We start from the raw sequence: 114,346 nt of genomic DNA, 5'->3' as shown, positions 1-114,346 counted from the left end.
CGTCGCCGGCCGGGTGGGCGCGTCCACCCGGCCGATGGACGGTCAGCACGGCCCGGGGGTCTACGCCACCGCTCCGGTCGCGTCGGCGCTGGGCGTCTCCACCGATCTGCGGTCGCGCTGACCGGTGCGGGGGCGCACGGTCAGGGGCGGAGGTTGACGATCCAGCCGTAGAGGCCGCAGACCCAGAAGGCGAGCGGCACCAGCGAGATGATGAGCAGGATCTCGGCGATGTCGAGCAGGCGGCCCCAGACCGGCGAGATGCGCTTGCCGGCGACGGTCAGACCGTAGATCAGGCTGATCACCGCGGCGAGCACCAGACCGCCCAGGATCAGGCCGAGCCGGACCGGCAGCGACCCACCGGCGAAGGTGGTCGCGGCGGCCAGGCCCAGACCCACGGTGCCGGCCAGCAGCACCGGGGTGCGCTGCGCCCGGCCCAGGAGAGGACGGGCCCGCAGCAGTGCCAGCAGGGCCAGCACCAGGCAGAGCAGCACCGCGGGCAGGCGCCCGTCCAGGGCCAGCACGAGTTGCGCGCCCAGCACCAGCAGCGACACCGTCCACAGCAGACCGGTCAGGAACGCGTCGGCGCGCTCACTCTGCTGGAGCACCTGCCGGCCGTCCACCGACTCGCTGTCGGTCTTCAGGTCCTCCGGACCGGTCGGAATCGACGGCACCGGCAGCCGGGCCAGCCGGTAGGCCATCATCGGCAGCGCCGGCACCACGCCGAACGCGACCGCCGCGACCACCGCGGCGGAGGCCGCCGCGTCGAGGCCGAGGGCCAGGCAGAGCACGGCGCCCAGGCCGGTCGCGGCCGCGACCCCGATCGCGGCGAAGAAGAGGGGGTACCGGTCGCCGACCGCCAGCACCGCCACCGCGCCGGCTACCACCGCGGCGGTCGCCGCGAGCAGGACATGCGGACTGGCCAGGTCGTTCAGCGCCCGATCACCGGCCAGCAGCAGCAGGCCACCGGTGGCCGCGTGCACCAGGCCGACCAGGGCCAGCACCGCGCCGATGCCGCTGTCACCGGCGGCCCTGGACAGCACCGCCGCGCCCACCAACAGCGCCACCGCGACCAGCAGCGCGGCCAGCGCGCCGGGCAGGTGCGGCGGACCGGCGAAGAGGGCGGCGAGCGCGCCGGCGCCGAGCGCCGCCGCCGCGAAGACCACAGCGAAGGATCGGGTCGCGCCGACCTGCCAGGCGCCTGGGCGCTGGTTGGTCGCGGTGGCGACCGCGTCCACCACGTCGTCGAAGACGATCTCCGGCGCGGCGTCGGACCGGGGGTTGAAGTAGAGCACCTCACCGTCCCGGACGCTGAGCTGCGCCGCGGTACGACCACCGTCGAGGGGCGCACCGCCCAACCGGGACAGTGCCCAGCCGCCGTGCCGCGCACCCTCGTCGGCCATGTCCTCACCGGCGTAGCGCAGCAGCGTGGGAAGCAAGTCGGCCAACGGCACGTCCGACGGCAGCGCCAGGTCCATCCGGGTACGCGGGGCCACGATGGTGATCCGGCTGAGACCGCCGGTCGCCGTCTTCGTCGCCACAGTGGCCTCCAGGTGTGCGTCTGTGATCGGCTGGCTGGGATGCCGCGGTCCGGGTCCACCGCGCACACGGCAGATTACCTACGATGACGGCACGTACGATGCCCACCCGCGGGCGGTGTTCCGCGGGCCGCACGTCATCAGGGCCGCTTCTGGGGAGGAGACAGCCGTGAGCACTGTGGTGTTCCGCCGGCTCCCGCGTCAGCCGGGGCCGGCCCTGCCGCGCGGCGAGGTGCTGCTGGAGTCGCCTCCTGAGCTGCCCGAGCCGACACCCCGCGGGATGGGGCAGCTGCTCATGATCCTGCCGATGTTCTGCGGGGTCGGCGCCATGGCGTTCCTCTACGCCGGCAAGGGCGGCGGCATGATGACCTACGTTGCCGGTGGTCTGTTCGGTGTCTCGATGCTCGGCATGGCGATCGGCTCGTTGGCCAACAGCGGCGGCAAGGACAAGGCGGAGCTGAACGCCGATCGCCGTGACTACATGCGCTACCTGGCGCAGATGCGCAAGCGCACCCGGCGTGCCGCCGAGCAGCAGCGGGCCGCGATGGCGTGGCGGCACCCGGAGCCCGACGCGCTCTGGTCGATCGCCGCGTCCCGGCGACTCTGGGAGCGGCGGATCACCGAGGACGACTTCGGTGAGACCCGGATCGCCCTCGGCCCGCAGCGGCTCGCCGTGGAGATCGTCCCACCGGAGACGAAGCCGGTGGAGGACCTGGAGCCGATGAGCGCCATCGCGCTCCGCCGGTTCGTCCGGGCACACTCCACGGTGCCCGAACTGCCGACGGCGCTGTCGGTGCGCGCGTTCAGTCGGGTGGTGCTGCGCGGCGACCGCGAGCCGGTGCTCGACCTGACCCGGGCGGCGCTGGGGCAGCTGACCACCTTCCACGCACCGGACGACCTGGTGATCGCTGTGGTCGCCGCACCCGACCGGCAGTCGTCCTGGGACTGGGTGAAGTGGCTGCCACACGCCCACCACAGCGGTCGGACGGACGCTGCGGGCGCACGCCGGCTGGTCTTCGCCAGCCTGGCCGAGGCCGAGGCCTCGCTCGCCGCCGAGCTGGCCGGGCGGCCCCGGTTCGCGCCGGAGGCCAAGCCGCTGACCACCGCCCCGCACCTGGTCGTGGTGATCGACGGCGGGGAGATCTCGCCGACCTGCCAGCTGGTCGGCCCGGGTCTGCTCGGGGCCACCGTGATCGACCTTTCCGGGACGGTGCCGCGCGACGCCGGCCGCTGGCTGCTCTGCCTCGACGTGAACGACGGAGGCTCACTCGACCTGGTCCGGGGCACCTCGTCGTCGACGCTGGGTCGTCCCGACCGACTCAGCGCGGAGGCCGCCGAGGGGTTGGCCCGACAGATCGCCCCCTTCCGGCTCTCCCAGCAGCAGACCGGCGGCGACGAGCCGCTGGCCCGCAGCACCGAGCTGCCGGACCTGCTCGGCGTCGGCGATGCCGCGGCGGTGGACGTGCAGAACACCTGGCGCCCGCGTGGGCACCGCGACCGGCTGCGCATCCCGCTCGGTGTCGGCCCGGACGGCAACGTGGTCGAGCTCGACTTCAAGGAGTCGGCGCACGAGGGCATGGGCCCGCACGGTCTGGTGATCGGTGCGACCGGCTCCGGCAAGAGCGAGCTGCTGCGTACGGTGGTGGCCGCGTTGGCGGTGACCCACTCGTCGGAGGAACTGAACTTCGTCCTGGTGGACTTCAAGGGCGGCGCTACCTTCGCCTCGCTGGAGGCGCTGCCGCACACCAGCGCGGTGATCACCAACCTGGCCGACGAGCTGCCGCTCGTCGACCGGATGCGCGACGCGCTCGCCGGTGAGATGGTGCGCCGCCAGGAGTTGCTGCGGGCGGCCGGCAACTACGTCTCCCGTTTCGAGTACGAGAAGGCGCGCTCGGCCGGTGAGCCGCTGGCGCCGATGCCCAGCTTGTTGATCATCTGTGACGAGTTCAGCGAACTGCTCGCCGCCAAGCCGGACTTCATCGACCTGTTCGTGATGATCGGCCGGTTGGGTCGGTCCCTCGGCGTGCACCTGCTGCTGGCCAGCCAGCGCCTCGAGGAGGGCAAGCTGCGGGGCCTCGACACGCACCTGTCGTACCGGATCGGTCTGCGGACCTTCTCCGCTGTGGAGAGCCGGATCGTGCTCGGCGTCCCGGACGCGTACGAGCTGCCGAACGCGCCGGGCCACGGCTATCTGAAGACGGACACCAGCACCATGCTGCGGTTCCGGGCCGCGTACGTGTCCGGGGCGTACCGGGCGCCGGGGCAGCAGGCCTCCGCCTCGCAGGCGCTGGTGCAGCGCCGGATCGTGCCCTACGGTCTCGACTTCGTGCCGGTGCAGGTCCCGCAGGTGCCGGTGACCACCGCTCCGGAGGCGGAGCAGCCTGCCGACGGCAAGGCAGTGGCGATGCTCGACGTGCTGATCGACCAGCTCAAGGGTCGGGGCCGCCCGGCGCACCAGGTCTGGTTGCCGCCGTTGGCCGACCCGCCGGGTCTGGGCGAGCTGCTCGGTCCGCTGGCGGTGGACCCGACCTACGGGTTGTGCACCGCCTCCTGGCCGGGGCGCGGGCGACTGACAGTGCCTGTCGGCGTTGTGGACCGCCCTTACGAGCAGCGTCGGGATCCGATGATGGTCGAGCTGGCCGGGGCCGGCGGCAACGTGGTCATCGTCGGTCGGTCGCTGAGTGGCAAGAGCACGATGCTGCGTACGCTGCTGGCCTCGTTGGCGCTCACGCACACGCCGCGGGAGGTGCAGTTCTTCTGCCTGGACTTCGGTGGGGGCGCGCTGCGCAGCATGGAGCGGTTGCCGCACGTGGCCGGGGTGGCGGGGCGGCGCGACGTCGAGGCGGTCCGCCGGACGGTGGCCGAGGTGGTCGCCGTCCTGGACGATCGGGAGGGTCGTTTCGCCCAGCACGGCATCGACTCGGTGGCGAGTTACCGTCGTCGCCGTGCCGCCGGTGAGTTCGCCGACGACCCGTTCGGCGACGTGTTCCTGGTGGTGGACGGGTGGAACACCCTGCGTCAGGAGTACGAGGAGCTGGAGCAGACCATCACCACGTTGGCCAACCGGGGCCTCGGCTTCGGTGTGCACGTGGTGCTCACCGCCGTGCGGTGGGCGGAGATCCGGATCAACATGCGGGATCTGCTCGGCACCAAGTTGGAGTTGCGTCTCGGTGACGCGTCGGAGTCCGAGATCGACCGTCGGGCGGCGAACAACGTGCCGGAGAAGTCGCCCGGTCGCGGCCTGACCCGGGACAAGCTGCATTTCCTCACCGCGATCTCGCGGATCGACGGCCGTCGCGACATCGATGATCTGGGCGAGGCCTCGCTGTCCCTGGCCGGGCACGTGGCGGCGAACTGGCCGGGGCGTCCGGCGCCGAAGGTTCGGTTGCTGCCGCGCCGGCTGCCGGTGACGGAGCTGGCCCGGATCATCGACCGCTCGGCGCCCGGTCTCCCGATCGGTGTCAACGAGTCGGCACTCGCGCCGGTCTACCTGGACCTGGCCAACGAGCCGCACCTGACGGTCTTCGGCGACGCGGAGTGCGGCAAGACCAACCTGCTGCGCCTGATCGCCCGGGGGATCACCGAGCGGTACACGCCGGCGCAGGCCCGGCTGGTGATCGCCGACTACCGGCGTGGCCTGCTGGGGGCGGTGGAGGGTGATCACCTGCTCGACTACGCCCCGTCGAACCAGGCGTTCGCCCAGGGGCTGGGGTCGATCCGCAGCGCGCTGTCCAACCGGCTGCCCGGCCCGGACGTGACCACCGCCCAGCTGCGTGATCGGAGCTGGTGGAAGGGTCCGGATCTCTACATCCTGGTGGACGACTACGACCTGGTGGCATCGGGCGGCAGCAACCCACTGAGCGCCCTCCAGGAGTTGTTGCCGCAGGCCCGCGACATCGGTCTGCACCTGATCGTCACGCGCCGCGTCGGTGGTGTGTCCAGGGCGCTGTACGAGCCGGTGCTGCAACGGCTGCGCGAGTTGGACTCGCCGGGCCTGCTGATGTCCGGCAACCGGGAGGAGGGCGCGGTCTTCGGCACGTTGCGGCCGAGCCCGCAACCGGCCGGTCGGGGCACCCTGGTTCGCCGTCGCGATGGCCAGCAGCTGATTCAGACGGCCTGGTCTGAGCCGGCCTGAGCGCTGTCGTTCGTTCGGTAGGGGCCGGCGGCCCGTTCCGGTCCGATTCACCACCATCCATCGAACGTCGCCGGTCAGGGCTGCGAGGGCTGGACAGGTTCCGCTACGGTCTTCACTGGAGTGTCCGTCGGTGGGGTGTTGCTGCCTTGCCGCGGGGGAGGGGTGCGGCGAAGCCGCCACCACAACAGACGGAAGGGTGTGAAGCATGGCGTTCGAGGTCGAAGCTGCGACTCTGCATACCGCCGCGAGTGACGTGCGGTCCACGCGCAGCGAGGTCGACGGCGAGCTGAAGAAGCTCTGGAACGTGGTCGACGACTTGGCCATGGCGTGGAAGGGTCAGGCGTCCACGGGCTTCCAGTCGCTGATGACGCGCTGGAACGAGGACACCGTCAAACTGCTGACGGCGATGGACAGCATCGCTGACCTGCTCGACAAGTCGGGTACGACGCACCAGGTCAACGACGAAGAGCAGCAGCAGATGCTGGACAAGTTCCACTCTGCTCTCAACCCGTGATCCGTAGCCGGCAGAGGAGGAAATCGTGACGATCAAAGTTGACTATGCGGTCCTCGAGAGCAGCAACCAGCAGATGCAGGCCATCTCGAAGACCCTCGAGGAAAAGCTCGACACGCTGCGGTCGATGCTGACCAAGCTGCACTGGGACGGCGAGGACCGGGTTGCCTACGAGCAGCACCAGGCGAAGTGGGACGCGGCGGTCCGGGACATCAACCGGATCCTGAACGAGATCGGCGGTGCCGTGGGCATCGCCCGCGAAAACTACCTCACCACGGAGATGAGCAACTCCAAGGTGTGGAGCTGAGGCATTCGCACAAGCGGCTCCGGTCCGGTTCGCCCGGCCCGGAGCCGCTTCGTGTCTGGCGTTGGCGGGCGTAGGCGTCGGCGTCGGGCTGCGGTGCTCAGCTCAGCCGGCGGTTGGTGCGTCGTTTCGTCGGCCGGGGCGCCAGTCGCGTCGGCGGCCCAGGGCCATGATCGGTCGCGCGAGCAGCAGCAGCCCGGCGAGTAGCCCGCCGATGACCGCCACCCAGATCGCTGTGGGGCGCTGCCAGCTCAGCGGGTCGTCCCGCACGGCGGGCGCCGGGAGCGCGCCGGCCGGCGGGTTCGCCCTGGTGCCGAGCAGGCTCGACACCGCCCGGTACGGGTTGACCATCCCGTGCCCGATGTCGGCGTTCTGGCCCTCGGGTGGGTTGTCCGCGGTGCGCTTCAGCCGATCCGCTACCTGCTGCGGGTCGAGACCGGGGTAGGCGGCCCGGACCAGCGCGGCCGCTCCCGACACGTACGCGGCGGCGTAGCTGGTGCCGCCCTCCGGCACGGTGCGGTAGCCGCTGTTTCCGGGTGCCGGCCCGACGATGTTCATCCCGGGTGCGGCGATGTCGACGTAGTCGCCGCTGATCGAGGTGCCGACGTGGCCGCCCTGCTCGTCCACCCCGCCGACCGCTATCACCCCGGGGTAGGCGGCCGGGTAACCCGGCAGGTTCTGCGAATCTTCCGACCGGTTGCCCGCGGCGGCGACCAGCACCACCCCTTTGGCCAGCGCGCGCTCGACGGCCGCCGTCAGTTCGGGGCGGGGAACCGTGGTCAGGGACAGGTTGATCACGTCGGCGCCCTGCTCGACCGCCCAGTCGATGGCCGCGGCGATCTGCGCGGGAAGTTGCGGGTTGTTGACCGCGCCGAGTTGCGGCAGCACCCGGATCGGCAGGATGCGGGCGGCCGGGGCGATGCCGCTGAAGGGGACGACGGTGCCCTCCCGGCCCGCGATGATGCCCGCGATCAGCGTGCCGTGCCCGGCCTCGTCGCACTGGCCCTGGCGGGCCGGCAGGCCGTTGAAGTCGCGACCCTCGAGCACCTGCCCCTTGAGGAGCGGGTGGGCGGCGGAGACTCCGGAGTCGATCACGGCCACCGTGATCCCGGCGCCCCGGGACAGCGGCCACGCCGAGGACGGCTCCAGCCGGCGGAGCGCCCACGGCATCTGGGTCAGGCTGTCGGTGCCGGTGGGACCGCAGAGAGGCGGCGCGGCGCTCGCGGGGGAGGGTGCCACCACGCCGGCGCCGAGCAGGACCGCCAGCGTTCCACTGAGGACGCCGCGAAGGGCACGGCGGGACGGGGTCGCGCTCAACGACGGGCATTCGCGCACCCGCAAAGGTTACCGCCGTGACCGTTGGTCAGCGGCCCCGGTGACCGGGGTCAGGCCCGGGGCTCCGCCTTCGCTGTGGACGCGTCGGCGAACAGCGCGAGCAGGTCGCCGACCTGCCGGTCGGCCTCGGCTGGGTGCCGGAACCGGCCGGCCGGGTTGAGGGTGTATTCGTTGCGTCGTCCGACCCGGGTGCGGTGCAGGTAACCGTCCGCCTCCAGGTCGGCGACGATCGCCTGCGCGGCCCGTTCGGTCACCCCGACCTCGGCTGCGACGTCACGCAGCCGGGCGGTCGGATCGCGGGCGATGGCCAGCAGGACGTGCCCGTGATTGGTGAGGAACGTCCAGTTCCGCCCACTGCCGGTGTCGCCTGTCACCGTGCTCGCCATCGTGTGACCGCCCTTCCGGATGTCCGTCTGCCCTCGCGAGAGTCTGGTCCGCCCCGCCCCGGGAAGGTTGCCCAGGGTATGGCCGGAGTCAACGTATGAAATCTAAATCACGCATACCTTGACGCATCTTACGGTGCGTGTGACGGTGGAGCACGAGCCAGCGCCCGCCGCCCGGCCGGCGGAGAGCCGGTTTGACCAGGTCAGATGCGTCGAGACGAGGTGCGGGATGAGTCATACCGGGAGCTCCGGCGGTCAGCCGGGTCCGCAGCGGATTACCGACGGGGCCACCGCGCTCAGTGAGCCGACCCGGGCGTACGCGGAACTGGTCGCCGGCAACCGGCGCTTCGTCGATGGCGCCCCACGCCACCCCAACCAGGATGCCGGGCACCGGGCCGCGGTGGCCGACGGGCAACACCCGTTCGCGGTGATCGTCGGCTGCTCCGACTCGCGACTGGCTGCCGAGATCATCTTCGACCGGGGGCTGGGCGACCTGTTCGTGGTTCGCACCGCCGGGCACACCGCCGGCCCCGAGGTGCTCGGCAGCGTCGAGTACGCGGTGACAGTGCTCGGCACCCCGCTGGTGGTGGTGCTCGGTCACGACTCCTGCGGTGCGGTGCAGGCCGCCCGGGAGTCCGCCGCGACCGGTACCGCGCCGAGTGGCCATCTGCGCGCCGTGGTCGACGCCGTGCTGCCCAGCCTGCGCCGGGCCGCGGACGAGGGCGTGGACGACATCGACGGCATCGTCGACATCCACATCGCACAGACCGTCGAGACGCTGCTCGGGCAGTCGCCCGTGCTGGCCGACGAGGTGGCGCGGGGGCGGTGCGCGGTGGTGGGCGTGTCCTACCGACTGGCAGCCGGAGCGGTACGCCCGGTGGCCGCCGTTCCGGCCGGCTTCACGACGTTGACGACTCCGGCCTCGACCGACCCGGCCGCGCCTGCCACCGTCTGACGCGACGAGGGCCGCTCCGCGTTACGCGGAACGGCCCTCGACGGGGATCGTGCGGGTCAGAGCAGCGACATGTGGACGTGGTCGGTGTGGTTCGACGGCCCGCTGTACGAACTCCAGCCGGTGGCCGGGAACCAGATCTGCCGGTTCCAGATCACGTAGTAGATGCCGAGCCGGTCGGCGTTACGGATGAGGAACGCGGCGACGTTGTTGCCGTACGTCCGGGTGTCGTTGTTGTGCCACGGGGAGAACCCGCTCTTCTGTAGCGACCAGTCGCAGGCGCGGCCCTTCGGGTGCTCCCACGGCCCGCCGGGGCGGTAGCAGCCGACGAACCGGTTGAAGCCGGCCGCCTTGACCTCCTTGTACGCGTGCAGCGTGCGCGGCGTGATGCAGCCGGAGGTGGTGGGGTCGTTCTCGCTGCACGACTGGGCCTTCCAGTCACCGTCGGCAGTGCGACCCGGGCCGATCTTCGCGACCTTGGAGGTGGCATCCACCAGGCCGCCGGTGAAACCCTTGCCGCCGACGAGGGAGAGCGCCTTGTCGGCCTCGCTCTTGCGCTTCGCCATCAGGGCGGTCTGCTTCTGCTGCTCGCGCACCTCGGTGTCGAGGGCCAGCTTGGCCTGCTCGGCGCGGGCCTTCACCTCGTTGACCTCGGAGAGCTTCTTCTCGTTGACCATGTTGATCTCGTCGAGCAGCCCGGCGCGCTGGACGAACGAGTCGGGCGCGTCGCTCTCCAGCAGCATCGCGACCGCGCCGATCCGGCCGGTCCGGTACGCCTGTGCGGCGATCTGCCCGACCTGCGGGGCCAACGCGTCCAGTTCGGCCTTGGCCCGGTTGACCTCCGCCGCCAACTCGCTCTGCCGCTTCTTGGACTTGTCCAGCTTGGACTTCGCGGCGGAGTAGTCACGGTTGGCCTGCTCGATGACGTCGTTGAGCAGCTTGGGCTCGCCGTCCTCCTCGTGCCCGGACGGTGTGGGGTTCGTCGGGGCGGCGTGCGCCGGGAACGGCCCGGCGAACACGGTCAGTGCGGCGATCACGGCCACCACGGGTGTCAACCAGCGGCGTAGGGGTGCCGTCACAATGTTCCCTTCCGTCGACCGCCGACCGGGTTAGCTGACGGGTTCGGGGCGGAAGTGGCCCCTACCGCTGATGCGGATTCACCCCAGGTACCTGGGTCCCCGGCTCGCCGGTTGGCGATTGGGCGGTGGCACCGCAGACGCCGCTTCGCGCCTTCATCGGTAACCGGCAGCGAGGTTACCCGAGAGTCGACCGGCTGAGCTACGCCTGGATGCCGACCAAAAGCGTCATTTCGCCATAGCGTTGAGTGACCAGTGACGGGGTTCTCAGGGTGGATGCCCGATCTGGTCACGCTGAGGAGTGTCACCATGCCGTATCCGTGCTCCTGTTCGACTTCGGCCACCGGTCGGTGGCCTCGGGTGGGGGTGCGGTCCGCGTCCGGTCCGGTTCGTCGGAGCCGGCCGTTCGCGGTGAGCTGAGTGCGGCCAGTGCCTCGCTGCGGTCCGGCTGGGGCCGGGGCTGGGGCGCGGGAGCGTCGGTGGGCGCTGAGGCGTCGCTGCGCCCGGCGGCGGTGACCACCGCGGCCAGCCCGGTGGTCAGCGGCACGGCGGCGATCAGACCGAGGGTGGCGACCGCGCTGCGGACGATCTCCTGCGCGAGGAACTCACTGGTGAGGATCTGCCCGATCGGCCGCGAGTCGGCGGTGAGCAGGAGCAGCAGGGGCAGTGACGCACCCGCGTACGCCAGCACGATGGTGTTGACAGTGGAGGCGATGTGCGCGCGGCCGACCCGGGTGGCGGCACGGTAGAGCTGCAACCGGGTCAGCCCGGGGTTGGCGTTCGCCAGTTCGGTGACGGTGGCCGCCTGGGTGACCGTCACGTCGTCGAGTACCCCGAGTGACCCGATGATGATTCCGGCGAGCAGCAGTCCGTGCAGGTCCACGTCGCCCTGGAACATCGACAGGGTGGTGGCGTCCTCGCTGCCGAAGCCGGTGAGGTGGGTCGCGGCGGTGGCGATGGTGGCGAGCACGCCGGTCAGGACCAGGCTGCCCAGGGTGCCGAGCACCGCGACCGAGGTCTGTGCGGTGACCCCGTGGGTCAGATAGAGCACCACGAACATGATCAGGGCCGCGCCGACCACCGCCACCAGCAGCGGTGACCTGCCGGCGCTGATGCCCGGCAGCACGAAGGTGAGCAGGATGGCGAAGCTGGCGGCCAGCCCGGCGAGCGCGGCCAGACCTCGCCACCGACCGAACGCGACGATCGCGGCCGCGAAGATCACCGCCAGCCACACCATCGGGGTGCCGCGTTGGTGCTCGGCGATGTTCCAGTTGCTGGTGGCGGGATCGGTCGGGTCGGCCAGCTCGACCAGGACCACCTCGTCGCCGACCTCGACCCGGGGTGCGCCGGGCCCGTCGGGCACCGGAGTCCGTACCTGCTGGCCGGCGGTCGGCCCGTCGTCCACCCGCACGTCGACAGTGCCGCACCGCCCATCGCCGACCCTCGGTGTGCCCTCGGGGACCGACGGCGCCGGCGGGCACGGCTCGCTCACCACCCGTGTGACAGTGCCGGGGTAGCGCGGCACGTCGGCACCACCATCGGTCTGCGGTGACCCGCCGCGCGGCCAGAGCAGCACCGCGGCCAGCACGGTGGCGACGAAGAGGGGTACCACAGTCACGACGAGGATCCGTCGCACCCGAGGCGGGGCGGACGGAGCGGGGTGAGTGTGGTCGGCGGCCAAGGTGAGACTCCCAACGATCCGGTGCGGGATACGGGTCAGCGGGCCGGGCGGTTCACCGTTGCGGTGGAAACGCGGCGGACGGCGGGGCGGATCGCTGCCTGATGACCGCTTGATCACGGACGGTCAGTGCTCGGCCCGGTCGGCCGAGGGCACCGCCACGACGTGGCGGCGCCGGTGCCCGACTGTGCAGCGGCATTCGGAGGGCCATCGGGGGAGATGCTAGCCAGCCCCTCCGAGGGTTGCAGGTCGCGGCGGAGTGTCGGGCGGCCGAACCGCTCGCGCGGCGGTCTCCGGGGCGGCATGTTGGAGCCATGCCCGCTCCGTCACCGTCCGGCCCCGACCGACCGCGACACGCCGAACCCGTGCCACACGACAAGCATTCCGGGCACGACAAGCACGCCGGACACGATCCGGCGATGTTTCGCCGCCGGTTCTGGGTCTGCCTGGTGTTGACCATCCCGGTGGTGCTGACGAGTCATCTCGTGTCGGGTCGGCTGGGCCTGAGCGGGGACGTCGTCCCCGGTCAGGGCTGGGTGGGCCCGGTGCTCGGCTCGGTGGTGTTCTGGTGGGGCGGTTGGCCGTTCCTGGTTGGCGCGGTTCGAGAGGTCCGGGACCGGGCGCCCGGGATGATGCTGCTGGTCGCGATGGCGATCACCGTCGCGTACGCCGCGTCCCTGGCGACCAGCGTCGGCGTCTTCGACCTGGACTTCTGGTGGGAGTTGGCCGCGCTGGTCACCATCATGCTGCTCGGGCACTGGCAGGAGATGAAGGCCATCGGACAGGCCCGGGGAGCGCTGGCGGCGCTGGCCGCGCTGTTGCCGGACGAGGCCGAACGGGTGCCGGCGGACGGGCGGGTCGAGGCCGTGCCGGTGACGGGCCTGCGGATCGGCGACGTGGTGCTGGTCCGGCCGGGAGGCCGGGTGCCGGCGGACGGCCGTGTCGTCGAGGGCGGCGCTGAGCTGGACGAATCGATGATCACCGGGGAGTCGCGGCCGGTCGTCCGGACGACTGGCGACCGGGTGGTGGCCGGCACCGTCGCCACCGACTCGGCGATCCGGGTGCGCGTCGAGGCGTTGGGTGAGCAGACCGCCCTCGCCGGCATCCAGCGGATGGTCGCCCAGGCCCAGGCTTCCGGTGGACGGGCCCAACTGTTGGCCGACCGGTTCGCCGCCGCGCTGTTCTACCTGGCCACCGGCACCGCCGTGCTGACCGTGCTGGTCTGGACCGCGCTCGGTCAGCCCGACGAGGCGGTGGTCCGTGCGGTCACCGTCCTGGTGATCGCCTGCCCGCACGCGCTGGGTCTCGCCATCCCGCTGGTCGTCGCGCTCTCCACCGCGCTCGCTGCACGGTCCGGGATTCTGGTCAAGGACCGGTTGGCCCTGGAGCGGATGCGGACCGTCGGCGCCGTGCTCTTCGACAAGACCGGCACGCTGACCCGAGGCGAGCACGGGGTGACCGACCTGGCGACGGCGTCCGGCGTCGAGCGGAGCGAGGTGCTGCGGATCGCGGCCGGTGTCGAGTCGGATAGCGAACATCCGTTGGCCCGGGCGATAGTGGCGGCGGCCGGCCGCGGCGGCCCGGCCCGGGCAGCCGGGTTCCGGTCGCTGCCGGGCCGCGGTGTGAAGGCGACAATCGACGGTACGGAGTACGCGGTGGGCGGGCCGGCGCTGCTGCGCGAACTGGGCGTTTCGCTCCCGGCGGAGCTGGAGGCCGCGACCGGGCGGTGGTCGGCGCGGGGTGCCGCGGTGTTGCACCTGGTGCGGCTGCCCGACGCCGTGCTCGGTGCGTTCGCGTTGACCGACGAGGTGCGTCCGGAGGCCCGGCGCGCTGTCGACGAGTTGCGTGCCGAGGGTGTCCGGACCATCGCCATGATCACCGGTGACGCCCGGCCGGTGGCCGAGGCGGTCGCCGCCGACCTCGGCTTCCGGCCCGGCGTCGACGAGGTCTTCGCCGAGGTGCTGCCGGCCGAGAAGGACGATCGGGTGGCCGAGCTCCAGCGGCGGGGGTTGGTGGTGGCGATGGTCGGTGACGGGGTGAACGACGCGCCTGCGCTGGCCCGGGCGGACGTGGGCATCGCGATCGGCGCGGGCACCGATGTGGCCATCGAGTCCGCCGGGGTGGTGCTGGCATCCTCGGACCCGCGCGGGGTGGGGGCCGTGGTGCGGCTGTCCCGGGCGTCGTACCGGAAGATGCGACAGAACCTGGCCTGGGCGGCCGGCTACAACGTGGTGGCGCTGCCGCTGGCCGCCGGGGTGCTGGCCTGGGCGGGTGTGGCGTTGAGCCCGGCGGTGGCCGCGGTGCTGATGTCGGCGTCGACGATCGTGGTGGCGCTCAACGCTCAGTTGCTGCGCCGGGTCCGTCTCGATCCCGCGCCGGACTGAGCGCGGTCAGCCGCGCTTCATGAGCCGGCCGACCGCCGCCATCATCTCGGTGGCCATCTCGTCGGCCCGACCCTCGGCGGCGCCCTCGTGCATGCAGTGCCGGGCGTGCCCGTCGAGCAGCCCGAGGGCCACCTTGTCGAGGGCGGCCTGGATGGCGGAGATCTGGGTGAGCACGTCGATGCAGTAGCGGTCGTCGTCGACCATCTTCTCGATGCCCCGGACCTGCCCCTCGACGCGGCGGAGCCGCGCGAGCAGCTGGTCCTTGCTGGCGGTGTATCCGCGGATCGGGGTGGGTGCGGTCATACCGACCAGGATAGCGTACCCCCAGGGGGTATGGTACGGTCGGTTCTGTTGAGATACCCCCACCGGGTACCGGTACCACGAAGGAGACGATCCAATGGTCGACACGACGTACCAGGTGCAGGGCATGACCTGCGGGCACTGCGTCAGCGCGGTGAGCGCCGAGGTCGGCGCCATCGCGGGTGTGCGTGACGTCCAGGTCGACCTCGCCGCCGGCCGGGTCACCGTCAGCAGCGACCAGCCGCTGGACACCGCCGTCGTCCGGGCCGCTGTCGACGAGGCCGGTTACGACCTCGTCGACGCGTGATCGGCGGGTCGGCGTGCGTACCGTGACGAAACTGGCCGGGTTCGCCGTTGGCCTGGCGGCGGTCTTCGGCGCCGCCTACGGGATCGGCCGGGTCGTCGACCCCGCCCCGGTCGCCGAGAGCCGGCACGACGATGCCACCACCCCGACGGCGGACGAGCGGGGCGGGACGGGCGATCGGCTGCCCGGCGGCTTGCTCGTCTCCGAACGTGGCTACACCCTCGAACCGATCGACGCCCCGGCCGACGAGTTCGCCTTCCGGATCGCCGGCCCGGACGGCCGCCCGGTCACCCGGTACGACGTGGCGCACGACAGGCAGATGCACCTGATCGTCGCCCGTCGGGACCTCTCCGGCTTCCGCCACGTCCACCCCGAGCTGGCCGCGGACGGCACCTGGCGGGTCGACACCCCGCTGGCCGGCCCCGGGCAGTGGCGGGCGTTCGCCGACTTCACCCCTACCGGGGGCGAGTCGCTGACCCTGGGCATGGACGTGACAGTCCCCGGCGAGCTGACCGAACGGCCGTTGCCCGCCCCGACGACCAGCACCACGGTCGACGGCTACACGGTCACCCTGACCGGTGCGCCGCAGCCCGGTCGGACGTCGTCGCTGACCCTGACCGTCAGCCGGGACGGGCAGCCGGTCACCGACCTGGAGCCCTACCTGGGCGCGTACGGGCACCTGGTGGCACTGCGTCGGGGCGATCTGGCCTACCTGCACGTGCACCCGGACGGGACACCCGGCGACGGGCGCACCCGGCCCGGTCCGGCCGTCACCTTCCTCGCCGAGGTGCCATCGGTCGGCAGCTACCGGCTCTACCTCGACTTCCAACACGGCGGGAGGGTGCACACCGCCGAGTTCACAGTGGTCGCCGGCGCTGCCCCGACCGGAGACGCCCCCAAACCGAGCGGGCCCGCACCGACCGGCGGGGCCGACCACGGCACCCCCGGGCACGGACACGACTGACGGGACCAGACGATGACCACCACCAGCAGACCGCTGCCCGAGGCGCCGAACCGGATCGAACTGGCGATCAGCGGGATGACCTGCGCCGCGTGCGCCGCCCGCATCGAGAAGAAGCTCAACCGGATGGACGGGGTGAGCGCCACCGTCAACTACGCCACCGAGAAGGCGACAGTCCGGTACGCCGACGGCGTCACGCCCGACGACCTGATCGGGACAGTGCAGAAGACCGGTTACACAGCGGCGCTGCCAGCCCCGCCCAGCGCGGAACCCCCGGTGGACCCGTTGCGGGGGCCGCGTACCCGGCTCTGGGTGTCGGTGGCCCTGAGCGTGCCGGTGGTCCTGCTGGCCATGGTCCCGGCCTGGCAGTTCGACTACTGGCAGTGGCTGTCGCTGACCCTGGCCGCCCCGGTGGTGGTCTGGGGCGGGCTGCCGTTCCACCGCGCCGCCTGGACCAACCTGCGGCACGGCGCGGCCACAATGGACACACTGGTGTCGCTCGGCACGTTGGCCGCGTTCGGCTGGTCGCTCTGGGCGCTCTTCCTCGGTGACGCGGGGATGCCCGGGATGACGCACCCGTTCCGCTTCGACATCGTCCGGAGCGACGGCGCCGGCAACATCTACCTGGAGGCGGCCGCCGGGGTCACCGTGTTCATCCTGGCCGGTCGCTACTTCGAGGCCCGGTCCAAGCGAACTGCCGGCGCCGCCCTACGCGCCCTGCTCGATCTCGGCGCCAAGGACGTGACGGTGCTGCGTGACGGCGTGGAGAGCCTGATCCCGGTGGACCGGCTCGCCGTCGGTGACCGGTTCGTGGTCCGCCCCGGGGAGAAGATCGCCACCGACGGGGTGGTCGACGAGGGCACCTCCGCCGTCGACGCCAGCATGCTCACCGGTGAGTCGGTGCCGGTCGAGGTCGCCCCGGGTGACGGCGTGGTCGGCGCAACGATCAACGCGGGTGGGCGGCTGATCGTCACCGCCACCCGGGTCGGGGCGGACACCCAGCTCGCCCGGATGGCCGACCTGGTGGAGCAGGCGCAGAGCGGCAAGGCGGCGGTGCAGCGGCTGGCGGACCGGATCTCCGGGGTCTTCGTGCCGATCGTCATCACCCTCGCGGTCGGCACGCTCGGCTGGTGGCTCGGCACCGGGGCCGGCCCGACCGCCGCGTTCACCGCCGCCGTGGCCGTGCTGATCATCGCCTGTCCGTGTGCGCTCGGCCTGGCCACCCCGACCGCGCTGCTGGTCGGCACCGGTCGGGGCGCCCAGCTCGGTGTGCTGATCAAGGGCCCGGAGGTGCTGGAGTCGACCCGTCGGGTGGACACCGTGGTGCTCGACAAGACCGGCACCGTGACGACCGGCCGGATGACGCTGGTGGATGTGGTGCCGGCGAGCGGCGTGGACCGGGCCGAGCTGCTCCGGCTCGCCGGGGCGGTGGAGGCCGCCTCCGAGCACCCGATCGCCCGTGCGGTAGCGGCCGCTGCCACCGAGGCGGGCGCGTTGCCCCCGGTGAGCGCCTTCGGCAACCTCGAAGGGCTGGGGGTGAGCGGCACCGTCAACGGGCGGGCCGTGCTGGTCGGCCGGGTCCGGCTGCTGCGCGAGCGGGAGATCGACGTACCCCCGGAGGTCGAGTGGGCGGTGCGCGACGCCGAGGCCGCCGGCCGTACGCCGATCGTCGCCGGCTGGGACGGCCGGGCCCGGGGCGTGCTCACTGTCGCCGACGTGGTCCGGCCGACCAGCCGGGCGGCGGTGGCCCGGCTGCGCGGGCTGGGGCTGACTCCGGTCCTGCTGACCGGGGACAACGCCACTGTGGCTCGCGCGGTCGCCACCGAGGTGGGCGTCGACGAGGTGATCGCCGAGGTGCTGCCGGCCGGAAAGGTCGACGTGATCAAGCGGCTCCAGGCCGAGGGGCGGTCGGTGGCGATGGTCGGTGACGGGGTCAACGACGCCCCGGCGCTGGCCCAGGCCGACCTGGGGCTGGCCATGGGCACCGGCGCGGACGTGGCGATCGAGGCGGCCGACCTCACCCTCGTCCGGGGCGACCTGGACGCCGCAGTGGACGCCATCCGGTTGTCCCGCCGCACGCTCGGCATCATCCGGGGCAACCTGTTCTGGGCGTTCGGCTACAACGTGGCGGCCCTGCCGTTGGCCGCCGCCGGGCTGCTCAACCCGATGATCGCCGGTGCCACGATGGCGCTGTCCTCGGTCTTCGTGGTGGCCAACAGCCTGCGCCTGCGTCGCTTCCGGTCGGCCGCTGCCGATCTGTGACGACGGTAATGATTGGGCCGGGGACGACGGGGGTACCTCTGTGGTTGTAGCGAAGCTTGCAATGCTTGCAATGGAGGTTGGCAATGGGATTCGACGACAAGATCAACAACGCCACCGAGGACGCGACCGGCAAGCTGAAGGAAGGCGCCGGTCGGGCCACCGACAACGAGCAGCTGGAGGCGGAGGGTCGCGCTGACCAGTCCACCGCCAAGCTCAAGCAGGCGGGCGAGAAAATCAAGGACGCCTTCAAGAGCTGACGTACGACGTAACCCGCACGCCGGGCCGGTGATCATCACCGGCCCGGCGTGCTGTGTGTCCGGCCTCTTTCGCCGACCCTGAGATCCCCCTGATTCCGCTTTGCATCCGCACCGCAGTTCGCCGACACCTGCTAACTTTCGTTGGCATGTGCAAGGGCTGGTTATGAGCACCGCCTCACCGCCGACCGGCGACGACCTGGTCCGGGTGCTGGCCACCCTGGCCAACCCGCACCGGCTGCGGGTCGTCGCCGCGCTGGCCCGCGAGCGTGCGTACGTCAGCGGGCTGGCCCGGCAACTGGGCATCAGCCGAGCGCTGTTGCAGGTCCACCTACGGAAGCTGGCGGCGGCCGGGCTGGTCACCGCCCGCCTGGAGTTGTCGGAGGACGGGAAGGCCATGAACTACTACGAGGTGGAGCCGTTCGTGCTCACACTCACCCCCGCGGTCATCGCGGCTGCTGTCGAGACGCTGACCGTGCCCGACTCGACCGAGCAACCAGGAGCGGCGCGATGACCGGGATGAGCGAACACGACTGGACCGAGGTGGTCGGCGCGATCGGCATCTTCGCCTTCCTGATCAGCGTGGTCACGGTGACCGTCGTGCAACTCGCCAAGACCCGTCGGGCCCGGTACGAGGCGGACCGGGCGGACGGCTACCGCCAGCTCGCCGAGACGGCCGCTCAGGCCCAGGCGGAGAACGCCCGACTGCTCGCGGCGATGGACGGCCGTCTGGGCGGGATGGAGACCCGGATGACCACGCTCGAACGCGTCCTGCGCGAGGTCGACTGACCCGGCGGACGAGAGAGGCCCCGGGCCGTCGAGCGGCTACTCGACGGCCCGGGTGGAAGCAGCATCACCTCGCCCAGTGGGCGAGTTTCACCGGCAACGCTCCTTCGAGGAGAGGACAGCACCTCATGCTGCGCGTACGCAAATCCGCAGTCGGCTGGGCCGTCGCCCTGGCCCTGACTGCCGCCGGCCTGACCCCGGCGAGCCCGGTCGCCGCCCGACCACAGCCCGCCCCGACGATCGACTGGCGGCCCTGCGCCACTGACACCAACGCCACTGACACCGGCGCCGAGTGCGGCACCCTGTCGCTGCCGGTGGACTGGAACCGACCCCGAGGTGAGCGCTTCGACCTGTCGCTGGCCCGCCGGCTCGCCGACCCGGCCACCCGGAAAGGCGCGCTGGTCTTCGGCCCCGGCGGGCCGGGCGACAGCGGTGTCGACCGGGTGGTGAACGGCAGCTCCCGGTTCAGCGCCGACCTGCGTGCCCGGTTCGACATCGTCAGCTTCGACCCGCGCGGCACCGGCGACAGCCACCCGGTGGTCTGTGCCCGGGACCTGCTCGCCCGACAACCGCAACTGATCGCCGACCAGGCGCAGTTCGACGCCACAATGGCCAACAACGCGCTGCTGCGCGCCGACTGCCGGGCCCGCACCGGGCCGCTCTACGACCACGTCGACACGACCAGCGCCGCCCGCGACCTGGACGCGGTCCGCGCCGCGCTCGGCGAACGGCAGTTGACCTTCCACGGCAGCTCGTACGGCACCCTGCTCGGGCAGCGGTACGCCGAGCTGTACCCCGACCGGGTCCGGGCCATGGTGCTGGAGGCCACGATGGACCACAGCGTCGGCACCCGTGCCCTCCTCGACAGCCAGGCCCTCGCCGCGGAGGGTGCGTTCGACGAGTTCGTTGCCTGGTGTGACCGGTCCGCGGCCTGTGCACTGCACGGTCGGGACTTCCGGGCGATCTGGGCCGAGCTGCACGCGCGGGCCGAGCGCGGCCTGTTGACCGACCCGAAGCGGCCCGGGGTGGTGCTGACCCCGTTCGAATTGAGCCGGCTCACCCACAAGGAGTTCTACGACACCTGGCGGTGGCCGGGCCTGGCCGAGTGGCTGGGCAGGATGGATGCCGCCACCGCCATGCGAAGCGCCGGCCCATCGACCGCCGACGCCGTGGCTCCGTACCCCTTCGCGGTTTTCTGTCAGGACTGGAGCCTGCCGGTGCGCGACTACCGCGAGTACGTCGGACATCTGCGCCGGGCGGCCCGGCTCGCGCCGGACCTGCGCTACCCGCCGGCGCTGTTCGCCCTGGTCACCTGCCTGGGCACCCCGACACCGGTGGCCAACCCGCAGCATCGGCTACGGGTCCACACCGACGTGCCGCTGCTGCTCGCCGCCACAGTGCACGACCCGGCCACTGGCTACGACTGGGCGCGCAACGTGGCGCGACAGTTGGGCCGGCACGGCGCGGTGCTCACCTACCAGGGGTGGGGGCACGGCAGCTACAGCAGTAGCCCGTGCGTGCAACGAGCCGTCGACTCGTACCTGACCGATCGGGTGGTGCCCGCCCGGGATGCCAGCTGCCCGGCCATCGAACCCGAGGTGTGACCGCCGCTGCCGGCCGCCGGGCGCCCGGCGGCCGGCAGCGCTGTGCTCAGCGGCGGTGACAATTGTTGCCAAAGCGGCAAGGAGACGTCGCTCAGCCCTGCCCGGTCAGCCGGGCCGCCCGCACCTCCAGGTAGCGCTGCTCGGGCCGGCTCGTGGTGCCCCGCGCCGCCACCAGGTACGCCTCCCGCGCCGCACCGACCTCCCCGGCCAGCTCCAACAGGTGAGCCCGGACTGCGGCCAGCCGGTGGTGCCCGGCCGTGCGTTCGTCGGCGTCCAACGGCGTGAGCAGGGCGAGGCCGGCCCGGGGCCCGTCGACCATGGCCACCGCCACCGCCTGGTTGAGGGTGACCATCGGGTTCGGCGCGATCCGGGCCAGCAGTCGGTAGAGCGCGACGATCTGCCGCCAGTCCGTCTCGGCCGCCGTCGACGCCTCGGCGTGCACAGCGGCGATGGCCGCCTGGAGCTGGTACGGGCCGGGCGGCGACCAGGTCAGCGCCTCGGTGATCAGCGCTACCCCCTCCGCGATGGCGGCGGCGTCCCACCGGGAACGGTCCTGCTCCGCCAGCGGCACCAACTCTCCGTCCGGCCCCACCCGGGCCGCCCGGTGCGCATCGGTCAGCAGCATCAGCGCCAGCAGCCCGGTCACCTCGCCGTCGTCGGGCAGCAGCCCGCGCAGGATGCGAGCCAGCCGGATCGCCTCGCCGGTCAGCTCGGCCCGGCGCAGGTCCTGGCCACTGGACGCGGTGTAGCCCTCGTTGAAGATCAGGTAGAGCACCCGCAGCACCGTGCCCAGCCGCTCGCCCCGTTCGGCCGGCCCGGGCATCGTGAACCGTGCCCCGGCAGCCTCGATCCGCTGCTTGGCCCGTCGGATCCGTTGACTCATCGTCGCCTCGGGCACCAGGTGCGCCCGGGCGATCTGGGCGGTGCTGAGACCGCCGACCGCCCGCAGTGTGAGCGCCACCTGCGCCGAGCCGGGCAGCGCCGGGTGGCAGCAGAGGAACAGCAGCGTGAGGGTGTCGTCGTCGGCCGCAACGGTGGGCTCCGCGTCCGCCGCGGGCGCCACCCCGGCGTACGCCGGCTCGCGCCGCGCCACCGCCGCCTCGCGGTCCCGGCGCGCGCTCTCGCTGCGCCACTCGTCGGTGAGCCGGCGGGTGGCAACGGTGAGCAGCCAGGCGCGCGGGTTGTCCGGTACGCCCTGCCCGGGCCACTGCGTCGCAGCGGCGAGCAGCGCCTCCTGGACCGCGTCCTCGCACCTGTCGAACTGTCCGTGCCGACGGACCAGCAGGCCGAGGACCTGCGGCGCGAAGGTGCGCAGCAGATCCTCGACCGTCCGGTCCTCGGTCACATCTCCGTCCCGGCCTCGTCCATGATCGGGCGGACCTCCATCGCGCCGCCGTACCGGACGTCCGGCCAGCGGGCCGCGATCTCGGCAGCCCGTTGCGGGCTGTCGCAGTCGACGGCCAGGTAGCCGGCGAACTGCTCCTTGCTCTCCATGAACGGGCCGTCGAGGACCTCGGGGCTGCCGTCCACGAGCCGGACCGTCAACGTCTGCGACGGATTCGCCAACGCCTGGCCGCCGATCAGCTCGCCGGTCTCGGTCAGCTCCTTCATGATCTCGTCGACCTCACCGAAGAGGGCGGTGCGCTCCTGCTCGCTCAGACTCTCGGTGAAGCCGGGCCGGTTCCAGATCAGCAGCATGTACTTCACGGCGATTGCTCCTCAGGCTCTGGCCGCACCCCGATCGGGGCGCGACTCACCGGAGGGTCGGAGCCGATCTCCCGATCCCTACCGCGTACCGAAGAAAATCGCAGAAACATCCGCCGGGGGCGTTCCCACGCCGGACGGTTCAGCGCGGATCGGGTCGGCCGGGCACCTGTCGGGGCTTCCGGGCGCCACCGACGTCCAGCGAGGCCCGGTCGGCGGCCGAGGTGCCGGACGACCAGCCCTCGGCATCGCGAACGCTGAGCCGATGCCGGGTGACGCCGGGGAAGAGCGTGTCCAACCGCTCCCGGACCGCCTCGCCCCGCGCCGCGAGCACCGGCAACAGCCGTTCCGCCCCGGCCGTCTCGGCCGCCGCCTCGTCCGCCGCGTTGGTCGCCGCCTCGGTGGCCGTGCGCAGCCGCTCGCCGATCCGCAGCGCGAACGCGTTGAGGAAGGACTCGTCCCAGACCTTCGTCCGCCGCCCCGACCCCGACCGGCGCTCGGCACGGCCACGCAGCATCGCCGCCGTGGCCTGGACCAGCAGCGACGTGTAGAGCAACTCGACCGCCACCAGGTCGGCCGGCCAGCCCAGCACTGTGGCGAAGCCCAGATCGTCGGACCAGACCGCCTCGCACCGGTTCGCCGCCGCCACCTCCTGCACCAGCAGCGCCTTCGCGCCCGCGTACGGGGTGTCGGTGCTCAGACGTACCCCGCCGGGCAGGTCCCCGCGCTCGGACCCGGCCGCCAGCAGCGCTTCGTCGATGCTGTGCCGGGCGATCAGCTCCTGGGCCTTTCCCGTCAGTGCCTCCGCCTCCGCCGGGAAGGTCGTCGACTCGGCCTTCGCCAGCAGCGCCCGCACCCGATCCAGCATCGGCGACCCGCTGCGAGCCGTGCCCGCCGTGCGGGGCAGTGCCGCGCCGCTCGTGCCCGGTGGTGGGCGCAGCACCGCGATCGGCGGCAGGCTCTCCACCAGCGCGAGAGCGTCCACTGCCGAGCGGAGCGCGTCGGCCCGGTCCAGTCCCTCCCGGCTGGCCCAACCGGCCACCACGCTGCCGTCGGCACCGCCCTCGGCGGCCACCAGTTCGCGTAACTGGTCGTCCCACCAGGCCGGGACCGGCTCGGCCTGGTCACGCCGCTGGGCGGCCATCGCCGCACGGACCAGCCGCGCCGCGCGGCCGTCGAGCCGTCGACTGGTGATCCGGTCCACGTCGACCGGCTGCCAACCGCGCGGCCAGAGCCGACCCAGTGCCCGGACCAGGCGACGCAGCAGAGCGGCGTCCACCGCCGTGCTGCCGTCCGCGGCGCCGGTGCCGACCATCAGTTGGTCCAGCTGCCGTTCGGCCTGCCGTACGTCAGTGCCGCGCACCGCCGCGAGCGCGTTGGCGACGAGTTCGTCCGCGTCCGGCACGGGCACCTCCTTCTCTGGATCTGGCTGTCGCTGCCCCTCCAGGCTCCATGATCATGCCGTCAGTGGCCCGGGAGCCACGAAACGGGGATGTGGCCGGCCCGTCCGGCCCTCCCACCCACGCTGATCCGGCTTGATCCACGCGGCACCGCCGGCTTGATCAACACGGCTTCCCGGAAGTCGCGGTATCCAACCCGGGCGGACACCCCGGTTTCGCCAAACTCGTGTTGATCACGCCCGGTTGGGTGCCCGTCATCAGCTTCGGCGGCATGGTTTGTCTGCTCCGGGGTAATTTGAGGCCCGCCTGACGTGGATGCGAGGTGTGTGATGGCTGGTTCACGCGCGTCGAGCCAACGCATCGTCGACGTCCGTTCCTCCACCCTCGTCGGCGTCCTGATCGGCATCGCGATCATGGCGGCGGTCGACGAGATCGTCTTCCACCAACTCCTCGCCTGGCACCACTTCTACGACCGCTCCACCCCCTCGATGGCGCTGCTCTCGGACGGGCTGCTGCACGCCGCCGAGGTGATCGCCCTGGTCGGCGGGTTCTTCTGGTTCGCCGACCTGCGTCGACGGAGCGCCCTCTCGAGCCGGCTGGCCTGGGGCGGCTTCCTGCTCGGCGCCGGCGGATTCCAGCTCTTCGACGGAATCGTCGACCACAAGGTGCTCCGGCTGCACCAGATCCGCTACGGCGTACACCTGCTGCCGTACGACGTGCTGTGGATCGCGGCCGGCGCGGTGCTGCTGCTGGCCGGCGTGGCTGTCCTGTGGCGGGCCCGTTCCCGCCGGCCCGACGCCGGCCCCCGATGACGGCGGTCGGGCCGCTGGCGCACGCCGGACACGGTGCGGCCGGGCCGACCTGGTTCCCGCTGGTCCCGGTCGCGTTGTTGGCGGTCGGTTACGTGCTGGCCGGCGTCCGGGACCCGCGGGGGTGGGACCATCGGCGGACCGCCTCCTGGCTGGTCGGCTGCGCCCTGCTGGCGGTCGCCGTCGGGCCGCTCGCCCAACTCCCCGACAACCCGGGCGGGCACATGGCGCAGCACCTGCTGCTCGGCATGCTGGCCCCGCTGGGGCTGGTGCTCGCCGCCCCGGTGACGCTGCTGCTGCGGGTCGCGCCGCCGCCGGTACGCCGAGCGGTCGGCCGGTTGCTGCGCGCGCGCCCGCTGCACCTGCTCGCCCACCCGGCCACCGCCGCGCTGCTGACCACCGGCGGGTTGGCGTTGGTGCTGCTCACCCCGCTGTACGCGGCGGCCGAACGGCAACCCGTCCTACACCACGCCGTACACCTGCACTACCTGGCCGCCGGGTACTTCTTCGCCTGGTCGCTGGCCGGGCCGGACCCGGCACCGCGCCGCCCGGGACTGGCGGTGCGAATCGGTGCCCTCCTCGGCGCGGCGGCCGGCCACGCCGTGCTGGCCAAGTACCTGTACGCCCAGGCCGAAACCCTCCCGCCCGGCCTCACCGACCGCGACCCGGAAGCGTTCCGCTCGGCCGCCCAACTGATGTACTACGGCGGCGACCTGGCCGAGTTGCTCCTGGCCGCGGCCCTCTTCGCCACCTGGTACCACTCCCACCGCCCCCGCCCGTCCCCACCTCCGTTGATCAAGAAGTTTGCGTCACCGGAAGGCGATTCCTTGACGCAAACCTCTTGATCAGCTCGAAGGCGGGGTTGCCAGTGCGGCGGAGAGCTGGCGTAAGAACGAGCGGATCTCGTCCTCACCGTGGGGCGTCTCCGCCTGGTCGTTCAGCGGGCCCGAATAGAGCAGCGCCTGCTCCAACGCGTCCCGCGTCTCAGCCCGGTCGCCCGGGTAGAGCCCGGCGGTCACCCCGTCGACGACCCGGGCCACTACCGAGTCGTCGATCACCCGGTCGAACTGAATCCCGTAGAGGATCCCGTTCACGTGGCCCTTCCAACTGTCCGTACCCATGCTCGTCGACTCCCCTAAAAGATCTGGCTGCCGTCCCAGGCAAGGATCGGAACCCCGCCCACACCGTTGCGCTTGAACTCGGCGTCGAGATTGGCCATGTGGCTCACGTCGGGCTGGTAATGACCGCTGCGCGCCGTGGCGTACTGGACCCTACCGTCCTTGACGACCAGCTCGCCCGCCGCGGCGACCGGCTGCCCGTTGCCCAAAGTGGAGTGGTGGAAATCGCCGACCTTCTGGTAGTTGGACGCGTAGAGGTTGCCGTTCCGGTCCATCACGAAGATCGCCTGACCGTTTCCGCTGAACACGGTCTGGGCGCTCGACGTGTCGAACGGTTCGCCATTTCTGGCGCTGCGCAACATGCCGTTGCTGTCGAAGAAGACCCGGTGCTGTTCGAGCTCCTCTGGACTGAGCCGGCGCACCGCCGTCGGAAAGTGCCCTCCGGGCAGGTGCTCGTTGCGGTACTTGTCGAGCATCGGCTTCGTGTGATGGTAGCGCGGGGAGGTGTGCGGGCCGGGTACAGCGGGTCGTCCCGGGCCACCCGGCTTCGCGCCCTTGCGGTTGAAACGGCGTAGCAGCGTCTTTGCACGCTTCAACAACCGCGGAATGATCTCCTTGACGACCCGCTCGATGATCTCCTTGATGATCCGCTGGATCGCCATCCGGGCAAGGCCGATCGATACGGGGATCGAGGCCAACGAGGAGCCGAGACTGGGTGCCGCTGCTGCCAACGCGATCGCTACCTGAACCACCAGAATCGTCAGCTGGACGATGACGAGGACCTTCTGGGTCAGGGTGATGATGGCCATCACCAGCAACGCCATGCCGATCAGCTCGGCAGCCTGCGCGCCGTCCTCCATCCGGCGCGGTGCACCCTCCTCGTCCTGCCACGCCTGCTCGAACGCGCGGACGTCGTCCCCGCTGTTCGTCATCCCGACCTTCGCCGCGCCCGCCTCCGCCTCCCCGACCGCTGTGCGGAGCCGGCCGGCGAACGCGAACCACAGTTGGGACGCCTGGAAAAGCAACTCCTCGTCGGCGGCCGGCCAGGTGAACCCGACCCATCCCAGGGCCTCGGCGAGTTCAGGAGGGAGTTGCATACCCACTGGGCAGCTCCATCCTCGTAAAGAGCTCGGTGTTCGCGATTTCGGTCGTCTCGTGGGCGTCGGCACTGGCGTCGAGGTTCCCGGCGGCCTCCAACAACTGGTCGGCCATCGACCGGTAGACGTCGAGCGCGTGGGTGAGGACTTCCATGTACGCGGCGCCGAAGAGCGAGCCCGCCTCGTCGTCGCCCCACGGGTTACCCGCCCCGTTGACAGTCGACTCGAGGCTGGCGATCTCCGCGCCGAGCTGCTGGCCGGTTGTCGCGAGCGACGCCGCCGCGCCGTGGAGAGCGTCGAGGTCGACCTGGATCCCGTCGGACATGACTCAGCGCGGGCCTGTCCGGCGGGTGACGACGTCGAGGTCGCCGATCATCTGCTGGAAACCCCGGAATGCGTCTTCCGAGACACGTTCGAGCTGCTTGCCGAGGGCCACGGTGTCGACGTGAGCGGCCGCCGTCAGCTCAGCTCTGCGGGCGCGTTCGTCGGCCTGCGCTGCCTGGACCGCCTCCAGGACATACTCGGCGATGGCACCGGTGCCAGCCCGGGACAGGCTCGGATCGATCACCAGGGTCTGCAGGGCGCCGAAGGCGGTGACCTCCGCCTCGACGAGACCATTCCCGCCGGTGCCCCGCCCCGTCAGTTGATCGAACGCGGGTGTGGCACGGTCATCCTGCTCGTCGGCGTCGTCCGGCTGTGGCGTGGCGGTACCCGGAATCTGGCCGAGCAGGCGCATGGCCTCTTCGAGTGAGCGGCTGAGGCCGGCCGGGTCGATTCCGCTCGCCATGCTCGTCCCCTTTGGTCTGCCAGTTCACGATCAGGACGACGGTATCAACGTGACACCCGTGGAGGTGCCCCGCCGAGTCCCCTGTGGATCGGCGCTGCCGTCGGCCGCCGGGCTCACCGCCAGGCGGTGAGAATCTCCTCGACCGGTAGGACGTCCTGCTCCAGATCGGGTGCCGGGGTCGGCCGCGCGGTCGGGGTGCGGTCGAAGCGGGGTGCGGGGGCCGGCTGGATCTCGCCGCCCACCTCGACGAACGTGCCCCGGGCCGCGTTGTGCGGGTGGGCGTGCGCCTCGCCGGGGGCGAGCACCGGCGCGACGCAGGCGTCCAGGTCGGCGAAGACAGCCGTCCACTCGTCCCGGGTGCGCTGGGCGAACCGTTCGGTGAACCGGCGGCGCAGCTCGTCCCAGCCGCTCGGGTCGTACTGGGCGGGCAGGTCCGGGTCGTCGGCGAGGCCGAGGCCGGTGAGCAGTACGGCGTAGAAGGCCGGTTCCATCGCGCCGACTGCCATGAATCCACCGTCGGCGGTGGCGTACGTGTCGTAGAACGGGGCCCCGCCGTCGAACATGTTGCCCCCGCGTGGGGCGGCCCACAGGCCGGCGCCGAGCAGCCCGTGCAGGAACGAGGTGAGCAGCGCTGAGCCGTCCACCATCGCCGCGTCGACCACCTGGCCGAAGCCGGAGCGCTCCCGCTCCAGCAGCGCGGCCAGCACCCCGACGGCGAGCAGCATCCCGCCGCCGCCGAAGTCGCCGAGCAGGTTCATCGGCGCGTACGGGCGTTCGCCGGCCCGTCCGAGCGGCTCCAACGCCCCGGCCACCGCGATGTAGTCGATGTCGTGCCCGGCTCGGGCTGCCAGCGGGCCGTCCTGACCCCAGCCGGTCATCCGCGCGTACACCAGTCGGGGGTTGCGGGCCTGGCACACCTCCGGCCCGAAGCCGAGCCGCTCGGCCACCCCCGGCCGGTACGCCTCGACCAGCACGTCCGCGCGCTCGGCGAGGCGCAGCAGGTCCGCCACCCCGGCCGGGGACTTGAGGTCCAGCGCGGTGACCTGCCGGCCGCGTTGCAACGGCCCGCTGGTCGGTGCGGCCAGCCGGCCCGCTCCCGGTGCGCCCGGCCGGTCCACCCGCACCACGTCCGCGCCGAGGTCGGCGAGCACCATGCAGCCGAACGGCGCCGGGGCGAGGCTGGCCAGCTCGACCACGCGCACCCCGGCCAGCGGCCCGCCGCGGGACGCCGTCACGCGACGCCCGCCGGTTCGGCCCGAAGGCGGCCATCGTCAGGCGCTCCCGACGGCGGGCCCGGCAGGGCGGCGAGCCGGTCGGCCAGGTCGGCGGGGGGCGTGAACCGGTCGCCGTAGCGGTCGGCCAGCTCGGTGGCACGGGCCGCGAAGCCGGCCGGGCCGCCCGTGTACTGCCGGACGTAGCGGATCACCCCGCCCGTCCACGCCGGGAAGCCGATGCCGAGGATCGAGCCGATGTTGGCGTCGGTCTCGGTGCGCAGCACCCCCTCGTCGAGGCAGCGCAGCGCGTCCAGCGCCTCGGCGAAGAGCATCCGCTCCTGAAGGTCGGTGAACGGCACCGCCCGACCCACGTCGGTGATCAGGTCGGCGAGCCCGGACCACAGCCGGCCCCGGGCACCCTCGTCGTAGGAGTAGAAGCCGCGTCCGGCGGCGCGCCCCGGCCGGTCGTACGCGTCGACCAGCTCGTCCACCAGGCGGTGCGCCGGCAGCGGGCGGAACTCCTCGCTGGCCGCCTCGAACTGGCGGCGGATCCGTTGGATCAGCGTGAGACTGACCTCGTCGGCCAGCGCCAGCGGCCCGGTCGGGTAGCCGGCCTGGAGGGCGGCCTGCTCCACCGATGCGGCGGGGACACCCTCGGCTACCATGCCGACCGCCTCGTCGATGAACCTGCCGATCACCCGGCTGGTGAAGAAACCCCGGCCGTCGTTGACCACGATCGGGGTCTTGCCGATCCGCCGGCCCAGGTCGAAGGCCCGGGCCAGCGCCACGTCCCCGGTCCGCTCGCCCACCACGATCTCCAGCAGCGGCATCCGGTCCACCGGCGAGAAGAAGTGCATGCCGATGAAGTCCGCAGGCCGGTCCACGCCGGCGGCCAGGCCGGTGATCGGCAGGGTGGAGGTGTTGGAGGCGAGCAGCGCGTCGGGTGCCAGGACGGGTAGCACCTCGGCGAAGACCTGCTGCTTCAGCGCCGGGTCCTCGAAGACCGCCTCGATGACCGCGTCGCAGCCGGCCAGCGCGTCCGCCTGGTCGGTGGTGGTGATCCGATCCAGTACGGCGCGGGCGTCCGCCTCGGTCGTGCGGCCCTTGCGTACGGCGCGGGCCAGTAGGCGCTCGGCGTGTTCGCGGGCCCGGCCGGCGGCCTCCGGCGTGACGTCCTTGACCACGACGTCCAGCCCGGCTGTGGCGCAGGCGTACGCGATGCCCGCGCCCATCATGCCGGCACCGAGCACCGCCACCCGGTGTACCGGTGCGGCGTCCACACCGGTCGGTCGGGCCGCGCCACCGTTGACGGCCTTCAGGTCGAAGAAGAACGCACCGATCATGTTCTTGGCGACCTGCCCGGTGAGCAGCCCGATCAGGTGCCGGGTCTCCACGGTCAGGGCGGTCTCCAGGTCGACCTGTGCGCCCTCGACGGCGGCGGCCAGGATCGCCTCGGGTGCGGGTAGCCGGGCGCCCTTGAGCTGCTTGCGCAGCGTCGCCGGGAAGGCGGGCAGTTGTGCGGCGAGCGAGCGGCTTGCCGGGGTGCCGCCGGGTATCCGATAGTCCGGCCGGTCCCACGGTTGCGCCGGGTGCGGGTTCGCCGCGATCCAGGCCCGTGCCCGGTCCAGCAGTTCGGTGGGCGTGGCGACCACCTCGTCGACCAGCCCGACCGACAGCGCCTCGGTCGGGCGCATCCGCCGGCCGGTGAGCAGCACCGTGGTCAGCGCGCCGGCCAGGCCGAGCATCCGCACGGTCCGGGTGACGCCACCCGCCCCGGGCAGCAGGCCCAGCGTCACCTCGGGCAGCCCGAGCCGGCTGCCGGGGGTGTCCAGCGCGATCCGGTGGTGGCAGGCGAGCGCGATCTCCAGGCCACCGCCGAGCGCGGAGCCGTTGACCGCGGCGACCACCGGTCGGCCCAGCGTCTCCAGCCGGCGCAGGTCCCGTTTGATGGCGCCGAGCAGGTCGGCCAGGTCGGGCGCGTCGGCGCGGGTCGCCCGGATCATCTCGGGCAGGTCACCGCCCGCGAAGAAGGTCGACTTCGCGCTGGTCACTATGACGCCGACGAGATCGCTCTCGGCCTCCAGCCGGTCCAGCACAGCGCTCATCGAGGCGGCGTACGCCCGGTTCATGGTGTTGGCGGACTGGGTGGGGTCGTCCAGGGTGAGCGTGACGATGCCGTCGGCGCCGCGGTCGTACCGGATGGTGTTTGTCATTGTCGTCCTCCGGGTCAGCAGCGCTCGAGAACTGTGGCGACGCCCATGCCGCCGCCGATGCACAGGGTCACCACGGCACGGCGCAGGTCACGGCGCTCCAACTCGTCCAACGCCGTACCGAGCAGCATCGCTCCGGTCGCGCCGAGCGGGTGGCCGAGCGCGATAGCGCCGCCGTTGACGTTCACCCGGTCCGGGTCGAGGCCCAGGTCGCGCACGTACTTGAGCACCACCGCGGCGAACGCCTCGTTGATCTCGAACAGGTCGATGTCGTCGACTGTCAGCCCGGCTACGGCCAGCGCCTTGTGGGTGGCCGGGATCGGGCCGGTCAACATCAGCGTCGGGTCCGCGCCGGTGACCGCAGCGCCGACGATCCGGGCGCGCGGGGTGAGGCCGAGATCCCGACCAACCTGCTCCGAACCGATCAGCGCCAGCGCCGCGCCGTCCACGATGCCGGACGAGTTGCCCGCGTGGTGGACGTGCTCGATGGCCTCCAGCCAGTGGAACTTCTGCAACGCGACCGCGTCGAAGCCGGCCGCCTCACCCATCGTGGCGAACGACGGGGTGAGCTTGGCCAGCGCCTCCCGGGTCGTCTCCGGGCGCGGGTGCTCGTCCACGGTGAGGATGTCCAGGCCGTTGCCGTCGCGGACCGGCACCAGCGAGCGGGCGAAGTATCCGCCGGCCATCGCCTTGGCGGCGCGCTCCTGTGACCGCAGCGCGTAGCCGTCCACGTCGTCGCGGGTGAAGCCCTCCAGGGTGGCGATCAGGTCCGCGCTGACGCCCTGCGGCACGAACGACGTGGCCAGCGCGGTCTCCGGATCGGTGGCCCAGGCCGCCCCGTCGGAGCCCATCGGCACCCGGGACATCGACTCGACCCCGCCGGCGAGCAGCAGATGCTCCCAACCGGAGCGGATTCGCGCGGCGGCGGAGTTGACCGCCTCCAACCCGGAGGCGCAGAACCTGTTGAGCTGCACCCCGCCGACCTGGTCCGGCAGCCCGGCCAGCAGCGCGGCCGCCCGGGCCAGGTCGCCGCCCTGCTCGCCGACCGGGGTCACGATGCCGAGCAGCAGGTCCTCCAGCCGGCCGACGTCCAGGCCGGGGTTACGCTCCCGCAACGCGTCGATCAGGCCGACCACCAGGGAGATGGGCTTGACCCCGTGCAGCGCGCCGGTGTCCCGGCCGCGTCCGCGCGGGGTGCGGACCGCGTCATAGACGTACGCCTCAGAGGGCACGGGCGATCAACTCCTTCATGATCTCGTTGGTGCCGCCGTAGATCTTCTGGACGCGGGCGTCGGCGTACATCCGGGCGATCGGGTACTCCGTCGTGTAGCCGTAGCCACCGAAGAGCTGAAGGCACCTGTCGACGACCTCGCACTGCCCGTCGGTGAGCCACGACTTCGCCATCGCCGCGGTAGCCACGTCCAGGTCGCCACGGGTGTGTCGGACTATGCAGTCGTCCAGGAAGACCCGGCTGACCCGGGCGCGGGTGGCGCACTCGGCGAGCACCATCCGGGTGTTCTGGTGACCCATCAGCGTCTTGCCGAAGGCGGTGCGCTCCTTGGCGTACGCGACGGTCAGCGCGACCGCCCGTTCCATGGCGGCGACCGCGCCAACGCCGATGACCAGCCGTTCCTGCGGAAGCTGCTGCATGAGTTGGACGAAGCCCAGCCCTTCGGCGCCGCCGAGCAGGTTGGCCGCCGGCACCCGGAACTCGTCGAAGAACAACTCCGCCGTGTCGTTCGCGTGCAGCCCGATCTTGGACAGCAGCCGGCCTCGCCGGAAGCCCTCCGGGTCGCCGCCCACCTCGCAGACCAGCAGCGAGACGCCGGCCGCCCGCTGCTCGGGGTCGGTCTTCACGGCCACGATGATCAGGTCGGCCAGGCCACCGTTGGTGATGAACGTCTTCGCGCCGGTGACCAGGTAGTCGTCGCCGTCGCGGACCGCCCGGGTCCGCATCGCCTGAAGATCGGAGCCGCCGTCCGGTTCGGTCATCGCGATCGCGCCGACCAGCTCACCGCTGCACAGGCCGGGCAGCCAGCGCCGCTTCTGCTCCTCGCTGCCGTACGCCACCAGGTAGCCGGTGACGATGCCACTGTGAACGGCGAGGCCCAGACTGCTCTCCCCGGTGTACGCCTGCTCGTGCAGCAGCACCGCCTCGTGGGTGAACCCGCCGCCTCCACCGCCGTACTCCTCCGGGACCGACAGGCCGAGCAGCCCCAGCTCACCGGCGCGCCGGTAGTGCTCGCGGTCCGGGTGGCCCTGCTCCTGAAGGCGTTCGGCGTGCGGCAACACCTCCTTGGTGAAGAAGGTGCGGGCCAGCTCGGCCAGGTCGTCATGCTCCGGCTCGCGCCAGGGCGAGGGGGAGCCGTCGGGCGGGGGGGTCGGCATGTGCACCACCCTCGCGCGCTGTTGGCAGCATGTCAATAAGTCGTGATCAGCTGCCGACACGGGGGTCGTCGCGGCGTTCCGGAACCGCAGCCCGGGGCAGTCAGGCCCGGGCCAGGTGCGCTGCTGCCTCCGTCACCGGACGCGCGGAGATCTTGGACCTGCGCTGCCGCAGTGACCGGACGCGCGGAGATCTTGGACAGTTTCCGCCGAGCTAACGGAAAGTGTCCAAGATTGCGAGATCTCGCTCCGTCGTGAGGCGGGAGTGCGAACTACTCGGCCTCGTCGCCGTCGGTGGGACGCGGCGGGCGATGCTCGGCGATCCACGCCTCCACATCGGCACGCAGCCAGACCGTGGTCCCGTGCAGCCGCTGGAACGGCGCGGGGAAGGTCGGATAGCGGATGAGCTGACGCATCCGGGACCGGCTCACGCCGCCGAGCAACTCCTGCAACTCGTGCGGACCGACCAGTGGACCCGGGACCTCACCCATCACCTGACGGTAGGGCGATCAGGAATGCCTAATTGCGTCTACCTACTTGCGCAGTCCTTCCGAACGGGTGAAGGTGAACTCATCGGCCCGGCTGGGGCTCGGGCCGAATTGGTCAGCGATCGCGGATGCTGGGAGGAGGCCCGATGGATCAGGCGACGGAGTTGGCGTGGTTGCGGGAGCGGGTCGGGGGACTGGAGACGGCGCTGCACTGCGCGCGCAGGGAGCTGTTCGATCTCCGTTGTCGGCTGACGTTGATCGGCCGGGTGGTCCAGGACGTCGAGCGGGTTCAGCGAGCACCCGGGGTGGCGGTGGGTGCGATCAACGCGGTGCTCTACTCCGAGGCATCCAACCTGCGCCACCTGGGCCGGCATCTGGTCCGGCGTCGCCCGGGCGTCCGGTGATCACTTGATGCTGAGTAGCTCTGGAACCGCCTTGACAACTACTGAGCATCAAGCGATCAAGGTGAGGAACGGCGGCCGACCGGTGGGCTGTCGATAGGGTCGGGCAGATGAGTGTCGAGACGGCTCCGCGCCGCCGCCGTTTGGAGCCGGACACCCGGCGGGGGCAGATCCTGGCCTGCGCGGTCCGGCTGTTCGGCGAGCGCCCGTACGCGGACGTGTCGACCACCGACGTGGCCCGCGAGGCAGGTGTCGCTCGTGGCCTGGTCAACCATTACTTCGGTGCGAAGAAGGACCTCTACCTGGAGGTCGTCCGGGTCATGGTGACCATCCCCGAGGTTGCCCTGGAGCGGCTGCCCAAGGGTGATCTCCGGACCCGGGTCGACGCCAGCGTCACCTGGTTCCTCGACGTGGTGTCCCGGCACAGCACCTCGTGGCTGGCGGCGGTCACCGCCCGGGGGATGGGCGGCGACGCCGACGTGGAGCGGGTGCTCGCCGAGGCCGAGGAGGTCGCCGCGGACCGGATGCTGGTCGCCGTCGGGCTGGCCGGCGAGGCGGAGCACCGGGAGGAGTTGCGCGGGATGGTCCGCGCGTACGGCGGGCTGGCCACCTCGACCGCCCGCGAGTGGCTTCAGCGCGGCGCGCTGACCCGCGCCCAGGTGCACCTGCTGCTCACCGCCACCCTGCTGACCATCGTTGAGCAGGTCATCCCGCAGGCCCTCGCCGACGACGGTTCGCCCCGCCCACCGGGCTGAGAGCAGCAGGACCCGCTCAGGCCGCGCGACGGCCGGCCCGACTCGTCCGTGATGCCCCAGCGGCGTGCCCCGCCCGCGCAGCCGAGGCGGCCTGACCGCCCGAAGCAGCCTGATCAACCCGCGCAGCCGGGGCGACTGCACCGAACTGCGCCGCCGGTGCGGCGAACCGGTCGGCCGCCTGCGCCGGATAGGACTCGGGGCGTACCACCCGCAGCGGCCGGTCGACCTCGTCGGCCCCGAAGCGCCAGCGGGACGGCGTCGGCTGCCGTTGTGGTGCCGGGCCACCGGGGCGCAGACCGGGCCGGGACAGCGCCACGGTGATCAGGTAGCCGACCACCAGGAAGCCGTGGCTGATCAGCCGTTCCCCGCCCACCGATCCGGTGGCCAGGTCGTTTACCGACAGCAGCAGCAACGTGCCGACGAACGCGCTGAGCATCGGCAGCAGCCCGGCGGGCGGGCTGCGGCGCAACGCCACGAACAGGAAGCCGGCGCCCACTGCCACGTTCCACGCTGCCGACTCGTGCCACAGGTGCTGGCCGGTGGGGTGCAGGTGGTCGGCGGTCGCGCCCCGGCCGACCTGGGCCAGGCCGAGCACCAGTTGCACCGCGCCGAGCAGCCCGAGCGCCGACCGCAGGCCGGCGACGAGCGGGCCTCGTCCGAACGCCGCGCGCAGGCCGGCGGCGAACTGACCCCGTCCGGGCACCTTCCGCAGGCCGGCGACCAGCGGGCCACGCCGCCACCGTGACCGGCGGGCCGGGGCCGCGCTGACGGCGGCAAGGATCGCCGCCGTCCGGTCGGGCACCTCAACCACCAATCGGGTACGGACCCGACGGGTCACCGCGACCGCCGCCGTGAACCAGGCCCGGCAATCGGCACACCCGTCGAGGTGCCCCTGCACCGCCGCCAGTTCGGCGGCGGTCTCCTCCCCATCCAACTGCGCGGACAGGACCTCCCGCCACTGCTCACACCCCATGTATCGGTAGTCGCTCCGGCAGCCGCTCCGGTTCCCGGCGACCGTGACCCGTTGTGGAATACTCGCCGGATCATGACGCGTTACGGCCTGCTGATCCTGCCCGCCACCAACCGGGTGTACGCCCGCGCCGCAGTCGACCTCACCCGGGCCGAGCTGGAGATCTTCGGCCGCTCGGCGCTGGACGGCCGGATCGGCGAGCTGGACACCGAGGTCGTCGGAGGGGCGTCCTACATCACGTTCACCGGCGACGGGCTGACCGAGCGTGACCTGGCCGTCCTGGGCAACCTCTCCGCCGGGTACGCGTTGTTCGAGATCGTCGGTGAGCTGTTGCGGCCGATCGAGTGGAGCCGTCTGGACCGCTACGACGACGATCTGCTCACCATTCAGAAGTACCCGGGCAAGACCAACGAGCAGTTCACCAAGTTGCTGCTCAACGTCACACTGCTCGCCTCGGACTGGGCCGCCGAAATGACCAGCCGCCGGTTCCGGGTGCTCGACCCGCTCTGTGGTCGGGGCACCACCCTCAACCAGGCGCTGATGTACGGCTTCGACGCCGCCGGGATCGAGCGCGACCAGAAGGACGTCGAGGCGTACCGGGCGTTTGTCACCACCTGGCTGAAGCAGAAGCGCGTCAAGCACCGGGTGCTGGAGTCGGGGCCGGTGCGGCGGGAGCGCAAGGTGGTCGGCCGGCGGGTACGGATCGAGTTGGCGCCGACCCGTGAGGAGCACAAGGCCGGCCAGACGCAACTGCTGGACGTGGTCAACGCCGACACCACCCGCTCAGCGGAGTTCTTCCGCCCGGAGACCGTGGACCTGGTCGTCGCCGACGCGCCGTACGGCGTGCAGCACGGCAGCCGTACCGCCGGGCAGGGGTTGACCCGCGACCCGCTGGCGTTGCTCGCGGACGCCGCGCCGGTCTGGGCCCGGTTGTTGCGGCCCGGCGGTGCGCTCGGCATCTCCTGGAACACCCACGTCGCCAGTCGGGACGACGCGGCGGCGGCGTTGGCCGACGCCGGCCTGACAGTGGTCGACGACGAGCCCTACCGCGCGCTGCGGCACCGGGTGGACCAGTCGATCATGCGCGATGTGCTGGTGGCACGCCGCCCGGCCTGACCGCAGGCCTCGCCCCTCCGCCCCTCCGCCCCTGCGCCGCGCCGTGCGTCACCCCATCGGGGTCGCGCACGGTCTCGTGCGTCCTTTGCTCTGCACCCGCGGAGGCGACACTCACGGTCCGTAGCTGGTGCCTCCGCGGGTGCAGAGCAAACACGGTCCGTAGCTGGTGCCTCCGCGGGTGCAGAGCAAAGGGGTGGACAACTGGTCTCGACCCCCCGGACCACCGAGGGTCTGTGCCGCATTTCTCCTGTTCAGTGGGCGGGCGTGAAAACCACGTCAAGAAAAGGTTCGCCCCCGTCATGGTCGCGTTATGACCCCTGCCGTTCGGCGGGTGGTGGGGCTTTGATTGCCCGGCGCGACCGGAAGGCGGTCGCGACGAACCTTTCTGGCTGAGGAGTCAGCGTGTCTGACGTGGTGTTCGTGGTCCTGACGGTGGTGCTGTTCGCAGTGCTCGCCCTGGTTGTCCGGGCGGTGGAGAAGCTGTGAACGCGGTAAACGCCGTCGGTCTGGTGCTCGCGGTCGTCCTGGGGGCGTTCCTGGTGTTCGCCCTGCTGTTTCCGGAGCGCTTCTGATGACCATGACAACAGCGGGCGTCATCTTCGTGTTGACGCTGGTGGCGGCCCTGGTCGCCGTATACAAGCCGTTCGGCGACTACATGTTCCGGGCGGTCTCCGGGACGAAGCAGTCCCGTGTCGAGCGGGGCGTCTTCCGACTGGTCGGGGTCAACCCGGCAGCCGAGCAGACCTGGGGCGTGTACGCCCGCAGCGTGCTGGCGTTCTCCGCGGTCTCGATCCTGTTCCTGTACCTGTTCCAGCGGGTGCAGAACCACCTGTGGCTGTCGCTCGGGTTCGACCCGGTGGTGCCGCACGGCGCGTGGAACACGGCCGTGTCGTTCGTGACGAACACGAACTGGCAGTCGTACTCGGGTGAGTCGACGATGGGCCACCTGGTGCAGATGGCTGGTCTGGCCGTGCAGAACTTCGTGTCGGCGGCGGTCGGCATCGCGGTGGCTGTCGCGTTGGTACGCGGCTTCGCCCGCAGCCGCACCGGGCAGCTCGGCAACTTCTGGGTCGACCTGACCCGGATCACGCTGCGGATCCTGCTGCCGATCGCGGTGCTCGGCGCCATCGCGTTGATGATCGGCGGGGCGGTGCAGAATCTGTCCGCCGGCACCGACGTGAGCACGCTGACCGGCGGCACCCAGACCATCACCGGTGGTCCGGTCGCCAGCCAGGAAGTGATCAAGGAGCTGGGCACCAACGGTGGCGGCTTCTACAACGTCAACAGCGCGCACCCGTTCGAGAACCCGACCACCTGGACGAACTGGCTGGAGATCTTTCTGATCTTCCTGATCCCGTTCAGCCTGCCCCGGGTCTTCGGCCGGATGGTCGGGCAGAACCGGCAGGGCTACGCCATCGCCGCGGTGATGGGCATCCTCGCGTTCCTCAGCGTCGCCATCACCAACATCTTCGAGCTGGCCGGCCACGGCACTGTGCCGCAGGCGGTCGGCGCGGCGATGGAGGGCAAGGAGGTCCGGTTCGACGTGTCGAACTCGGCCACCTTCGCCGCCGCCACCACGCTCACCTCGACCGGTGCGGTGAACTCGTTCCACGACTCGTTCACCTCGCTCGGCGGCATGATGACGATGGTCAACATGATGCTCGGCGAGGTCGCGCCGGGCGGCACCGGTTCGGGGCTGTACGGCCTGCTCATCCTCGCGGTGATCACGGTCTTCGTGGCCGGGCTGATGGTGGGTCGCACTCCCGAGTACCTGGGCAAGAAGATCGGGTCCCGCGAGATCAAGTTCGCCTCGCTCTACTTCCTGATCACGCCGATCCTGGTGCTCGTCGGTACGGCGGCGGCGTTCGGCACCGGCAACAACTCCACGGCGCTCAACGTCGGCCCGCACGGCCTCTCCGAGGTGCTGTACGCGTTCACCTCGGCCAGCAACAACAACGGCTCGGCGTTCGGCGGCATCACGGTCAACACCACCTGGTGGGACACCGCGCTCGGGTTGTGCATGCTGCTGGGCAGGTTCCTGCCGCTGATCTTCGTGCTCGCGTTGGCCGGCTCGCTGGCCCGCCAGGCACCCACCCCCGCGTCCGAGGGCACCCTGCCGACCCACCGACCGCTGTTCATCGGCATGGTCGTCGGCGTCACAGTGGTCCTCGTCGCGCTGACCTTCCTGCCCGCGCTCGCGCTCGGTCCGCTGGCAGAGGGGCTCTGACCATCATGAGGAACGAGGACATGTCCGTCACGTCCGCCCCAACAGAGCAACTCCCCGGTACGCCCGCCACCCAGGGCAACCGGATCGGTGGAGGGCTGCTCGACCCCAAGCAGTTGATCCGGTCCCTGCCGGACGCGGTACGCAAGCTGAACCCCGCCACGATGTGGCGCAACCCGGTGATGTTGATCGTGGAGGTCGGTGCGGCCTTCACCACCGTCCTGGCGGTGGCCGACCCGTCGGTGTTCGCCTGGGCGATCACCATCTGGCTCTGGCTGACGGTGGTCTTCGCCAACCTGGCCGAGGCGGTCGCCGAGGGTCGGGGCAAGGCCCAGGCCGCGACCCTGCGGCAGGCGAAGAAGGACACCATCGCCACCCGGCTGATCGACTGGAAGCCGGGCGCGCGGGCCAACACCTACCGCGACGAGGCGGTGCCGGCGCCGGACCTGCGTCAGGGCGACGTGGTGCTCGTCGAGGCGGGCGGCATCATCCCCGGTGACGGTGACATCGTCGAGGGCATCGCCAGCGTCGACGAGTCGGCCATCACCGGTGAGTCGGCCCCGGTCATCCGGGAGTCCGGCGGCGACCGCAGCGCGGTCACCGGTGGCACCAAGGTGCTCTCCGACCAGATCATCGTGAAGATTACCCAGAAGCCCGGGGAGAGCTTCATCGACCGGATGATCGCCCTGGTCGAGGGGGCCAACCGGCAGAAGACGCCGAACGAGATCGCGCTGAACATCCTGCTCGCCGCGCTCACTGTCATCTTCCTGCTGGCCGTCGTCACCCTCCAGCCGCTGGCCATCTTCTCCAAGGCGTACCAGGCGGCCGCGCCGGACAGCGGGGCGATCACCGGTTCCGGTGTCACCGGGGTCGTGCTGGTCTCGCTGCTGGTCTGCCTGATCCCCACCACCATCGGGGCGCTGCTCTCCGCCATCGGCATCGCCGGCATGGACCGCCTCGTCCAGCGCAACGTCCTGGCCATGAGCGGCCGGGCCGTCGAGGCGGCCGGTGACGTCAACACCCTGCTGCTGGACAAGACCGGCACCATCACGCTGGGCAACCGGCAGGCCGCCGAGTTCGTCCCGGTCGAGGGGGTCGACGCCGCGACGTTGGCCGACGCCGCGCAGATGTCCAGCCTGGCCGACGAGACCCCGGAGGGGCGCTCGGTGGTCGTCCTGGCGAAGAACGAGTTCGGGCTGCGCGAGCGCGAGCCCGGCGTGATGCCGCACGCCACCTTCGTGCCGTTCACCGCGCAGACCCGGATGAGCGGCGTCGACCTCACCCCGGACGCCAGCGTGGACGCTGGCGCGGTGGGCACGGCCCGCCGGGTCCGCAAGGGCGCCGCCGCAGCGGTGATGAAGTGGGTACGGGAGAACGGCGGTCACCCGACCGAGCAGGTCGGCGAGATCGTGGACGCGATCAGCGGCACCGGCGGAACCCCGCTGGTCGTCGCCGAGCACGTCGACGGTGCGCCCGCCCGCGCCCTGGGCGTCATCCACCTCAAGGACGTCGTCAAGTCCGGCATGCGCGAACGGTTCGACGAGATGCGCCGGATGGGCATCCGCACCGTGATGATCACCGGCGACAACCCGCGTACCGCGAAGGCGATCGCCGACGAGGCCGGGGTGGACGACTTCCTGGCCGAGGCGACGCCGGAGGACAAGCTCGCGCTGATCAAGCGGGAGCAGGAGGGCGGTCGGCTGGTCGCGATGACCGGTGACGGCACCAACGACGCGCCGGCGCTCGCCCAGGCCGACGTCGGGGTGGCCATGAACACGGGCACGTCGGCCGCCAAGGAGGCCGGCAACATGGTCGACCTCGACTCCGACCCGACCAAGCTGATCGAGATCGTGGAGATCGGCAAGCAGTTGCTGATCACGCGTGGCGCGCTGACCACGTTCAGCATCTCGAACGACATCGCGAAGTACTTCGCGATCATCCCGGCCATGTTCGCCGGCCTCTACCCGAGCCTGGACGCGCTGAACATCATGCGGCTGGCCAGCCCGGAGTCGGCGATCCTGTCCGCTGTCATCTTCAACGCCCTGGTGATCATCGCGCTGATCCCGCTCGCCCTGCGCGGCGTGCGATACCGGCCGGCCGCCGCGTCGAAGCTGCTCAGCCGCAACCTGCTGGTCTACGGGCTGGGCGGCATCATCGTGCCGTTCATCGGGATCAAAATCATCGACCTGCTCATCCAGTTCATCCCGGGGATTTCGTGATGCGCCTACCCACCTGGATCGCCCAACACCTCGCCGCGCTGCGCGCCGTACTCGTCTTCACGGTGCTGCTCGGCCTGGTCTACCCGCTGGCCCTGGTAGCGCTCGGTCAGCTACCCGGCCTCAACCACAAGACCGACGGTTCGCTGATCTCCTCGGGCGGGACGGTTGTCGGCAGCGCGCTGATCGGCCAGTCCTTCACCGACGCGGACGGCAACCCGATCGCCCGGTACTTCCAGTCCCGCCCCTCCGCCGCCGGCGACGGCTACGACCCGACCTCCACGTCGGCCAGCAACCTGGGCCCGGAGAGCGTTGTCGACACCATCGCCACCGACCCGGAGGAATCCAGCGAGAGCCTGCTCACCCAGGTGTGTGGGCGCAGCAAGTCGGTCGGCGAGCTCAACGGCGTCGACGGCCGGCGCCCGTACTGCACCGACGATGGGGTGGGCGCCGTGCTCGCGGTGTTCCGCGCCGACGGTCTGACCGGCCCGGTCACCCGGGTGGTCAGCGTCAACCAGGCAGCCCCGGCCACGCCGTTCGTCAGCGAGTACCAGGGCGTGACGGTGGAGCCGGCCCAGCCTGGCGAGGACTACGTGGCCGCCGGCGGGGTGATCACCCCGATCCGGGGCGACGCGCCCGTCGAGCCGGCGGTGCCGGCCGACGCGGTCACCGCCAGCGCCAGCGGTCTCGACCCGCAGATCAGCCCGGCGTACGCCGAGTTGCAGGTGAACCGGGTCGCGCGGGAGCGCGGCGCGGACCCGGCGGCGGTCCGCAAGCTGGTCAAGGAGCACACCGACGGGCGGGCGCTCGGCTTCATGGGTGAGCCCGGCGTGAACGTGCTGGAGCTCAACCTCGCGCTCGACAAGCAGTTCGCCGCACGCTGAGCACCCTCGCGGGCGGGGTCGTGCCCACCGGGCGCGGCCCCGCCCGCCGATCTGACCAGGGAGGATGGTCCCCGTGCCACGCGGAGAACTGCGCATCTATCTGGGGGCCGCCCCCGGCGTCGGTAAGACGTACGCCATGTTGGAGGAGGCCCAGCGGCGGGCCGCGCGCGGCACCGACGTGGTGATCGGTTTCGTGGAGACCCACGGCCGTCAACACACCGCCGCGATGCTCGGCGACCTGGAGCAGGTGCCCCGCCGGACCATGGACTACCGCGGCGCGGCGTTCACCGAGATGGACCTGGACGCGGTGCTGGCCCGCCGGCCACAGATCGCGGTCGTCGACGAGCTGGCACACAGCAACGTGCCCGGTTCCCGGCACGACAAGCGCTGGCAGGACGTCCAGGAGCTGCTCGACGCGGGGATCGACGTGCTCTCCACTGTCAACGTGCAGCACCTGGAGTCGCTCAACGACGTCGTCGCGCAGATCACCGGCACCACCCAGCGGGAGACCGTGCCGGACGAGATCGTCCGCGCCGCCGAGCAGGTCGAGCTTGTCGACATGACCCCGGAGGCGCTGCGTCGGCGGATGGCGCACGGCAACATCTACCGACCCGACAAGATCGACGCCGCGTTGGGCAACTACTTCCGGGTCGGCAACCTCACCGCGCTGCGCGAGCTGGCGCTGCTCTGGCTGGCCGACAAGGTCGACGAGCAGCTCGACCGCTACCGCAGCCAGCAGGGCATTGCTGCCACCTGGGAGGCCCGGGAACGGGTGGTGGTCGCGCTGACCGGCGGCCCGGAGGGCGAGACGCTGATCCGCCGCGCCGCCCGGGTAGCGGCCCGCAGCAAGGGCGCCGACCTGCTCGCCGTGCACGTGGCCCGCAGCGACGGCCTGGCCGGCGCCGACCCGGCCCAGCTGGCCCGGCAACGGGTGCTGGTGGAGAGCCTGGGCGGCACGTACCACCAGGTGCTCGGCACCGACGTGCCGGCCGCGCTGCTGGACTTCGCCCAGGGCGTGAACGCCACCCAGTTGGTGCTGGGGGCCAGCCGGCGGGGTCGCCTCGCGCAGGTCTTCGCAAGGGGCGTCGGGGTGACCACCACGGCGCTCTCCGGCTCGATCGACGTGCACCTGGTCACCCACAAACAGGCCGGCAAGGGCCGGAGGGCGGCGGCCGTACCGGCGGCGCTGTCCCGACGCCGCCGGCTGCTCGGCTTCGGCCTGGCGGTGCTGGGCATGCCGCTGCTCACAGTGCTGCTGAAGACCCTGCCCGACCTGACGTTGACGAACGACATCCTGCTGTTCCTCGCCGGGGTGGTCGGGGTCGCGCTGGTCGGCGGGGTGTGGCCGGCCCTGGTCGCCGCGCTCGGCGGCTCGCTGCTGCTCAACTGGTTCTTCACCCCGCCCTTCCGCACGCTCACCATCGCCGAGGCGGACAACCTGCTCGCCCTGGCCGTCTTCGTCGGGGTGGCCCTGGCCGTGAGCTGGATCGTCGACGTGGCCGCCCGGCGTACCCGGGAGGCCGCGCGGGCCGCCGCCGACGCGCAGACCCTCGCCGCCGTGGCCGGTGGTGTGCTGCGCGGCGAACGTCCGCTGCCCGCCCTGCTCGATCAGCTCCGGGAGACCTTCGGGCTGCGCGCGGTGAGCGTGCTGGAGTTGGCTGAGGAGGCCAGCGGGCGACCGGAGCGGGCCCGCGAGGAGCACGCCTGGTGCGTGGTGGCGAGCGTCGGCGAGCAGCCGGCGTGCACACCCGACGCCGGCGAGACCGCGGTGCCGGTCGACGAGCGGATCACTGTCGTGCTCAGCGGCCGGCGGTTGGAGGCGGCCGACCGGCGCATCGTCGAGGCGTTCGCCGCCCAGGCCGCCGTCGCGCTGCGCCAGGAACGGCTCGCCGAGGAGGCCGCCACCGCCCGGCCCCTCGCCGCTGCCGACCGGATGCGCACCGCGCTGCTCGCGGCGGTCAGCCACGATCTGCGTACGCCACTGGCGTCCGCGAAGGCGGCCGTGACCAGCCTGCGCAGCCACGACATCGAGTTCGACGAGTCCGACCGCGAGGAGTTGCTGGAGACCGCCGAGGAGTCGCTGGACCGGCTCGCCCGGCTGGTCGGCAACCTGCTGGACATGAGCCGGCTCCAGGCGGGCGTGCTGGGCATCTCGGCGACCGCGATCGGCCTGGAGGACGCCGTACCCCTGGCGCTTGACGAACTTGGCCCGGTGGCGGCGACGGTCGGCACTGACATTCCGGCCGACCTGCCGGCCGCCACCGCCGACCCGGGCCTGCTGGAACGGGTGCTTGTCAACATCGTCGCCAACGCGCTGCGGTACAGCCCGCCCGGTCAGCCGCCCACGATCACCGCGAGCGCCCACGCCGGCCAGGTCGAGCTGCGGGTGATCGACCGGGGGCCGGGCATCCCGGAGGACCAGTGGGAGCACGTCTTCCTGCCGTTCCAACGTCTCGGCGACCGGGACAACCAGACGGGTGTCGGTCTCGGTCTTGCCCTGTCCCGGGGTTTGGCCGAGGCGATGGGTGGCAGCATCACCCCGGAGACCACGCCCGGTGGTGGGCTCACCATGGTGCTGCGGCTGCCTGCCGCGCCGACCAGCTCGGAGGGGCCGCAGGAATGACGCGCATCCTGGTCGTCGACGACGAACCGCAGATCCTGCGTGCCCTGCACATCAACCTGCGCGCCCGCCGGTACGACGTGGACGTGGCCGGCACCGGGGCCGCCGCGTTGAAGGCCGCCGCCAGCCACCCGCCCGACCTGGTGGTGCTGGACCTCGGCCTGCCCGACATCGACGGGGTGGAGGTGATCCGGGGCCTGCGCGGGTGGACCACAGTGCCGATCATCGTGCTCTCCGGTCGGGCCGGCAGTGAGGACAAGGTCGCCGCGCTGGACGCGGGCGCGGACGACTACGTCACCAAGCCGTTCGGGGTGGAGGAGCTGCTGGCCCGCATCCGCGCGGTGACCCGCCGTCTCGGCGGGCCCAGCGAGGCGGTGCCGGCCCTGCGGATCGGCCAGCACACCGTCGACCTGGCCGACCACAGCGTGCGGCGCGACGACGGCACCGAGGTCAAGCTGACCCCCACCCAGTGGAGCGTGCTGGAGAAGCTGCTGCGTCACCCCGGCAAGCTGGTCAGCCAACGTCAGCTCCTCCAGGACGTGTGGGGGCCGGAATACCAGAACGAGACCAACTACCTGCGGCAGTACCTGGCCCAGCTGCGGCGCAAGCTGGAGGACGACCCGGCCCGCCCCCGCCACCTCATCACCGAGCCGGGAATGGGTTACCGCTACCGGCCGTGAACCGTTGACACCCGCCGGCAGAGATTGAAGAATTTCGCTCGCAGCGGCAGCGGCGTGCTTCTGTAACCGTCCCTCCACCGGTTACCCCTCGGGAGCCCGCCGTGTCCGTGCCTCTGCCCCTGTCCCGTCGTCGGCTGCTGGTCGCCGGCGGTGCCGGCCTCGTCCTGGCCGGTCTCACCGACCCGTTCCGGGCCGTCTCCGCCCGAGCCGCCGTCACCACCGCCGACCTTGTCGTCTACGGCGCCACCTCCGGCGGGCTGGCCGCCGCGATCACCATGCGCCGGCTGGGCCGCACCGCAGTGGTGGTGGAGCCAACCGGTCACGTCGGCGGGTTGAGCACCGCCGGGCTGGGCGCCACCGACACCGGCGTCCAGGCGTCCATCGGCGGGCTCGCCGCCGAGTTCTACCGCCGGGTGTACGTGAAGTACCACGGCGGAACCCTCACGTCGACGTCGCCGCTGCGGATGACCTTCGAACCGCACGTCGCCACCGCCGTCTTCGCCGAGATGCTGGCCGAGGCGGGCGTGCCGGTGGTCGTCGACGCCCGGCTGGCCGGCCTGGGCCGAACCGCGAACCGGATCACCGAGCTGCGCACCGAGGACGGGTCGATCTACCGGGGCGGGGTGTTCGTCGACGCCACCTACGAGGGCGACCTGCTGGCCATGGCCGGCGTCGGGTTCACCGTCGGGCGGGAGTCAAACGACACCTACGGCGAGACGATCAACGGGGTGCAGTCGCGCAACACCCACCAGTTCGCCTACCCCGTCGACCCGTACGTGACGGCCGGCTCGCCCGCCAGTGGACTGCTGCCGGGCATCTCCGCCACCCCGCTCGCCCCGCAGGGCAGCGGCGACGACAGGATCCAGGCGTACTGCTTCCGGATGTGCCTGACCCAGGCGGCCAACCGGATCCCGTTCGGCAAGCCGTCCGGCTACGACCCGATCCGGTACGAGCTGCTGCTGCGGCACATCCAGGCCGGCTTCGCGGGACCGTACTTCACCACCCACTCGGTCGGTGGCGGGAAGACCGACTCCAACAACAACGGTGCCGTGTCGACCGACAATATCGGCTTCAACTACGCGTACCCGACGGCGAGCTGGGCGACGCGCGAGAGCATCATCGCCGAGCACCGCACGTACCAGCAGGGGTTGATGTGGTTCCTGGCCAATGACAGCCGACTGCCGGCGTCGGTTCGCGACTCGACCGCCCGGTGGGGGCTGCCGGTCGACGAGTTCACCGGCAGCGGCGGCTGGCCGCCGCTGCTCTACATCCGCGAGGCCCGCCGGATGATCTCCGCGTACGTGATGACCGAGGCCGACTGTCGGGGCCGGGTACGCGCCACCGACTCGGTGGGCCTGGCCAGCTACACGATGGACTCGCACAACTGTCAGCGGGTGGTCGTCGACGGCAAGGTGCGCAACGAGGGCGATGTGCAGATCGGTGTGCCGGCGCCGTACCCGGTGAGCTACCGCGCGATCGTGCCGCACGAGGCGCAGTGCGCCAACCTGCTCGTGCCGGTGTGCCTCTCGGCGAGTCACATCGCCTACGGCTCGATCCGGATGGAACCCGTGTTCATGATCCTCGGGCAGGCCGCGGCCACCGCGGCGTCCCTGGCCCTCACCGGGAACCTCGCCGTGCAGGCCGTCTCCGTGCCAGCCCTCCAGACCCGGCTGCGCCAGGACGGCGCGGTGCTGGAGTGGGGCTCCACCAGCGAGGTGATCCTGGACAACGCGTCGACCAGCGGGATCACCCGGGCCGGAACGTGGCTGCGCAGCACCAGCATCGGTGGTTACTACGGCGGGGACTACGAGCACGACGGCAACACCGCGAAGGGCGTCAACCGGCTGCGGTTCCGCCCGACGCTACCGGTCTCCGGGTCGTGGACGGTGCAGTTGCGCTGGACCGCTGACCCCAACCGGGCGAGCAACGTGCCGGTGGACATCGCGTACTCCGGGGGGTTGGTCACCCGGACCGTCGACCAGCGGCAGTCCGGGGGTCAGTGGGTACCGCTGGGCACCTACCCGTTCACGGCGGGCACGGAGGGGAGCGTGTTGATCCGCACCGAGGACACCGACGGCCACGTGATCGCCGACGCGGTGCGCTTCGTCCGGGCCTGACCGCTCGAAACGGCGGCGGTCTCCGGGCGGACGGCGGTCTCCGGGCGGGCGGCGGTCCTCGGGTCGAGCGGCGGTGCCACCAGCAGCGGGTCGACCTGGATCACCTCGATCCCGAGCGGGCGCAGCATGCCCCGCAGTGCCGACTCGCACAGCTCCTCCCAGGGCTGCTCCGCGCCCATCGCGGCGACCAGCAGCTCGGGTCTGGTGAAGGCGATGCCCACCCGTTGCCCCTGTGGGGAGCGGCCGGTCCGCACCGTCCGCACCAGCCGTCCCGGCAGATCGCGCACCGGAACGGCGAAGACTATCGGGGCCTCGTCCATTGTCGGGTTGGTCCTTCCCGTTCGTGCCGCGGTTGCGGCGGTTGCTGCGGTTGCTGGCTGTGCCGCGGTTGCGGCTGTTGTTGGTTGTGCCGCGGTTGCGGCGGTCGTTGGTTGTGCGGCGGTTGTTGGTTGTGCCGCGGTTGCGGCGGTCACCGGCTGAATCGTTCGAGGTCGTGGGCGAAGCGGCGGATCGTCGCGGCCCGTGCCCAGGACGGCGCGGGAACCGCGACGACCGGCACGGACGCGCGCGTCACGCAGTACCGGGTGACGTTCCCGCGCGACCTACCGAACCGGCCGCGAACCGGGCTGCCGACGACGAGCAGGTCGGACTCCCGATCCGCGTGGTCGACGAGCACCTGCCCGGCGTACCCCTGGGTCGCCACCAGCCGCGTTGTCACGTCCCGGGGCAGGCCACCGAGCGCCGCGTCGAACACGCCGTGCAGGTAGACCAGGGCCGCCCGGTCGCACTCGTCCTGCCATCGCCAGGTCAGCGTGCCGGGCCGCCACGTCGGCGCGAAGACCCAGGCGCGGACGGCGTCCAGTTGCGCTCCGTCGCGGCGGGCCAACTGCATCGCGCGCCGCAACGCCTGCATTCCGGCGAACGACCTGTCGACTCCGACCACGATCCGGTGGGGCTGGGTTGGGCGGCTCATGCGGCGGACACCACCCAGGCCGGGGCGTCGGTCGCGGTACGCGGATCGGTCGGCGTGATCAGGTCGAGCGCGCGCAGGATGTAGTTGGCCTCGACCACCTCCATCCCGGCGCGCAGGCGCAGGTCGGCCACGGCGCGGTGCAGCACTGTGATGCTGCCGGCGGACAGACGGACCACGGCGTCGACGTCGGCGGCGATCCACCACGCCGCGACCGCGCACGGCTCGTGCCGCAGGTACTCCACCAGGTGACTGCCGGGCGCGGATGGGCCGAGCCGGACGCTGACCAGCGCCTCGTGCCGCCGCTCGGGCTCGCTCGCCCCGGTCACGGTCTCACCGGGGTCGCCGTCTGTGCCGGGTGGCGGTCCTCCGCGTTCCCAGCGTGTCATCCGCCAAGGACTCATGGACCCATCGTCACCACCGGGCGACGGCGGTGCGCCAGTCGATACGCCGTTTCGACGGGCCACCGCCAAATCTTGACGACGCGTTCACGCGGAGCGCTCTCCGGTCAGTTGCCGGAGAACCCGACGCCCACCAACCGTTCCGAGACGGCCCAGAGGCGGGTGGCGTCGTCGATGCTCCGGGCGGAACGGTAGACGGCCAACTCGATCGGCGCTCCGGTGAACTGACCCAGCCCGTCCGGGCCGTAGAACCGGCCGCCCTGCGCCTGCGGGCTGGTGGCCGCGTACAGGGCGGGGCGCAGCCCGGCCTCCACCGAGTGCACCAGGAAGCCCCAACGGGCCAGCCGACTCATCACCGTGTGGTGCAGCGAGGGCCGGTTGCGGCCCAGGTTGGGACCGGACGCGTACAGGTTCGTCATCGTGGTCCCCGGGTGGGCGACGTTGCTGACGATTCCCCAGCCGCCGGCTCGACTGCGCCGGTCCAGTTCCAGCCCGAACAGCAGGGTGGCGAGCTTGGAGGCGTTGTAGGCGCGGATCGACGCGTACCTGCTGTCGCTCTGCAGATCGTCCCAGTCCAGCCGGCCGGAGCGGGCGGCACTGCTCGACATGGTGGTGACCCGCGCCCGCCCGGCGCGGAGCAGCGGCAGAAGCCGTCCGGTCAGCGCGAAGTGGCTCAGGTGGTTGGTGCCGAGTTGCAGCTCGAAGCCCTCCGCTGTGACGTGCCGGGTGGGGGGTGTCATCACGCCCGCGTTATTGATCATGAGGTGGATCGGCCGGCCCTCGCCCAGCAGCGTGTCGGCCAGCGCGGCCACCGAGTCCAGCGAAGCGAGGTCCAGCTGCCGGGTCGACACGACGGCGCCCGGTGCGGCGGCCCGTACGGCGTCCAGCGCGGCGGCGCCTTTGGCAGGGTTGCGGACCGGCAGCACCACCTCGGCGCCGGCCTGCGCCAGCCGGGTGGCCAGGCCGAGGCCCAGCCCGTCGCTGCCGCCGGTCACGACGGCGAGTTTTCCAGTCAGGTCCGGAACGGTCAGGTCGAGCACGACATCCCCCAGGTCGACGGTGTCCTTCATCGGTCGTGGACAAGCCTGGATCGGTCGCCGGCCGGCACCCAGGGTGGCCTTGTCCAGGGATCACCGGTCCCTGGCTCGGGGAAGCTGCCGGCCGGGCCGACACGGGGAGTAGCGTTCCAGGCGGACCAAGATCGGCGTACGAGGAGGCACGGTGCAGACGACGACGGTGGACATCCCGACCAGCGACGGAGTGGCGGACGCGAGTCTGACCCGACCGGACGGCGAGGGCCCGTTCCCGGCGGTGCTGCTCTTCATGGACGCCTTCGGGCCGCGCCCCCGCCTGGTCGAGATGGCCGAGCGGATCGCCGCCCGGGGCTACCTGGTGCTGACGCCCCACTTGTTCTACCGGGGCGGCCGGGCACCGCTGTTCGACCTGGCCCGCCTCGCTGAGCCCGACCAGCGCGGCGCGCTCTTCGCGAAGATCGCGCCGCTGGCCCAGGCGCTGACCCCCGAGGCGATCAGCCGGGACACCGCCGCGTACACCGACTTCCTGGCCGCCCGCGACGACGTCCGGCCGGGCCCGGTCGCCATCACCGGCTACTGCCTGGGCGGCACGAACGCGCTACGGGCCATCGAGGCGCACCCGGACCGCATCGCGGCCATCGCCAGCTTCCACGGCGGGCACCTCGTCACCGACGCGCCGGACAGCCCCCACCTGGGCGTTGCCTCGATCATCGGCGAGGTGTACTTCGGGCACGCCGACGCCGACCAGTCGGCGACACCCGAGCAGATCGCCACGCTGGAGAAGGCGCTCGACGCCGCCGGGGTGCGCTACCGCTCCGAGGTGTACGCGGGGGCGCACCACGGCTTCACCATGGCCGACACCCCGATGTTCGACGAGCAGGCCACCGAGCGGCACTGGGCCGCCCTGTTCGACGTCCTGGACCGCACCCTGCCCGTCAGCTGACGAGCGCGCCGGCCCGATCAGCGGCGCAGCAGCACCGGGCCGGCGTCGATGCGCGTGCGGAACAGCGCGTACGGCTTGCGCCGCAGGTCCTTGCCCCGCTGGTACTGCGGCTGCCGGTGCAGTTGGTTGGCGGTGACGTAGAGGTACCCGTCGGTGGCCACCGACATGGTGTCCGGCCAGAGCAGCCGCGGGTCGTGTACCAGCGTCTCGTACTCGCCGTCGGGCAGTCGACGCAGCACTGCGTTGTGCTCGTACGAGGTGAGGTAGAGCCGCCCCGCGTCGTCGCTCTCCAACCCGTCCGAGGCGGTGCCCCGGTCGCCCTCGTCGACCACTGTGGCGGCGACCGCCTCCTGGGTGACGCCCGGGTCGGCCAGCGCCTCGGTGGACACGCTGTGCAGGCGTCGGGACGCCAGCGGGCAGTAGTAGAGCCGTTCGCCGTCGGCGGAGATGGCGATGCCGTCGGAGCCCATGCTCACCGGCTTCGGCGGGCCGTCGGCCGGCCGTTCGAGGAACGGTCGGCCCTCCACCACCGGCCGGAACGACGTCAGCGGTTCCGCCTTTGTGGACGGGTGGTCGTGCAGTCGCCGCCAGGAGGCCCCGGTGGCCAGGTCCACAACGATGATCCCGTTCGGCCCGGAGTCCGCCGAGTCGGTGATGTACGCGACCCCCGCCTCGCCCCGCCGCAGGTCGAAGCGGACGTCGTTGAGGTACGTCGTCGGCAGCGCCACGTCCGCCGGGAAGGTGATCACTTGGGCGACGGTGTCCGTGTCCAGGTCGATCCGGACCAGCTTGGGGCCGCCCGGCTTGGTGGGCTGGAACATCGGGCTGCCGGTGTCCAGCACCCAGAGCCGGTCGGCCGGGTCCACCACGATGCTCTGCACCGAAACGAACGCGCCCGCGTCGTCGTCGCCGGACGGGTCGTTCCAGGCCTGGTCGGGGTAGGGCACCTCCTGACCGTCGCGCAGCTCGACGACCGTGGCCGGCACCTCGTCGCCCCATTTCGGGAAGTTGACGAAGATCCGGCCGGAGTGCGAGACGCTCACCCCGGTCGGCATCGGCCCGGTGAAGGTGTGCAACAGATCCAGCTCGCCCATCGGCTCGTCGCCGACCGGCCCGTTCATGACGTCCGCCCCACGGTGCTCATCGCCCGCCCCTTCCGACCCGCCGGATGTCCCGCTCCACCGCTGCTATTCCCGCCCGGACGTCCGGTATGCGTCGCCGGTCAGCGGAGCCGGAAGGGACGGCGGAGCCGGAGGGCGGGCCGGTCCGGGTTTCGGTCAGGCCACCGGCGCGGCGGCCCTGGCTGCGGGCAGGCCGGGGACGGGGACGTCCACCGCGAGTAGCGCTCCGTCTTCCGGGCCGGGCGTGTCCAGCCCCACCCGGGCGGTGCCGATGAAGAGTCGCCGCAGGTCGGGGCCGCCCAGGCAGATCCCGGCCGGCTGTTTCGCGGGCAGCCGGATCTCCTGCTCCAGGGTCCCGTCCGGCCGGTAGCGGCGGACCGCCGAACCGCCCCACAGGGCGATCCAGAGGTGACCGGCGGCGTCGACGGTCATGCCGTCCGGGCCGCCGTCCGCGGATGGCAACCGGAGGAACGGCTCCCGCCCGTTCAGGGCCCCGGTCGCGGGGTCGACGGTGAACCGGTCGATCTCGCCGCGCGGCGTGTCGGCGAGGTACATGGTGGTGCCGGTGGCGTCGAACGCCGGTCCGTTCGGGATGGTCAGTCCGGTGACCGCGGGCACCGGTGCCGCGCCGGGGGTGAGGCGGAACAGCGTGCCCCCGCCGGGCGTCATCGCGTACGTCATGCTGCCGGCCCAGAAGTTGCCGTGCGGGTCGGCGACCGCGTCGTTCATCCGGGTGGGTTCGGGTGCGTCACCGACCAGGTCGGCGACCGGTCGGGGGTCGCCGGTGGCGGGCAGCACTGTGAGACCGGTTCCGGCGGCGGCCAGCCAGTCACCGGGCCGGCCGGCCACCGGGGCTACCGCGCCGAGCGGGACGTCGAGACGGCGCACCTCCCGTAGCGCGGCGGGGGCGTCGCCGTCGGTCTCCAGCAGTCGTCCGGCCAGCAGATCGACGAGGATCAGGCGGTCGTCGACCCAGCGCAGCCCTTCACCCAACTCCAACCGGTCGGTGCTCCAGACGGTCGGCTCGGTCAGCTCCATCTCGCTCCTCCAAACGATCTGCGGGGGCGGCGGCGGGCGGTCCTGCCGATAGCGGTGACCGCCCACAGCCCGGTCAGCGGACCGTACCGCCCGGCTCGTGGTCCAGCAGCGCCAGCTCCGCCCGGTCGGGCAGGCCCTCCCAGTCGCCCCGGGTGGCGACCGCGAACGCGCCGGTGGTGACGGCCCGGTCCAGTCGGCCAGGGCTCGGCTCGGCCTCACGCCGGTTCAGGCCGGGACGAACTCCCGGCATCGACGTAGCGCGGCGAGGGCGAGTGGAGCCTCACGGCCGGCGATCCCGGCTTCCAACTCGGCCACCGCACTCGCCGCCCGCGCCGGTTCACCAGTCGCGGCTGCCGCTTCGGCCAACACCAGCACGGCCTCGGCGGCCCATGCCAGGACGCCCTTTCCGCGTACCAGCGACAGCGCCTCGGCCGCGTGCCGGACCGCCTCGTCCGGCCTGTCGACCAGCAGCAGCCGGGCAAGCGCCGAGAGTGCCTGCACCAGTGGCCAGATCGCGCCGACCCGTCGAGCGTCGGCCACCACATCCCGTAGCGCCCGTTCGGCGGCCTCCACGTCGTCGCGGCGTCCGGCGGTGCTGCGGAGGTCGTTGCGTCCCTCAGCGGTGCCGCCCTGTCCGGTGCCCGCAATGAGCGCCAGCACCGTGGCCAGTTCGGCCCGCGCGTCCAGCAGGGTGACCGGCATCCGCTCGGCGTTGGCCACCAACCGGCCGAGCCGTTCGGCGAGCCCGTCCAGCCGGCCGGCGGCCCGGTCCAGTGACAGTTCGGTCGCCTGCACCAGGGACGCCAGCCGCTCGTACCCGGTCTCGTCGACAAGCGCCCGACCGGCCGCCAGCAACGCTTCGGCCTGCTCCGGGTGGCCGGCGTGCAGCGCGCCCTGCGCCCAGTTCAGGCAGGCTCGCGCGTGCTCGCGGGGCCGGTCGGCCAAGTCGGCGGACGCGCGCAGCTCGGAGATGATCGTCCACGCCGCCGGTTCGCCCAGCTCCAGCAGCAGCGAGGCTCGGGCGATGCGGGCCGCGAGGTGCGCCGCCGGATCCCCGCTGGCCGCGGCGGCGGTCTCCGCCTCCGCGCAGCGGGCCAGGTGGTCGTCGACGTGCCGGCCGACGACGGTGTCGGGGGCCGCCAGCACCGCGAGCGCCGGGGCCTTGCGGCGCGGCGCGCGCAGGTACGGCACGGCACGCTCGATCTCGGTGTACCCGCGCAGCGCCTCGCCCTGCTGTCGCAGCATCCGCCCGAGCACCAGACCCAGCTCACCTCGGGCACCCGGCGGCAGCCGCCGGTCGGCGAGCAGCCGTTCCAGCACCGGGATCGCCTCGGCCTGGCTGAGTCCGTCGATGGCGGAACGGCCCAACTTGGCGGCGAGCCGAACCCGTACCGGTCGGGGCAGTTCGGCGATGTCCATCGTCTGGAGCAGGAAGCTGGCCGCTGTCGCGTCGTCGCCGCGCTCGGTGGCGAGGTCGGCGGCCGCCTCGGCGTTGCGGACGAAGTCGGCGCCGCTGCCGGCTCGACGGTAGTGGTGCGCCAGTTGGGCCACCGGCCTCGGCAGCTCCTGTTCCAACACCCGCGCCACCCGCAGGTGCAGCCACTCCCGGCTCTCCCGGGGCACCAGGTCGTACACCACCTGTCGGGCCAGGTCGTGCCGGAACCGCAGGCCGTCTCCGGCGTCGTGCAGCAGGCCCGCCCGGTGCGCGGCGGTCAACGCCGCGCCGATCGCCACCCGATCGAGGCTGAGCACCGAGGCGAGGATGCGCTGATCAGGCGTCATCCCCAGTACGGCCACAGCGCCGAGCACCTCCCGGGTGGCCTCGTCGAGCGGACGCAGCCGCCAGAGCAGCACGTCACGCAGGACGAAAGGGACACTGTCGTCGGCCAGCGGGTCGCCGCCCCGCTCGGCGAGCGTCCGCAGCACCTCCTCGACAACGAACGGGATGCCTGCCGTGCGGTCGAGCAGGGTGGCGGTCAGCTGCTGCGGCGGATCATCGAGGCGCAGGGTGCGGGCCGCCAACCGGCGTACGTCGGCGGCGTCCAGCGGGCCGAGCGCAACGCGCGTGACGCTCCACGGGGGAGTCCGGGCCAGGGCGTCGTGGATCGGCGTACTGCTTCCCGGCGTCGCCGTACGGGCGGTCAGCACCACTGCCAGCCCCTCCACCGGGTGGGTGCTCAGGTAGGCGAGAAGTTCGCAGGTCGCCGGGTCCGCCCAGTGCAGATCCTCCAGCAACAGCGTGGCCGGACTCAGCGCGGCGAGCACCGCCGCGACGGCGCGGAGCAGGCGATGTCGTTCGGCCGCCGGGTCGGTCAACGGGGGCGGGGCGTCCGGCAGCACGTCGGCCAGTTCGGGTAGCAGCGGCGCGAGGGCGCCGGCCACCGGGTTGAGCGGACCGAGTCGGTCGGCGCAGCCCCGGATCGCGTCCAGCAGCACGCCGAGCGGGAAGGGCTCGGGCACGTCGTCGCACTCGCCGACGAGGTGTCGTCCGGGGAGGTCGGCGAGCAGTTCGGCGACGAGTCGACTCTTGCCGATCCCGGGCTCACCCTCCAGCAGGATCAGGCAGGGCGGGGTGGCGACGCGCCGGCGTAGCTGCGCCAGTTCCGCCGCTCGGCCGACGAACTCGACGGGCCCGCGCAGACGTTCGGGGCGGACGGGAGTTGGGTTCCCGCCGCCCCGTTTCTTGTCCTCGCCACTGTCGATCACCGTGGGCCGAGCAGATCACCTCTGCCCGGCGCGACGGTGGGCCGGCGGACCGGCGGTGACCTGAGTCACACGCCGATCCGCCGGGTGGGGGGTGCAGTCAGGACTGGATGGTGACGGGGACTGTCTTCAGCGACCCGTCCCCGTTGCGGAACTCCACCACGCCGACGTAGCGCTGACCCGGAGCGAGTCCGAACCAGCGCACTGTCAGGTTCGCCGTCGCGCCCGGCTGCACGCTGCGCTGCTTCGGGTCGATGGTGAACCGGCCGGTGGAGGTGCCCGGCGCGCCCGGCAGGTAGCTGGTGACTGTGTACGCGTTGGCGCCGTCCTTGATGTTCTCGGTGAACTCCTGCTCGACGACCACGATGTAGTCACCGGCCCCGTCCGGCAGGGTGACCTTGGCGCCGATCCGGGTGCTGACCGTGGCGGTGACGAACTTCCCGGACTTGTCGTAGACGTTGAGGCTGAACTCGGTGCACTCCATCACGCCCTCCTCGTCGTCCCAGTCGATGTGGGAGCAGGTGGGCCGCGCCGACGTCACGTGGATCTCCGGACTGCGGGTGCCGGCCGGGACGTGCAGGGTGGTCCTGCTGATCGATGCGGGCAGCGGCACCGGCAGGTTGTTCGACGTGCTCCAGTCCCAGCTCGGCCCGTCGCCCTTCAGGGTGACCACGTTGCTGGTGCCCGAGGTCAGGCCGGAGAGCTGGGAGACCAGCTGACCCTTGAAGCCGACCTCGGCGGCGATCCGGACGCTGCCGAAGGTGCCCTTGCCGGTGATGGCGTCGGGGGCGACCAAACCGGAATTGTGTACGACGAGCGGGCTGCGTACCTCGTGCTTGAACTGGTCGCCCCAGGTCAGCGAACCGTCGGCCCAGGTGTCGAACGCACCACCTGTGTTGGTGACCTCCACCGTGAAGCGGGCGCTGTGGCCCGGAGGGATCTGCAGCTTCTTCGGGGTGACAGTGACCTTGTACCCCGGCGGGGCCTGCACGGAGGAGGTGTAGGTGCTGGTCTTGTCGCTGACGTTGGTGACGGTGCGGGTCACGGTCTGCTTGCCCACCATCCGACCCAGTGAGATCGACGGGTAGTTGAGCTGTGCCGTGTCGATCGCGCCGATGGTGTCGCAGCCGTCCAGGTCGCTGAGCCCGTAGTCGCTGCCACGGTCGGCGGACACCCCGCACAGGTACTGGATCCAGTCCTGCTGGTTGGAGTCGTAGACCAGGCCCGGGTCGAAGGCGCTGCCCGGCTCCACCTGACCGGCGCCGTAGTTCAGCGGAGTCGCGTCGTACGTGCCGATCTTGATCGGATTGCCCTTGTCGGTCTTGTCCACGGCGCTGGTCATCAGCGCCGAGCGGACCGCGGCCGGCGACCAGTCGGGGTGCTTGGCCAGCAGCAGGGCGGCGATACCGGCGATGTGCGGCGCCGCCATCGAGGTGCCCGACTCCAGGGCGAAGTCGTTGCCGCCGATGGACGGGGAGAACGCGGCGACGATGTCCTGACCGGGCGCGCTGATGTCCGGCTTGAGCAGCTCACCGGCGTTCAGGTTCGACGGGCCCGCCGAGGAGAACGCGGCGACCGATGGGGCCTCCACCGTCTCCAGCCTGCTCGGCGAGATGGTCGCCGTGGCGTTGCCCTTGGCGACGTACGCCGTGACGGTGGCCAGGTCGACCTCGTTGATGTGCACTGTCGGCACGGTCTGCACGTCGGCGTTGAGGGAGTTCAGCTCTTCGTTGTACAACACCATGCCGACGCCGCCGGCCCGCGCCACCTCGATGCTCTTGTCGGTACGCGGGATCTCGCCGCGCAGGCAGAGCACGATCGCGCCCTTGACCTTGGCCGGATCCAACGTGTCGTCGGCGCAGAGACCGGCACCGTAGGCGCCGTCCGGATCGATCGCGCTGTCCTTCGCGAAGACCAGTCGGGCCGGCCCGACGCCGGTCTCGCCCATGCCCACGCCGGCGATCGTGGTGCCGTTGCCGAGGGTCAGCTTCCGGGTGTTCTGCCGGTCGGTCGTGCTAGCGGCCACCGTGGTCAGCCACGGCGTCGAGTTGTCGACAGTGTTGGCGAACGGGCCGGAGTTGCCGGCGGCGGCGGCGACGAACACCCCGGCGGCGGCCGCGTTGAAGAACGTCGCGTCGACCGCCCCGAACTGCTCGGTGTCGTCACCGATCGAGTAGTTGATCACGTCGACGCCGTCCGCGACCGCGTCGTCGATGGCGTGCACGATGTCGATGTCGGTGCCGGTCGCGCCGCCCGCACCGTTGTCGTACAGAGCCTTGTAGATCGCCAACCGCGCAGCCGGCGCCATGCCGGAGATCATGCCCAGGTCCTGGGTGCCCGACGTGGCCCGCACGCCGTGGATACCGGCCGCGGTGCTGGCGGTGTGGGTGCCGTGGCCGTTGCGGTCGCGCGGCGAGGAGTAGTCGTCCGGGAAGGCATCAGCGATGCCGCTGTCGTTGTACCAGCGTGCCCCGATCACCTTGTTGTTGCAGGTGACCGGCGCTTCGACGCCGACGTCGCAGGTGCCCTTCCACTTGGCGTCGATGACGGCCTGGTCGGGGCGCGGGCTGGGCAGCGGCGCGAAGCTCGCGCTCTCCGGCCAGTAGCCGCTGTCGATGACCCCGATGATGACGCCCTCACCAGCCCGGGAGTCTCCACCGAACTCCTTCTTCCACACCCCGCCCTTGCCGGTCAGGCCCAGGTAATCGGGGGTGTGTGAGGTGGCGGCGTGCACCTTCTGGCTCTTGTACACCGCTCGGACACCGGTTGTGGCGCGTAGCCGGGCGGCCTGCGGCCCGGTGAGGTCGGCGGCGAAGCCGTTGAACGCGGTCTCCATGGTGACGCGGGTGCGGTCGGCTGGCACCCCGACGTGGTCCAGCACCGACTTACGCTGCTGGCGCAGGTGATTCCGGTACGCGTTGGCGTTCCCGGACGCGCGGTTCAGCTTGGCCCCGTCGGCCGGCTTGGTGGCCGCGATCCCGGGAACCCCGCCGGTGTAGGTGGCCAGCGGCTCCTCGGCGAGCTGGACGAGGTAGCGGGCGGTCGGCCCACTGCCGGCCGGCGCGGCGGTGGCGCTGGCGCTGGCGGGCAGGCCGGTCAGGCCGGCCGCGGTCAGCGCAACGGCGGCCAGCATGCTGACCCCGTACCTGGCCCGTCCGGTCCGATGTGCGTTCGGTTGTGGCACGTCGTTGCCTCCACGTTCGGTGCCGGCCGCCACGACTGATGACGGTGGCCGAAACCTAGGATCGGTACCGATCATCGAGAAGCACCCGTAACCTGCCTGTCATCTTGGAAACAAGCTCGTAACACAACGGGTACTTTGCGCGTCATTTGGAAGCGCCGACCTGAGGGATCTGTGCCATTTGGTCGGGCGCGACGCCGCCTGCCAGCCGCCTCAATGGTCCTGTTCGGACGGTGCGCGACGTGGCTTGTCTGACGCTCGTCCACCCTGGTACGACGGCAGCATCCGGAACCACGCCACAACGTACGCGCGGACCGCAGCCGACTCACCCGGTTCCAGGACCTGCCGGTCCCGTAGGTCGAGGTGGCGCTCGACGCGATCCTCGACGCCCACCTCGCCGTCAGCGCCGCCGGCCTGGTCCCGGTCGGCCTAGCCGCGGTCGGTCTTTGGGGCAGCTGCTTCCTGTACGACTTCGTCGCGAGCCTCGGCCCACCGATGAACAGGCGAAGCAAACGACAGGGTCGGTGGTTCGGTTGCCCGGGCCGCCTTCGTCCGCGTTGTCGAGCAGGCGGAGCGACGTCCGCGTCCCGTCGAGCAGGCGGGGCTTCGCCTATGTCTTGTCCAGGCGGAGCCGCGCCCGCGTCCCGTCGAGCAAGCGGAGCGGGCCGCCGATCCAGGACCTGGCCACCGGAGTAGCGCCTTGCCCGAGACCGCAGGCGGATTGGTGGCCCGGCTTGAGGGGTCGCGCTGACCAAGCAGGTCGGCCGCGTGCTCACCGGCCGGTCGGCGTTGGCTGGCGGGCTCCTCCTATGTGCGTCGGTGGTAGTGGTTGCGGCGGGGGAGTTGTTCGGGGTCGAGCCAGGCGGGTGGGACGAATTCGGGGTGACCGTCGCCGCTGAGTTGGATGGTCCAGTCGCTGTGGTGCAGGTGTCGGTGGTGGTGGCCGCAGAGGAGGACGGCGTTGGTCAGGTTGGTGGGGCCGCCGTCGGCCCAGTGGTGGATGTGGTGGGCGTCGCACCAGCGGGGTGGTCGGTCGCAGCCGGGGAAGGCGCAGCCGCGGTCGCGGAGTACGAGGGCGCGGCGTAGTGGGCCGGTGATGAGGCGGCGTTGTCGTCCGACGTCGAGGATCTGGCCGGTGCCGCCGAGGACGGTGGGCAGGATGGTGGCGTCGCAGGCGAGCCGGCGCACTGTTTGCGGGGTGAGGGGCAGGCCGGTGTCGAGGGTGCCGCTGCTCAGCTGCCGGGTCAGCGCGTCGTAGGTGGTGGTGACGACGATCTGGGCGGAGTCGGCGCCGCTGACGGGTAGCTCGCCGGTCCGTAGGGCGAGTCGGCAGACCTCGGTGAGGGCGTCGTGGCGTCGTTGCCCGGGGGACCGCGAGTCATCCGGCCCAGACGGGGCGGTCAGCGGATCGATGGCGGCGCGGAACAGGCCGGCGGTTTCGGCGTCGAGGGTGCCGCTGAGCCGAAGTCGACCGTCGGTCTGCTCGGACAGGGTGAGGTGCCGGTCGCGGGCGGCGCGGGCGGTTTCGGCGTCGAGTGCGGCTTGGGCGGCGGCGTCGGCGAGGTCGGGGGCGACGTGGTCGAGGATGCGGGTGCCGAGTTTGCGCAGCAGGGTGGGGTCGAACTGTGTGGCCCAGTCGGTGAGCAGGCTGACGGCTTTGTCGGCGGCCTGCGTGCCGGCGGTGGCGTGCACGGTGGTGGCGGTGTCGGTGATGACCCGGGCCTGGTCGAGGGTGATGTGTCCGTCGGCGAGCGCTTGTCGGATGCCGGGGCTGCCGGTGTCGAGGGCGGTGGCGAGGTCGACGAGCCGGCGGGCGGCGGGAACAGTGAGCCGGAGTCGTTCGCGGAGCCAGACTGCGGTGGTGGATGCTCCTTGGGTGCGGGCGGTGCCGCGGCCGTCGATCTCGCGGATCAGGGTCAGCTTGACGGCGGCCAGGCGCTGCTCCAAGCGGTGCGCGGCGTCGAGTGCGGCGATCAGATCGTGTTCCGGGAGTGACCAGGCGGGGGCGTCGACGCACGTGGCGATCGCGTCGTCTGCCTGCGCCAACTCCTCGACCATGACACGAGACTAGAACAGGTGTACGACATATTTGGTCGGCCATGATCGATGCGATGTCGGGGCTCGATGCCGATCATGGCTGCTCCGCGACCGAGGCGGACCAGGCTCGTTCAGTTGAGGAAGCTGCGCCCGTGCTGCGCCCGTGCCGCGCCCGTGCTGCGCCCGTGCTGCGCCCGTGCTGCGCCCGTGCTGCGCCCGTGCTGCGCCCGTGCTGCGCCCGTGCTGCGCCCGTGCTGCGCCCGTGCCGCGCCCGTGCCGCGCCCGTGCCGCGCCCGTGCTGCGCCCGTGCTGCGCCCGTGCTGCGCCCGTGCTGCGCCCGTGCCGCGCCCGTGCCGCGCCGTCTCAGCTCGCGACTGTCGGCCGGGCCGAGGTGCCGCGAGGGGCGCTGGTGGGCGCAGCCAGCGAAAGGCCTGCGCCGGGACCGGGTAGCGCTGGTTCGGCCGCGCTGTGGTCAGTCGCGCCGGACGAGGCCTGGGCCGGCGATGATGTCGATGTCGCCGTCGGCGACCTCGTGGCCGGCGGCGCAGCGGAGCACCGCGCGGATCGGTTCGCCGCAGTCGTGGTGGGTGGCGACGACGGACGGGCCGGTGTCGGTGGCGGCCCAGGTGTCGCCCCAGTTCCGCAGTGCGGTGATGACGGGCAGGAGGTCCCGGCCCTTGCGGGTGAGTTGGTACTCGTGACGGGTGCGCTGCCCGGGCTCCCGGTAGGGGATTCGTTCGAGCAGTTCGGCGGCGACCATTTCCTTGAGGCGGGCGGCCATGGCGGGCTCGCCGACGCCGACCCGGCGGACGAAGTCGTCGAAGCGGCGCGTGCCGAGCAGGGCCTCGCGCATGATCAGGACCGTTGACCTGCTGCCCACGATGTCCATCGCCCGGGCTACCGAGCAGTTCTCGCTCGTCCAGGAATCGCGATCGTCTCGTAGGTCCTCCATGCCCACCAGCCTACCTGACTTGCATGAAGGCTAGCCAGGTGCTTAACTGGGTCGCGCTGACTTCAGCATACGCAAGTCAGACCCCAGCCTGAAGGATCTTCAGTGACCACCAGCGCCACGGCCCCGACCCCACCCGGAGCGACCCCACCCGGAACGAGCCGACCCGGAGCGAGCCCGCCCGGGAAGATCCCACCGGGTCCGGCGGCACACGGGTCGGCCGCCCCTACCCGCTCGTCCTTGCGCGGCTCCCGCCCGGTGACCCTGATCGCCATGTGCCTGGGCGCGATGATCACGTTCCTGCAGATCACCGCGACGGTCTCCGCGTTGACCACGATCCAGCGGGACCTGCGGGTCGACCCCACCACTCTGGTCTGGATCCCCAGCGCCTACACCCTGATGGTGGCGAGCGCCGTGCTGTCCGCGGCCACCCTGGGCAGCCGCTACGGGCGTAAGCGCATGTTCGGCGCCGGGGTCGTCGCGATGATCGTCGGCGCAGCCGTCGTGGCTGAGGCTCCGACCGTCGGGTGGGTGATCGTCGGGCAGTTGGTCGCCGGCCTCGGTGGGGCGCTGATCCTGCCGAACAGCCTGGCGATCCTCGGTGCGACCTTCACCGATCCGCACCGACGGACCGAGGTCATCACCGCCTGGTCGGCGGCGTCCGGCATCGGCCTCGCGATCGGCCCACTCATCGCCGGCTTCCTGCTGCGGCACTACCAGTGGCACAGCGTCTACCTGTCGACGATCGCGCTGGGTCTGGTGACCCTCGTCGTCGCCATCGTCGGGGTGGTCGAGTCCCGGCCGAGCCCCGCCCGACTCGACGTGCCCGGCCTGCTGCTGGGTACCGTCGCCATCGCGGCCGCCGTCTACGCGCTGATCCAGGGCGGCAAGGTCGGCTACACCGACCCGGTGGTGTCGACGGCCTGGGTCGTCGCGGTCGTCGCACTTGTCGCGTTCGTGCTGGTCGAGCTGCGGACCAGTGCGCCGATGCTCGACGTGCGGCTGTTCCGGTCCGCGTCGTTCAGCGCCGTCATGGTCGTCGGCGCGGTGTCGCTGTTCGGCTTCACCGGCGTGGCGATCCTGCTGGTCCTCTTCCACGAACGTGCCCAGGCACTCAGCCCGCTGGACACCGGCTGGCGCATGCTGGTGCTCTTCGGCGCGTACGTGCTGGTCGCCTTCGGTGCCGGGCGGGCGATCCGCCGTACCGGATTCAAGGCGCCGTTGACCCTCGGCCTGGTCCTCGCTGCGGTGGCCAGCTTCGCGCTGGCCAACCAGGGGCCAACCACGTCGTTCGGTGACCGCTGGGCGCTGTTCGCGTTGTTCGGCGCGGCCACCGGTCTGGTGGTGGCCCCGGCGACGGCGGCTGCGTTGGCCAGCGTCGCGCCCGCCCAGGCCGGTATGGCCTCCGGCGCGGTGAACGCCGCCCGCCAGGTCGGCTCGGTGCTCGGCTCGTCCCTGCTCGGCACGCTCCTCACCACCACGATGGTGGCCGACCTGCCGGGCCGGCTCGCCGCGCACCAGATCGACGAACCCACCAGTACCGCCGTGCGGGCGGCGGTGGCCTCCGGCGCCAACGGCAGCCAACCCCTGCCCGACCCGGTCCGGGCGGCGATCGCGGAGGCGCTGACCTCCGGTGTCCAGGCCGGGCTGCGGGTCACCGGCATCGTCTTCCTCGTCACCGCGGTGCTGGCGCTCACCCTGATCCGCAACCGGCCGCACCAGCAGCACCAGCAGCACTAGCAGCACTGAGCCGCACGAACGCTAGGAGGCGAGCGCGTCCAGTTCCTCGATGGCGTCGGTCGGCAGTTTCAGGTCGACCGCCGCCATGTTCTCCCGCAGGTGCGCCAGGCTGGAAGTGCCGGGAATCAGGACGGTGGTGGGAGACCGCTGAAGCAGCCAGGCGAGGGCGACCTGCTGAGGTGAGGCTCCCAGTCGGGCGGCCACGCCGTCGAGCGTGTCGGACTGCAACGGCGTGAACCCGCCGAGCGGGAAGAACGCCGCGAACGCGATGTTCTCCGCCGCGCACCTGTCGACCACTGCGTCATCCCGGCGGTTGGCGAGGTTGTAGAGGTTCTGCACGGTGACCACCGGCGCGATGGCCTGGGCCTCGTCGAGCTGGTCGAGCGTCACGTTGCTGAGCCCGAGGTGCCGGATCAGGCCCTCCTGCCGCAGCTCCGCCAGGGCGGCGAACTGCGCACCGAGCGGCGCGTCGCCGGTGCCCTCCGCCACGCCCACCCGCAGGTTGACCACGTCGAGGACGTCCAGGCCGAGATGCTGGAGGTTCTCCCGTACCTGGGCCTTGAGGTCGTCCGGCTCCAGGGCCGGGATCCAGGAGCGGTCGGCGCCGCGGCGCGCGCCGACCTTGGTGACCAGGTGCAGACCCTGGGGGTACGGGTGAAGCGCCTCGCGGATCAGCTCGTTGACCACGAAGGGCCCGTAGAAGTCACTGGTGTCGATGTGTCGGACACCCAGCTCGACGGCCTCGCGGAGCACGGCGAGCGCCTGCTCGCGGTCGCGGGGCGGGCCGAAGACACCCGGGCCGGCCAACTGCATCGCCCCGTAGCCCATCCGGCTCAGGGTGAGGCCGTCGGCGGGGGTGAGGGCGCCGCCGGGAAGGTTCTCGCTCATCTCATCCTCTTGTCAGTAGTCGTGATGACCTCCGTGGCCGAACGGATCCGGCCCTTCGACGACTGTCCGCCGGGAGTGGCTGGGGTGGCAGGGCGAGCTGTTCCTGGTAGTGACACAGCCAGTCACCGGGCCGCCCGGCGATCTACCGTCGGTGGCATGGACGCAACGAACCCGCTCGGCGACTTCCTGCGCGCCCGCCGGGAGCAGACCCGCCCCGAGGACGTCGGGCTCGGCCCGGGGATGGGCCTGCGCCGGGTGCCGGGGCTGCGGCGCGAGGAGGTGGCGATGCTGGCCGGCATCAGCGCCGACTACTACCTCCGACTGGAGCAGGGGCGCGAGCGGCACCCCTCGGTGCAGGTCCTCGACGCCCTCGCCGGGGTGTTGCGGCTGGATCCGGAGGCGACCGCGTACATGATCGGGTTGAGCCGGGCGCGGTCGCGACGGGCGGCCCGACCGGCTGCCGAGCGGGTGCCGGCCAGCATCCTGCACCTGCTCAGGCAGCTCTCCATGCCGGCCTTCGTGCAGAATCGCTACCTCGACATCCTGGCCTCGAACCCGATGGCGAGGGCGCTGTCGTCGAATCTGGCCCCGGGTGCCAACCGACTCCGCGCCGTGTTCCTGGACGAGGCCGAGCGGGAGCTGTTCCGCGACTGGCGGCAGGCGATGCAGAGCGTGGTGGGGCAGATGCGTGCCGACTCCGGCGGGGCCACCGACGACCCACGGTTGACGGCGCTGGTGGGGGAGTTGTCCCTCAAGAGCGACTGCTTCCGGCAACTGTGGGCGCGCCACGAGGTGCGTCGGCGGGAGGGCGTCGTCAGCCGACTGCACCACCCCGAGGTGGGCGACCTCGACCTGTACTGCGACAAGCTCGCCGTGGCGGGCGCCGACGGGCAGCTGCTGGTGATCTACCACGCCGAGCCCGGTACGGAGTCCGCCCGCTCGTTGGCGCTGCTCGGCTCGATCGCCGCCAGCAGTGCGGACGACGTGCCGGACAGCCTCCGCCCCGGCGACCCGGCCCGTCTCTATCCGCTGGAGTGAGCCGGTCATGGCCGCTGCGGGCCGCCTGCGTGGGGATGTGCTCGTAGCAACGGACTTGACGACGCTTGTTTGTGAGTGCACACTTACAAACATGCGATCCACCGCCGAGGCCCGCCGGGTCACCGTCCTGAACACCGCGGTGTCGGTGTTCGCGCGCGCCGGCTTCCACGCCACCCCGGTCACCGCCGTGGCCGCCGCCGCCGGCATCTCCGAGGCGTACGTCTTCCGGCTCTTCTCCGGGAAGCTCGGCTTGTTCGTGGCGGCGGCCGGGGCGTGTTTCGACCGGATCGCCGACGCGATCGAGGCGGGCGCGGAGCGCGCCGTGGGCGGCAGCCCGGAGGAGATCCTCGACGCCATGGGCGATGCCTACGCGGAGCTGATCGCCGATCGCGACCTGCTGCTCTTCCAGGTGCAGGCACAGGCCGTCACGGACATCCCGGAGGTCGCCGAGGCGGTGCGGGCCGGCTACCGGCGGGTCGCGACCTTCGTGCAGAGTCGGGCCCGGGCCAGCGACGCGCAGGTGCAGCAGTTCTTCGCGTACGGCCAGTTGTGCCACCTGATCGTGACGGCCGGCCTGGAGGAGGTCCCGGAGCCCTGGGCTCGCGCCCTGACCGCCGGTATCCGCCACCCCTGACCGACCCCGATGCTGGGCCGCCTCGGCGGCCCCATCTTTTGACCAGACAAGTGTGTGAGTGCACACTTACAAACAAGGAGAATTCCGATGACGACCACCGACACGACGATCACCGAAGTGGTACTGCCCGGCGTGGTGGAGCCTGACGGCCTCCTGCTGCACCGACGCGCGATGCCCGTCCCCGCCCGGGGGCAGGCGCTCGTCCAGGTAGAGGCCACCGGCATCTCGTTCGCCGAGCAGCAGATGCGCCACGCGCTCTACCCCGGCCAGCCGAAGTTTCCGTTCGTGCCCGGCTACGACCTGGTCGGCACGGTGCGGGCGGTCGGCCCCGGCGGCGACGACGCGTTGGTCGGTACCCGGGTGGCGGCGGTCACCAAGACCGGCGCCTGGGCCACGCACGCGCTTGTCGACATCGACGCCCTGGCCCCGGTGCCCGCAGGTCTGGACCCCGCCGCGGCCGAGACCGTCGTCGTCAACGGGGTGACCGCCTGGCAGATGCTGCGGGACGCCAACCTGACGGCCGGACAGACCATCCTCGTGCACGGCGCGAACGGCGGCGTCGGGAGCGTGCTCGTCCAACTCGGCCGACACCTCGGCCTGCGGGTCATCGGCACCGCCGCCGAACGGCACCACGCCGGGCTGCGTGAACTCGGCGTCGAACCGCTCGACTACCGCGACCCGGACATGGCCGCGCGGGTCCGCGAACTGTCGCCGGGCGGGGTCGACGCCGTCTTCGACCCGGTCGCCGGCCCGGGCGTACGCACGTCGTATGCCCTGCTCGCCCCTGGCGGCACGTTGGTCGTCTACGGCAACGCCGCTGCCGTCGGCACCGGGCAGTCGGTCGCGTGGGTCTTCGTGAAGCTGCTGGCCCGCCTCTACACCTGGAACGCGCTGCCCAACGGCCACCGCGCCGGCTTCTACAACTTCTGGGCCGGCCAGCTCACCCGGCGCGCCGCGTTCCGCCGTCGCCTGCGTACCGACCTCGGCATCGTGCTCGACCTGCTGCGGCAGGGAGTGATCGTGCCGCAGATCGCCGCCCGCTACCCGCTCAGCGAGGTTTCCGCAGCACTGGTGTTCGCCGAGAACCGCAGCCGGGCCGGCAAGGTGGTGCTGGAGCCCTGACCTCCGGCCCGCCCAGGGCGCTGGTGCGGCGGGCCGCCGGCGGCTCGGTCGTCACGACGCGCCCTGGGGCGTACGCCACTCGTGGACGCCGGGTGCGCGGCGGGCGAGGTAGCCTCACGCTCGCACTACGTGCTCCTGTTACCGGGGAGACAGGGGGGAGGTGGAGCGTGGCCGACATCGGCGAGGTGGTCCGTTGGTTGCAGCTCAACGCGCCCCGAGGTGGCCCGGACGAGGTGTCGCAGCTGGTTGCCCGAGCGGCGCCCGAGATCGGCGCCAGCGAGATCGTGATCTATCTGGCCGACTACACGCAGACTCTCCTCGTGCCGCTGCTCGGCGCGGGTGCCGACCGGGACCAGCTGCCGCTCGAGACGACGCTCGCCGGCCGGGCCTTCACCACCCTCGACATCCAGCGCGCGCCCGACAACCCGGACCGGCTGTGGGTGCCACTGCTTCTCGGCTGTGAGCGGATGGGCGTACTGGAAGTCGTCTCGCCGGCCGCCGCCGACGAGGCGATGGATGCTCCAGCCTGGGAGGTGGCGGTCAACGTCGCCCAGATCCTGGTGAACCGCCGGCTCTACGGTGACGTGGTCGAGCGGATGCGGCGGCGGATGCCGATGCAGGTCGCTGCCGAGATCGTGTGGGGCCTGCTTCCGCCGCTGACCTTCGCCACCGACGACCTGGTGGTCACCGCCATCCTCGAACCGTGCTACGACGTCGGCGGCGACATCTTCGACTACGCGTTGAACGACGACGTGCTCAGCGTCGGGCTCTTCGACACCTGCGGGCACGGCATCAAGGCGAGCACCCTGGCCTCGCTCGTGGTCAGCGCGTACCGCAATGCCCGTCGGTGTGGCCTCGACCTGGTCGACACGGCGATCAGCATCGACCGGTGGGTGCGCTCCGAGCACCCGAACTTCTTCGCTACCGGGTTACTCATCGAGTTGGACCGCCGGACCGGCCGGCTCAGCATGATCAACGCGGGGCATCCCGGTGCGATGTTGCTGCGTGACGGCAAGGCCGTTCGGGAGCTACCCGGGCCGACCGTGTTGCCGCTCGGCCTGGGCCACATGTCACCCCGCCGACCGCAGGTTCACGTGGAGAATCTGCACCCGGGCGACCGCATCCTCGCCTACACCGACGGCATCACCGACGCCCGTAGCGCCCAGGGGGAGCAGTTCGGGGTGGACCGGCTCGTCGACTTCGTCAACCGTGCCCTGAACGACGGATTGCCCAGCCCGGAGACGATGCGTCGCCTGGTCCGTGCGGTCGTCGGCTACCAGGATGACCAGCTCGAGGACGACGCGACGGCCCTCTTCCTGGAGTGGCGGCCACCGCACCTGCCGCTCGCGCACCTCCGCGACCTCGCCGCGCTCAGACCCTGACCCCTCGCGCAGTGGGATTTTGCACTCGCAGTGCACTTGTCTCCGATTGCGGGGCTGTCTAGCGTCACCTCATGGCTGACTCATGGACCTTCGCCGTGGCGCGTGACGACCTCGGGCAGACCACGCTCGTCGATGGCTCCACCCCTGTCCTGTCCGACGGCGAGGCGCTGCTGCGCGTGGACCGCGTCGGCCTCACCGCCAACAACGTGACCTACGCGGTGCTCGGCGACTCGATGCGGTACTGGCAGTTCTTCCCACCGGCGGCCCAGGGCCTCGGGCCGCAGTGGGGTCTGCCGCCGCTCTGGGGCTTCGCCGAGGTGGTCGCCTCGGCGGTGGCCGGTGTCGAGGTGGGGCAACGGGTCTACGGCTACCTCCCACCCGCCGGTCACCTCGTGGTGCGGCCGGACCGGGTGGACGCGTCCGGGTTCCGCGAGGCGAGCCCGCACCGGGCCGAGCTGCCGTCGCCGTACAACGCGTACCGGTCGACCACCGGCGACCCGGCGTACCAGCACGACCAGGAGGACCTGCTGATCCTGTTCCGGCCGCTGTTCTTCACCTCGTTCATGCTGGCCGACCAGGTCGTCGACAACGACTTCTACGGTGCCGAGGCGCTGCTGGTGTCGTCGGCGTCGAGCAAGACCGCGTACGCCGCCGCGTTCGAGCTGCACCGGCGCGGGCCGCGCCTGGTCGGTCTCACCTCACCGGGCAATCTGGCGTTCACCCGGTCCCTCGGCTGCTACGACGAGGTCGTGTCGTACGACGACATCGACTCCCTCGACGTGGTCCCGAGCGTCTACCTCGACCTGTCCGGCGCGCCCTCGACCCGCGCCACCCTGCGTCGACGTCTCGGCGACCGGCTCGTCCGGGACATCGCGGTCGGGCTCACCAACCAGACGCCGAACGCCGACGCCGCCGAGGAGGTGTTCTTCGCACCGGTGCAGATGCGCAAGCGCAGCCACGACTGGGGTCGCGACGGGCTCGACCAGCGGTTCACCGAGGCGTGGCAACGCTTCGCCGCCGTAGTGAGCCAGTGGCTCGACGTTCGGGTGGGTGCCGGGCCGGCGGCCCTCCAGCACGCGTGGCTCGACGTCCTCGCCGGTCGTACGCCGCCACGGGTGGGTCACGTCGTCCAACTGTGAACCGGCTCAGGCGGCGATGTCGTCGCTGAGCTGGTGACGCAGCGTGGCCAGTGAGCGGGTGATCAGCCGGGACACGTGCATCTGTGACACGCCGATCCGATCGGCGATCTGGGCCTGGGTCAGATTGCCGTGGAAGCGCAGGCTGAGGATCTGGCGCTCGCGTTCCGGCAGCGTCGCGAGGGCCGGGCCGAGGGCGACGCGGATCTCGACGAGGTCGATCTCGTGGTCGTCGTCGCCGAGGGTGTCGCCGAGTTCCCGGTTGCCGTCGGTCCCGATCGGGGTGGACAGCGACGTGGCCCGGTAGGCACGCGCGCCCTCCAGCCCTTCCAGGACGGTCTCCTCGGACACGTCGAGGTAGGTGGCGATGTCAGCCACCGTGGGCAGGCGGCCGAGGCTCTGGGTCAGGACGCCGTTGGCGGCGCTGATCGACAGACGTAGCTCCTGCAGGCGGCGGGGCACCCGAACCGCCCAGGTGCGATCCCGGAAGTACCGCTTGATCTCGCCGATGATGGTGGGGATGGCGTACCCGCTGAAGTCGATCCCCCGGCTGTGGTCGAAGTTGTCGACGGCCTTGATGAGCCCCACCGAGGCCGTCTGGGCCAGGTCGTCGTCGGGGGCGCCGCGTCCGCTGTAGCGGCGTGCCAGGTGCCGGGCGAGTGGCAGCCACGCTTCGATGGTGCGCTCCCGCAGCGCCGGGCGCCGGGGATCGTGCGGCGAGGTCACCGCCAGTGCGGCGAGGAGGTCCTCCGGGCTCTGGTCCCTGTTGCGCTGGCCGACCCGGGTGCTCGTGGCGCTCTCGGCGGTGGCTGTGGCTGCGGCGTTCTCGACGATCGTGGACATGGGTGGTCCCTCCGGCGTTCGCCCGTCGATCGGATCGACCGGAAGGATCTCCGAACCGGCTTGTGGCCGGGGGCGCACCTGCGGGCAGGAGCGCGCTGTCGCAACACCACGATCACGGGCCTGGCCACCGCGTCATGTCTTTCACGTGATGAAGCGACCCTACCCGAACGTCCGACTGATTACTAGCCGAAAGTATGAATCGGGGCAGGTCTAGGCCGTCCAGAGAAGGGGTTGCGCCCCAGCTCAGCCGCGCTGGGCGGGGGCGTCGACAGCAGCCGAGGCTGTCTGGGCGGACTCCACCGCGAACGGGTGGCGCAGTCGCCGCATGGCCTCCTCGCTGCTGTCGAAGGTCACCGCCGGTCCGTCCAGCACGTCACCGTGCGACGTGGCGAGGAACAGTGCGGGTCGACCGTTGTCGTTCGATGTCATGCAGGGATCCTGTCTCTTTGAAAGGGGTGCGTCTGGGGCCTCGGCAACATCGGCCGTGCGACCTGGTGACGCTTCGGCGCACACGCTGGCGCCCGAATGCTGGTGTCCTGTTGCACGGGCGAGCGCCCGGCGACACCGACACCCCGCACCATACCCGCCGCCGCCGACACATATGCGCCGCCGACGGACCCGCCTCGCTTGTGGCGAACCGACCGCCCGGGAATTCTGTAATCCCACCCGCTGCCGCGAGTCTCCGATCTTGAGGGCGGTCAGCACAACCAGCGTGGGCGCCGCGCGGATGAGCACCAAAGGAGTGAGACCCATGTCGTCAGCCGGTCGAGCACTGCCCGATGTCGGGTTGGTCGTCGCGGCCCGGCAGGGCGACCAGCGCGCGCTCGACGACGTCGTCGCGGCCTCGCTCCCGCTGGTCTACAACATCGTCGGCCGTGCGCTGCGCGGGCACGCCGACGTCGACGACGTCGTCCAGGAGACGTTGGTACGGGTGATCCGGTACCTGCCCGCGCTCAACGACCCGGCGGCATACCGGTCCTGGCTGGTGGCGATCACCATCCGCCAGGTGCGGGACTGGGAGACACGCCGACGTGTCGCGCTCAACCGGGATGCCGGGCTGGACGCGATCCACAACGTGCCCGACCCCGCCTCCGACTTCGCGGGGATGACCATCCTCCGGCTCGGCCTCACCGACCAACGACGCGAGGTCGCCGAGGCGACCCGCTGGCTCGACCCGGACGACCAGGAACTGCTCTCGCTGTGGTGGCTGGAGGAGACCGGCGAGATCGACCGGAACGAGGTCGCCGACGCGCTCGGGTTGTCGCCCGGGCACGTCGCGGTGCGGATCCACCGGATGAAGGAGCAGATCCAGAGCGCCCGAGGCGTCGTACGAGCGCTTCGCGCCCGCCCCGGCTGCCCGGACCTGGGCGGCGTGACCGCCGAGTGGGACGGCACGCCCAGCTCGCTGTGGCGCAAGCGACTGGCTCGACACGTCCGTGACTGCGCGTTCTGCGGACGGCTGGGAACCACCCTCCTGCCGATCGATCGACTGCTCGCCGGAATGCCGTTGCTGCCGCTGCCGGCGGGTCTCGGCGCCCACCTGCCGAGCGCTGCCGCCCCGGCAGCCGCCGCTCAGGCAGTCCCGCCGCCCGGCCCGACTGCCGCACCCGCCGCCGAACCGACGGCACCCGGCGCGGTGCCCACCGACGCGGGCGGCGGCCCGAGCGTCGTCGACCTCGCGGTGAACCGACCCCGTGGCCTCGTGCCGTCCCTCGCCGCCGGTGTGGCCGCCGCCGTCCTGGCCATCACCATGGCGGTGGTGATCCAGCCGGACGACCCCTCCGCGCCCTCGTGGGCGGCGCCGCCGTCCGCCGCGCCCACCGCCGTCGCCACCCCGAGCGTCGCGCCCTCGCCGAGCGCACGCCCCTCGTCGAAAGCTCCGGTAGCGCCGGCGGTCAGCTCCGACCGCAAGGGTGTCGGGGTGTGGAACTTCGCCGGGGCGAGTCAGGCGTTGGCGAACTCCAAGGCCGGCTGGTACTACACCTGGGGCACCCAGCACCCGGGGATCAGCACGCCGCGCGGTGCGACGTTCGTGCCGATGATCCGCAGCGCGGAGAATGTCACCGCCGCAGAGCTGGCGCGGGCCAGGGCCGCCGGGCCGTACCTGCTCACCTTCAACGAGCCGGACATGCCCGAGCAGGCGAACATGACCGTCGAGCAGGCGTTGGACCTGTGGCCGCAGCTGATGGCGACGGGCAGCAAACTGGGCAGCCCGGCGGTCGCCTGGGGTGGGCCGGACCCGCAGGGTTGGCTGGACAGGTTCATGACCGGCGCCCAGGCCCGCGGCCACCGGGTGGACTTCATCACGCTGCACTGGTTCGGCGCCGACTTCACGACCGCCACCGCGGTGGCCCAACTCCGGCAGTATCTCCAGGCCGTCTACCAGCGGTACCGGAAGCCGATCTGGCTGACCGAGTTCGCGCTGATCCGCTTCGCCGGGGGCGGTTCGCAGTTCCCCAGTCAGCAGCAGCAGGCTGCCTTCCTCACCGCGGCCACCGCCATGCTCGGTCAACTCCCCTACCTACAGCGCTACGCCTGGTTCGGGCTACCCGCCACGGACAAGGATCGGTCCGGACTGTTCAGCGACGGGGCCGAGGCGACAGTGGTCGGCCGCGCGTTCCAAGCCGCCCGTTGAGCACCGGCGAACGGATGGCGGAGCGCCGAGGCTTTCGCGTACGGGCCGGGCGGCTGATCGGCGTCGTCGCGACACTGGTCGCCACGGCGCTGGCCGTCGGGCTCAGCCAGGGCTGGGGCCGCACCAACCCGGCACCAGCAACGTCGACGGTGGCAGCGTCGTCGGCCGCTGCGGCACCGACCGCCCCGGTGGTGCTCAACGGCACCGACGACGCCTTCATCCAACTGCTCATCCCGATGAACGAGGGCGCGCTCGCGCTGATCGACCAGCTCGACACCCGCCCGGCGGATCCGTCGTTGCGGGCCCTCCTCGGCGAGGTCCGGAAGGCTCATCAGGCGGAGTTGCGCGACCTGCGGGGGCTCCTGGCCGCGGGCAACGTGCCGGAGCTGAACATCCACGAGGGGCATCAGATGCCCGGCATGGTCACCCCGGCCAGCCTCGCCGAGCTACGTGCCGCATCCGACACGGAGGTGTCGTCCCGGGCGGCCGGCCTGATCCGGGCGCACCTCGCGCAGACAGTGGTGCTGTGCCGGGGCGAGCAGACCGCCGGGGGAAGCCCGGAGCTGAAGGCGCTCGCCGGCCGTATCCAACAGGCGCGGGCCGCCGAGCTGAACACGCTGGACAACCGACCCGGCGCGCCCACCGCCGCACCGGGCGGCTGAGCATGCGGCCCGGAGGTCCGGCCGATGCGGACGTCTGACCTGCACGTCGACGTCCACCCACAGTCCCGGGCGTCCCGTCCCGCCCACCGTGCCGTCGCGTCGGACGCCGTCCGCCCGGTGCGGCGCGCGACGCACCGGACCCGCAGCGCGTCCCTGCCCGAGGCGGTCGCCCCGATGCCGGTTGCCGGCTGGCGCGGTGGCCACCGGCGCGCCGCCGGCCGGGCCACCATCGTCGCCTCGGTCCTGACGGTCAGCCTCGGGTGGCTGATCGCGATCCTGGTCGCGCCGCACGTCACCCTCTCTCCGGGTGCGCGGATGGTCGCCCTCTTCTGCCACCTGACCTGCCTGGTGGTGGGCTTCGGCGCGGTGCTGACGGTGGACTGGTTCAGCCTTCGCTGGCTGCTGCGCCGGGAACCGCTCGGCACCGTGCTGACCGCCGCCCGTGGCGCGCACCTGCTCATCTGGCTGGGTCTGGTGGGTCTGCTCGCCAGTGGGGCCGCCCTCGGACCGGACACGTCGTCCGGGCTGGTCTGGGTCAAGTTGCTCGCGGTGCTGGTGGTCGGCATCAACGGGCTGTTCCTCGGCCGGGTCCGGGATCGACTCGTGGCGGTGCAGGGCCGCCCACAGTGGTCCGCCCTGCTGCCCGGTGTCGCCGCCGCCACGATCTCGCAGCTCGCCTGGTGGACCGCGACCCTCGTCGGCTTCTGGAACGCCAACGGCTGACGGCCGGTGGTCAGGCCGGCGTCGGGTGCCTCTCCGCGAACCGGGCGCGGGGCAGGAACGCGAGTTGGGCCCGCTTGTCCGGCATGTCGATCTCGGAGTCGAAGGTGAAGCCCTCGATCTCCAGTCGGCGCAGGGCGAGGTGGTTGCGGACGTCCGGTTCCACCACGATGCGCTGCGCGGCCGGGTCGCGGAACAGGAAGCGGGCGATGGCCGGACCGGCCGCGTTGGTGAGGCTGCGGGCGAGGCGTCGGTCGGGGCTGAGCAGCAGGTGCATCCCCACGTCACCGGGCTGGACGGGGTAGCGCTCGCCGACCGGGTCCGCCTCGGGCTGATAGCTCTGGAAGAGGCCTACCGGCTCCCCGTCGACCGTGATCAGGTACGCGTGGTGCGTTGGCAGACTGTCCACAAAGGCGTAGATCTCGCGTACCTCGTCGAGGGTGTGCGAACCCATGCCCCAGAAGGAGTTGCGGGGCATGGTCACCCAACCGTGCAGGAGAGCGGCGTCCCGGTCCGGGTCGACTGTCACCAACGACAGCTCGCCGAGACCGACGATCTTCTCCTGGTACGTCATCGGGCGCTGTCCTCTGTTCCATCCGGGGCGCAACTTAGGTTAACCTCCCCTAACCAAGGATGACCTTACCTGGAGGGGTGCGTGAAACGGAACTGGGAGGCCCTGGTCCTCAAGGCCATGGGAGGGCGGGACTTTCAGTTGACCGTCCTGGGCACCGAGTCAGTCGACGGGCACTACCAGCGACTCCTCCTGGACGGGGGTGGCCTGCTGGAGGCGTGCGGGGTGCACCCCACCATGTGGATCAGGCTGTGGTTCGACAACGACGGCCGAGCCCACCAACGCGCGTACACGCTGGTCGACCCCGACCCGGCCACCGGCCAATTCACCCTCGAATTCGCCATCCACGACGGCTGCGCCGCCCGCTGGGCCACCACGGCCACCGTCGGCGACACCATCAGCGCGACAGTGCAGGGCAGCGCCTTCGAGCTGCCCGACCCCGCGCCCGAGCACCTCTACCTGGTCGGTGACGCGGCCTCGCTGCCCGCGGTGAACAGCCTGCTCGACGCCGGTGCCGACATCCCGGCGACGGTGTGGCTGGAGTACGCCCACGAGGGCGAGAAGGCACTCGCGCTGCGGGCCCGTGAGCACCACGACATCACCTGGGTGCCGCGGCGCGACGAGGGTCAGCACCTCGTCGACACGGTCTGCGCGGCAGTGCCGACCAGCGGCGCGGGCCACTACTGGGTGGCCTGCGAGGCGGCAACCACCCGGGGCATCACCCGGCACCTCCGCAAGACGTTGGGCGTCGACAAGGACCGGTTGACCTCCCTCGGCTACTGGAAAGCGGCATGAAGGGCCGCCTCGGCACCCTGACCGCGCTGTACGTCACCCAGTACCTCGGCGTCGGCTTCATCACCGTCGGGCTCACCGCCATCCTGCGCGACGGTGGCACCTCGCTGGACACGTTGGCGCTGTTGCAGATCGTCGGTCTGATCTGGCCCATCAAGTTCCTCTGGGCACCGATCCTCGACCGGTACGGCTCACGGCACCGCGGCCACTACCGCTCCTGGTTGCTCGTACTCCAGACCGCTCTGGTGCTCGCCCTGCTGGCGTTGCTGCCCTTCGCCAGTCCGGCCGACGCGCTCGGCCCGATCGTGGCGATCTGCGCCGCGTACGTGTTCTTCTCGGCCACCCAGGACATCGCCGTGGACGCCGTGGCGGTCCGGATGCTGGCCGATTCGGCCCGGGGAACCGGCAACGGCATCCAGGTAGCGGCGAGCTACCTCGGCAACCTGCTCGGCGGCGGCGCCTGCGTCCTGGTCTACGACCAGTTCGGCTGGGCGCCGGCGATCGGCCTGCTGGTCGCGATGACGGCGGTCGGCCTGCTGGTGGTGTGGCGGTTCCAGGAGCCTCCCCGTACCGACCGGGTGGAACGGGTCGGCACCTCCTACCGGGCGTTGCTGTCGGTGTTCGGCCAGCCGGGCTGCCGGTGGTGGACCTTCGGCGTGGTGCCGCTGGTCTACGTCGGCGCGGGCATGGCGTACGCCCTGGTCACCCCGGCGCTGGTCGACGCCGGGTGGTCGTTGGGTCGGATCGGCGTCGTCACGGGTGTGGTGACCAGCGTCCCGGCCATCGTGGCGGGCCTGGTGGCGGGGCTCGGGATCGGGCGGTTCGGGCGCGGTGGCGTGCTCGTGGTCGGCGGCGTGGCGCTGACGGTGTCGACGTTGTTGCTGCTGCCGCTGATGAACGGCCGCGCGCCGCTGGGCGGGACGGTCGCCGCGCTCTGCTGCTTCATGGTGGCCTACACCGTCGCCAACGTCGTGCTCTACACGGTCAACATGGACTACTCCCGGCCCGACACCGGCGGTACCGACTTCACTGTGCTGTCGTCGTTCGGCCTGGTCTGCTCGTTCGTGGCGGCGTCCATCGGTCTCGCGGCGGCCGACCGGGTCGGCTACCCGGCGGTCGCGGTCGCGGCCATCGTGCTGGTGGCCGCCGGTGTCGCCCTCGGCCTCGTCCACCAGCGGCGGTTCCCGCACCGGCCCGGCCCCGCCGTCGGCCCGGCGGTCGAGCAGCCCTCCGAGCAGCCGGCGGTGGACGGCGTCAAGGCGGTGGCGTGACCACGGTCCAGCCGGCCACCGACACCGCGACATCGGCACGACTTCCACAGCGATGGCTCATCCTGGCCGTGCTGTGCGTCGCGCAACTGGTAGTGGTGTTGGACAACACCGTGCTGACCGTGGCGGTGCCGGTGCTCACCACCGAGTTGGGCGCCAGCACCGCCGAGGTGCAATGGATGATCAACGCGTACGCGTTGGTGCTGTCCGGGTTGCTGCTCACCGCCGGTAGCGCCGCCGACCGGTACGGCCGCCGTCGGATGCTGCTCGCCGGGCTGGTCCTGTTCGGGGTCGGCTCGCTGGCCGCCGGTCTGGCCAGCACCAGCGGGCAGTTGATCGCCGCGCGGGCCGGGATGGGCGTCGGTGGGGCGTTGCTGGTCACCGCGACGCTCGCGGTGGCGATGCAGGTCTTCGACGCCGCCGAGCGGTCCCGGGCGATCGGCATCTGGGCGGCCACCAGCGCGTTGGGCTTCGCCGTCGGGCCACCGATCGGCGGCACGATCCTCGCGCATCTGCCGTGGGGCGCGATCTTCCTGATGAACGTGCCGATCGTGCTGGTCTGCCTGCTCGTCGCTCGCGCGCTGGTCCCGGAGTCTCGCGGGCCGGCCGGCGGCCGACTCGACGTGCTGGGCGCCGTGCTCTCCACCGCTGGTCTGACCGCTGTCGTCTGGGCGATCATCTCCGGGCCGGAGCGCGGCTGGGCCTCGACCGAGGTGGTCGGCGCGGCGGTCGTCGGCGTACTCCTGCTCGGGATCTTCGTGCGGTGGGAGCGACGGATCACGCACCCGATGCTGGACATGCGCTTCTTCCGGGACCGGCGCTTCGTCGGTGCGATCTCCGGCGTCGTGCTGATCACGTTCGGCGCAACCGGCGCGCTGTTCCTGCTCACCCAGCACCTCCAGTTCGTCAGGGGTTACCCCGCCTGGGAGGCCGGTCTGCGGATGGCGCCCTTCGCGCTGTCCATCGTGCTGCTCAATGTCAGCGGCGTCGTCGCGAGTGTGATCCGTCGGCTCGGCCTCGCGGTCGCCATCGCCGTTGGCATGACGCTGCTCGCGGCCGGTCTCGCGCTGGTCACAGTCTTTCCGTCCGACGGGTACGGGGTGCTGCTGGTCGGGTTGCTCGTCATGGGTGTCGGCTGCGCGTTGGCCAATCCGGCCATCGTCGAGGCGGTGATGAGCGCGATCCCGACGGCGAAGGCCGGCGCGGGCGCGGGTGTCGACGGCACCATGACCGAGGTCGGCAGCAGCCTCGGCATCGCGGTGCTGGGTGCCGTGCTGAACGCCCGGTTCGCGGCGCTGCTGCCGGCGGCCCTGGCCGGCGCCGGGTCGTTTCCCGCGGCCCTCGCCGCAGCCCGTGGAGGAGCTGAGCGGGAGGCGGTGACCGTCGCCTTCGCCTCGGCGCTGGAGACGGGGCAGTTGGTGGGCGCGGCTGCGGTGTTGATCGGTGGCCTGGTGGCCGCCGGGTTGCTACATAGGGCAGACCGCAGCAAATCCGTTTAATAAGGATAGGCTACCCTAATAGCGACATCGTGGTAGTCGACGGAGGCGGTATGCAGCTGTACCTGACCGCGCTCAACCCCACCGACGCGCTCCTGGACGGGTTACTCCCGGCGGCGGCGTCGCTCGGGCTGTCGACGACCGTGCTGACCGACCGGCCCGCCGAATGGCCGGCCGACGTGCGGGTGGCGCGCTGCGCCGTCCGCGACCCGGCCGCTGTGGTAGCGGCGGCGGCCCCCGCCCGGCCCCTGGCGCTACTGTCCAACAGCGACCATCTCCAGGAGGCCACCGCGATCGCCGCCCGAAAGCTCGGCCTGCCCGGCAAGGACCCGGACGCCGCCCGTCTCTGCAAGGACAAGGCCGCGGCCCGCCGGGCGATCGCCGCTGCGGGCCTCGATCTGGTACGCACCGTCACCGTCGACCCCGGCGCCACGCCGGACGTGCCGACAGTGATGTACCCGGCGGTGGTCAAACCCCGCGAGGGAGTGGCCAGTGAGGACGCCTACCTGGTGACCGACAACGCCGAGCTGGTCGCCCGGGTCGCCGAGATCCGTGGCCGGCGGCCGGACGTGGCACTGGTGGTCGAGGAGTACCTCGCCGGTGAGCTGCGGACCTTCGAGACCCTCGGTGACGGCACCGAGCTGGCCTCCCTCGGCGGATGGCGCACCGGCCTCGGCCCGCCGCCGACCTTCACCGAGGAGAGCCTCGCCTGGTCGCCCCCGGCGGAGCAGGCACGCATCCGGTTGCGGGAGCGGCTCGACGCCCTCGGGGTCGGCTTCGGCGCCTGCCACACCGAGTACGTCGTCTCCGCCGGCCGGGTCCGGCTCATCGAGGTGAACTACCGTCTCATCGGCGACCGGATGGACCTGATCCTCGCCGACCTGCTCGGTGTGCCGTTGTTCGAGTACGTCATCCGGCTGCACCTCGGCGAACCGCTGGCCGCCCTCGGCCTGCCCCACACCGTCGACCGCTACGCCCGGGTCGAGTACGTCTGCGCGGACCGCTCCGGCCGTCTCGTCGCCGCACCGGGGCCCCTCGACACCGTCGACGGCGACGTCCGGCTGGCCTGCCGTCCGCTGCGCGAGGTGGGCCGCACCGCCGAGCACACCGGCACGAACCGCGACTACCTCGCCGTGCTGCACGGGATCGGCCCCGACGAGGCCACCGTCCGGCAGTCGCTGACCGGCCTCCGCGACAGCCTCCAGTGGACCATCGTCGGGTGAGCGACGACTGTGAGCGGGAGGTCCTCGCCCGGGTGCTCGACGCCCTGCTGCGCGAGGATCACCTCGGTCTGCGCAGCGCCGGCCGAGCGGACGGCCCCGGCTGGTGGCAGGTGCCGCACCCCGACGGACTGCTGCGCATTCCGGTCCGGGCGGACGGGTTCCAGCAGGCCCTGCGCAGCGCCGCGCCGATGGTGCTGCTGGTGACCCGCGCCGGCGAGACGCAGCGCGCGGAGACGCTGGACGGACTGTTGACGCTGCTCGCCCCGTACGACAACGCCGAGGCCGAGGCCGGCTGGCGGGACTTCGGCGTCGAGTGCCGTGCCGACCTGCGGGCCCGACGCCTCGCCGCCCGCAACCGGGCACGGGTGCTCACCGAGGTGGCCGCCGAACGCGCGCACACCCCGTCCGGCCTGCCGGCGGCGCTCCTGGACGACGTGCTCGCCGCCCACCACGGCCACCCCGTCTACCCCACCGACCGGTGCCGGCACGGTCTTCGCGACGACGAACTGCTCCGGTACGCCCCGGAGCACGCCCCACGGTTCGCGCTGCGCTGGTACGCCGTCCCGGCCGACGACGTCCGACTCGCTGGCGAGCTGCCAGCGTGGTGGCCGAGCGCGCCGCGACCGGATCAGCTGCTGCTGCCAGCGCATCCGATCACCGTGGCCCGCGACGCGCTCGCGGTGGTCGACCTGCCGGTGACCCCGGTGCGACCCACCCTCTCCATGCGGACGGTGGCGCTCGACCACGACCCGTACCTGCATCTCAAACTGCCGCTGCCGACCGCGAGTCTCGGCGCGCGTAACCGACGCACGCTGCAACCGGGCTCGCTCGCCGACGGCGCGGCCGTCGCCGGGCTGCTCGACCGGATCGCCACCGCCGAACCCCGCTTCGCCGGCCGGATCCGGCACGCCGACGAGAGCACCTGGGCGCACGTCGACGGCGACGAGCGCCGCGGTTTCCTGCTGCGCCGATTTCCGCGCGACCTGGGCGGCGTCCAGGTGGTGCCGGTCGCGGCCCTCGCCGCCGCCGACCCGGCGGCGGGCACGGTCCTCGAACGGATCAGCCCGCAGCGGCCCGTCGCGCTGCTGGAGTCCTACCTGGACCTGCTGCTCGACTGGCACGTCTTCCTCTGGCTGCGCCACGGGATCGCGCTGGAGGCGCACCCGCAGAACATCCACCTGCTGGTGCACCCGGACGGCACTGTCGGCCTGCTCTACAAGGACAACGACGGCGCCCGGCTCGACAGACGACACGACGGCGTGAACGGGCTCGCCCTGCACGACGACCGGATGTGGGCGCGCGACCCGCACGAGTTGGCCGACGTGTTCATCACCATCACCCTGCACCTGGCCGCCGCCGCGCCACTGGTCGCCCTGGCCGCCCGAGGACTGCCCGTGCCGACACCCGCCGAGGCGCTGGTGCCCCGGCTCGCCGCCGCCCGCGACCGGTGGGGCGACGGACCGGCGGTGCGGACCTTCACCGAGCAGGTCCTGCACGCCGCCCAGTTGCCCATCAAGGCGATGCTCACCGCCGGCACCCTGCTGCCCAAACAGCGGCTCGGCTGCACCGACATCAACAAGTACTACCTGCGTACCGGCCCGAACTACCTCCGGGAGACACGATGACGAGCGCCCAGCTGCGCTCCCGGCCGGCCACCGACACCGGTCAGCGCGCCGACCTGGCCGCCGCCCACGCCCTCTTCGGCTGCCTGCTGCGCGAGCTGGCCCCGCCGGACGGCACCCCGACCGTTGTCGACGGCGCGGTACGGCTGCTACTGCGGCACCTCGACGTCACAGTGCGCTGTGAGGTCGCGCGAACCTCGCCGCTCGGCGCGCACCGCTACAGCGGCCCGGTCCAACGCAGCACGGGCAGTGGACGGTGGGAGGACCTGGACGCGGACGGGTTGGCCGCCCTGGTCACGGCGGAACTCACCACCCGTACCGGCCTGGTCAACGACGAGTTCGCCGAGCAGGTCAGGGCCAGCCGGGACACCGTGGCCCGGCTGCTGGCCGACCGACCGGCCGAGGATCCAACCCCCACCGGTGAGCCCGCCATCGACGCGTACGTCGACTCCGAGCAGTCGTTGGTCTTCGGCCACCCGCACCACCCCACCCCGAAATGGCGCAGCGGCGACCCGGACAGTTGGCGGGCGTACGCGCCGGAGCTGCGCACCGCGTTCCGGCTGCACTGGCTGGCCGTACCGGACGACCTGACCGCCGACGCCGGGCCGTTCGATCCGCTGGTGGCCGCGCTCGACCCGCCACGTCCCCCGCGCGGGTACCGCGTCCTACCGGTGCACCCCTGGCAGCTGTCGCTGATCCCGCCCACCCACCCACGGCTGCGTGACCTGGGGGCGGCCGGTGTGCCGGTACGACCCACGGCGAGCGTCCGTACCCTCTACGCCCCCGAGGCCGACCTGTTCGTGAAGACCAGCCTGCACGTGCGGATCACCAACTGTCTGCGCAAGAACGCCCGCTACGAGCTCACCGGAGCGGTGGCGCTGACCGAGCTGCTGGCCCGGGTGCCGCTGCCGGACGGGGTGGGGCTGCTCGCCGAGCCCGCCTACCGCACTGTCGACGTCCCGGGCCCGGACGAGGCGTACGGGACGATCCTGCGCGGCGGTCTGCGTCCGCACCTGCGTCCCGGCGACACCCCGGTGCTGGCGGCGGCTCTGGCCGCGACGCCGCTGGTGACGTCGGATCCGGTGGCCTGGTGGCGCGCGTACGTCGGCCTGCTGGTGCCGGCGGTGCTGCGCAGCTGGCTCAGCCACGGCGTCGTGCACGAGGCGCACCTGCAGAACGTCGTCGTCGTGCTCGACCGGGATCACCATCCGGTACGCATGCTGCTGCGCGACCTGGAGGGGGTGAAGCTGGACGCCGACCGGTGGGACACCTGGCCGGACGGCGTCCCGGCGCAGGTCCGCTACGGTCCCCGGGCCGCCCACCGCCGGATCGTCTACTGCCTGTTCGTCAACCACCTCGGAGGGATCAGCGGGGCCCTCGCCGACGCGCGCTCGGGAATCGAACGGCAGCTGTGGCAGGAGGTGCGCGCCGTCGTCGAGGCGGTGGCCGCCGACCTCGGTGAGCCGGCGGAGCTGCGCGCGCTGCTGACCGGGGAACCGCTGCTGGCCAAGGCGAACCTGCTGGTCCGGTGGCGGCGTGACGCCGACCGGGCCGCGCCGTTCGTGCCGGTGCCGAACCCGATGGGTGGGCCACTATGACCCGACCGGTCTACGTCCACGACCTCGACGCGCTGGCCGGGCAGGCCAGCGCCATCCGGGCGGCGCTGCCCCGGCCGGTCGAGCTGCTCTACGCGGTCAAGGCCAATCCGGATGCCGGTGTGCTGCGCACCCTCGCGCCGATCGTCGACGGGTTCGAGGCGGCCAGCCGGGGCGAGCTGCGCAGGCTGGCGGAGGTGCTGCCCGGACGGGCGCCCGCCGCGTACGCCGGACCGGGCAAGACCGACGCGGACCTCGCCGCCGCTCTCGCCGCCGGGGTGCGCCGCATCCACGTCGAGTCCCCCACCGAGCTGACGCGACTCGGCGCGCTGGCCACCGCGGCGGGCCGGTCGGCCCAGGTGCTGCTGCGGGTGAACCTGCCTGTCGACGCGCCGGGCGCGAGCCTGGTCATGGGCGGTGGACCCAGCCCGTTCGGCATGGACCCGGCCGACGCGGTGGCGTGCGCCCGCCGCCCGCCCGCCGGCATCGACGTACGCGGAATCCACGCCCACCTGGCCAGCGGACTGGACGCACCGCTCGCCGCGACGGTCGCCGCCGCCGTGGTCGACTGGGCGGCGGCCGAGGTCGACGCCGCCGAGGTCGACGTCGGCGGCGGCATGACCGTCGACTACACCGACCCGGACGCGCGGTTCGACTGGCCGGGCTACGGCCAGGCCCTGGCGGACGTCCTCGACAGGCACCCGGGCGTGCGGCTGCGCATCGAGCCGGGCCGGTCGGTCACCGCCTACTGCGGGGCGTACCTCACCGAGGTCGTCGACGTGAAGCGTTCCTACGGCGAGTGGTTCGTGGTGGTGGCCGGTGGGACGCACCACCTACGGACTCCGGCGGCGAAGGGGCACGCGCAGCCGTTCACAGTGCACCCACGGCCGGGTGCCGGCGGCCCCCGCACCGACGGCGGGCCGGTCACCGTGGTCGGGCAACTCTGCACCCCGAAGGACGTGCTGTCCTTCTCGGCCACCGCGGGGCCGATCGGCGTGGGTGACGTGCTGGCCTTCAGCATGGCCGGGGCGTACGCCTGGAACATCAGCCACCGTGACTTCCTGCTGCACGAGCCCCCGCACTTTCGCGCCGGTGACCTGCACGAAGTGGCTGTCGAGTGGGCGGCCCGGCCGCTCGGGACGTGAGCCCGGGAGGCCCGATCGGCTCGGTGTGTTATCGATAACATGCTATCTTTCACCCGGGAGTGAAGGGCACGCTCCCGGTCACCCGAGCCAGCGGCGAAGACGCGCCGAGGGGCCCGCCCCCTCCCGCGGCCTTCCCGGTCGGTGACCAGTCCGGGCCCCCGTCGATGCCAGGCGACCCCTGTTGGTCGTCGAACGGCAAGGAGCCCCAGCAATGCTGAGACGTAGGTTCTTCCTCCCATCCATCGCGGCCGCGGCGCTTGTTCTCGCGGCCACCACCGGCGGCGTGTTGAGCGGCGGCTTCGGTGCGACGGCGGTGGCCGCCACCAACGGCACCCTCGCGGCGACCGCCGGCTGCGGCAAGGCCCCCACGCTCGCCAGCGGGACGCGGACGATTCAGAGCAGCGGACAGAGTCGTACGTACAACCTGCGGATCCCGGACGGTTACGACCGGAACCGCCCCTACCGGCTGATCTTCGGCTTCCACTGGTTGAACGGCTCGGCCAACAACGTCACCTCGGCCGGTTACTACGGGCTCCAGCCGCTGTCGAACAACAGCGCGATCTTCGTTGCCCCGCAGGGCCTCAACGCCGGCTGGGCCAACACCAACGGTCGGGACCTGACCCTCTTCGACGACATCTCCCGGCAGATCGAGAACGATCTGTGCGTGGACACCACCCAGCGCTTCGCCCTGGGCTGGAGCTACGGCGGAGCGATGAGTTACGCGGTGGCGTGCGCCCGGCCCACGATCATCCGCGCGGTCACCGTCCTGTCCGGCGCGAACCTCAGCGGGTGCAACGGGGGCACGCAGCCGGTCGCCTACTTCGGCATCCACGGCATCTACGACAGCGTGCTGAACATCTCCCAGGGTCGCCAACTGCGCGACACGTTCGTCCGAAACAACGGCTGCACCGCGCAGAGCCCACGGGAGCCGAGCCGAGGCAGCCTCACCCACATCACCACGACGTACGCGGGTTGCCGGGCCGGCTACCCGGTGCAGTGGGCGGCGTTCGACGGGGACCACACCCCGAGCCCGGTGGACGGTTCGGGCAGCCCCAACGACTCGCGGACCTGGACCTCGGGGGAAATCTGGAGGTTCTTCAGCCAGTTCGCGTCGACCACGCCGCCGACGACCGACCCGCCGACCGACCCGCCCACTGATCCGCCGACCAGCCCGCCGCCGACCGGGGGGCCCGGCACCTGCGCTGCCACCTACCGGACGACCAACACCTGGCCCGGCGGTTTCCAGGTCGAGGTGACAGTGGCCAACACCTCCACCGCGCCCTTGAACGGCTGGACGGTGGGCCTGACTCTGGCCAGTGGTCAGGCCATCAGCAGTCTGTGGAGTGGCATCAACACGGGCACCACCGGCAGCGTCACAGTCAGGAACGCCGCCTACAACGGCACAGTTGGCCCGAGCGCGTCGACCACCTTCGGGTTCACCGCCACGGGCAACGGTGCCACCGCGCCCGGCAGCGTCACCTGCACCAGCCCCTGAGTTCGGCAGAGGGAGGGCCCGGAGTCGACCGGCTCCGGGCCCCGCGGCTGAGCCGACAGGCCTTTGCGAACAGTTCACGGTAGGGAAGGGCCCTTCGCTGACGGACCGTGCGCGCGTCGTACCGTTGCGGACATGAACCCGGCCGTCAGGCGAATCGCGATCGATGCCCTCATCGCGGTCGTCGTCGCGGCCGTGGTGGCGGTGGCGATCCGGGTCGCCGACGAGCCCGGTGCCCGGCCGCCGGACGCGCGTGCCTACGCGATCGGCGCGGTGATCGGGCTGCTGCTGGTCTTCCGACGCCGCTGGCCGCTGCTGGTGCTGGTCGGCTCGGTCACCGCGCTGATGATCTACTACGTCCTCGAGTACCCGGGCATCCCGCCCGCCCTCCCGCTGGCCGCCGCCCTCTTCTCCGTCGCGGCCGCAGGCCGGTTCACCTGGGCGCTCGTCGTCGCCGGGTTCTTCGTCGTCCTTGAGCTGATCATGCGGTACACGCTGCTCGGCGAGGGTTTCTTCCCCGCTCTCTCGGCCACCCTCGAAGAGGGCTCGCTGCTCGCGGCAGTGGTGCTGCTCGCCGAGACGATCCGCACCCGCCGGGTCCGGCTGGCCGAGGCACAGCACCGTCTCGCTGTGATGCGCCAGGAGCGTCAACACGAGGTCGCCCAGGAGCGGCTCCGCATCGCCCGCGAGGTCCACGACGTACTCGGTCACACGATCGCCGCGATCAGTGTGCAGGCGAGCCTCGCTGACGACATCTTCGACAGCAAGCCGGCCGAGGCGCGGGCGGCGCTGCGGAGCATCCGGGGTGCGGCACGTGACGCCATGCACGAGGTCCGCTCGGCCATCGGCATGCTCCGCGACGCCGGTGAGGTACCCGATCTGGCGCGTGTCTTCGCGGTCGCCGAACAGGCCGGCGTGAAGGTGCGGTCGGGAATCGCGGGCACCCCACGCCCGGTCCCGCCGGAGGTGGCGCTCTCGGTCTACCGGATCGTGCAGGAGTCGATCACGAACACCGTCAAGCACGCCGAAGCAACGACGGTCGACGTCACGATCGCCTACGCGGGCGACGCCGTCACAGTGGAGATCGTCGACGACGGGGTCGGGTCCGGGGCTGGCCGGCGGGGGCACGGGGTAGCCGGCATGCGGGAACGGGCCATGGCCACCGGCGGATCCCTCGAGGCCGGGCCCCGGCCGGAGGGTGGGGGGTTCCGGGTGGCCGCGCGGCTGCCGGTCGAGGTGGGGGAGACAGCGTGACGATCCGGATGGTGCTGGCGGACGACCAGACACTCGTGCGGGCCGGCTTCCGGGGCCTGCTCGACCACAGCGACGACCTGGAGGTGGTCGGTGAGGCGTCCAACGGCGCCCAGGCTGTCGAGATGGTCGCCGCGACCCGGCCGGACATCGTGCTGATGGACGTGCGAATGCCGGTGCTCGACGGCGTGCGGGCCACGGCCGCGATCGTCGAGCGTTTCCCGGCCGTGCGGGTCATCGTCCTGACCACCTTCGAGCTCGACGAGTACGTCTTCGAGGCGCTGCGGGCCGGCGCGAGTGGCTTCCTGCTCAAGGACATCGAGCCCGACGAGCTGCGCCAGGCGGTGCGGGTGGTGGCCGGCGGCGACATGTTGATCTCGCCGCGGGTGACGAGCCGGCTGGTGAGCGCGTTCGTCAGCCAGGTCGCACCGACGCCCGTCGACGGCGGCCGGCTGGCGGTGTTGACCGACCGCGAGCGCGAGGTGATGAGCCTGGTGGCCATCGGGCTGACGAACGAGGAGATCGGACGCCGGCTGTCGATGAGCCCGGCCACGGCCCGTACCCACGTCCACCGAGCCATGGTCAAGCTCGGCGTCCGCGACCGCGCGCAACTCGTCGTCCTCGCTTACCAGACGGGGCTCGTCGCGCCCGGCAGCTGACTACGGCCCCTGTTTCCCGGGTGGCGCGGGCTACGGCGATTCCCGTACGCACCGGCCGGTCCTCGGCGGATGCCACGCGGTACGCAGCCTTCGTACGTTGGCGTCATGTTCGAGGTTGGAGAGAACGCCGACGGGATCCTGGCCGGGGTCCTGTTCCTGATCTGGCTGTCCGCGGCGATCCTCGCCACGCGGCTGGCCTGGCGGCCGACACCCGAGGCGCTGCGGAAGAGCGCCCGTCGGTTGCTGCGCCTGCTCGTCGCCGCGCTGGTGGTGCTGATCGTCAAGTGCGTCGCGATCGGGTTGATGCTCGCCGTCGACTGGATCTTTGCCGACAACCGCGTGATCGTGCAGATGCCGCTCCTGCTGCTGCCGATGTTGGCCGTCGCACTCTGGACCGTGCCGGGCCTGCGCGCCCTGGCCAGCCGCGACAACGCACCGGTCGACGCCGGGACGCGCTCCGCCGCCGACCCTCGATTCGTCGTGCCGGTCCAGGTGACGGCCGTGGCGACAGTTGTCGGCGTCTACTTCGCGTACGTGTCCCGTCCGGTCCCGTCCTACCTCGACGACATCGCGACCCACTCCGCGCCGATCCTGCTGTCGGCGGTGGTGCTGTGGTTCTGGCAGGGGAGTCGCCTGCGGGTCGTCACCGCCACGGACTTCGCGCGCCGGGGCCGGCGGGCCCGCAATCTGCGCGCCACCGCGCAGGCCACCGTCGTGGTGCTGGTCGTCGCCGCCGCCATCACCTACGTGGCGCAGAGCAGCAGGCTGCCCGACCGGATGAGCATGATGTCGCACGACAACGTCGACTACGGCGGAGGCCCGTCGTTCGGTCACGGCGGTCATCGCGGGGTCTCCGTCGACGACCTGCGTGGGCCGCGGACCGGCAGGCCCGACAGGGCCTTCACGCTGACCGCGAAGAACGCGACGGTACGGCTCTCGTCGGGCGCGGAGATCGAGGCGCTGACGTACAACCGACAGTCGCCCGGGCCGGAGCTGCGGGTCCGCGAGGGAGACCTCGTCGAGGTGACGCTGCACAACGAGATTCCCGACGAGAACGTGACCATCCACTGGCACGGTCTCGACGTCCCCAACGGTGAGGACGGCGTGGCCGGCGCGACGCAGAACGCGGTGGAGCCGGGCGGCAGCTTCACCTACCGGTTCCTCGCCGAGCAGGTCGGCACCTTCTGGTACCACACCCACCAGAACCCACTGGAGGCGATCAGGCGGGGCCTGTTCGGCGCGCTGATCGTCGAGCCGCGCGGCGGACCGCCACCCGGCGAGCGGGACTTCGTCGTGCAGGCCCACGAGTGGCGTACGCCGACCGACGCCATCGTCTCGTTCGGCACGAGTGACACGCTGCAACGCCAGGAGGTCGCCCCGGGCACTCCGGTGCGGCTGCGTCTGGTCAACACCGACAACAACCCGTCCACCGACAGCCGTCCGCGGTCCCTGACGGTCAACGGCACACCGGTACGGGTGGCGGCGATCGACGGGGTCGACGTCAACGGTCCGACCCCGCTGACCGACCCGCGGTTCGGGCTGGCGACCGGTGGACGCTACGACGTGACGTTCACGATGCCGGCGGTCCCGGTGCGGCTGACGGACCTCGCCAACCGCGACGCCGGGCTGGTCCTGGCGCCACCGGGCGACACGTCGACGCCGAGGATCGTCGACGATGGGGACCGGTTCGACCCCCTGTCGTACGGCTCCGGCGGCTCGCGTCCCTTCGACGCCGGCTCGTCGTACGACCGCTCGTTCACCCAGCTCCTCGACGACCGGCTGTCCTTCTACAACGGGGGTCTCCACCTGGTGCCGATCATCAACGGGCACAGCTTCCCCGACACGCCGACGCTCATGGTCCGGGCGGACGACGTGGTCAAGGTGCGGATCGTCAACCGCAGCCACCAGAACCACCCGATGCATCTGCACGGCCATCACGCGTTGGTCCTGTCCCGCAACGGGGTCGCCGCGACCGGGTCACCGTGGTGGATCGACAGCCTCGACGTGATCCCCGGCGAGATCTACGAGATCGCCTTCACGGCGGACAACCCGGGTCTCTGGATGGACCACTGCCACAACCTCGACCACGCGGCCAACGGCATGGTGATGCACCTCGCCTACGAGGGCGTCACGTCCCCCTATGAGCTGGGTCGCGGCACTCCCAACCAGCCGGAGTAGACGGACCTGTCGCGTCTTCCGACCGAGCAAGTGCGCGGTTGAACCGAACTCCATCGGTTCTCGACACTGGTGGGGGAGGTGCGGACATGACTGGTGACTTCAGCGATTTCAAGGTGGCGGATCTGTCGCTGGCAGCCTTCGGGCGTAAGGAGATCGAGCTGGCCGAGCACGAGATGCCGGGTCTGATGTCGATCCGGAGGGAGTTCGCCTCGCGGCAACCGTTGAAGGGCGCTCGGATCACCGGCTCGCTGCACATGACAATCCAGACGGCCGTGTTGATCGAGACGTTGGTGGCGCTCGGCGCTCGGGTCAGGTGGGCGTCCTGCAACATCTTCTCCACCCAGGACCACGCGGCGGCGGCGATCGTGGTCGGCCCGACCGGCACCCCGGACGCCCCGGCGGGTGTCCCGGTCTACGCCTGGAAGGGCGAATCCCTCGACGAGTACTGGTGGTGCACCCAGCAGGCGCTGCTCTGGCCGGACGGTCAGGGCCCGAACATGATCCTCGACGACGGTGGTGACGCCACGCTGCTGGTGCACAAGGGCGCCGAGTTCGAGGCGATCGGCGCGGTCCCGTCGCCGGAGAGCGCGGACTCCGAGGAGTACGAGGTCATTCTCGGTGTGTTGACGCGGTCGTTGCGCGAGGACAACCGCCGCTGGACGCGGGTCGCGGCCGGGATCAGGGGGGTGACCGAGGAGACCACCACGGGCGTGCACCGGCTGTACGAGATGCAGCAGGCAGGGAGCCTGCTCTTCCCGGCGATCAACGTGAACGACTCGGTGACCAAGAGCAAGTTCGACAACAAGTACGGCTGCCGGCACTCGCTGATCGACGGGATCAACCGGGCCACCGATGTGCTGATCGGCGGGAAGGTCGCCGTGGTGTTCGGTTACGGCGACGTCGGCAAGGGCTGCGCCGAGAGTCTGCGTGGTCAGGGTGCACGGGTCATCGTGACCGAGGTGGATCCGATCTGCGCCCTCCAGGCGGCGATGGACGGCTACCAGGTCGCGACCATCGACGACGTGGTCGAGACCGCTGACATCTTCGTGACCGCGACGGGCTGCCTCAGCGTGATCACCAACGAGCACATGGCGCGGATGAAGCACCAGGCGATCGTGGGAAACATCGGCCACTTCGACAACGAGATCGACATGGCAGGTCTCGCGAAACGCGACGATGTCGAGCGGATCACCGTGAAGCCGCAGGTGGATGAGTGGCGCTTCGCCGACGGCCACTCGATCATCGTGCTGTCCGAGGGCCGGCTGTTGAACCTGGGCAACGCCACCGGTCATCCGAGCTTCGTGATGTCGAACAGCTTCGCCAACCAGACCATCGCGCAGATCGAGCTGTTCGCCAGGACCGACCAGTACCCGATCAGTGTCCACACCCTTCCCAAGCACCTGGACGAGAAGGTGGCCCGACTCCACCTCTCCGCGCTGGGTGTCCGCCTCACCGAACTGACGAAGGAGCAAGCCAGCTACCTCGGCGTCCCGGTCGAAGGGCCCTACAAGCCCGACCACTACCGCTACTGAGAGGGCCCTCCGCATGATCGCCGTGTCCGGCTCGATCGCGACCGACCATCTGATGCGCTTTCCGGGGCGGTTCGCCGAGCAACTCGTCGCCGGCAGCCTCGACACCGTCTCGCTCTCGTTCCTCGTCGACGACCTGGTCGTCCGGCGCGGCGGGGTCGCCGCCAACATCGCCTTCGGGCTCGCCCAACTCGGGCACCGGCCGGTGCTGCTCGGCGCGGTCGGCGGTGACTTCGGCGACTACCGCAGCTGGCTGGAGCGGCACGGGGTCGACTGCTCGGAGGTGCAGGTCAGCTCCGTCGCCCACACCGCCCGGTTCATCTGCACCACCGACACCGACCTCTGCCAGATCGCCTCGTTCTATCCCGGCGCGATGGGCGAGCCCGACCGGATCAGCCTCGACGGTGTCGCCGAGCGCGCCGGAGGGCTCGGGCTCGTCATCGTCGCCGCGGAGAACCCGGACACGATGCTCGCCCGCGCCGCGGCCTGCCGTCGGCTGGGCCTGCCCTTCGCCGCCGACCCGTCACAGCAGTTGGCCCGGATGCCGTCGGCCGACATCGAGGCGATGATCGACGGCGCTGGCTACCTGTTGACGAACGAGTACGAGGCGGCGCTGCTGGAGTCGAAGACCGGGCTCAGCGAAGACGACATCCTGCGCCGCGTGGGTGTGCGGGTCGTGACGCTGGGCGCCAACGGGGTACGGATCACCGGGCGGGACGGCGACGTCCTGGTGCCGGCGGCCCGGGTGGGCGACATCGTCGACCCGACAGGCGTCGGCGACGGCTTCCGGGCCGGCTTCTTCGCCGCGCTCGCCGCGGACCTGCCCATCGAGCGGGCGGCGCAGGTCGGCTGTGTTCTGGCGGCGCACGTGTTGGAGGTCGAGGGTCCACAGGAATACACGATCGACGCGGACGCTTTCGAGCGCCGCCTCGTCGAGTCCTACGGCCCCGATGTGGCGGTGGATGTGCGCGCGCTCGGGCTGGCCCGGGTCTGACCGGGCCAGCGGGCCGAGCCGGAAGGCATCCGGGGATGATCGGATAGCCTGCACGGGTGCGTACACCGCTTCCGGCCGCGGGTTCAACTCGCCGCGGGCTGATCGCCGCGGCGACGCTGGCCCTGCTCGTTTCGGGGGCGTGCGCCGACGCCAAGCCGACATCCGAGCAGCAGCGAGGGCCCGATCCCGAGGTGCTGATCGATGAGCTGACCGCCGGCCTCTCCCGGGACAACCCCTACCGTGACCCGGACACGGAGGAGCGGGCGACGGCCCGGCGGGCAGCGCGGTCGCTGGTCACCGAGCCGAATGCCGCCAACGACCTGGATCAGGTCTTCGGCGACCTCGGCTTCCGGGCTCATCATGGGACGGACCCGGTCACCGACCGGCCGTTCGACCTCTACCTCGCCGATGGGTCGGACGATCGTTCCTGGGGTGCCGTGCTGGTGGACCGGGGCACCGCGCCGCGTACGGTGATCGAGGTGCCGCACCCCGGCTTCGACATCAACACGGAGAAGCTGGGCCTGGCCGTCCACCGGAAGACGCCGGGAAGCGTGCTGCTCGTCGCCGGGGCACACCGGCAGGCCGCCGACAGCGACGCGGACGTCGCCCACAACGACCGCTCGCTGTTCCACACCCTGGCGACCGAGTTCGCCAGGAACGACCTCGACCAGATCCAACTGCACGGCTTCGCCGACCGGAACCTGCCCACGTCCGACGCGGTGGTGTCGACGGGGTCGGCTCCGGTGACCCCGGTGGCCCGCCGGATCGCGGACGGCCTCTCCGGGGCCGGGCTGAACACCTGTCGGGCGTGGGTGCGGAAGTGCGGCCAGCTTGAGGGTAAGACCAACCAGCAGGGCCGGGCCGCGGCGGAGCTGGAAGCGGTCTTCGTCCACCTGGAGCTGAGCTGGTCGGTCCGGCGGGACGCCGAGGCCCGTGGCCGTGTCGCGGAAGTGCTCGCGGCGCAGCTCGCCGTGGCCTGACCCGTTGCAGGGTCGCCGTCGAGGTCAGATCCGGCGGGCCGTCCGCCAGCGCAGGGCCCAGTAGCCGGTGCCGTCCAGGATGGACTCGCCACCCAGGTCACCCATGGTCGGGCCGTTCGCGGTGGTACGGCTAGAGATGAACCTGTGGTGTCCCCGGTCGTCGACGCCGAGGTACATGCCGGAGTGCTCGATGTTCGCGCCCTGCACCGGCCCGGCGTTGAAGAACAGGAGATCGCCGGGGAGCAGCCGATCCAGCTCCCGGGCCCGCTTACCGGTGTTCGGCATCAGCAGGGCCCCTGGTCCCACCGAGGCCATCGCGGTCGCCCGCCGGGGCAGGCCGGGGCCGGCGTTGTTCGTGCCGAGGAGCGGGTAGCCCATCCGGTAGCCGTAGACCATGCGCAGGAAGCCCGAGCAGTCCAGGCTGCGGATGTGCGACGCCGTCGGCTTCTCCTTCTTGTCGGGGAACTCCCACGACACACCGAGGTAGTCGTAGAAGTCGGAGTTCTCCGCGCGACCGTCCGGGTCGATGTCCGACAGAGGCCCGAAGGCGGCGTCCCCGGAGTACTGCCGGCCTTTCGCGTCCTTCTTCGGCACGGCGACGTAGGTGTACTCCCGGGCCACCGCCAGCACGTCGGGCGAGCGGTCGGTACGGGCCTTTCGGAACCAGTCGGTGAACCACTTCTCCTTCTCGGCACCCGCCCGCCACTCCCGTGGTGCCAGTCGTACCCAGAGCTCGGCGGGGACCTTGGCCTTGGTGAACCGCGACTCGGCGAACGTCCGCTTCGGGCCGCTGATGTGCACAGTGCGGGCACCGTCGGTCATGATCGCGACGGTCCTGCCCTTGGCGTCGACCATCTGTGTCCGGTTCGGCGCGGTCAACCGTCGGTAGCTGTAGCCGGAGCCGCTGGTCACGGCCGCCTGCGCGGCCTGCGCGCCGAGGCTCAGCTCGATCGGATCCGCCGCGCTGTGCCGGGCGATGACGTAGGCGAAGGTGCTGCCGCCGCTCAGCAGAGCGAAGGCGGCGACGGTCATCAGCATGGCGCGGCTGCGGGAGTAAGTCCGGTAGTTCATGCCTGTCCCTCGTCGGTGTGGGGCCTCAGGTGACCGGCACGAAGCCGGCCACGACGCCGCTGAACGCCACCCCGTAGGTGATGACGGTGACCATGACGGTGGCCAGCACTGTCGCCTTCGGCGGCTGGCGTACGAGCTGGTAGGCGATCAGCCCCGGTGCCACGAAGCCCAGGGTCTGGTGTGCGAAGAGCAGCGGCAGGTCCCGTTGGACGATCACGAACAGAGTCATCTGGAGGAGGACGCTGAGCAGGACGATCGCGGCGAAGAGGCGCTTGCCGTAGAGGATCACCATGCGCTGCATCAGCCGGGTGAGGGCGTAGGTGACGACGGTCATGACCACGATCACCGCAGCCTGGAGCGGGTCCTCGATCAGCGCGAGCGCGATCCAGCCCGGCGTGATCATCCCGCCTGGCGAGAGGTTCGTGGTCAGATAACAGAGCAGCGCGAAGACCAGGCCGATGCCGAGGCACGCGGTGGCCAGCTGGGCGCTTAGTTCTCCTCCGAATGTCACCGGTAGGTCCTTCCCAGGAACACGGTCTCGCCGTCCACGGCGGAAGCGCGCGCGGTCGGCGGACGGAGCATCGATTCGGCACGACTGTGGTCCTGCGGTTCCCAGCTCGGCAGGGCGGCCAGCTCGTGCAGCAGCACCTCACCCTGCCCGTGGATGTTCCCGACGGCGACGATGGAGGCATCCTCCGCCGTCACCGCCATGACCTCGCTGATCAGCCGTTCCGACGGGAGCTTGCCGCCCAGGTCGACCACCCGGCTCTGCAACTCGGCGGGAACGTTGACCTTGGCGCTGCGGGTCATCTCACCGATCAGCACGATGCACTGCGGCTGTACCCGGCCGGCGAGCGTACCCATCTGGCCGTTCCGTTCCACCCGGTCCGGTCGACAGTTGATGACCATGGTCAACGGCTTGCTGATGAGCCGTTGCTTCTCCAGTTGCTCGATGTTCATGTACGTCGACTCCGGGTCGTTGGCGGCGAAGATGTTGGCGAAGCGGACGCGCTTGTCGCCGTACAGAACCCGGGCCACGGAGAGCACTCCCGGGTCGGGTGGGGCCGACCACATGCCGGTGAGCGCGCTGTGCCTGTCGACGCCGAGTTGTTCGGCAACGGCGAGTGCGATGGCCACGTTCTCCTTGAAGGTGATCCAGCCGAAGCCGGACATCTCCTGGTCGGTCACCGACTCGGGGTCGACCGCGATCAGTCGGCAGTTCCGTTTGGCTGCCTCCTTCTCCAGGATCGCCAGTCGGTCCTTCTCCGCGGTGATGCAGATGCCGTCCTCGGGCATCGAGCGGCTCAGCGACCGGGCCACGTCGTCGAGGGTCGGCCCCATCTCGGCGAGGTGATCCTCGCGGACGTTGCAGAGCACCCCGATGGTGGATCTGATGAGCTTGCTCTGGTTGATCTCCTGCAACGCCGGCATGACAGCCATGCACTCGATGACGAGCGAATCCGGGTGGTAGACGGCGGCCCGCCGGACGATGCCGATCTGCTCGACCACGTTGGCGATCCCGAACTTGCGGTGCACCGGCTCCTCGCTGGCATCCGGGAAGATGAACCTCGCGGCGGTGCCGGTGGTCTTGGCCACCACCACCTTGCCGCCGCCGCGCAACGCGCCCGCGCAGAGTCGTGTGATCGAACTCTTGCCACGGATCCCGTTGACGAGCACCCGGTGCGGGATGGTGTCGAGGTTGCGGTTGTGGTTCCGCTGCTCGATCACGCCGGCCACCAGGAGGGCGAGGCAGCAGAGGCTGTAGACGGTGTAGAGGTAGAACATGCTCAGCCTTTCGTCGCCCGGTTGCGAGTCCCCGCCGCGTGCCGTACGCGGGCGAGGACACTGGTCCGGTCGGCTCCCGCGCCGCGTAGCCGCAGCGCACCACCGAACCGGGCGGACCCGGTGTGTCGGACCTGGCGACAGATCTCCAGGCACATCGCGATCGCACCGATGTCGTCGTGGCGCTGCGGCGGGACGGGCAGATCCACGGTCCCGTCGGCCATCCGCTCGGCGAAGGAGCTCAACCTCCGCAGCGGCCGGACGAAGATGTAGAGCTGCCACAGGTGGGTGAGAAGGGCGATGCCCACCACGGCCCCGGCCACAAGCAGGGTCCACCGCCGCTCCACCATCGTGGGCAGGCGCAACGCGGCGACGTCCTGCTCCAGCACGACCGCCCACTCAAGGTGGGCGACTGTCGTCGGCACGGTCAGACCGGAGGCGGCGACCATCGCCGGGGTACCGTCCTCGGTGGTCGACCGGCCAACAGTGCTGCCTGGCAGCACCTCGACGGCGACGCTTCGGGCCAACTCGCCCTGTAGCGGCTGGAACGCCTGGAAGCCCTCCGAATCCAGGATCGTCCGCAGCTCGGCGTCGACGACCCGGACGCGGCCATCCACCCGACGGACCAGCCCGAGCAGGCGGTCCGGGTCGAACTCACCGACCACAGCGAAGCCGTCGGAGCGCTGGTTGAAGGCGTACACGAGCGGCAACCGTTCGGCTGTGTCGTCGAGATGGATGCCGACCTCGCCTGGCAGCGGCGCGACGGTCCGCAGCGGTTCCCGGCCCGCGCCGGCCACCATCTTTCCGTCGTGGTCGACCAGGTACAAGGCCCGCAGCCGCTGCTCGGCGGCGAGTTCCCGGTCGAGGGTCCGGTCCGCCTGCCCGAGGTCCTTCGAGGTGATCCCCTGCGAGACCCGGGAGACGGTGGTCAGGCCGTCATCCAGCAGGTGCCCGAGGGCGTTGCTGGCCTCCTCTGCCCGGCTCTCCGCATCCCGCACCAACTGCACGGGAATCGTCGGATCGGTAGCCTGCAACGCGACCACCGTGGCCGCCGCCGGCCAGAGCATGGCGACCACCACGGCGACGGTCAGACCCTGGAGGACGGTTGGCCGCCACCGCTGGTCCGGCGGGTACTGGTCGCCGGAGGCCAGGGCCAACGCCCGCGTGATCCGGTGCGCCTCGCGGATGCGCATCGGCGGACGGCGCCGGGTCATCACGCCGCAGGCGTCGGCCTTGGCCTGGTTCAGCAGCGCCCGGACCGGCCGGACCAGCGACATGCGCATGAGTACGAAGCTGAGCAGTGTCACGAGCAGCAGGCTGAGCCCGAGCAGCACCCCCTTGGTGCCCGAGGTTCCCGCGCTCAGGTCCGCCGCGAGCAGGGAGACGACCACGAGCCCGGTCTCACCCACCGGCGCGGACGACACCACGAGCCTGCGGTCCGTCCACTCCTTGACCACCACCTCGCGGCTCTGGGGCGAGTCGGACCCGGCCAGGCCGGCGAAGACGGTCGGCAGGTGCACGGCGTCGACCGCACTGGCCCCCTGCATCAGGCTGCTCTTGCCGTCGGGCCCGATCATGTGAACGCCATGTCCCGCGTCGGGGTTGAGTCGCAGGTTTCGCATGGTGACCTGCTGGAGTGCGAGTACCGCCCGGGTGTCGTCCAGCGCGACGGCATAGACCAGCACCGGGCCATCAGCCGTGGTGGCGGCGATCGTCCTGTCGACTTCCAGCACCGGCGGCAGGAGGTCGAGCGGTAGCGCCGCGCCCTTGGCGGCGAGAGGTCGCCGGGAGGCGGTTTCCACGATCACCGCGCCGGTGAAGCCGGCGCCCTCCCCGACCAGGCGGGTCAGCAGATCGGCGTCGCTAGTGGTGCCCCGGTCCTGCACGGTCCGGCTGAGGTTGGTCGCCCGGTTGCGGGCCTCGGTCTGCATGCTCGACGCCAGTTTGGACACGACGTCACGCTGGGAGTCGACGATGGCTGGGAGCACCCCACGCTCGGCGCTGACCGCGAACCCGAGGATCGCCATGGCGACCACGAACATCGTGGTCCAGAGATAGACGAGTGAGGGTGCGCTCGTGCCGGCGGGAAAGGACGCGGCCGGCAACTGCTGGTCGAGCGCCCGTCGCCTCCAGGCCAGCAACTGTTCATGATCGTCTGCGGGCCCAGCCGTCGACTGCCATGGCGCGTACTGCGCCGACCTGCCTGACACGAAACGACAACCTTCCCCGTCGAGCTACTTCCTGGACCGCTGCCTGTCCAGCTCGTCAGCCAGGCGACGGCCGCTGGCCGCCGCGAATGCTAGCAAGGTGTGCCACCACGAGATCTGTGACGATTTCGCCTTTGTGTCGGCTCAGTTGCGGCTGTTACTTACGCGGCACTCCGCGTACCACCAGGCCTGCGGTGTCGGCGGCCCTGGTTAAGAGGTTGCCTTCGATCCGCTCGACCGCGGCCTCGTAGATCCGGCGGCGCCCTGGGGAGAGGGCCGGATCCGCCAACGCCCGCTCAAGATCGACCAGACGGATGTCCGGATTCAGATCAACGAAGGTGGGGATCGCCTCGATGGCCACCACCTTCCACCTCTTCGTCTCGCCGGCCGGACCGAACGTCACCCGGGTCATCGCGCCGTCACGGTTGGCGTTCACCGGCTCGGCGTGCCGGGCGATCTGGTTGCCCATCCCGTAGACGATCCAGGTGTCGCCGATCCGCTCCACCGGCTGGACGACGTGTGCGTGATGCCCGAAGACGACGTTCACGTCGTCGATGGCGGCGATCTGACGGGCCCAGGTCTGCTGGTCGACGTCAGGTTCGTGCTCGTACTCGGTGCCCCAGTGCAGGCTGACCACCACGATCTCCGCGCCCGCCTCCCGGGCCGCCGCCGCGTCCCGCCGAATGGCCTTCACGTCGATGAGGTTCGCCACCCACTCCTTGTCGGCGGGCGGGCGCAGACCGTTGAAGCTCTTGGTGAAGCTGATGTGCCCGACCTTCACGCCCTTGGCCCGATAGATCTTGACGGTGCGGGACTCACGCTCGGTCCGGTAGCTGCCGGTGTGCCCAAGATCCGACTTGTCCAACGCGTCGAGGGTCCGCTTGACGCCGTCGTACCCCTGGTCGATCGTGTGGTTCGAGGCGGTGGAGCAACCGTCGTACCCGGTGCTCTTGATGCCCTTGACCACCTCCTGCGGCACGTTGAACTTCGGGAAGCCGATGTAGGGGCCTCCCGGCGGTGCCAGCGGGGTCTCCAGGTGGCACAGGGCCAGATCCGCGCTGGAAACGGTCTCCCGCACCGGCGCCAGCATGGGGGCGAAGTCGAACTCACCGCCACCGTCGCGCCGAGCCTGGTCCCACAGTTCGGGGTGCAGCAGGATGTCCCCCGCGCCGAGCACGGACACCGTCCGTCCGGCCGCCTTCACCGGGGCCCCCAAGGGGCGGGGCGGGTCTGCCGGCGCGGGAGATTCAACGGACCAGGGTCCGAGGACATAGATCGCCCCGACCCCGACCGCCAGTGCGATCACGCAACTGAGGATCGCCCGTAGCGTGCCGGAGAACCCGCCGCTCACCTGAGAATTGCTCGCCACCGCGACAGGCTAGTACGCCTTGTCCGCCGCCCGCTGACGGGTTGGTCCGCTGTCCCCCGGTCGATCAGCGACCTCGACAGTCGGAGAAGCCGGCGGTCTCGTCTCGCAGACCCTGAGCGAGCATGCCCGCGCACCTTGGCAGCGGCACGCGCCTCAGCTACCGTGGGAACGCTCCCATGAACTTAGATACATCTATGTGATCTGGAGGCAACACGTCGTGGCTATCCTCTCCTCGCTCCGCCGCAGATCGGCGGCTTTCAGCGTGGCGGCCGTCGCGGGCGCCACCGCCGTCGGCGTCTGCCTCGCCGTCAGCAGCGCCTCCGCCGGCACGCTGTCCGGGTCGCTCTACCGTGACCCGAGTTCGGCCGTCGTCCGCTGGGTCGCCGCCAACCCGGGCGACTCGCGTACGGCCGTCATCCGGGACAAGGTCGCGAGTCAGCCGCAGGCGCGCTGGTTCGCCAACTTCAACCCCTCGACCGTGCAGTCCGAGGTCTCCGGGTTCATCGGTGCCGCCAACGCGGCGCAGCAGATCCCGGTCCTGGCCGTCTACGAGATCACCAACCGGGACTGCGGCGGTGCCAGCGCCGGTGGGGCGCCCGACCTTAACCAGTACCAGACGTGGGTGTCGAACTTCGCCAGGGGACTGGGCAACCAGACCGTCATCATCATCCTGGAAACCGACTCGCTCGCTCTGCTGACGTGCCTGAGCAGCGCCGAGATCAACGCGCGCAACGCGGCGATCTCGACGGCCACCCGGACCATCAAGTCGGGCAACCCCAACGCCAAGGTGTACCTCGACGGCGGCCACTCCACCTGGAACAGCGCTGGTGAGACGGCCAACCGGCTTCGGGCAGCCGGCGTGCAGTACGCCGACGGCTTCTTCACCAACGTCTCGAACTACAACTCCACCTCCAACGAGGCGAACTTCGGTCGGGGGGTCATCTCCGCTCTCAACGGCATGGGGATCTCGGGCAAGCGCCAGGTCATCGACACCAGCCGTAACGGGGGTGCCAGCGGGGACTGGTGCGGCGACGACAACACCGACCGGCGCATCGGGCAGTACCCGACGACCAACACCGGCGACGGCAACATCGACGCGTACCTGTGGGTGAAGCCGCCGGGGGAGGCGGACGGCTGCCGCTTCACGGCCGGCTCGTTCCAGCCCGAACTGGCCTTCAGCCTGGCCAACGGCGCGCCCAACCCGCCCACCACCACCCCGCCGACGACCCCTCCGACGACGCCGCCGACCACCCCGCCGACGACTCCGCCGACGACTCCGCCGACCACGCCGCCGGCCGGTGACGGCTGCTACGCGTCGATCGCGGTCAACCAGTGGGCTGGCGGTTTCACCGCGAGCGTGACGGTCACCGCCGGCAAGTCGGACATCAACGGCTGGACCGTGACCGTCGCGCTGCCCAACGGCTCTGTCACCAGCGCCTGGAACGCGCAGGTCAGCGGCACCAGCGGATCCGTAGGGTTCACCAACGTGAGCTACAACGGACGTGTCCTCGGCCGGCAGTCGACCAACTTCGGCTTCCAGGGCACCGGCACCGGCCCGGGTGTGTCGGCCGACTGCGTGACCAACTGACAGCAGTCGATGCGGCGGCCCGGCGCGGAGGACCACTCTCCGGGCCGGGCCGTTCCTCGCCACCCCGGGTCGCGCTCGCGCCCCCCGTCGCCTTCGGGGACGCCGCGCCAGCTAGGTCCGCACGCTGGTGGCCGGTGGCTTCTCGGCATCCCGAACACGGGTCGGTCGCACCGACCAACTGCTGTGGTTCCTCCCGCTCCTGCGGGACATCTCGTGGCCGGCGAGCAACGCGATCGCCACGGCTGTCAGCAGGCCACCGAACAAGGGGATGACGCGCACCCCGGCCGTCGCCAGCAGACCCGCGCCGATCAACGAGCCGGCCGCGAGGCCGAAGTTGAACGCGACGCTGAGGCTGGCCGACGCCATGTCGGTGGTCGACGGGGCCACCTGCATGACGCGGTGCTGGATTCCCGCGATCAGCGAACTGAACGACATCCCCGCCACGGCGAGCAACGGGATCGTCAACACCTTGCTCGCGCCAGCTCCGTAAAGACCGAGCATCGCCGCGGTGAGAAGCCCGAGTAGAACCAGCACGACGCCAAGCGGAAACCGGTCGAGGACCCGACCGACCGCACAGGTCCCGGCGACGCCGAACGAGCCCTGGACGAAGAGCAGCAGGCCGAGAGATGCTGCGGCGAACCCGCTGACGTCGAGGAGGAAGACCGTCATGTAGGTGAACGCGCCCATGGCGCCGGTCACCGCGAGGACGGTGGCGAAGAGGAGTACGACGAAGCGTGCTCGGTCCGGCATCGGCCCGATGTCGCCGGCACTCTGTTGCGGTGCGACGCTCGGCAGGAGCAGGGCGACCGCGACGCAGGTGACGAAGCCGAAGACGGCCATCGCGACGAAGGCGGCCCGCCACCCGGCCTGCCCGCCCAGCCAGGTGCTCAGCGGTACGCCGAGGACCGGGCCGAGGGCGTTACCGATCGACAGCCGAGCCACGATGCGGCCGCGGATGTTCGCGGGGAACATCGAGATCGCCACCGGAAACACCACAGCCCAGAAGACACCGTTCGTGGTGGCTGACACCAGTCGCGCGGCGAGCAACACCTCGTAGGAGGTCGCGAAGGCCGACACCGTCGTCGCCGCGGCGAACACACCGAGGGCGCCGGCGAGCAGTGGACGCCGGGGCACCCGCCGAGTGACCCGGGTCAGCGGGAGCGCCACGATCATGACCACCACGGCGTACCCGGTCACCAGCAGGCCGGCCTCGGACCTGGAGCGTCCCAGGTCCGGGGCGATCAGCGTGAGCAACCCGATCGGAAGCACCTCGGTGGTGACGTAACAGAAGGTGGCGGCGGACAACGCGGCGAGGGCGTAGACCGCGCGTCGTTGGGGCGCCATTGGCTACCTCCCAGATCCCGAACGTCAATGGATGTTCCCGGCTAACTAGATTTTGACGGTAGCATAGACGAGTAGGCATCCCTCGTTGTTCGGCCGTAAGGCGTTGTCCTTGTGTCGGTGTGCGGGGCCAAGCGTGGTGCGCCAGCTCTTGAACTGGACAGGCGTGAACCGCCGTCGACGCTTTTGCTGGTAGCCTCGCTGCTATGCCACTCGACGTGTGCCAGCTACCGATGGTCGGGGGGCACCCCGTGCTGGATCTGGTCAACACACTGGAGCGCGGCGGCACGTCGCCGCACGACTTCCTGTCCGACAGTTCCGCCCTGCTGCGTTGGTCGGTCCAGGTGGGCCTGATCAGCGACGCGGAGGCCGACCAGGTTGGCCGCGCCTGGGGCGACGAGCCGGCGGCGGCGCACGCGGGCCTGGCCGCCGTGCGGGACATCCGCGAAGGGCTGTATCTCGTGATGCTCGCGGCGATCACCGGCGCGGACGACGACGCGGCGGGCGACCCCGTCGCGGCCGGTGCCGCGCTGGTCGGGCTTCACCAGCGCTGGTCCGGCGCGGCCGCTCGAGCGAGATTCGTGCTCGACTCGTCGCAGGTACGGCTGGTCTACGGCACGGTGCCGGCCATGTTGGTGCCCGACCGGATCGCCGAGGCCGCCCTGGACCTCATGGTGGCGGCCGACCTGACCCGGGTGCGCCGCTGCCCGGTGCTCGAAGGCGGCTGCGGCTGGCTGTTCCTCGATCGGACCCGTAACGGTTCCCGCCGCTGGTGTCGCATGGCCGACTGCGGCAACGCGGTGAAGGCGCGACGGCTCACCGAACGCCGCCGCGCCGCCCGGCCCGCCAGTCCGTAGCCGGTCGACGGTGATGAACGTGGTGAGTCTCCGACGGCAGCGGACGGCTGCCGCCCTCATCTCGGTCCGCCTGGCGTCCCGCCGGGGGTGGCCCTGTGCTGGGACAAGAGGCGTCCGGGTGGCGGGGTGAACGCAGGCCGCTCCCTGCCACCTCCGTTGGACGCCCGGGTCGCTAGACTGAGCGCTCGCGCCCCCGTAGCTCAGGGGATAGAGCATCGGTTTCCTAAACCGTGTGTCGCAGGTTCGAATCCTGCCGGGGGCACCTCGAAGATCAGCAAGAACGCCATCTGACCAGCGGGGCACGTTCCCGCGTCGATCGGCCGGTCGCCCTCGTCGACATCGATGCCCACGGGTCAGCGGCCGCGCGCTCCAGCACCGCACCATCCGGGCCGGCCGGTCACGACCGGCCGGGGCGGTGGGCGACTCAGGCGGCGTAGATGAGCTTGACGCCGTCCAGTCCCAGGGCGGCTGCCCGGGTTCCGCGGACCCCGCTGTTGAGGTTGCGCCAGCCGTTGTTGCTGGCGGCCTCGTGCACGTACCCGTCGACGACGTTGTAGATGTGCTTCACCCCGTTGACGTTGAGCGCGGCCAGGGCGTCGCCCTGTGCGCCCTGGATGCCGGTCCACAGGTTCGCCCAGCCGGCGTTGCTGGCGGCCTCGTAGATCCGGCCGCCGTTCAGGGCGTAGAGGATCTTCGTGCCGCCCAGTGTGATCGCCGCTACCGCCGAGGCGGGGACGCCGGTGTTCAGGTTCCGCCAGGCGTTGGCGCTGTGCGCCTCGTGTATGTAGCCGCCGACGATGCTGTAGATGTACTTGACGCCGTTCAGCGCGATCACCGAGATCGAGGACGAGCTCGCGCCGCCGATGCCGGTGTTGAGGTTGCGCCAGCCGTTGTTGCTGGCGGCCTCGTGCACGTACCCGTCGACGACGTTGTAGATGTGCTTCACCCCGTCGAGGTTCAGCGCGGCCAGCGCGGTGCCCTGCGCCCCGTGGATGCCGGTCCACAGGTTGTTCCAGCCGGCGTTGCTGGCGGCCTCGTGGATCCGGCCGCCGTTGAGGGTGTAGAGGATCTTCGTGGATCCGAGGGTGATCGCGGCTGCCGCAGTGCCGGTCACCGCGCCCGTGCTGCCGGAGACCGGCAGGGCGCGCCAGCCGGCGTTGCTGGCCGCCTCGAACACCTGACGGGGCTGGTCGGCGGGGTTCTGCTGGATGTAGACGAGTGGGCTGATCAGGGCGCCCGACGGGTTGATCATGTGCCAGTGCAGGTGTGGGCCCGTCGAGCTGCCCGAGCCGGGCGCCCCGGCCGCGCCGCCGGAGCGGCCCACTATCGTGCCCGCGCCCACGCTGGCGCCGTTGGCCAGCAGGAACTGCGACAGGTGCAGATACTGGCTGCGGTACCCGTCCCCGTGGTGAATCGTGACTGTGTGCCCGCCCGCGCCGTTGTTCGGGATGTTCTGGATGGTTCCCGCGCCGCAGGCGGGCAGCGGCGTACCCACTCCCATCCCGAAGTCGATGCCGCCGCGCGAGCCGCGGCTGAGGTGGCCCTCCCAGGTGTCGGTGATCGGGTAGGCGCTGAACGGGTTGTAGATCGCCGGCGCGGCCTGTGCGGCCTCGGGGACCAACAGGCCACCGGCTCCGATGGCGCCCGCGCCCAGCACCGCCGCGCGCAACATGGTGCGGCGACTCACTGCGGAGGCGGTCGTCTCGTCGCAGCAGATGCCTTCGTGACCGTCAGCCATTCCCACTCCTTCTGCGCCCGCACCAGGTATCTACGGAGGCTAATGGGTGGGATGGTCGGGCGGTACCGCGGCCACCAGACGTTGATCAGAGTGTCGGCAGCTGTTCGGCTCGGGTGACCACCTGGTCGATGAGGCCGTACTCCCGGGCCTGCTCGGCGGTGAACCACCGGTCCCGGTCCCAGTCCCGCTGGATCTCGTCGAGCGTCCGTCCACTGTGCTGGGCGATGAGCTCCTGCATCGTCCGCTTCACGTGCAGCATGTTCTCCGCCTGGATGGTGATGTCGGCGGCGGTTCCGCCCATCCCTCCGGACGGCTGGTGCATCATGATCCGCGAGTGCGGCAGCGCGTACCGCTTGCCGGCCGTACCCGCGCAGAGCAGGAACTGCCCCATCGAGCCGGCGAACCCGAGCGCCAGCGTCGCCACGTCGTTGCGGACGTAGCGCATCGTGTCGTAGACCGCCATCCCCGCGCTCACCGAACCGCCCGGCGAGTTGATGTAGAGGTAGATGTCCCGATCGTCGTCCTCGGCGGCGAGCAGCAGGATCTGCGCGCAGATCTGGTTGGCCGACTCCTCCGTCACCTCGGTGCCGAGGAAGACGATCCGCTCCCGCAGCAGCCGCTCGAACACCTGGTCACCGAAGGTCGGCTGCCCGCCGTTGAGCATCTGTACGCCGTACCCCATCATGTGTCGCCGCCCTCCGCCGTGCCGGCGGGCGGTGGGACCACCCGGTGGACCGGCCCTTCCAGCGTGCCGGCGGTCGCGGCGGCCAGCCCACGGATTCTGCCGCCGGCAGATCCGCCGACGGCAGAACCCACGCGGCCTACGCGACGGTCAGCCGCCGCAGGCCCAGCCGGGTCTGTGCGCAGTCAGCCAGGGCGGCGGTACGCGGACCGGGGCGCGAGCCACCAGCGGAGGCATTTCCGTCGACGCTGAGGGTCGGCGCGCTCGCCACCGGCGCGCGGTGCAGGACGAACCCGCTGACACGTGGACCCACCAGCAGGGTGGCGTTGCCGATCTCCCGCCGAGTCGCATCGACCCGCTCCAGGTGGGTGAGCGCGGCGCGCGGCGCGACCGGCAACCGCGGCTCGACCCGGCGCATGTCGTCGCGGGCCTCGCCGAGCAGGTCGGCGAGGCTGATGCCGAGCGCTCGGCAGATCGCCGCCAGCACCTCCGACGAGGCCTCCTTCCGGCCCCGCTCGACCTCCGAGAGGTAGGGCACGGAGACATCGGCCGACGCGGCAACCTCGCGCAGCGTGCGGCCCTGACGCTGGCGGTGGCGACGCAGCACTCCACCGATGACTCGTCGCAGCAACGACATGCCGGCCTCACTTTCGCGGTCGTCGTCGGGAACACCCCCATCATGCCCGTCCCCGGCCGTCCGGGCCGACCCGTCCGGGCCGACCCGTCCGGGTCCGCGCCGCTCCCACGGCGCGGACCCGGGTCGTTCACCGGCTCAAGTGGGTGTGCCAGGTGGCCGGGTCGGGCACCAACGTGACCGCCGGGAACAAGGCCCGGGTGCCACCGGCCGGGAGCAGGGCGCTGTCGTAGATCGACACGTTCGCCCCGTTGAGGTCGTAGACGGTCAGCGACTCGTTGCCGTTCTCTCCCCTGAACCGCGCCGGGTGCCCATCCAGAGTGGTGTTCGGGTCGACGTACGCCCGGTCGGCGGGGTCGGTCACGTTGCGGTAGCGGGAGACGCCGATGCTCAACGTCCGGGCCCGCTGCTGGCCGGGGTCGGCGGTGGCCGGTTTCGGAGTCCAGGTCCAATCCGCGTACCAGGTTCTGGGCTCGTCGAGTGACTCGGACACGTTGAGCATGATCATCCGCAGGTTGGCAGGTACGCCCGCCACGGTCGCCGGCATCGGAACGGCGTCGGTGCCGAAGCGCAGCGAACCGGCCACCCGCGCCGCCACGTCCCGCACGTCCGATTCGATCCCGAACACCCGAACCTGTGCCCATCCGTCCGGGGCGTACCGCCAGCGCAGAATCGCCTCCGGCCTCTCGGTACCGGAGTAGCTGACGAAGACGCTGTCCCCGCCGTTGAGTCGAGGGCCGGCGGCGGACTCACCGACCACCGCGGGTTCACCGCTGTCCCGCTGCGGTGCCGATGGCTCCACCCCCCTGGGCAGGAGTGCGACCGTCACGCTCTGACTCCTGTCGTCGTTGCGGCCGTTGGTCGCGCTGAGGTACACACCGGTACCGCTGAGCAGCAGCCCGGCCTGGTAATGGAGATCGCGCATCCCGTCCGGCAGCCAGCCGAACCGGACGTACACCCGCTGTGGGTCGACAGTGGTGAGCGCGGCCGGCAGCCCGGTCTCGCCGTCGACGGCCGCCGGGCCGGCCGGACCGGTGGCGGGTGTGCGGTCCGGGGTCAGCAGGTCGGGGACGGTGAGCCCGCCGACGGTGAGCGCCACCGCCAGCAGCGCGGCGCCGGCACCGTGGGCGAGGCGGCGTTGCCGCCGTGCGGTGGTCATCGCCCGTTCCACGTCCAGCACGACGGAGGGTCGCTCGGCCGACTCGATCTCGGTCAGCATCAGGTCGCCAATCTGGCGTTCGTCAAGCATCGTCGCTCCTCTCAGTTCGCGGTCAGGGTGGGGGTGAGCAGGGTGCGCAGGGTGGCCAGGCCCTTGGCGGTCTGGCTCTTCACCGTCCCCGTCGAGCAGCCCATCGTGCGGGCGGTCTCCTCGACGCTGAGGTCCTGGAAGTACCGCAGCACCAGCACCGCGCGTTGGCGCGGAGGCACCTGCCGCAGCGCGCCCACCAGGGTGATCCGGTCGGTCGGGTCGGCGAAGGCCCTGGACACGTCGGGCAGCGCGGAACCGAGGCGGACCCGCGTCCACCGCAACCGCCGCTCGTCGATCAGTCGCCGCAGCAGCATGGTGCGCACCAGGGCGTCCAGGTGATCGGCCTGCCGCGCCCGCGCCCACGAGCGGTACAGCTCGGTGAGCACCCGTTGCAGGATGTCGTCGCCCCGGTCCCAGTCCCCGCACATCAGGTAGGCGGTGCGTCGCCACTGCGCCATCCGGGACCGGACGTACTCGGTGTATTCGTCGTCGGCCTCGGCTCGCCGTCTGCCGCTCGTCGTCACGAGGGTCGCGCCCCCTCCGTCTGCCGGCCTGCACCGGTTCGTCGTTGTCGTCCGGTAGTCGGGTGCGGGAGCGGCTTCGGTTGCCCGCCGCGACCCGGACGTGCGATCGGCGGCGTACCCGCTATGTTGTGGGCGTGCAGGCGACGGCGGGGCAGCAGGTTCGACGGTGATCCATTTTCCCGCGCAGCGGCGGGGCCCACTGAGCGCGCTGAGCCTTCGGCTCGCCGCTGCCCTGGGCCTGGTCTTCGCCGTGGTCGCCGCGGTCTATCTCGGCCGGGACGGCTACCGCGATGTCAACGAGGACGGTCTCACCCTCCTCGACTGCTTCTACTACGCGGTCGTCTCGCTCTCGACCACCGGTTACGGGGACATCACCCCGGCCGCGCCGTCGGCCCGGCTGGTCAACGTCCTCTTCATCACCCCGGCCCGAGTGATCTTCCTTATCATCCTGGTCGGTACCACCCTGGAAGTTCTGACCGAGCAGTACCGGACCGGCCGTCGCCTGTCGCGGTGGAGGAGAGCCGTGAAGGACCACGTCATCATCTGCGGCTACGGCACCAAGGGGCGTAGCGCTGTCTCCGCCCTGATGGAGAACGGTCTGGACCGTTCGCGGATCGTGGTGGTGGAGCGCAGCGCCGCCGCCCTGCGGCAGGCCACCTCCGCCGGGCTGGTGGCGATCGAGGGCTCGGCGACCCGCTCGTCGGTGCTGAACGAGGCGCACGTCAAGAACGCGAAGGCCGTGATCATCGCGACCGACAGCGACGACGCGTCGGTGCTGGTCGCGCTGACGGTACGGCAGCTCACCGCCGGTCAGGTCCGCATCATCGCGGCGGCGCGGGAGGCGGAGAACGCCCCGCTGCTCAAGCAGAGTGGCGCGCACCATGTGATCGTCTCCTCGGCCACCGCGGGCCGGCTGCTCGGCCTGTCCACCTCGGCGCCGCCGCTGATCGACGTGGTGGAGGACCTGCTCACCCCCGGCCAGGGCATGGCGCTGGCGATGCGTTCCGCCGAGCGGGACGAGGTGGGTCGCTCGCCGCGCGAGCTGGAGTCGTTGGTGATCGCCCTGGTGCGGCGGGGCAAGGTGGTCACCCTGGCCGACCGGGCCGGCGCGGTGATCGAGACCGGCGACATGCTGGTGCACGTACGCGACGACCGTCCCCAGTCGGCGACCACCGCCTGATCGTCCTACCGCTGCCGCGGCGTGCCGGCCCCGCTGTCGCCAGTGTGGTGAGGCGGCGTCAGCAGGTGTCGTCGGCGACGCAGATCGCCTCGGTGCAGTTGACCGCCGTGCCGGTGGAGGCCCGGCTGAGCAGTTTGTAGAGCGTCTCCCGCTCGGCGGGATCCAGCGCGCCCAGCACCTCGTCCTCGGCGCTGGCCAGGGCGCATTCGGCTTCGCTGAGGCGTTTCGCCCCATCTTCGGTGAGTTCGACGACGTGTCGGCGACGATCCTCGGGTGAGCGCCGACGCTCGATCAGCTGCTCCGCCTCCAGGTCGTTGAGCAGCCCGACGATGTTGGTGCTGTCCATCTCCAGGATGGTGGCGAGCGCCTGCTGCCCGGTGCCGCCGCCGGCGCGCAGCACGGTGAGCGCGACCAGATGCCGGGGGCGTAGTCCCAGCGGCGCCAGCACCGACTCCGACCGCAGTCGCATCCGCCGGGCCAGATGGTCCAGGAGTGCGCCCGAGCGGTGCTCGGAGGAATCGAGCGGCTGCGCGGACATGTGACTCAGTCTACCGAGTCTGCGGAACATCGGCCTGCTATAAATAGTTGGTGCTTCACAGACGATTCCTGGAGGAGGAATAATGCATCTGCTGCATATTGACTCGAGCATCCGCGGTGACTGGTCGATCAGCCGGCGGCTCACCGCCCGCGCGGTCGACGCTTGGCGTGCGGCGCACCCGGACGGCACAGTGACCTACCGGGACCTGGGCGCCGACCCGCTGCCACACCTGGACTCGGAGGGCGGCCTCGCCCGGATGACGCCACCGGACCAGCACACCCCGGCGCAGCGCGAGTCCTGGGAGCTCAGCGTCCGGATCGTCGACGAGGTCAAGCAGGCCGACGTGGTGCTGCTCGGGCTGCCGCTCTACAACTACGGTGTGCCCAGCAGCGTGAAGTCCTGGGTCGACCACCTGATCGTCGCCGGCCTCACCTACGACCCGACGACTCAGGAGGGCCTGCTCGGCGGCCGCGAGTTGGTGGTGCTGGCCACCCGTGGTGGCGGCTATGGCGAGGGCACCCCTCGCCATGGCTGGGACCACGCCGAGCAGTGGCTCCCGCACGGTCTGTCGATGACCGGCCTGGAGCCGCGCTTCATCGGCACCGAACTGACCCTGGCACCCTCGGTGCCGGCGATGGCCGAGCTGATCCCGCTGCACGAGGCGAGCCTCGCGGCGACCGAGAAGGAGATCGACAACCTCTGGACGCCGGCCAGCGCCCAGCGCTGAGGCATCGCCGGTACGACGAGAGAGCGGCCGCCCCCCGGATCGGGGACGGCCGCTCTCGTCACTAACGACGGACTAGATGATCGTCCAGGTGTCGCCGCTGCCCAGCAGGCCGGCGAGCTGCTGCTCGGGGGTCTCGGTGACCGTCGCCTTGGCGGCCGCGAGCTGAGCCTGCACCACGCTGTCGTAGGACGGCCGGTCCACCGAGCGGAACACCCCGATCGGAGTGTTACGCAGGTCCAGGCCGGGCAGCCGGGACAGCGCGAACGCGTACGCCGGGTCGGTCACCGTCGCGTCGTGCACGACGATCTCCTCGGGGCGGACCGAGCTGGTCTCCCGGACCTCCAGACCGAAGCCACCCGGCGGGTGCACCACGCAGAACCGCCCGTCGGCACCGAAGGTAATGGGCTGCCCGTGCTCCAGGCGGATCAGGTAGTCGTCCCGGGTCGACGGGTCCTTGAGCTGTTCGAACGCCCCGTCGTTGAAGATGTTGCAGTTCTGGTAGATCTCCACGAAGGCCGAGCCCTCGTGCTCCGCGGCGGCCCGCAGCACCGACTGGAGGTGCTTGCGGTCCGAGTCGATGGTGCGGCCGACGAAGCTGGCCTCCGCCCCGAGGGCGAGCGAGAGCGGGTTGAACGGGGCGTCCGCCGAGCCGGCCGGGGTCGACTTGGTGACCTTGCCGACCTCGGACGTCGGAGAATACTGGCCCTTGGTCAGACCATAGATCCGGTTGTTGAACAGCAGGATCTTGAGGTTGACGTTGCGACGCAGCGCGTGGATCAGGTGGTTGCCACCGATGGAGAGCGCGTCGCCGTCGCCGGTGACCACCCAGACCGACAGGTCCGGCCGAGAGACCGACAGGCCGGTCGCGATCGCCGGGGCCCGACCGTGGATCGAGTGCATCCCGTACGTGTTCATGTAATACGGGAAGCGGGACGAGCAGCCGATCCCGGAGACGAAGACGGTGCGCTCCCGGGGGATGTTCAGCTCCGGCATGAACTGCTGGATGGCTGCCAGGATCGCGTAGTCACCGCAGCCGGGGCACCAGCGCACCTCCTGGTCGGACTTGAAGTCCTTGGCGGTGAGCTTGACGGCGACGGGCTCAGACATTCTTCAGCACCTCTTCCAGCGTCGTCTCCAGCTCGGCGGCCGTGAACGGCAGACCGCGGACCTGGTTGTAGCTGATCGCGTCGACCAGGTAGCGGGCCCGGATGACGTGGGCCAGCTGGCCCAGGTTCATCTCCGGGATGACCACCTTGTCGTACGAGCGGAGCACCTCACCGAGGTTGGCCGGCATCGGTGCCAGGTGCCGCAGGTGCGCCTGGGCGATGGAGAGGCCACGCTGGCGGACCCCGCGGCACGCCGCGCCGATCGGCCCGTACGTCGAGCCCCAACCGAGGACCAGCACCCGGGCGTCGCCGTCCGGGTCCTCCACCTCGATGTCGGGCACCGGGATGGTCTCGATCCGCGCGGCCCGGGTGCGCACCATGAAGTCGTGGTTGGCCGGGTCGTAGGAGATGTCCCCGGTCTTGTCGGCCTTCTCCAGACCGCCGATCCGGTGCTCCAGGCCCGCGGTGCCGGGGATCGCCCATGGCCGGGCCAGGGTCTCCGGGTCACGCAGGTAGGGCAGGAAGGTGGTGCCGTCCTCGCCGTTGGGCTTGGTGGCGAACTCGACCCGCAGGTCGGGCAGCGACTCCACGTCGGGCAGCAGCCACGGCTCGGAACCGTTGGCGACGTAGTTGTCGGACAGCAGGATCACCGGGGTGCGGTAGGTGAGCGCGATCCGGGCCGCCTCCAGCGCCGCGAAGAAGCAGTCCGACGGTGACCGGGGCGCGATCACCGCGACCGGCGCCTCGCCGTGCCGGCCGTAGAGCGCCATGTTGAGGTCGGCCTGCTCGGTCTTGGTCGGCATGCCGGTCGACGGGCCGGCGCGCTGCACGTCCACGATCACCAGCGGCAGCTCCAGCGCCACCGCTAGCGAGATCGTCTCGCTCTTGAGCGCCACGCCGGGGCCGCTGGTGGTGGTCACCCCGAGCGACCCGCCGTAGGAGGCGCCCAGTGCGGCGCCGACGGCGGCGATCTCGTCCTCGGCCTGCACTGTGAGAACGCCGAAGCGCTTGTGCTTGCTCAGCTCGTGCAGGATGTCCGACGCGGGCGTGATCGGGTACGCGCCGAGGAAGACCGGAAGCCCGGAGCGGACCCCGGCGGCGACCAGCCCCAGCGAGAGAGCCGCGTTGCCGGTGATGTTGCGGTAGGTGCCCGGCTTCATCTTGGCGGGCTTGACCTCGTAGCGGACAGCGAAGTCCTCGGTGGTCTCGCCGAAGTTCCAGCCGGCCTTGAAGGCGGCGACGTTCGCGGCGACCAGCTCCGGGCGGGCCGCGAACTTGCGCTCCAGGAAGCGCAGCGTCGACTCGTAGGGCCGGGAGTACATCCAGGAGAGCAGGCCGAGCGCGAACATGTTCTTCGACCGCTCGGCGTCCTTCTTGGACACCTGGTGGGCCGCGAGCGCGCCAACAGTCATCGAGGTCAGCGCCACCGGGTGCACCACGTAACCGGCCAGCGAGTCGTCGTCCAGCGGGCTGCTCTGGTAACCGACCTTGGCCAGGTTGCGCTTGGTGAACTCGTCGGTGTTGACGATGATGTCCGCGCCGCGCGGCAGATCGGCCAGGTTGGCCTTGAGCGCCGCAGGGTTCATCGCCACCAGCACGTTTGGCGCGTCGCCCGGCGTGAGGATGTCGTAGTCGGCGAAATGCACCTGGAAGCTCGACACGCCGGGCAGGGTGCCGGCGGGAGCCCGGATCTCGGCGGGGAAGTTTGGCAGTGTGGAGATGTCGTTGCCGAGCTGCGCCGTCTCCGAGGTGAACCGGTCGCCGGTCAGCTGCATGCCGTCGCCGGAGTCACCGGCGAACCGGATGACCACCCGGTCGAGTT

Annotated in this window: 101 protein-coding genes, 1 tRNA gene and 1 riboswitch (2 of these 103 cut by a window edge); of the genes, 54 read left to right on the top strand and 48 right to left on the bottom strand. The window is 71.4% G+C overall.

Annotation, left to right across the window (positions count from 1 at the left end):
* On the top strand, window positions 1–121 hold the final stretch of the coding sequence (locus tag ACFYPG_RS08850; protein WP_355004996.1) for a type VII secretion protein EccE. It extends 1,067 nt beyond the left edge of the window; only the last 121 of its 1,188 coding nucleotides appear in the window; its start codon lies beyond the left edge, outside the window; the stop codon is at window positions 119–121.
* Between the two features lie 19 nt (window positions 122–140).
* On the opposite strand, the gene eccD is transcribed toward ACFYPG_RS08850, so the two are convergent.
* On the bottom strand, window positions 141–1,538 hold the full coding sequence (eccD, locus tag ACFYPG_RS08845; protein ID WP_355004997.1) for a type VII secretion integral membrane protein EccD: 1,398 nt from the start codon (window positions 1,536–1,538) through the stop codon (window positions 141–143).
* Window positions 1,539–1,704: 166 nt separating this feature from the next.
* Here eccD and eccCa point away from each other — a divergent pair, with 166 nt between their 5' ends.
* From eccCa to ACFYPG_RS08830, 3 genes are all read left to right on the top strand, one after another.
* The gene (eccCa, locus tag ACFYPG_RS08840; RefSeq protein ID WP_355004998.1) at window positions 1,705–5,670 is read left to right on the top strand and encodes a type VII secretion protein EccCa; all 3,966 of its coding nucleotides are present in this window, start codon (window positions 1,705–1,707) and stop codon (window positions 5,668–5,670) included.
* Between the two features lie 205 nt (window positions 5,671–5,875).
* Window positions 5,876–6,184 (top strand): WXG100 family type VII secretion target, encoded by a 309-nt coding sequence (locus ACFYPG_RS08835; protein WP_139583998.1) that lies wholly within the window; start codon window positions 5,876–5,878, stop codon window positions 6,182–6,184.
* A gap of 25 nt (window positions 6,185–6,209) precedes the next feature.
* Window positions 6,210–6,488 (top strand): WXG100 family type VII secretion target, encoded by a 279-nt coding sequence (locus tag ACFYPG_RS08830; RefSeq protein WP_030329555.1) that lies wholly within the window; start codon window positions 6,210–6,212, stop codon window positions 6,486–6,488.
* Between the two features lie 102 nt (window positions 6,489–6,590).
* Here ACFYPG_RS08830 and mycP read toward each other — a convergent pair whose 3' ends face one another.
* Both mycP and ACFYPG_RS08820 read right to left on the bottom strand, forming a co-directional pair.
* Window positions 6,591–7,820 carry a type VII secretion-associated serine protease mycosin gene (gene mycP, locus ACFYPG_RS08825; protein ID WP_355004999.1) on the bottom strand — a complete coding sequence of 410 codons (1,230 nt, stop codon included), beginning with the start codon at window positions 7,818–7,820 and terminating at the stop codon, window positions 6,591–6,593.
* A 50-nt stretch (window positions 7,821–7,870) separates the two neighbouring features.
* A complete protein-coding gene (locus ACFYPG_RS08820; RefSeq protein WP_355005000.1) occupies window positions 7,871–8,206 on the bottom strand; it encodes a MarR family winged helix-turn-helix transcriptional regulator in 336 nt (111 codons plus the stop codon).
* A gap of 226 nt (window positions 8,207–8,432) precedes the next feature.
* Between ACFYPG_RS08820 and ACFYPG_RS08815 the strand changes: the two genes are divergently transcribed.
* Window positions 8,433–9,158, top strand: a complete 726-nt coding sequence (locus tag ACFYPG_RS08815) for a carbonic anhydrase (protein WP_355005001.1) — start codon at window positions 8,433–8,435, stop codon at window positions 9,156–9,158.
* Between the two features lie 56 nt (window positions 9,159–9,214).
* Here ACFYPG_RS08815 and ACFYPG_RS08810 read toward each other — a convergent pair whose 3' ends face one another.
* Together ACFYPG_RS08810 and ACFYPG_RS08805 are read right to left on the bottom strand one after the other, a co-directional pair.
* Window positions 9,215–10,234, bottom strand: a complete 1,020-nt coding sequence (locus ACFYPG_RS08810; protein ID WP_355005002.1) for a hypothetical protein — start codon at window positions 10,232–10,234, stop codon at window positions 9,215–9,217.
* Window positions 10,235–10,238: 4 nt separating this feature from the next.
* Window positions 10,239–10,369: riboswitch (cyclic di-AMP (ydaO/yuaA leader) on the bottom strand.
* 166 nt (window positions 10,370–10,535) lie between these two features.
* Window positions 10,536–11,912, bottom strand: a complete 1,377-nt coding sequence (locus tag ACFYPG_RS08805) for a YibE/F family protein (protein ID WP_355005003.1) — start codon at window positions 11,910–11,912, stop codon at window positions 10,536–10,538.
* Window positions 11,913–12,328: 416 nt separating this feature from the next.
* On the opposite strand from ACFYPG_RS08805, the gene ACFYPG_RS08800 reads away from it, so the two are divergent.
* Window positions 12,329–14,293, top strand: coding sequence for a copper-translocating P-type ATPase (locus ACFYPG_RS08800; protein ID WP_355005004.1), 1,965 nt, complete (start codon window positions 12,329–12,331; stop codon window positions 14,291–14,293).
* Window positions 14,294–14,299: 6 nt separating this feature from the next.
* On the opposite strand, the gene ACFYPG_RS08795 is transcribed toward ACFYPG_RS08800, so the two are convergent.
* The gene (locus ACFYPG_RS08795; protein WP_030329541.1) at window positions 14,300–14,596 is read right to left on the bottom strand and encodes a metal-sensitive transcriptional regulator; all 297 of its coding nucleotides are present in this window, start codon (window positions 14,594–14,596) and stop codon (window positions 14,300–14,302) included.
* A 94-nt stretch (window positions 14,597–14,690) separates the two neighbouring features.
* Here ACFYPG_RS08795 and ACFYPG_RS08790 point away from each other — a divergent pair, with 94 nt between their 5' ends.
* The 7 genes from ACFYPG_RS08790 to ACFYPG_RS08760 all read left to right on the top strand — a co-directional run bounded on the left by ACFYPG_RS08790 (window position 14,691) and on the right by ACFYPG_RS08760 (window position 20,764).
* Window positions 14,691–14,900 carry a heavy-metal-associated domain-containing protein gene (locus ACFYPG_RS08790; RefSeq protein ID WP_238681977.1) on the top strand — a complete coding sequence of 70 codons (210 nt, stop codon included), beginning with the start codon at window positions 14,691–14,693 and terminating at the stop codon, window positions 14,898–14,900.
* A 13-nt stretch (window positions 14,901–14,913) separates the two neighbouring features.
* The gene (locus ACFYPG_RS08785) at window positions 14,914–15,861 is read left to right on the top strand and encodes a hypothetical protein (protein WP_355005005.1); all 948 of its coding nucleotides are present in this window, start codon (window positions 14,914–14,916) and stop codon (window positions 15,859–15,861) included.
* A 12-nt stretch (window positions 15,862–15,873) separates the two neighbouring features.
* Window positions 15,874–18,120 carry a heavy metal translocating P-type ATPase gene (locus ACFYPG_RS08780; protein ID WP_387351211.1) on the top strand — a complete coding sequence of 749 codons (2,247 nt, stop codon included), beginning with the start codon at window positions 15,874–15,876 and terminating at the stop codon, window positions 18,118–18,120.
* Between the two features lie 83 nt (window positions 18,121–18,203).
* Window positions 18,204–18,377: a CsbD family protein gene (locus ACFYPG_RS08775; protein WP_036410891.1), complete on the top strand. Its 174-nt coding sequence runs from the start codon at window positions 18,204–18,206 to the stop codon at window positions 18,375–18,377.
* A 163-nt stretch (window positions 18,378–18,540) separates the two neighbouring features.
* The gene (locus tag ACFYPG_RS08770) at window positions 18,541–18,888 is read left to right on the top strand and encodes an ArsR family transcriptional regulator (RefSeq protein WP_355005007.1); all 348 of its coding nucleotides are present in this window, start codon (window positions 18,541–18,543) and stop codon (window positions 18,886–18,888) included.
* On the top strand, window positions 18,885–19,163 hold the full coding sequence (locus ACFYPG_RS08765) for a hypothetical protein (protein WP_355005008.1): 279 nt from the start codon (window positions 18,885–18,887) through the stop codon (window positions 19,161–19,163). The genes ACFYPG_RS08770 and ACFYPG_RS08765 overlap by 4 nt, the downstream gene beginning before the upstream one ends.
* Before the next feature lie 125 nt (window positions 19,164–19,288).
* A complete protein-coding gene (locus tag ACFYPG_RS08760) occupies window positions 19,289–20,764 on the top strand; it encodes an alpha/beta hydrolase (protein ID WP_387351208.1) in 1,476 nt (491 codons plus the stop codon).
* A 91-nt stretch (window positions 20,765–20,855) separates the two neighbouring features.
* Here the strand turns inward: ACFYPG_RS08760 and ACFYPG_RS08755 are convergent, their stop codons facing one another.
* The 3 genes from ACFYPG_RS08755 to ACFYPG_RS08745 all read right to left on the bottom strand — a co-directional run bounded on the left by ACFYPG_RS08755 (window position 20,856) and on the right by ACFYPG_RS08745 (window position 23,873).
* A complete protein-coding gene (locus ACFYPG_RS08755; RefSeq protein WP_387351206.1) occupies window positions 20,856–22,109 on the bottom strand; it encodes an RNA polymerase sigma factor in 1,254 nt (417 codons plus the stop codon).
* Window positions 22,106–22,462 carry a YciI family protein gene (locus ACFYPG_RS08750; RefSeq protein WP_355005193.1) on the bottom strand — a complete coding sequence of 119 codons (357 nt, stop codon included), beginning with the start codon at window positions 22,460–22,462 and terminating at the stop codon, window positions 22,106–22,108. The genes ACFYPG_RS08755 and ACFYPG_RS08750 overlap by 4 nt, the downstream gene beginning before the upstream one ends.
* A 148-nt stretch (window positions 22,463–22,610) precedes the next feature.
* On the bottom strand, window positions 22,611–23,873 hold the full coding sequence (locus ACFYPG_RS08745; RefSeq protein WP_355005011.1) for a DUF2786 domain-containing protein: 1,263 nt from the start codon (window positions 23,871–23,873) through the stop codon (window positions 22,611–22,613).
* A 324-nt stretch (window positions 23,874–24,197) separates the two neighbouring features.
* Between ACFYPG_RS08745 and ACFYPG_RS08740 the strand changes: the two genes are divergently transcribed.
* Window positions 24,198–24,680: a DUF2243 domain-containing protein gene (locus ACFYPG_RS08740; RefSeq protein WP_355005012.1), complete on the top strand. Its 483-nt coding sequence runs from the start codon at window positions 24,198–24,200 to the stop codon at window positions 24,678–24,680.
* Window positions 24,677–25,522, top strand: a complete 846-nt coding sequence (locus ACFYPG_RS08735; RefSeq protein WP_355005013.1) for a cytochrome c oxidase assembly protein — start codon at window positions 24,677–24,679, stop codon at window positions 25,520–25,522. Before ACFYPG_RS08740 ends, ACFYPG_RS08735 begins: the two co-directional genes overlap by 4 nt.
* Here ACFYPG_RS08735 and ACFYPG_RS08730 read toward each other — a convergent pair whose 3' ends face one another.
* The 9 genes from ACFYPG_RS08730 to ACFYPG_RS08690 all read right to left on the bottom strand — a co-directional run bounded on the left by ACFYPG_RS08730 (window position 25,523) and on the right by ACFYPG_RS08690 (window position 33,979).
* A complete protein-coding gene (locus tag ACFYPG_RS08730; protein WP_355005014.1) occupies window positions 25,523–25,771 on the bottom strand; it encodes a hypothetical protein in 249 nt (82 codons plus the stop codon).
* Window positions 25,772–25,812: 41 nt separating this feature from the next.
* A complete protein-coding gene (locus ACFYPG_RS08725; RefSeq protein ID WP_355005015.1) occupies window positions 25,813–26,727 on the bottom strand; it encodes a hypothetical protein in 915 nt (304 codons plus the stop codon).
* Between the two features lie 148 nt (window positions 26,728–26,875).
* Entirely contained in the window at window positions 26,876–27,217 is a 342-nt protein-coding gene (locus tag ACFYPG_RS08720; protein WP_355005016.1) for a hypothetical protein, read from the bottom strand.
* 3 nt (window positions 27,218–27,220) lie between these two features.
* Window positions 27,221–27,679 (bottom strand): YbaB/EbfC family nucleoid-associated protein, encoded by a 459-nt coding sequence (locus ACFYPG_RS08715; protein WP_387351203.1) that lies wholly within the window; start codon window positions 27,677–27,679, stop codon window positions 27,221–27,223.
* Window positions 27,680–27,792: 113 nt separating this feature from the next.
* Complete coding sequence (locus ACFYPG_RS08710) at window positions 27,793–28,914, bottom strand: CaiB/BaiF CoA-transferase family protein (RefSeq protein WP_355005018.1); 1,122 nt, start codon at window positions 28,912–28,914, stop codon at window positions 27,793–27,795.
* On the bottom strand, window positions 28,911–31,106 hold the full coding sequence (locus ACFYPG_RS08705; RefSeq protein WP_387351201.1) for a 3-hydroxyacyl-CoA dehydrogenase NAD-binding domain-containing protein: 2,196 nt from the start codon (window positions 31,104–31,106) through the stop codon (window positions 28,911–28,913). Before ACFYPG_RS08705 ends, ACFYPG_RS08710 begins: the two co-directional genes overlap by 4 nt.
* 14 nt (window positions 31,107–31,120) lie before the next feature.
* The gene (locus ACFYPG_RS08700; protein WP_355005020.1) at window positions 31,121–32,335 is read right to left on the bottom strand and encodes an acetyl-CoA C-acetyltransferase; all 1,215 of its coding nucleotides are present in this window, start codon (window positions 32,333–32,335) and stop codon (window positions 31,121–31,123) included.
* Window positions 32,325–33,491, bottom strand: a complete 1,167-nt coding sequence (locus tag ACFYPG_RS08695; protein ID WP_387351198.1) for an acyl-CoA dehydrogenase family protein — start codon at window positions 33,489–33,491, stop codon at window positions 32,325–32,327. The genes ACFYPG_RS08700 and ACFYPG_RS08695 overlap by 11 nt, the downstream gene beginning before the upstream one ends.
* A 269-nt stretch (window positions 33,492–33,760) precedes the next feature.
* The gene (locus tag ACFYPG_RS08690) at window positions 33,761–33,979 is read right to left on the bottom strand and encodes a hypothetical protein (protein WP_357758754.1); all 219 of its coding nucleotides are present in this window, start codon (window positions 33,977–33,979) and stop codon (window positions 33,761–33,763) included.
* Between the two features lie 143 nt (window positions 33,980–34,122).
* Between ACFYPG_RS08690 and ACFYPG_RS08685 the strand changes: the two genes are divergently transcribed.
* Window positions 34,123–34,380 carry a hypothetical protein gene (locus tag ACFYPG_RS08685; RefSeq protein WP_387351196.1) on the top strand — a complete coding sequence of 86 codons (258 nt, stop codon included), beginning with the start codon at window positions 34,123–34,125 and terminating at the stop codon, window positions 34,378–34,380.
* 107 nt (window positions 34,381–34,487) lie between these two features.
* On the top strand, window positions 34,488–35,132 hold the full coding sequence (locus ACFYPG_RS08680; RefSeq protein WP_355005024.1) for a TetR/AcrR family transcriptional regulator: 645 nt from the start codon (window positions 34,488–34,490) through the stop codon (window positions 35,130–35,132).
* Between the two features lie 16 nt (window positions 35,133–35,148).
* Here ACFYPG_RS08680 and ACFYPG_RS08675 read toward each other — a convergent pair whose 3' ends face one another.
* Window positions 35,149–36,105: a zf-HC2 domain-containing protein gene (locus ACFYPG_RS08675; RefSeq protein ID WP_355005025.1), complete on the bottom strand. Its 957-nt coding sequence runs from the start codon at window positions 36,103–36,105 to the stop codon at window positions 35,149–35,151.
* Window positions 36,106–36,177: 72 nt separating this feature from the next.
* Between ACFYPG_RS08675 and ACFYPG_RS08670 the strand changes: the two genes are divergently transcribed.
* From ACFYPG_RS08670 to ACFYPG_RS08635, 8 genes are all read left to right on the top strand, one after another.
* A complete protein-coding gene (locus ACFYPG_RS08670) occupies window positions 36,178–37,218 on the top strand; it encodes a TRM11 family SAM-dependent methyltransferase (protein ID WP_387351193.1) in 1,041 nt (346 codons plus the stop codon).
* A 482-nt stretch (window positions 37,219–37,700) separates the two neighbouring features.
* A complete protein-coding gene (gene kdpF / locus ACFYPG_RS08665) occupies window positions 37,701–37,790 on the top strand; it encodes a K(+)-transporting ATPase subunit F (protein ID WP_036410889.1) in 90 nt (29 codons plus the stop codon).
* On the top strand, window positions 37,790–39,445 hold the full coding sequence (gene kdpA / locus ACFYPG_RS08660; protein WP_357567066.1) for a potassium-transporting ATPase subunit KdpA: 1,656 nt from the start codon (window positions 37,790–37,792) through the stop codon (window positions 39,443–39,445). The genes kdpF and kdpA overlap by 1 nt, the downstream gene beginning before the upstream one ends.
* A 20-nt stretch (window positions 39,446–39,465) precedes the next feature.
* A complete protein-coding gene (kdpB, locus tag ACFYPG_RS08655; RefSeq protein WP_355005027.1) occupies window positions 39,466–41,661 on the top strand; it encodes a potassium-transporting ATPase subunit KdpB in 2,196 nt (731 codons plus the stop codon).
* Window positions 41,661–42,542, top strand: coding sequence for a potassium-transporting ATPase subunit C (locus tag ACFYPG_RS08650; protein ID WP_387351190.1), 882 nt, complete (start codon window positions 41,661–41,663; stop codon window positions 42,540–42,542). The genes kdpB and ACFYPG_RS08650 overlap by 1 nt, the downstream gene beginning before the upstream one ends.
* A 73-nt stretch (window positions 42,543–42,615) precedes the next feature.
* Window positions 42,616–45,165 (top strand): DUF4118 domain-containing protein, encoded by a 2,550-nt coding sequence (locus ACFYPG_RS08645; protein ID WP_355005029.1) that lies wholly within the window; start codon window positions 42,616–42,618, stop codon window positions 45,163–45,165.
* Complete coding sequence (locus ACFYPG_RS08640; protein WP_355005030.1) at window positions 45,162–45,842, top strand: response regulator; 681 nt, start codon at window positions 45,162–45,164, stop codon at window positions 45,840–45,842. The genes ACFYPG_RS08645 and ACFYPG_RS08640 overlap by 4 nt, the downstream gene beginning before the upstream one ends.
* A gap of 101 nt (window positions 45,843–45,943) precedes the next feature.
* A complete protein-coding gene (locus tag ACFYPG_RS08635; RefSeq protein WP_387351187.1) occupies window positions 45,944–47,959 on the top strand; it encodes an FAD-dependent oxidoreductase in 2,016 nt (671 codons plus the stop codon).
* On the opposite strand, the gene ACFYPG_RS08630 is transcribed toward ACFYPG_RS08635, so the two are convergent.
* The 4 genes from ACFYPG_RS08630 to ACFYPG_RS08615 form a co-directional block, all read right to left on the bottom strand.
* Window positions 47,860–48,279 carry an SAV_915 family protein gene (locus ACFYPG_RS08630; protein WP_387351185.1) on the bottom strand — a complete coding sequence of 140 codons (420 nt, stop codon included), beginning with the start codon at window positions 48,277–48,279 and terminating at the stop codon, window positions 47,860–47,862. The genes ACFYPG_RS08635 and ACFYPG_RS08630 overlap by 100 nt on opposite strands.
* A gap of 149 nt (window positions 48,280–48,428) precedes the next feature.
* Window positions 48,429–48,932: a universal stress protein gene (locus ACFYPG_RS08625; RefSeq protein ID WP_387351183.1), complete on the bottom strand. Its 504-nt coding sequence runs from the start codon at window positions 48,930–48,932 to the stop codon at window positions 48,429–48,431.
* Window positions 48,929–49,258, bottom strand: a complete 330-nt coding sequence (locus ACFYPG_RS08620) for a hypothetical protein (RefSeq protein WP_387351181.1) — start codon at window positions 49,256–49,258, stop codon at window positions 48,929–48,931. The genes ACFYPG_RS08625 and ACFYPG_RS08620 overlap by 4 nt, the downstream gene beginning before the upstream one ends.
* Window positions 49,259–49,437: 179 nt before the next feature.
* On the bottom strand, window positions 49,438–50,400 hold the full coding sequence (locus tag ACFYPG_RS08615; protein WP_387351179.1) for an SDR family oxidoreductase: 963 nt from the start codon (window positions 50,398–50,400) through the stop codon (window positions 49,438–49,440).
* Window positions 50,401–50,551: 151 nt separating this feature from the next.
* On the opposite strand from ACFYPG_RS08615, the gene ACFYPG_RS08610 reads away from it, so the two are divergent.
* Entirely contained in the window at window positions 50,552–51,307 is a 756-nt protein-coding gene (locus tag ACFYPG_RS08610) for a dienelactone hydrolase family protein (protein WP_387351177.1), read from the top strand.
* Window positions 51,308–51,324: 17 nt separating this feature from the next.
* Here the strand turns inward: ACFYPG_RS08610 and ACFYPG_RS08605 are convergent, their stop codons facing one another.
* The 7 genes from ACFYPG_RS08605 to ACFYPG_RS08575 all read right to left on the bottom strand — a co-directional run bounded on the left by ACFYPG_RS08605 (window position 51,325) and on the right by ACFYPG_RS08575 (window position 62,339).
* Window positions 51,325–52,428 (bottom strand): L-dopachrome tautomerase-related protein, encoded by a 1,104-nt coding sequence (locus ACFYPG_RS08605; protein ID WP_387351175.1) that lies wholly within the window; start codon window positions 52,426–52,428, stop codon window positions 51,325–51,327.
* Window positions 52,429–52,584: 156 nt separating this feature from the next.
* Window positions 52,585–53,466 (bottom strand): SMP-30/gluconolactonase/LRE family protein, encoded by an 882-nt coding sequence (locus ACFYPG_RS08600; RefSeq protein WP_387351173.1) that lies wholly within the window; start codon window positions 53,464–53,466, stop codon window positions 52,585–52,587.
* Between the two features lie 73 nt (window positions 53,467–53,539).
* Window positions 53,540–53,716 carry a hypothetical protein gene (locus ACFYPG_RS08595; RefSeq protein WP_355005039.1) on the bottom strand — a complete coding sequence of 59 codons (177 nt, stop codon included), beginning with the start codon at window positions 53,714–53,716 and terminating at the stop codon, window positions 53,540–53,542.
* Complete coding sequence (locus tag ACFYPG_RS08590; RefSeq protein WP_387351171.1) at window positions 53,692–56,172, bottom strand: ATP-binding protein; 2,481 nt, start codon at window positions 56,170–56,172, stop codon at window positions 53,692–53,694. The genes ACFYPG_RS08595 and ACFYPG_RS08590 overlap by 25 nt, the downstream gene beginning before the upstream one ends.
* A 97-nt stretch (window positions 56,173–56,269) precedes the next feature.
* Window positions 56,270–59,302 (bottom strand): S8 family serine peptidase, encoded by a 3,033-nt coding sequence (locus tag ACFYPG_RS08585; RefSeq protein ID WP_387351169.1) that lies wholly within the window; start codon window positions 59,300–59,302, stop codon window positions 56,270–56,272.
* Window positions 59,303–60,157: 855 nt separating this feature from the next.
* Window positions 60,158–61,408: a DUF222 domain-containing protein gene (locus ACFYPG_RS08580; protein WP_387351167.1), complete on the bottom strand. Its 1,251-nt coding sequence runs from the start codon at window positions 61,406–61,408 to the stop codon at window positions 60,158–60,160.
* A 451-nt stretch (window positions 61,409–61,859) separates the two neighbouring features.
* Entirely contained in the window at window positions 61,860–62,339 is a 480-nt protein-coding gene (locus ACFYPG_RS08575) for a helix-turn-helix domain-containing protein (RefSeq protein WP_355005043.1), read from the bottom strand.
* Window positions 62,340–62,576: 237 nt separating this feature from the next.
* Here ACFYPG_RS08575 and ACFYPG_RS08570 point away from each other — a divergent pair, with 237 nt between their 5' ends.
* On the top strand, window positions 62,577–64,076 hold the full coding sequence (locus ACFYPG_RS08570) for an MFS transporter (RefSeq protein ID WP_387351164.1): 1,500 nt from the start codon (window positions 62,577–62,579) through the stop codon (window positions 64,074–64,076).
* Between the two features lie 21 nt (window positions 64,077–64,097).
* Here the strand turns inward: ACFYPG_RS08570 and ACFYPG_RS08565 are convergent, their stop codons facing one another.
* The gene (locus tag ACFYPG_RS08565) at window positions 64,098–64,964 is read right to left on the bottom strand and encodes an oxidoreductase (RefSeq protein WP_387351162.1); all 867 of its coding nucleotides are present in this window, start codon (window positions 64,962–64,964) and stop codon (window positions 64,098–64,100) included.
* Window positions 64,965–65,120: 156 nt separating this feature from the next.
* Here ACFYPG_RS08565 and ACFYPG_RS08560 point away from each other — a divergent pair, with 156 nt between their 5' ends.
* The 5 genes from ACFYPG_RS08560 to ACFYPG_RS08540 all read left to right on the top strand — a co-directional run bounded on the left by ACFYPG_RS08560 (window position 65,121) and on the right by ACFYPG_RS08540 (window position 70,279).
* On the top strand, window positions 65,121–66,002 hold the full coding sequence (locus tag ACFYPG_RS08560; protein WP_355005046.1) for a helix-turn-helix transcriptional regulator: 882 nt from the start codon (window positions 65,121–65,123) through the stop codon (window positions 66,000–66,002).
* Between the two features lie 91 nt (window positions 66,003–66,093).
* Window positions 66,094–66,636 carry a TetR/AcrR family transcriptional regulator gene (locus ACFYPG_RS08555; RefSeq protein WP_355005047.1) on the top strand — a complete coding sequence of 181 codons (543 nt, stop codon included), beginning with the start codon at window positions 66,094–66,096 and terminating at the stop codon, window positions 66,634–66,636.
* Between the two features lie 87 nt (window positions 66,637–66,723).
* On the top strand, window positions 66,724–67,758 hold the full coding sequence (locus tag ACFYPG_RS08550; protein ID WP_387351160.1) for a medium chain dehydrogenase/reductase family protein: 1,035 nt from the start codon (window positions 66,724–66,726) through the stop codon (window positions 67,756–67,758).
* 167 nt (window positions 67,759–67,925) lie between these two features.
* Window positions 67,926–69,140 (top strand): PP2C family protein-serine/threonine phosphatase, encoded by a 1,215-nt coding sequence (locus ACFYPG_RS08545; protein WP_387351158.1) that lies wholly within the window; start codon window positions 67,926–67,928, stop codon window positions 69,138–69,140.
* A 71-nt stretch (window positions 69,141–69,211) separates the two neighbouring features.
* Window positions 69,212–70,279 carry a DUF2855 family protein gene (locus ACFYPG_RS08540; protein WP_387351156.1) on the top strand — a complete coding sequence of 356 codons (1,068 nt, stop codon included), beginning with the start codon at window positions 69,212–69,214 and terminating at the stop codon, window positions 70,277–70,279.
* A gap of 6 nt (window positions 70,280–70,285) precedes the next feature.
* On the opposite strand, the gene ACFYPG_RS08535 is transcribed toward ACFYPG_RS08540, so the two are convergent.
* Together ACFYPG_RS08535 and ACFYPG_RS08530 are read right to left on the bottom strand one after the other, a co-directional pair.
* Window positions 70,286–71,119, bottom strand: coding sequence for a SigB/SigF/SigG family RNA polymerase sigma factor (locus ACFYPG_RS08535; RefSeq protein WP_387351154.1), 834 nt, complete (start codon window positions 71,117–71,119; stop codon window positions 70,286–70,288).
* A gap of 243 nt (window positions 71,120–71,362) precedes the next feature.
* Window positions 71,363–71,548 carry a hypothetical protein gene (locus tag ACFYPG_RS08530; RefSeq protein WP_355005051.1) on the bottom strand — a complete coding sequence of 62 codons (186 nt, stop codon included), beginning with the start codon at window positions 71,546–71,548 and terminating at the stop codon, window positions 71,363–71,365.
* 322 nt (window positions 71,549–71,870) lie between these two features.
* Between ACFYPG_RS08530 and ACFYPG_RS08525 the strand changes: the two genes are divergently transcribed.
* Genes ACFYPG_RS08525 through ACFYPG_RS08515 form a run of 3 tightly spaced genes read left to right on the top strand, consistent with a single transcriptional unit; the run spans window position 71,871 to window position 75,139 of the window.
* Window positions 71,871–73,754 (top strand): sigma-70 family RNA polymerase sigma factor, encoded by a 1,884-nt coding sequence (locus tag ACFYPG_RS08525; protein ID WP_387351152.1) that lies wholly within the window; start codon window positions 71,871–71,873, stop codon window positions 73,752–73,754.
* 14 nt (window positions 73,755–73,768) lie between these two features.
* The gene (locus tag ACFYPG_RS08520) at window positions 73,769–74,416 is read left to right on the top strand and encodes a DUF305 domain-containing protein (RefSeq protein WP_387351150.1); all 648 of its coding nucleotides are present in this window, start codon (window positions 73,769–73,771) and stop codon (window positions 74,414–74,416) included.
* A gap of 24 nt (window positions 74,417–74,440) precedes the next feature.
* Window positions 74,441–75,139 carry a hypothetical protein gene (locus ACFYPG_RS08515; protein ID WP_355005054.1) on the top strand — a complete coding sequence of 233 codons (699 nt, stop codon included), beginning with the start codon at window positions 74,441–74,443 and terminating at the stop codon, window positions 75,137–75,139.
* Between the two features lie 10 nt (window positions 75,140–75,149).
* On the opposite strand, the gene ACFYPG_RS08510 is transcribed toward ACFYPG_RS08515, so the two are convergent.
* Window positions 75,150–75,710 (bottom strand): GNAT family N-acetyltransferase, encoded by a 561-nt coding sequence (locus ACFYPG_RS08510; RefSeq protein WP_387351148.1) that lies wholly within the window; start codon window positions 75,708–75,710, stop codon window positions 75,150–75,152.
* An 81-nt stretch (window positions 75,711–75,791) separates the two neighbouring features.
* Between ACFYPG_RS08510 and ACFYPG_RS08505 the strand changes: the two genes are divergently transcribed.
* From ACFYPG_RS08505 to ACFYPG_RS08440, 14 genes are all read left to right on the top strand, one after another.
* Window positions 75,792–76,502 carry a siderophore-interacting protein gene (locus ACFYPG_RS08505; protein WP_387351146.1) on the top strand — a complete coding sequence of 237 codons (711 nt, stop codon included), beginning with the start codon at window positions 75,792–75,794 and terminating at the stop codon, window positions 76,500–76,502.
* The gene (locus ACFYPG_RS08500) at window positions 76,499–77,770 is read left to right on the top strand and encodes an MFS transporter (RefSeq protein WP_387351144.1); all 1,272 of its coding nucleotides are present in this window, start codon (window positions 76,499–76,501) and stop codon (window positions 77,768–77,770) included. The genes ACFYPG_RS08505 and ACFYPG_RS08500 overlap by 4 nt, the downstream gene beginning before the upstream one ends.
* Entirely contained in the window at window positions 77,767–79,266 is a 1,500-nt protein-coding gene (locus ACFYPG_RS08495; protein ID WP_387351143.1) for an MFS transporter, read from the top strand. Before ACFYPG_RS08500 ends, ACFYPG_RS08495 begins: the two co-directional genes overlap by 4 nt.
* Before the next feature lie 50 nt (window positions 79,267–79,316).
* A complete protein-coding gene (locus tag ACFYPG_RS08490) occupies window positions 79,317–80,486 on the top strand; it encodes an acetyl-CoA carboxylase biotin carboxylase subunit family protein (RefSeq protein ID WP_387351139.1) in 1,170 nt (389 codons plus the stop codon).
* Window positions 80,483–82,111, top strand: coding sequence for an IucA/IucC family protein (locus ACFYPG_RS08485; protein WP_387351137.1), 1,629 nt, complete (start codon window positions 80,483–80,485; stop codon window positions 82,109–82,111). Before ACFYPG_RS08490 ends, ACFYPG_RS08485 begins: the two co-directional genes overlap by 4 nt.
* A complete protein-coding gene (locus ACFYPG_RS08480) occupies window positions 82,108–83,706 on the top strand; it encodes an IucA/IucC family protein (protein WP_387351135.1) in 1,599 nt (532 codons plus the stop codon). Before ACFYPG_RS08485 ends, ACFYPG_RS08480 begins: the two co-directional genes overlap by 4 nt.
* Window positions 83,703–84,848, top strand: coding sequence for an alanine racemase (locus ACFYPG_RS08475; RefSeq protein ID WP_355005062.1), 1,146 nt, complete (start codon window positions 83,703–83,705; stop codon window positions 84,846–84,848). The genes ACFYPG_RS08480 and ACFYPG_RS08475 overlap by 4 nt, the downstream gene beginning before the upstream one ends.
* A gap of 211 nt (window positions 84,849–85,059) precedes the next feature.
* The gene (locus ACFYPG_RS08470; protein ID WP_387351133.1) at window positions 85,060–86,343 is read left to right on the top strand and encodes a cellulose binding domain-containing protein; all 1,284 of its coding nucleotides are present in this window, start codon (window positions 85,060–85,062) and stop codon (window positions 86,341–86,343) included.
* 132 nt (window positions 86,344–86,475) lie between these two features.
* The gene (locus tag ACFYPG_RS08465) at window positions 86,476–87,594 is read left to right on the top strand and encodes a sensor histidine kinase (protein ID WP_387351131.1); all 1,119 of its coding nucleotides are present in this window, start codon (window positions 86,476–86,478) and stop codon (window positions 87,592–87,594) included.
* Window positions 87,591–88,250, top strand: a complete 660-nt coding sequence (locus tag ACFYPG_RS08460) for a response regulator (protein WP_387351129.1) — start codon at window positions 87,591–87,593, stop codon at window positions 88,248–88,250. Before ACFYPG_RS08465 ends, ACFYPG_RS08460 begins: the two co-directional genes overlap by 4 nt.
* A 105-nt stretch (window positions 88,251–88,355) precedes the next feature.
* On the top strand, window positions 88,356–90,428 hold the full coding sequence (locus ACFYPG_RS08455; RefSeq protein ID WP_387351127.1) for a multicopper oxidase family protein: 2,073 nt from the start codon (window positions 88,356–88,358) through the stop codon (window positions 90,426–90,428).
* Between the two features lie 86 nt (window positions 90,429–90,514).
* On the top strand, window positions 90,515–91,960 hold the full coding sequence (gene ahcY, locus ACFYPG_RS08450) for an adenosylhomocysteinase (protein WP_387351125.1): 1,446 nt from the start codon (window positions 90,515–90,517) through the stop codon (window positions 91,958–91,960).
* A 13-nt stretch (window positions 91,961–91,973) separates the two neighbouring features.
* Window positions 91,974–92,951: a carbohydrate kinase family protein gene (locus tag ACFYPG_RS08445; RefSeq protein WP_355005068.1), complete on the top strand. Its 978-nt coding sequence runs from the start codon at window positions 91,974–91,976 to the stop codon at window positions 92,949–92,951.
* A gap of 56 nt (window positions 92,952–93,007) precedes the next feature.
* The gene (locus ACFYPG_RS08440; RefSeq protein WP_387351123.1) at window positions 93,008–93,931 is read left to right on the top strand and encodes a hypothetical protein; all 924 of its coding nucleotides are present in this window, start codon (window positions 93,008–93,010) and stop codon (window positions 93,929–93,931) included.
* A gap of 24 nt (window positions 93,932–93,955) precedes the next feature.
* On the opposite strand, the gene ACFYPG_RS08435 is transcribed toward ACFYPG_RS08440, so the two are convergent.
* The 5 genes from ACFYPG_RS08435 to ACFYPG_RS08415 form a co-directional block, all read right to left on the bottom strand.
* Window positions 93,956–95,002, bottom strand: a complete 1,047-nt coding sequence (locus ACFYPG_RS08435) for an NlpC/P60 family protein (protein ID WP_355005070.1) — start codon at window positions 95,000–95,002, stop codon at window positions 93,956–93,958.
* 25 nt (window positions 95,003–95,027) lie between these two features.
* Window positions 95,028–95,513: a poly-gamma-glutamate biosynthesis protein PgsC/CapC gene (locus ACFYPG_RS08430; protein WP_355005071.1), complete on the bottom strand. Its 486-nt coding sequence runs from the start codon at window positions 95,511–95,513 to the stop codon at window positions 95,028–95,030.
* Entirely contained in the window at window positions 95,510–96,787 is a 1,278-nt protein-coding gene (gene pgsB, locus ACFYPG_RS08425) for a poly-gamma-glutamate synthase PgsB (protein ID WP_355005072.1), read from the bottom strand. Before pgsB ends, ACFYPG_RS08430 begins: the two co-directional genes overlap by 4 nt.
* Window positions 96,788–96,789: 2 nt before the next feature.
* Complete coding sequence (locus tag ACFYPG_RS08420; protein ID WP_387351120.1) at window positions 96,790–98,994, bottom strand: HAMP domain-containing protein; 2,205 nt, start codon at window positions 98,992–98,994, stop codon at window positions 96,790–96,792.
* Window positions 98,995–99,148: 154 nt separating this feature from the next.
* Window positions 99,149–100,360 carry a CapA family protein gene (locus ACFYPG_RS08415; protein WP_387351118.1) on the bottom strand — a complete coding sequence of 404 codons (1,212 nt, stop codon included), beginning with the start codon at window positions 100,358–100,360 and terminating at the stop codon, window positions 99,149–99,151.
* Window positions 100,361–100,577: 217 nt separating this feature from the next.
* On the opposite strand from ACFYPG_RS08415, the gene ACFYPG_RS08410 reads away from it, so the two are divergent.
* Window positions 100,578–101,948, top strand: a complete 1,371-nt coding sequence (locus tag ACFYPG_RS08410; protein ID WP_387351116.1) for a glycoside hydrolase family 6 protein — start codon at window positions 100,578–100,580, stop codon at window positions 101,946–101,948.
* A 111-nt stretch (window positions 101,949–102,059) separates the two neighbouring features.
* Here the strand turns inward: ACFYPG_RS08410 and ACFYPG_RS08405 are convergent, their stop codons facing one another.
* Window positions 102,060–103,292 (bottom strand): MFS transporter, encoded by a 1,233-nt coding sequence (locus ACFYPG_RS08405; protein ID WP_387351113.1) that lies wholly within the window; start codon window positions 103,290–103,292, stop codon window positions 102,060–102,062.
* 203 nt (window positions 103,293–103,495) lie between these two features.
* On the opposite strand from ACFYPG_RS08405, the gene ACFYPG_RS08400 reads away from it, so the two are divergent.
* A complete protein-coding gene (locus ACFYPG_RS08400; protein WP_387351112.1) occupies window positions 103,496–104,146 on the top strand; it encodes a CGNR zinc finger domain-containing protein in 651 nt (216 codons plus the stop codon).
* A gap of 189 nt (window positions 104,147–104,335) precedes the next feature.
* A tRNA-Arg gene (locus ACFYPG_RS08395) sits at window positions 104,336–104,408 on the top strand.
* A 162-nt stretch (window positions 104,409–104,570) separates the two neighbouring features.
* Here the strand turns inward: ACFYPG_RS08395 and ACFYPG_RS08390 are convergent.
* The 5 genes from ACFYPG_RS08390 to ACFYPG_RS08370 form a co-directional block, all read right to left on the bottom strand.
* Window positions 104,571–105,884, bottom strand: coding sequence for a M23 family metallopeptidase (locus tag ACFYPG_RS08390; protein ID WP_387351110.1), 1,314 nt, complete (start codon window positions 105,882–105,884; stop codon window positions 104,571–104,573).
* Window positions 105,885–105,969: 85 nt separating this feature from the next.
* Entirely contained in the window at window positions 105,970–106,569 is a 600-nt protein-coding gene (locus ACFYPG_RS08385; RefSeq protein ID WP_387351108.1) for a ClpP family protease, read from the bottom strand.
* Window positions 106,570–106,705: 136 nt separating this feature from the next.
* Window positions 106,706–107,203 carry a helix-turn-helix domain-containing protein gene (locus tag ACFYPG_RS08380; protein WP_387351106.1) on the bottom strand — a complete coding sequence of 166 codons (498 nt, stop codon included), beginning with the start codon at window positions 107,201–107,203 and terminating at the stop codon, window positions 106,706–106,708.
* 127 nt (window positions 107,204–107,330) lie between these two features.
* The gene (locus ACFYPG_RS08375) at window positions 107,331–108,449 is read right to left on the bottom strand and encodes a hypothetical protein (RefSeq protein ID WP_387351104.1); all 1,119 of its coding nucleotides are present in this window, start codon (window positions 108,447–108,449) and stop codon (window positions 107,331–107,333) included.
* 11 nt (window positions 108,450–108,460) lie between these two features.
* Window positions 108,461–108,973, bottom strand: coding sequence for a SigE family RNA polymerase sigma factor (locus ACFYPG_RS08370; RefSeq protein ID WP_355005081.1), 513 nt, complete (start codon window positions 108,971–108,973; stop codon window positions 108,461–108,463).
* 166 nt (window positions 108,974–109,139) lie between these two features.
* Here ACFYPG_RS08370 and ACFYPG_RS08365 point away from each other — a divergent pair, with 166 nt between their 5' ends.
* The gene (locus tag ACFYPG_RS08365) at window positions 109,140–110,153 is read left to right on the top strand and encodes a TrkA family potassium uptake protein (protein ID WP_112603739.1); all 1,014 of its coding nucleotides are present in this window, start codon (window positions 109,140–109,142) and stop codon (window positions 110,151–110,153) included.
* A 58-nt stretch (window positions 110,154–110,211) separates the two neighbouring features.
* Here ACFYPG_RS08365 and ACFYPG_RS08360 read toward each other — a convergent pair whose 3' ends face one another.
* A complete protein-coding gene (locus tag ACFYPG_RS08360) occupies window positions 110,212–110,691 on the bottom strand; it encodes a MarR family winged helix-turn-helix transcriptional regulator (protein ID WP_357221858.1) in 480 nt (159 codons plus the stop codon).
* Window positions 110,692–110,773: 82 nt separating this feature from the next.
* On the opposite strand from ACFYPG_RS08360, the gene ACFYPG_RS08355 reads away from it, so the two are divergent.
* Window positions 110,774–111,418: an FMN-dependent NADH-azoreductase gene (locus tag ACFYPG_RS08355; protein WP_387351102.1), complete on the top strand. Its 645-nt coding sequence runs from the start codon at window positions 110,774–110,776 to the stop codon at window positions 111,416–111,418.
* A gap of 72 nt (window positions 111,419–111,490) precedes the next feature.
* On the opposite strand, the gene ACFYPG_RS08350 is transcribed toward ACFYPG_RS08355, so the two are convergent.
* A complete protein-coding gene (locus tag ACFYPG_RS08350) occupies window positions 111,491–112,525 on the bottom strand; it encodes a 2-oxoacid:ferredoxin oxidoreductase subunit beta (RefSeq protein WP_357221853.1) in 1,035 nt (344 codons plus the stop codon).
* Window positions 112,518–114,346: the 3' portion of a 2-oxoacid:acceptor oxidoreductase subunit alpha gene (locus ACFYPG_RS08345; RefSeq protein WP_196920913.1), read on the bottom strand. Its footprint extends 19 nt past the window's final position; the window shows 1,829 of its 1,848 coding nt (coding positions 20–1,848); its start codon lies off the right edge, out of view; it ends in the stop codon at window positions 112,518–112,520. Before ACFYPG_RS08345 ends, ACFYPG_RS08350 begins: the two co-directional genes overlap by 8 nt.

The sequence above is a fragment of the Micromonospora sp. NPDC005553 genome, from assembly GCF_042871765.1.
Lineage (GTDB): Bacteria > Actinomycetota > Actinomycetes > Mycobacteriales > Micromonosporaceae > Micromonospora.
The sequence above is the reverse complement of the archived record's forward strand: the minus strand, read 5'-3'. Positions and strand labels throughout refer to the sequence as shown.

Coding starts and splice junctions, on each gene's coding strand:
- ACFYPG_RS08835 (WP_139583998.1), top strand. CDS start 5,876: ATGGCGTTCGAGGTCGAAGCTGCGACTCTGCATACCGCCGCGAGTGAC.
- ACFYPG_RS08820 (WP_355005000.1), bottom strand. CDS start 8,206: ATGGCGAGCACGGTGACAGGCGACACCGGCAGTGGGCGGAACTGGACG.
- ACFYPG_RS08815 (WP_355005001.1), top strand. CDS start 8,433: ATGAGTCATACCGGGAGCTCCGGCGGTCAGCCGGGTCCGCAGCGGATT.
- ACFYPG_RS08800 (WP_355005004.1), top strand. CDS start 12,329: ATGTTTCGCCGCCGGTTCTGGGTCTGCCTGGTGTTGACCATCCCGGTG.
- ACFYPG_RS08795 (WP_030329541.1), bottom strand. CDS start 14,596: ATGACCGCACCCACCCCGATCCGCGGATACACCGCCAGCAAGGACCAG.
- ACFYPG_RS08790 (WP_238681977.1), top strand. CDS start 14,691: ATGGTCGACACGACGTACCAGGTGCAGGGCATGACCTGCGGGCACTGC.
- ACFYPG_RS08780 (WP_387351211.1), top strand. CDS start 15,874: ATGACCACCACCAGCAGACCGCTGCCCGAGGCGCCGAACCGGATCGAA.
- ACFYPG_RS08775 (WP_036410891.1), top strand. CDS start 18,204: ATGGGATTCGACGACAAGATCAACAACGCCACCGAGGACGCGACCGGC.
- ACFYPG_RS08770 (WP_355005007.1), top strand. CDS start 18,541: ATGAGCACCGCCTCACCGCCGACCGGCGACGACCTGGTCCGGGTGCTG.
- ACFYPG_RS08765 (WP_355005008.1), top strand. CDS start 18,885: ATGACCGGGATGAGCGAACACGACTGGACCGAGGTGGTCGGCGCGATC.
- ACFYPG_RS08760 (WP_387351208.1), top strand. CDS start 19,289: ATGCTGCGCGTACGCAAATCCGCAGTCGGCTGGGCCGTCGCCCTGGCC.
- ACFYPG_RS08750 (WP_355005193.1), bottom strand. CDS start 22,462: ATGCTGCTGATCTGGAACCGGCCCGGCTTCACCGAGAGTCTGAGCGAG.
- ACFYPG_RS08740 (WP_355005012.1), top strand. CDS start 24,198: ATGGCTGGTTCACGCGCGTCGAGCCAACGCATCGTCGACGTCCGTTCC.
- ACFYPG_RS08735 (WP_355005013.1), top strand. CDS start 24,677: ATGACGGCGGTCGGGCCGCTGGCGCACGCCGGACACGGTGCGGCCGGG.
- ACFYPG_RS08725 (WP_355005015.1), bottom strand. CDS start 26,727: ATGACGAACAGCGGGGACGACGTCCGCGCGTTCGAGCAGGCGTGGCAG.
- ACFYPG_RS08720 (WP_355005016.1), bottom strand. CDS start 27,217: ATGTCCGACGGGATCCAGGTCGACCTCGACGCTCTCCACGGCGCGGCG.
- ACFYPG_RS08715 (WP_387351203.1), bottom strand. CDS start 27,679: ATGGCGAGCGGAATCGACCCGGCCGGCCTCAGCCGCTCACTCGAAGAG.
- ACFYPG_RS08705 (WP_387351201.1), bottom strand. CDS start 31,106: ATGACAAACACCATCCGGTACGACCGCGGCGCCGACGGCATCGTCACG.
- ACFYPG_RS08695 (WP_387351198.1), bottom strand. CDS start 33,491: ATGCCGACCCCCCCGCCCGACGGCTCCCCCTCGCCCTGGCGCGAGCCG.
- ACFYPG_RS08690 (WP_357758754.1), bottom strand. CDS start 33,979: ATGGGTGAGGTCCCGGGTCCACTGGTCGGTCCGCACGAGTTGCAGGAG.
- ACFYPG_RS08685 (WP_387351196.1), top strand. CDS start 34,123: ATGGATCAGGCGACGGAGTTGGCGTGGTTGCGGGAGCGGGTCGGGGGA.
- ACFYPG_RS08680 (WP_355005024.1), top strand. CDS start 34,488: ATGAGTGTCGAGACGGCTCCGCGCCGCCGCCGTTTGGAGCCGGACACC.
- ACFYPG_RS08675 (WP_355005025.1), bottom strand. CDS start 36,105: ATGGGGTGTGAGCAGTGGCGGGAGGTCCTGTCCGCGCAGTTGGATGGG.
- ACFYPG_RS08670 (WP_387351193.1), top strand. CDS start 36,178: ATGACGCGTTACGGCCTGCTGATCCTGCCCGCCACCAACCGGGTGTAC.
- kdpA (WP_357567066.1), top strand. CDS start 37,790: ATGACCATGACAACAGCGGGCGTCATCTTCGTGTTGACGCTGGTGGCG.
- kdpB (WP_355005027.1), top strand. CDS start 39,466: ATGTCCGTCACGTCCGCCCCAACAGAGCAACTCCCCGGTACGCCCGCC.
- ACFYPG_RS08650 (WP_387351190.1), top strand. CDS start 41,661: ATGCGCCTACCCACCTGGATCGCCCAACACCTCGCCGCGCTGCGCGCC.
- ACFYPG_RS08640 (WP_355005030.1), top strand. CDS start 45,162: ATGACGCGCATCCTGGTCGTCGACGACGAACCGCAGATCCTGCGTGCC.
- ACFYPG_RS08630 (WP_387351185.1), bottom strand. CDS start 48,279: ATGGACGAGGCCCCGATAGTCTTCGCCGTTCCGGTGCGCGATCTGCCG.
- ACFYPG_RS08625 (WP_387351183.1), bottom strand. CDS start 48,932: ATGAGCCGCCCAACCCAGCCCCACCGGATCGTGGTCGGAGTCGACAGG.
- ACFYPG_RS08615 (WP_387351179.1), bottom strand. CDS start 50,400: ATGAAGGACACCGTCGACCTGGGGGATGTCGTGCTCGACCTGACCGTT.
- ACFYPG_RS08605 (WP_387351175.1), bottom strand. CDS start 52,428: ATGAACGGGCCGGTCGGCGACGAGCCGATGGGCGAGCTGGATCTGTTG.
- ACFYPG_RS08600 (WP_387351173.1), bottom strand. CDS start 53,466: ATGGAGCTGACCGAGCCGACCGTCTGGAGCACCGACCGGTTGGAGTTG.
- ACFYPG_RS08595 (WP_355005039.1), bottom strand. CDS start 53,716: ATGCCGGGAGTTCGTCCCGGCCTGAACCGGCGTGAGGCCGAGCCGAGC.
- ACFYPG_RS08585 (WP_387351169.1), bottom strand. CDS start 59,302: ATGCTGGCCGCCGTTGCGCTGACCGCGGCCGGCCTGACCGGCCTGCCC.
- ACFYPG_RS08580 (WP_387351167.1), bottom strand. CDS start 61,408: ATGGTCGAGGAGTTGGCGCAGGCAGACGACGCGATCGCCACGTGCGTC.
- ACFYPG_RS08575 (WP_355005043.1), bottom strand. CDS start 62,339: ATGGAGGACCTACGAGACGATCGCGATTCCTGGACGAGCGAGAACTGC.
- ACFYPG_RS08565 (WP_387351162.1), bottom strand. CDS start 64,964: ATGAGCGAGAACCTTCCCGGCGGCGCCCTCACCCCCGCCGACGGCCTC.
- ACFYPG_RS08560 (WP_355005046.1), top strand. CDS start 65,121: ATGGACGCAACGAACCCGCTCGGCGACTTCCTGCGCGCCCGCCGGGAG.
- ACFYPG_RS08555 (WP_355005047.1), top strand. CDS start 66,094: ATGCGATCCACCGCCGAGGCCCGCCGGGTCACCGTCCTGAACACCGCG.
- ACFYPG_RS08550 (WP_387351160.1), top strand. CDS start 66,724: ATGACGACCACCGACACGACGATCACCGAAGTGGTACTGCCCGGCGTG.
- ACFYPG_RS08540 (WP_387351156.1), top strand. CDS start 69,212: ATGGCTGACTCATGGACCTTCGCCGTGGCGCGTGACGACCTCGGGCAG.
- ACFYPG_RS08535 (WP_387351154.1), bottom strand. CDS start 71,119: ATGTCCACGATCGTCGAGAACGCCGCAGCCACAGCCACCGCCGAGAGC.
- ACFYPG_RS08530 (WP_355005051.1), bottom strand. CDS start 71,548: ATGACATCGAACGACAACGGTCGACCCGCACTGTTCCTCGCCACGTCG.
- ACFYPG_RS08525 (WP_387351152.1), top strand. CDS start 71,871: ATGTCGTCAGCCGGTCGAGCACTGCCCGATGTCGGGTTGGTCGTCGCG.
- ACFYPG_RS08520 (WP_387351150.1), top strand. CDS start 73,769: ATGGCGGAGCGCCGAGGCTTTCGCGTACGGGCCGGGCGGCTGATCGGC.
- ACFYPG_RS08515 (WP_355005054.1), top strand. CDS start 74,441: ATGCGGACGTCTGACCTGCACGTCGACGTCCACCCACAGTCCCGGGCG.
- ACFYPG_RS08510 (WP_387351148.1), bottom strand. CDS start 75,710: ATGACGTACCAGGAGAAGATCGTCGGTCTCGGCGAGCTGTCGTTGGTG.
- ACFYPG_RS08500 (WP_387351144.1), top strand. CDS start 76,499: ATGAAGGGCCGCCTCGGCACCCTGACCGCGCTGTACGTCACCCAGTAC.
- ACFYPG_RS08490 (WP_387351139.1), top strand. CDS start 79,317: ATGCAGCTGTACCTGACCGCGCTCAACCCCACCGACGCGCTCCTGGAC.
- ACFYPG_RS08480 (WP_387351135.1), top strand. CDS start 82,108: ATGACGAGCGCCCAGCTGCGCTCCCGGCCGGCCACCGACACCGGTCAG.
- ACFYPG_RS08475 (WP_355005062.1), top strand. CDS start 83,703: ATGACCCGACCGGTCTACGTCCACGACCTCGACGCGCTGGCCGGGCAG.
- ACFYPG_RS08470 (WP_387351133.1), top strand. CDS start 85,060: ATGCTGAGACGTAGGTTCTTCCTCCCATCCATCGCGGCCGCGGCGCTT.
- ACFYPG_RS08465 (WP_387351131.1), top strand. CDS start 86,476: ATGAACCCGGCCGTCAGGCGAATCGCGATCGATGCCCTCATCGCGGTC.
- ACFYPG_RS08455 (WP_387351127.1), top strand. CDS start 88,356: ATGTTCGAGGTTGGAGAGAACGCCGACGGGATCCTGGCCGGGGTCCTG.
- ahcY (WP_387351125.1), top strand. CDS start 90,515: ATGACTGGTGACTTCAGCGATTTCAAGGTGGCGGATCTGTCGCTGGCA.
- ACFYPG_RS08445 (WP_355005068.1), top strand. CDS start 91,974: ATGATCGCCGTGTCCGGCTCGATCGCGACCGACCATCTGATGCGCTTT.
- ACFYPG_RS08435 (WP_355005070.1), bottom strand. CDS start 95,002: ATGAACTACCGGACTTACTCCCGCAGCCGCGCCATGCTGATGACCGTC.
- pgsB (WP_355005072.1), bottom strand. CDS start 96,787: ATGTTCTACCTCTACACCGTCTACAGCCTCTGCTGCCTCGCCCTCCTG.
- ACFYPG_RS08405 (WP_387351113.1), bottom strand. CDS start 103,292: ATGGCGCCCCAACGACGCGCGGTCTACGCCCTCGCCGCGTTGTCCGCC.
- ACFYPG_RS08400 (WP_387351112.1), top strand. CDS start 103,496: ATGCCACTCGACGTGTGCCAGCTACCGATGGTCGGGGGGCACCCCGTG.
- ACFYPG_RS08390 (WP_387351110.1), bottom strand. CDS start 105,884: ATGGCTGACGGTCACGAAGGCATCTGCTGCGACGAGACGACCGCCTCC.
- ACFYPG_RS08385 (WP_387351108.1), bottom strand. CDS start 106,569: ATGATGGGGTACGGCGTACAGATGCTCAACGGCGGGCAGCCGACCTTC.
- ACFYPG_RS08380 (WP_387351106.1), bottom strand. CDS start 107,203: ATGTCGTTGCTGCGACGAGTCATCGGTGGAGTGCTGCGTCGCCACCGC.
- ACFYPG_RS08375 (WP_387351104.1), bottom strand. CDS start 108,449: ATGCTTGACGAACGCCAGATTGGCGACCTGATGCTGACCGAGATCGAG.
- ACFYPG_RS08360 (WP_357221858.1), bottom strand. CDS start 110,691: ATGTCCGCGCAGCCGCTCGATTCCTCCGAGCACCGCTCGGGCGCACTC.
- ACFYPG_RS08355 (WP_387351102.1), top strand. CDS start 110,774: ATGCATCTGCTGCATATTGACTCGAGCATCCGCGGTGACTGGTCGATC.
- ACFYPG_RS08350 (WP_357221853.1), bottom strand. CDS start 112,525: ATGTCTGAGCCCGTCGCCGTCAAGCTCACCGCCAAGGACTTCAAGTCC.